This is a genomic window from Ruegeria sp. I1 (genome assembly GCF_056532675.1).
Genome location: NZ_JBQFNM010000003.1, coordinates 1 through 115,343 on the forward strand (window position 1 = coordinate 1; position 115,343 = coordinate 115,343).

The following is a 115,343-nucleotide window of genomic DNA, read 5'->3' on the forward strand; positions in this document are numbered from 1 at the left end:
TAGCCGTACCGCCCATATTGCCGAACCAGCTCGATCATATCTGCGATAAGACGCTCTTCGTCAGAACGCCCCACGGGCATTTTGCGTTGCGTGGATCGGTGTTGTCTTAGAACGCGGCAAGCGCGACGCTCCGAGACATTCAGCTCAGCACGAACACGGTCAATGCAAGCTCGGCGGCGAGCGGGGCTTAAAAGTTTCCCTTTGCTGCCTCCGCCAAGATCAGTTTGTCCAGCGTCAGATCCGATACGGCTCTTCTTAGCCGCTCGTTCTCTTTCTGCAGGCGCTTCAGTTCCTTCAATTGGTCCGTGCCCATTCCACCGTATTTCTTCTTCCAGCGGTAGAATGTTTGTTCAGTCACACCAATCTGGCGGATCGCATCCAGACGCGGCATCCCTTGCCCCGTCAGAACCTCAACCTGCCGTAACTTCGTGACAATCTCTTCCGGCTTTGGTCGCTTGTTGGCCATGTGTCTCCTCCGTTTTCCTAAACATAGCGGAAGACCACTTCAGTGGGGGAGGATCACCTAACCTGACTGACTAATCTATGCTCTCGTAGCTAGCCCAGCCGGATACTGATCGAGTTCTCGCTGGGCTAGCGAATATTTTTTGGTTCGAGTTGGAGAACGAGCTAGCTTAATGTCGTGGTCCTTTCAGGGGAGCAGGTCACAAACTAGCTGATTATACATGCAGCTCGCTGTCCGCATACTGCAATCCAGTTTGCCTTGTAACCAGTGTCATCCAAAAACTCTGAAAACGCGAGCCTCTCATGTTTTTCAAAGTTTGGGTAACAGAAGTATTCATCAAAAACGATGACGCAACCAGGTCGGATCTGCTTCTTCAACGTATCAAAAATTGTCTTCGTCGAGCTGTAGATATCGCAATCAACATGCATAAAGCTCAACGCATCGATTTTCGCTGCATAGTCTGGAAGTGTTTCCGAGAACCACCCTTTATGAAGTTTTACATTGTGCTCAACCTCGGGGAACGAGCCCTTGCGATCAAAGTCAAATGGCTGCCATCCAACCCACTCTTCAGGTAGTCCTTCGAAGCTATCAAAACCGTCGAAAACTACGTCGGGACGTTCTTTTGCGAACAGATTAATTGTACGCCCTGAATACACACCAAATTCAGCATGGGCGCCCTGAAGATCTGCTTTTTCAAGCGTGTATTTCAAAAAATCATCTGTCTCAATGAAAACCATCGCATCAGGCATTTCTTTTTGAACGATCGCTACAGTACGTTCTAAGGCCTTCTCGGATATGGCTTTAAATAGTGCCAGATTACTGTTTGGGGGTGTGTCAAGCCAACCACTTACTTTTGGGGGTGGAGGGGTAACAGGATAAGGTCGGGATGTGTTTTGAGTTATGCTTGACAGTTTTTGGATCGTTACATCCAGTTTCTTTTCAATTTTTCTTAGCCTTCTGAACATGAACTCTTTGTTCCTTCCAAATTCCAAACTACCGCCCGTTAGATTGCATGACTCTAAAGCACTAATTCATGCAAAGAGCTATAGTGTTCCTGTTCATTGCTTAGACAAGTTTGATCCTAGGTTCTTTACGCCCAACCACTTTTGCAGTTGTACAAAAAGTACATCCAGCCGTTTCAAACCAGTCTGGTCGTGTTTCGGGTAGTTTCTGACGTGCAGTCGTCACAAAAAGGGTTTGCGCTTCCGCACCCCCAAAAGCCGGGCACGATGTATGTCCGGTTGGAAAGGTCACAGAAGACAGAAATTCACCATCCGGGCTGTAGCGTGCGACGCGCGCTGAGCCCCATTGGGCAACCCATACGCACCCTTCGATGTCAGTAACAGCCCCATCTGGCTTGTATTCCGGAGTGGTTTCGGTCGCATTAAGATCGACAAAAACAGTTTTCGCTCCAAGCGGCCACCCAGAGTTTGGATCGACGGCCATTTTCCAGATTCTCCGCTCTTTTGTATCAGCATAATAGGCCAGATTGCGGTCTGGATCGAAGCAAATTGCGTTGGGTGTGGTCATCCCCTGTTCCAACACGCGCAACTCGTTTTGGCCGTCGGCGCCCGGCATCCATCGATACAACGCGCCCTGATATAGCTCCCCGGTTTTGCTCATGGTTCCAACCCAAAACCCCCCCCAAGGGTCTGCGCGGCCATCATTCGATCGCGTCGCCATGTTGTCCGCTTCGATTGGACACAACATGATTTCTAAACCCGTCTCAAGGTTGAACCGGCTCAAGCCCGTTTCACTTGCGATCAGAAGACTATCCTGATCAATCCAACCCGCTGCGCTGACATTCCTATCAAATTGCCAAGATAAAACTGTTTCACCATCACGCGACAAAAGTTGGCAGTTTAAGATATCAAACCAATACAGCTGTTGGCGTTCAGGATGCCAGAACGGGCCTTCGCCCAATAAACAGACGCGATCGTCAAATATCTGAGCTGTCTTTTGCATGATATCATAGCCTCAGATCACAGGGTGTCAGGTAAAGTAACTCGAATACAAAGCCAGGCGTCACACACCCAAGTGTTGGAAGAGGTTCTTTAGAGTGTTGTCGTGCACATATTCTATCGCCTGAACAGTGCTGTTTGCGTTGTGACTGGAAACGGCGACATTTTCAAAGCCAAGGAGCGGATGATCAACTGGCAGGGGTTCTTTTTCAAAGACATCCAAAGCGGCAGCTGCAACCTTGCCGCTATTCAGAGCATCGATCAAAGCCTGTTCATCGACAAGACCTCCCCGAGCCACGTTGCATATGATCACCTGGTCGCGGGCTTTCTGCAGCGTTTCCGCATTAATCAGGTGATAGTTCTGAGGCGTTTGGTTGCAACAGAGACAGATCACATCAGCTTGATCCAAAAGGTCAGCGAACGAAATAATCTGAGTCCCATCTGGCGACTCTTTTATGTTTGGGTCATGCGCAACGACAGCCATCCCAAGGCCGCGAGCCCGTTGACCCACTCCTTGTCCAATCGCACCATAGCCTACAATTCCCATTGTCTTGCCAGTCATGCCCGGAAAGCGTCCCTTGGGCCATTCGCCCTTACGTATCATGCGATCAGTACGGGCTAGGCGACGTGTCGCTGCCAAAAGCAAGCCAATTGCATACTCGCTTACCGCATCCCGGAATGCACCTGGGGAGTTGCAGATAGGCACACCCAGACGCTCAGCAGCCATCAGATCGATACTGTCAACTCCAGTACCCCATTTCGAGATCACCTTGAGCCGTGGCAAGCAGGCCAAAAGAACTGCTTCAGTTATCTGGTCATCGCCAGCAAGCCATCCATCAATCTGCCCAGCAAAATCCAGGCACTGAGACTCTGACATAAACTGGTTTACTTTGGGCCAGATTGGGACCAGGCCGTTTTGCTTCAACACCGCATCAAATCGATCTTTTTCATTGATCATCATGATATTGGATACCAGTACCTGCATCGTCAGACCCCTAGACAGTTTTGTGCTTGCTCAGAACACCCAACAGCGCCTCAGCGATATCAAGGTCTTCCTGAGTTTTGATCACATGGCCTGATATTGCCCCGACTGGATAGAATTGAATCTTGCCGTTGTAGGTTCCAATTCGGCCAGCTTCGACCGCATCTACATATGGTTTTGCGCGCCAACCGGTGATCGACCATGTCACACGCTGGGTCGGCACGAGATCCTGCGAGTTGGTCTTTTCAGTAAATGTAAAGTTGATCGGTTGATCCTTGTAGGCGACCTCAATCTGGTCCTCGATACAAGACAACATCACATCTGCATCTGACGCTATAAACGCCTCGGCAAAATCCTTGACCTCGCCTGCTGTCAAAAGCGGTGCGATAGAATGTACCTGGATCAATAGATCACAGTCTACATTTCGCAGAAAATCGTAGACAAATTGTTCGGATGTAGCGACCGAGTTCCCTAACTCTGCCGGACGTTGGTAGAATTTGGCACCATACTCATCGGCGATCTGGGCAAACTCGACATTTTCTGAGTTGACATAAACCGCATCAAAGCAGCCTGCTGCCTTACATTTTTCTATTGCATGCGTGATCAAGGGTTGCCCAGCGAGTGGTGCAAGGTTCTTTTTCTTTAGGCGCTGACTGCCCATGCGGGCCGGGATCATGGCAACTGTTTTCATATTCGTGTCCTGTTCTAGTCCAATACAGGCAGGCTGCGGGCAAAAAGAGATTGGTAGGTGTGAAAAAGCTCCGGCGCGCAGCAGAGGCTTCTTTGGTCCTGATCGAACGCTGCAGCTTCACTCTGTGTCTGGTAGCTACCGTATTGTAGCCCTGCTTCGTTTGCGATCAGCGCACCAGCCATGTCATCCCAAGCTTTAGCTTCGCGACTGGCTACAAGACATACTTTACCTGAAGCCGCATAACATAGGTGAAGCGCCTGACTGCCAAAATTTCGAAGCTTATGTTGAGAAAGTAACTCACCCAACACCTCGGGGCAGGTTTCGGAAAGATCTCTTATCAGGCCCGACGACACGATAGCCAGCTTCGCTTTGTGCGAATGCGGCATCAGCGATGTTCCATTCAGAAAGGCGCCATTGCCTTTCTGTGCGGAAAATGTATCGCCATGTGGGATATCATGTACTGCGGCCAGAATGGGAACACCGTCAATTAACAGAATAACAGCAACGCTGAAAACCGGCAGATTGGCTACAAAATTGACTGTCCCGTCTAGGGGGTCTACCAGCCAAACTGGTCCAGAGTTGCTGTGTGGTTTATAGTCTTCTTCTCCCACCACGGTGGACCCTGGCAGCAAAGCTTGAAGTTCGCGCTCAAGCTTGGCTTGCATCTCGAAATCCAGGCTTGTCACAAGGTCCAACCCATCGTTCCCCTTTGCTCGAACATCCGCCTGTCGAGTAAATACATCGCTCACCCAAACAGGTAAGGCAGAACACAGGCTAGCGCGAAGTTCAGAAGGGAAGGACGCAGCTTCCATAATTAGAATTTACGATTTCTAATCAGGGATTTGTCCATATTTGACATGCGCAAATACTGAGTCAGAATGTGGATGAAGGCCATGTGGATATCTTCTACGATACCGTAGTTATTCGCATTCACATGAGCGTTGATGTCCGCCAGCGATCTTGATCGTCCACCAGAAAATCCTGTGAAGGAAATGGTTTTTAAACCAATCGATTTAGCCGCCTCTAGGGCCTGCACAATGTTCTCGCTGTCACCAGATGAGCTTACCGTCCAGAGTAGGTCGCCGGGGCGGGCCATAGACTGCAACTGATAGGCAAAGACCTGATCATATGAAATGTCATTCGCCAGGGCCGAGTTCATTTCGGTATGCGCCGATAAAGACATAAAACGCGGCATCAGATCAGTATCCGTGCGCACGCATTTTAGGAAATCGCACAACGAATGATTAGCGATACCTGCCGATCCGCCATTTCCGCAGATATAGATAAACTTACCTGCGTTTATCGTATCTGTCAGAGCCAGCGCAACTTCGTCTAGTGCGCTCAGGTTACTCGATTTGGTAGCTTCGGCGAACGTCGCAAAATATGCGCCGGCAAAACCCTCGCATGATTCAAAATCTGTACTGGGGAAATGGTCTTGCATAGATAGTTCATCCTTAGAAGAGGGTGTTCAAGCTTCCAGAACAAATCTCAGAACGCCGGACTTTAGGCTGCGCTGTAACAGAATCTGAAGGTCGCGCAGCCTATTTTTGTCTGCCTCACGGAAAAAACTGGACCAGAATGGCATATCCGCGTTCTCAGTTGTTGTGAAGTATCGATCCAAGATCACCGCATCCAATCGCCCTGGGGTTGAGACTTCGAGCACGTCAAAACCGAGACGCTCGCACAAAAGCTGAAATCCCTTGATCGAAAACACAGTCAGCCGGTCAAGAGGAATGAAGCTAGGAGAGTCCGCACCCAGTATTTCATACTCTAGCCCATCAGCACAGGAACTAGCGATGAAAATGATTGTGCCTGGGGCCACTGATTGCTTGATGGTTTTCATCAGGGCCTCTGGATCAGCCACACGATCAAGTTCAGCAGGAATGAGAACGGCCTTCGGTGCGATCCGAACCAGTTGTTGCCGAATGTGATCAAAATCGATTGTCTCAGGCGTCAGGGGTAGAAACTCCCACCGTCGGTTGTGGCTTAGTCGTTCTGTTGTCTCCGGCCAGTCCAATGCCTGTGACGCAAATCTGATATCAGTCACAACATCGAGCTTTTTCTTCAGACGCGCTTCCGTGAGGCTGACCCAATTCAACAAAGAAGTGAATTCAAATTCTCGGTCCGGGTTCAGCTTCTCATTGTTTTGCGTTTCAATCACTTCAAGCCTTAGAGTGTCCAACACATGCTGTTCCGGCACACGTTGAGCATAAATCGTATTGCATTCCGTACAGCGCAGAGACTCGAGAAGCGTCTGAGAAAAGTTGCGGCTTTTACAAGCTGCAGATCCGCAAGCTGGGCAACTTGTACGGTTAGTCCATATCGCTCTATCGTCCAGCATCAGATCAAGCAGTGCCTTGTTTCGAACAAGGCGGTATCTGGCAGGCTTTTCGCCGGCAATTGAATCGATATCGGGTAAGTGATCAAGAAATACTGGTGTTTGCATGGTCATGAGACCTGATCTGATTGAAAGGCGCGCCCCTTGAGTTCCTGCAACCAATCAGAATCAGCAGCATAGATTTCTTCAACCAATTCCATGACATCCAGCGCTTGCTGCGAAGTGCCGCACTGCAGTGGCTTGCCTTCGACGATTGTATCGTAGAACTCGGCAATCTCTTTGTCCCAGGACCGGTCTTCGGTAAAGCGCAATTCCTGGCTCTCGGGGTTCGGGATAGGGTTACCGCCTTTGTCCAGTCGGTTGAGTGCAACGGTCAAGACTTCGGTTCCATAACTGCCGGAGGCGGAAAGAATACCGTCAACCGAGATAAAACCGTTGCGCAGATAGAGCTCCAGGCGAAACGTATGCTGCCATTGTGTCGCCGAGGAATGGACAGATGCCACCACACCGCTTTGCGTTTTCATTAGTGCAAAAGCGTTGTCTTCAACTGGCGTATCAGTCCAAAAATTACGCTGGACAAAGCTGCGCACATCGCGAAACTTTCCAGCAAACATCAGGAACAGATCAAGCATATGAATGCCTTGATCGATCAAGATTCCTCCACCCGACAAGGCAGGATCATTCCGCCAGTTTTGCGCGTAGTCAGGACCTCCAGCTTTGCCGTAGACACCCCTCATAAAGTAGAGTTCACCCATGGTCCCTGCATCAATCAGCGTTTTGGCTTCTTCAATTGCATCATGCGTACGATGGTTGAAACCGAACTTTAGCACACGGTCCATCGAGGCTTTCTCAGCGGCAATCATACGCTGCACATCGCCTGAATTGCGCCCTGGTGGTTTCTCAGAGAACACGTGCTTGCCTCGGGATAGGGCCTCACAGACGACGTCTGGGATCATGAGATTGGGGACGCTACACACGATGACATCCGGGTTATGATCGTACACCGCCAATGGATCTGTGACCATCGGAATACTTGCAGCAGGATCTATTGCTGTATCACAGGCAACTACGACGTCGAAGCCGCCATGGCGGTTCATCGCCTCGTGGCGAATCCTGCCCATCTTCCCATATCCGATAATGGCCACGCGCAGAGTCATAGTCTGTTTTCTCTTTTCTGGTCAGCATGCTGTCTGCATGACCGTCAGACGGCGCAATAGCCTAGAGTCTCAAGTTCTCGGTAACATAGCTATCACCGTTTTGGGTGCAAGCCGATACTATTCCTCTAGGCCAGAATTCGCGTGCCATTGGATTCTGCATTTTAACAAAACGCTGCCAGCGCTAATGAGAGATAGAGTTTGGTACACATCTTAGGGACTAAAAAAATAGCGCGATGATACTACTAGAGAAACTGGCGCAAGCCAGGGACGAAGGTCGAGCGGCCGACCTGAATAGCGACGATTTACCGACCAAAATCACAAAGGCCTATGAAATAGGTTTGTCGCAAGTCCCCAACGTGGCCGCATGGAAGATCGGAGGAGCCAACCCTTGGTCGCGGAATGTATTCAAAAACACCGAGAGCTTTTTTGGGCCGCTAGGCCAGAACGAAGTCCATTTCGGCGATAATGCTATCCCATTGAATCGGCTGAACGCACCACTCGCCGAGCCCGAAATCATGCTTGAGCTGGCGGTTCCGGATCGATCCGATCAGCAGATCTCATTTTCTCGTATGGGCATTGGCTTTGAAATCCCGGCGAGTGTGCTTCCAGAGGCATTGAAACCAAGCCTTTTTGGCCAGATCGTGGATCGAGCAGGGGCAGGGGCGCTTTGGATAGCGGGCGTTGAAGAATTCAATAAGGCAGCTTTGGAACAGGAGTTCACCTCTGAGGCATCACTGAACAGTAGTCAAATTGTTCAAGGGGGATCGCACAATCTAGTCGGTGGGCCATTGGGGGCGGCGGATGAGTTTTTACGTCTTGCACTTCGCTATGGCGTGTCGCTCAAATCCGGCCAATGGATTGCCACCGGGGGGCTGAGCCCAGCGGTTCCAGTCGGACCCGATGATGTTGTGCGGGTTAAGGCGCGATCATGGGATGTGAGCGTCCGCTTCGAATAGATGTCTGTTTCTTAGTCTCACCTGATGCATTGCCACACCCACTTGAGTGCATAGAGACTTCTTAGTGTTGTCCAGTTTGGGGCAGGGTGTATTCAACCAAAGAACACTCCGGTCCCTTAGAGGGGAACGAGGTATTTTGTACTGATTGAGCTTTTGCCTAGAGCATGAATACGTCATCTTCCAGAAGTGATTGCAAAGCGATCTCGGTGTCTAGCTCCTGCACCACAGCTGAATTCTCTCCGACGACCGAGTCTGATGCGTCTCGGGTTCCCAACAGGTTATACTGATGATCTTCGAAACTGCTGCCCGCGACCAGAGCAATATCTGCTGAAAAGGCAAAGTCATCTTCACTCAATGCGAGTGCAAACGTCTGGGCGAACTCAGGTGCTGGATTCTGATTTGCTGACAGCGACAAAGGGATATTATTTATAACCGGGCCAATATAGGTATCTTCATCAATATCAGCGCCATAGAAGGTCTCGACGGTTTTGACATCGTTGATCAGCGCTCCGCTCAGTTGAGCGCCCTGGCTGTCCAAGACCCATTCAAAATACCTGCCGTCGTCGTGTTTCCAAAGCAGACGGTAACCACCACCGCTTGCTTCGACATGGACGGCACTCCAGCCAGCCAGAGAGTCTGGTCCCATCGCCTCACCCCGAAGAGTAATCTCGGTAGTTCCGTTAATGAGATAGACGCCACGCGTCGACAACTCGAGATTGGTCGATCCGTCTGTTTCGATCGAAGAGGTCGTATGCCCAACAGTCGCATCATTGTTCAGATCGGCATCATAGAACTGTTCAAGATCCACAACGTTGTCGACAAGAGAGCCGCTGATTTGCTCGCCCCGACTATCAAGCACCCATTCGAAATACCGGCCATCGTCATGCTTCCATAGTACGCGATAGCCACCACCAACGGCCTCGGCTTGGACTGCACTCCAGCCCGCCAACGATTCTGGCCCCATGGCTTCACCCCGAAGAGTGATTTCGGTAGCGCCATTGATTAGATAAGTCAGGCCAGGCGAGCCCTGTGTCGAAATCGACAGCGTCGTCGATCCGTCCGCTTCGACTGAAGATGTCGTATGACCCACGCTAGCGTCATCGTTCAGGTCAGCATCATAGAACTGCTCAACGTCGACAACATTGTCGATAGCAGAACCGCTGATTTGCTCACCCTGACTATCAAGCACCCATTCAAAATAGCGCCCATCATCGTGTTTCCAAAGTACACGATATCCGCCGCCATCGGCTTCAGCCTGAACTGCATTCCAGCCAGCCAAAGAACCTGGCCCCATGGCTTCGCCCCGAAGGGTAATTTCGGTAGTTCCGTTGATCAGATAAACACCGCGCGTCGATAGCTCGAGATTGGTCGATCCGTCTGTTTCGATTGCAGATGTCGTATGACCAACAGTGCTGTCATTGTTCAGATCGACACCATAGAACTGTTCAATATCCACAATATTTTCGACTAGCACGCCGCTGATTTGTTCGCCCTGGCCATTTAGAACCCATTCGAAGTAGCGACCATCGTCATGTTTCCACAGAACGCGATATCCGCCGCCATCTGCTTCCGCGTGGATCGCACTCCAGCCCGCCAGAGAACCAGGCCCCATGGCCTCGCCATTCAGGAATATCTCTGTTGTCCCATCGATTAGATACGTTACGCCCGACGACCCCTGAGTCGAAGTCGCCAGCGTGGTTGATCCGGTGCTTTCTACTGAATTAGTGATGTGTCCAATTGTGCCATCATTGTTCAGGTCGAACCCGTAGAACTGCTCAAGGTCGACAACGTTGTCGACGAGCGTGCCGCCAGTTTGTTCACCTTGGCTGTCGAGAATCCATTCGAAGTAGCTTCCATCAACATTTTCCCACAACACGCGATATCCGCCGCCATCGGCTTCGGCATGTATTGCGCTCCAGTCGCTAAGAGAGTCCGGCCCCATCGCTATGTTGTTAAGTTTGATTTGTGTCGAACCATCAATCAGATAAATCGTACCATTAGGGCCTTCTGTCGTCGTTGTAAGCGTGTTGCTACCTGTGTTTTCGACGACACTTGTTGTATGCCCAATTGTACCATCGCCGTTAAAGTCAGCACCATAGTACTCTTCGCTATCCACAATATTCGTGACCAGCGCACCATTGATTTGCGCACCTTGGCTGTCGAGTATCCATTCGAAGAACTCTCCGTCGTCATTCTTCCACATCAGACGGTAACCACCAAAGATCTGCGCTTGAACGTTGATCGCAGTCCAGCCGTCGATAGTGTCTTCACCTACAACATTCCCATTCAGGGTAACGGCGATATTGGTCGTTGGACCTCCAACCAGATAGAAGCCCTGCTCTGCATGTTGAAGGATCGTGCCCGCGGACTCGATTGTCGTGATCTGCGTGGCCGAAGTCAGTTGCGAAAGGTTGTATCGATAGGCACCATTCAGAAACCAAAACAGTTCCACATCATTCATTACAGTGAATGTCTGGCGTGTAAGAACGTTCAGGAACTCGTATTGACCACCGTTGTTCAAGAACAGGTACTTTTCCAAACCGCTGATGAAGCGGACTGTATCTGTGCCAGATCCACCCGAAAACGAGCCAGAGTTGTTGGTCACGATGGCCATGTCATTGCCCGCATCACCGTAGACCGTATCTTCACCTTGGCCATTAGCGACATGAATGACATCATTGCCGCTGCCACCGAAGATCTTGTTGTTGTTGGACCCGTTAGAGGACGAGCGGATGGTATCGTTCCCGCCATTCCCGCTAATGGTGTTCTGCGCAGTGTTGCCAATGATGGTGTCGTTTCCACTACCCGCGATATACTGTTCGATAATCGTATCGCGCATAATCGCCATATTGCCGATCAGCCCATAAACGTTCGAATAGGTCTCTGCGTTCAGGTTGACGTATTGGTTTCTTGTATCATTAGCGAAGTTGACTATGTCCCAGCCACCATCATCGACAATGTTGAAGGCGACGCGGTAGCCGAGGGAAGCGATCTGATCGTAAACTCCGCCAGCATTCGACCCCACGCCATAAGTAGTGTTACTGGTCCTTAGATCGTTGGGCTTGCCGTAAAGCTCCCACATGGCCAGCACATCCGCGATCATCGGAGTGATCACAAGCGCGTCTGACGCGTTTACATTCGGATTCTCGCCTTGAGAAAAATATGACATGACAGAGGCCTGCCAGCTGTCATTTGGGAAGATCGCACTGTTTCCAAAAGTTACACCAGCGCCGTTATAGGGACCGGGGTGGCCAAGCCCTATGGCATGTCCAATTTCGTGCAAGTAGGTCTGAAACGAATATGTGTCGACACCGATCCCGTAGTTTGCGATCCAATTCGTACTTACGTTCACATCAGCATAGGCCATATCGCGCAATGTGCTGCTATTGTACCAGCCATATTGCGAATAAGCCCCACTGAAATCGTCGTAAAATAGAATATCAGGCCTGGAGCTGCTGCTTAGCTGAAAGTCGATCCCTGTGACAGATTCCCAAGTATCCAGTGCCAGTTGAACCATCCATTGGACACTGGGGTCGACACGCGAATAGTTGACCGTGATTGTATTGGAATCCCACTTTCGAGGCCGACTGTCCTCGCCATATACCAAATAGTCGGCGATCTGATTGTGTGCGCTTGCTGACATTCCGCAGTGACCCTTGATAAAATCGAAAATTAATTCTGTTTTCCAATGATTAACTTCTGGACCCTACATGGTCCATTCGCAACAACCAGAATACGGATACGCGTGTACGAGATGTTGCACGCACGCACCGGTTGCTTTGGACTGCCCAGATCAATGCAAATGAGTGGGTCCTAAAGTTGACTAAATTATGACAATATGAGGCGATGCGTCCTGAGGAAAGCTAATCCCCATCACAATCCGCGACGAACCGAAGCAATGCGCAATATTCTGTCGCAAAATAACTATTATGATTGATTTATTCGTTCAGCCTGAGGCCTAGAACGGGTTTAATTCCCGCTCCGACACGCACATTTCGCAGGCTCGTCAGCAAAGTTTAGCCAACCGATTGATGGTTGGCCCGAGAGCACTCAGCCTTGCGCTTCTTCCAGCAAATAGGCCAGCAGGTTCACGATGTCTTCGTCCTTCTTTAGGCCCGGGAATTGCATCTTGTTGCCTGGAACCGTGCCGCGTGGATCGGCAAGGAACCCAGAGAGCGTTTGGATGTCCCATGTGATACCAGAGTCCTTAAGTGCCGCCGAATATTTGAATCCTTCGACCTGTCCTGCCTGCGCCCCCAGAATACCAAACAGTGTCGGACCAACACCGTTGCGCCCTTCTTTCAACTTGTGGCAGGCGCTGCATTTACGAAAGACTTTCTTACCAGCCTTAGCATCTCCGTCCACGGCCACTGCGGCTACCTCGGTTGCAGCCTCGGGTGCCACACTCGCCTGTTCACCCTCCAGTTCGAACATAAGCCGCGCGGTGACAGGGACGGTGCGGGTGATACCTGGCAGCTCGGCCAGTTCCATCAACTTGTCGACCCCGGCATTCACACCAGCATCTTCGGTGCTGATAAAGACCATATCATTGGTTGTAACCAAAACCGACTTTTCCGACAGGCGAGCCACGAACAGTTCAGCGTCAAATTCAACATCTGCACCAGCCAGGGAAAGCACCGCTTCGCTATCAACCGTTGCGGTTTGCCCGACCTCAAGCGCGCTCAATTCGCTTATGTCGATCTCAGCCGTCAATGTCGCAGTGCCCGCTTTGCGGAAGACGTATTCGAACATGCGTTCATTGCGGATATCGATATTGGTCTCGACCGAAGACAGATCAATTTCAATCATTGCCTGGCCGTCTGGGTTAACCGTCCCACTCAGTGAGGTGAAACTGTTGACCTCACCCACGCTGTCTTTCTTGATGCTACCATAAGCGAGGTGCGAGCCGTCTGGAACCAAAGTCCAGCCTTCGGCCAGGGCAGGGCCTGCAATAATTGCCGACGCGATCGTGACCGCATGTATCAGATGTTTCATTTCATTCCTCCTCGGGTTATGCCAGTCCTGAGCGCGCGGGCTCGGTCCGTGAACATGAAACACACACAGGTCGTATTTTATTCGATGGCGGGTGAAATAAGCTCGGAACAGGCGGTCAGAACCGCAGTGCAGACGCATTCCAAACGCGTCTGGCGTTTTGCTTTGGCGCTGTCGGGTGCGTCGGACGTGGCCGATGATCTGGTTCAAGCCACATGCCTGCGCGCGCTTGAGCGTCATCATCAGGTGACATCGCACGATCGACTGGATTCGTGGCTAATGACAATCTGCCGATCAATCTGGTTGAACGAGATCCGATCTCGCGCTGTACGCAAGGCACAGGCGCTGTCGGTAACGCCCGAATCCGAACTGGTTGCAACAGGTCCGGATTCAGAAACGAATATTTTCGCCACTGAAGTGTTTACCCAAGTGATGCAACTGCCAGAAGCGCAGCGGGAAACGGTCATGCTGGTGTTTGTCGAAGGCTACAGCTACCGCGAGGCCGCCGCGTTGCTGGAGGTTCCCATCGGCACAATCATGAGTCGGCTGTCCAGCGCCCGGCAAAAACTGAAAACCGTAATGCAGCAAGATGCGGCAAACGCCGCACAACGGAGTGGCAAATGACGTTTTCCGACGAGACGCTTCTGGCGTATCTGGAAGGCAATTTAGAAGAGGCCGAGGCCCGTCAGATCGAGCAGGCGGTCGAGGCGGACCCAGAGCTTGAACAGCGTGTGATGGCGCTGGACCCGTTTGCCAGTATGGTGCAGGGGGTTTTCGAAGCCATTCCCGCGCAAGCGCCCGAAGTTGTTCTTCCTGAGCTCGCCGCTCAAACCTCCGGGCCTGCTGGTATGGGTTTGACGCGGCTTGCCGCTGTTGCGGCCAGTGTTGCGATTATCGCCGCATCTGCGACCTGGTGGACCATGCGACCCGCACCGTTGGGCTGGGCGCAACAGGCCGCGATTTATCAGTCACTCTATGTGCCCGACACAATCGCTCCGCTGGATGCGTCGACCGAAACTTTGGACAAGCAGTTTGCAATGGCCGAAGAACAACTAGGCCGTTCGTTGAATCGAGATACGTTGGAGGCGTTGCCGGGGCTTGAGTTGAGGCGGGCGCAGGTTTTATCGTTCAAGGGTAAGCCGCTGATCCAGATCGTGTTTGCAGATGAACAAGGGCAACCAGTGGCCTTTTGCGTGATCCGGCAAGGACCTGACGCCGCGAACAAACCAGCCAAATCGGCGGTGCTAAGCGGTTTGGCCACGGTGACATGGGCTCAGGATGGATATGGCTACATGCTTTTGGGCAGCAATCCACAAACCGATCTGACCGGTGAACTGGATGTTCTGTCCCAGACATTTACGGGTTAGAAAAATCCACTTGTGAACCGCCCGAAATGCCCAAAGAATGCGGGCATGAAGTCCAAGTCTGTCATACCGCTGCCCGAGGAAGAGGTCGAAGAGGCCACACCGCCAAGCATCTATGACTCTGATCCATCCGACGAGGATGACCTTTGGTTTCTCCCTCCTGAGGATGAGGACGCAGCAGAGGATTTTCTGCCTCCCGGCCCCCGGCAGGACAATCGGGTTTTGTTCGACCCGCGCGATTGGCGGGCCGCCCAGGCTACACTGTCCGCAGAGTTGGCCGATCTGGCCCTGACCTTTGGCGCGCTGGATGAACGCTTGCGGGCGGGACCCGATGGGTGGACCCACCGTCTGGCATTGATGGACGTCTCGGATCTGGGCTGGTGGACGGGCGACCGGATCGGGGTGGACCGACTAGCCCTGTGGACAGGCTTGCGCATTGGGGCGACCAGCGATGACGCACAAGCCCTGTACCGGGCGGGGTGGGCCGTGCGCCGCCTGACTTCGGGCGCGGGTCCGTCGGTTGGTGGATGGCAGGCCGGGTTAGGCGCATTTCTGGACCGAATGGCGCAGGGGATCGAAGAAGTACCCGAGGCCGTGGCCGATTTGGCCGAGGTCATGGGCAATGTGGAAGGCTTGCATCCGGTGACACAGGCCGCGATTGCCTTTCACGCCTGGCGCGCCGTCTCGGACGGGATCGGACAGGATACCGAAGCTGCGATTATCGCCGCACGCCATGCAGCCTCAATGGGTCGTGGCGGGGCCATGTTCATGCCGCTGGCCTTATCCGGGCCCGGCGCGCTGCGCGGGATGGGCGAACCCGAAGAGAAACTCGCGGCATGGATCACCGGGGCAGGGCAGGCGGCCCTGGCCGCGTTGCTGCATCTCGATCGCGTCAATGCGTGGGAGGTGCGAGCCCGCGAAGCCACAGAAGGTTTATCCGGTCGCACCCCGCCTCTGTTGATTGATGTCCTGACTGCATGGCCTATGGTTTCGGCCCCGTTGGCCGAGGAACTCACAAAAGCGTCGCGTGCTACAGTACAACGCAATATCGACCGGTTCAGTCGTCGCGGCTTGCTGCGCGAAGTGACAGGGCAGGGGCGGTATCGCGTCTGGACAGCGGCTCTGTGATCCAACAGCCACTCCTGCCGGAAAGCGGCCACTGCGCGCCGTGACAAAGACAGTTTCGGTTCTAAGCACGTGGTTGTTACAGCCAAACTAATGTCGCTGAAGTGCTAGGCATATGGGCCAAACCAAACGTAGCCTTACAGTCAAGAAGCACTGTTTTGGGCCATGTCCCAGCGTGGCTTCTTTCGAAACACAGCGACAGGTGCCTAGATGTCAAACGCGCATGAACTGACCCAAGAACAGTCTGAACGGTATTGGCAGGATGGCTTTCTGTTCCCTCTTTCTGTCTTTTCCGAAAACGAAGCTGCAGAGTTCCGCGCAGAACTGGAACAGATCGAGAAAGACTGGCTGGAAGCAGACCTGCCATTGCCGCTGAACACCTATAAGCGGGTCAACGCCCATTTGGTGATTCCCCTTGCAGCCCGGATCGCACAAGACAGGCGCATTCTGGACGCGGTCGAAGGTGTTCTGGGCCCAGATATCATGATCTGGTCCGCCGAATTTTTTATCAAGGAACCAAAGACCAAGCAAACGGTTGGCATGCATCAGGACCTGACCTATTGGGGCATGGGCGAAACGCCTGATCAGGTGACGGCCTGGATCGCGCTGTCACCCGCCACCGTTCAAAGCGGGTGCATGGATTTTGTCCGCACTAGCCACAAGAACCCGATCCTGCCGCATACCGACACCTATTCCGAGACAAACCTGTTGTCGCGCGGTCAAGAGGTGGCCGTCGACGTTTCTGAGGACGAGAAAACTCATATCGAACTGAAACCCGGCCAGATGTCATTGCATCACGGGCTGACAATCCATGGCTCGGGCCCAAACGCGTCAGATGACCGACGGATCGGGTTGGCGATCCGCTATCTCAGCCCCGGAGCACAGCAACTGGTGGCAGATCGTGACTATGCCATGTTGGCACGGGGGTCGGATGCGCACAGCAACTTCGTACCCGTCCAAGCCCCGGACGCGCTGTTCTCGCCCGAAGCTCTGGCGCTGTATGAACAAGTGCGGTTGGACCAAAGCAAAGCGTTGGCCGAAGGGGCGGACAGCTCCGTTCCGCTTTATACCAAGATGTAAGCTAGAAGGGTCAGGCGCTTAGCGCCCGACACCTACATAGGTCTCAAAGCCAGATTTCAGCGCTTTGCTTTCAGTATAGATATTGCGCAGATCGACCATGTGGGGTGTGTTCATCGCTTCTGCTAGGTCCGTTAGATTCAGCGCCCGGAACTCATTCCATTCCGTGAGCAGTACGACCACGTCGGCGCCTTTAGCGGCGGCATAGGGATCATCAGACCATTCAACACCGGGCAACAGCGCTTCACCTTCGGATTTACCCTGCGGGTCCACCACACGCACTTTGGCCCCACCGCCGATCAGGGCAGGAACGATGGTTAGCGATGGCGCATCGCGCATGTCATCGGTGTTGGGCTTGAACGTCACACCCAGCATCGCAACGGTTTTACCGTTGAAACTGTCGCTACAGGCTTCGCGGATTTTCTCGATCATGCGCTTTTTGATCTCATCATTCACGCGAATGACGGTTTCGGTGATCTGCATCGGATACGCATGCTCTTGACCGATCCGCGCCAGCGCGGCGGTATCTTTGGGAAAGCACGACCCGCCGTAGCCCGGACCGGCATGCAGGAATTTGTTGCCGATACGACCATCCAGACCAATGCCACGCGCGACCTCTTTCACGTCGCCGCCGACCCGTTCGCAAAGGCCCGCGATTTCGTTGATGAAGGTGATCTTGGTCGCCAGAAACGCGTTGGCTGCGTATTTGATCATCTCAGCGCTTTCCAGATCGGTGGTCAGGATCGGGAAGTCACGCAGATAGAGCGGGCGGTAGATTTCGGCCATTACCTCAGCCGCGCGGTCGCTCTCAACGCCAACCACAACGCGGTCTGGGCGCATGAAATCGTCAATCGCCGCGCCTTCGCGCAGAAATTCCGGGTTCGAAGCGACATCGAAATCCGCATCGGGATTGGCTGCTGAAACAACCGAATGCACCTTGCGGTTTGTGCCGACTGGTACGGTCGATTTGGTGACAATGACGGTGTAACCTGTCACGGCCTGCGCGATCTCTTCCGCTGCGGCCATCACGTAGGTCAGATCCGCATGACCATCGCCGCGCCGTGTCGGCGTGCCCACGGCGATGAACACCGCATCTGCACCATCGACGGCGGCAGCCAAATCGGTGGTAAAGCTCAACCGCCCAGCGGCCACGTTCTTGGACATCAACACATCAAGGCCCGGCTCATAAATCGGAACGTCGCCGGCCTTTAACATGTCGATCTTTGCTTCGGCCTTGTCGACGCAGATCACGTCATGGCCAAAATCCGAGAAACACACGCCCGACACCAGGCCCACATAGCCAGTGCCGATCATCGCAATACGCATTCTTAAAAATCCTTCTCACCAATTACCGCCTGCGGCGCGCATACAATCAAAGAAACTGCGAAGGGTTTCAATGCCTGACTCAGTCCTGCCCCTGCATTACACAGTTTCTTGCTGATTTTTGAGACGGAATCAGACGATGCGACCCCGTAGGCCACACCCAACCGTCTGCGCTGATTAGCGGAAACTTGGAAAGAGTGGGGCCAATCTGGCCGAATTCCTATTGGATCAGAAGCATGAGTTCATGGTTTCAAGCAGCGCGCGCCTTCGTTAGGCACGAACCGCTTGCGCTAGATATCTTGGGAAGCACGCGAAACAAACCCAAATCTCTGCGTGTATTATCGCAATCTGGCGGACATTGCTGACCTGCAGCGAATCGTTCTGCTACGGCTACCGGACAAGGCGCAGCCCGGCAGCGGTGCCTTGTCCGTTTGATCTTAGACGGGCCAATACACTGGCGTTTGCGCTTGCTTATCTGGCCTGCGCGCCAGCTACTTCAATCAGAACCAGCGGCCTATGGCGGTAACCGTCGGTGATAGTGTCGAAGCGTCAGAGGCGGCCGACAGCACCTTGTAGCTGACCTGAGATGTGGACGGCGCATCAAACCCGACAAAGCGCGCTGTGGCCCCGCCGCTACCGCTGAGGGCAGGGGTATCTGCGAATGTGGCAGGAAAGGCCCAGGTGGCAACGGCACTTGAAAACAGCGCACCTTCGGCAGTTGTGCAATCCGTTGCGGGTAAGGCGGCGGTACAGATTTGCGTGCCATCTGCAAAGCGGATGTAGTCGCCATTTGCGGTGCTGCCCCGTTCGATCACGGCCCCTGTCGGGGTGCCCGAAACCTCGGAAACAGTCCCCAACAAATTGCCCGGACTATAGCCATAATCGGCGCGCATAAGGCGTCCGGCGGTTGTGTCGTCCGCACTGGTCTGGACCGCCGCGCCTGTGGCGGTGCCGGTGGCGGGGTCAATGCTCAGCGCATCCGTCCAGCTGCCGCCATCCGGGGAAACCTTAATCGAGAAACCCGTGCTACCGTTCAATCCCATCTCGGCATGGCCGGTCCAGTTGGACTGAAATAGCAGCGATGCGGTGTCTGAGGCACCGGATTTGTTGATTTTCAACTGATGACCACCACCATCGTGGCTCAGCAATGTAGCCGGGCTGCGGACGGACAGGCGGTTGTTAGCATCAGAGCTGGTGCCCACACCCACCCCATCCAGATTCTGCGTCGGGATCGGAGGGGTGATCCAAGCCCCACCATCCCAGACCTTCTGCAGGTCAGCCGCCAAGTCCCAGGCGCGCCAACCTGTGTTTGGCGTGACGAAATGCCAGCTATTGTCCAGCCAGGCTGCCAACTCTCCGCCGTGACCAGCCCAATCGCCTGTTGGGGTTGCGCCCAAGGCGTGTATCTCACCCTGTTCCGGCACAGCGGGTGGCGTAGCTGCATCGGTCGAGGCGACAGTCAGTTGCAACACTAGATCCAGACGGCGCAGTGCCTCGTTATGGGTGACGTGTTTCTGCGCCTGAGAGGGTTGCAGGAAAGGAAGGTTCAATCGGGGTGAGTTTTGTGACACGGGGCGCGTCCTCCTGTAGCTGTCGGTCAGACATTTCTGTTGCGCGCCACCCTGCCGTATTGCGCATGAATCCCTTCTGACCGGGCAGATCGCCCGATTTACCCAATGTTAGGTCTTTGTTTCCAAAACATGGACAATAGTACGATATGGCGCAGCACGTTCACGAAACAGAGGTTGCAGACGTGATTCCCCGCCCCGCGCGACGGGTTATGTTTAATTGCGCGCGTAGATGTCTTCGTACCGGACGATGTCATCTTCACCCAGATAGCTGCCGGTCTGCACCTCGATCAGAACCATGGGCACTTTGCCCGGATTTTCCATCCGGTGGACCGCACCTAGCGGGATATAAACCGACTGGTTTTCCGAGACGAGCTGAACCTCATCATCAATCGTAACCTTGGCCGTGCCCTTGACCACGATCCAGTGTTCCGAGCGATGGTGATGGGACTGCAGGCTTAGTGCTGCACCAGGGTTTACATGGATGCGCTTGACCTGAAACCGATCATCAATCACCAGGCTTTCGAACCACCCCCAAGGACGGTGGTCGACAGGCAGAGATTCCGCCTGCCTTGCACCCTTGGCCCTCAGCGCACTTACCGCCTGTTTGACATCCTGCGCCCGGTCCATGCTCGCCACCAGAACCGCATCGGGCATGGCGACTGCGATGATGTTTTCCAAACCCATGGCAACCACCTCTTGCGCCGGAGATTCCGAACGAATCAGAACGTTCTGGCAATCGATGGTTGTAACCTCACCTGTCGTGGCCACACCGCTTGCGTCGGGTTCGCTCAGCTCATGCACGGCGGTCCAGCTGCCCACATCGGACCAGCCATCGGCATAGGGGACAACACTCAGGTTTGCCGCCTTTTCCATCACCGCATAGTCAATCGAGATATCATCGACCTTGGCCCAGGCACTGGCGTCCAGGCGCAAAAAGCCCAGATCGCTTCGGGCCAGCTCCACCGCTTGCCGGACCGGCTCGATCAGTTCGGCCGCGTGCTGTTCGAAGGCCCCGATAATGTCTCGCACGGCAAACAGAAAGATGCCCGAATTCCACAGATAGCTGCCATCCGCCAGCATCGCCTCAGCGCGGTCCAGATCAGGTTTTTCGACAAACCGGTCCAATGGAATGGCCGCACCGGATGCGTCCGGCGTTTGGCTGAGTTTCAAATAGCCATACCCGGTTTCAGGTCGGTCGGGCGTGATGCCAAACGTGACCAGATCACTGCGTGCAGAAATCGCTTCGATCCCGCGTGAAACTGCTGCGTGAAAGGCGGTTGTGTCGGGAACCACATGATCAGACGGAGCCACCAACATGATGGCTTCTGGGTCACTGTCTGACAGCTGCAGGGCGGCGGCCAGAACGGCAGGCGCGGTATTGCGCCCTTCGGGTTCGATTAGGATCGGGCCAGGATCAACACCCACGCCCATCAACTGTTCAGGCACCACAAAGCGGAAGGCTTCATTGGTTAGTATCAAGGGGTTAGCATAGGGTGCAGCCTTCGGCCCGCGAAGCCGCACCGCGCAATCCTGCAGCAAACTGGTCTCACCCACCAACGGCACAAACTGCTTGGGATAGCTTTTGCGGGACAGCGGCCACAAACGGGTTCCTGACCCACCGCAGAGAATGACGGGATAGACGGTATTCATGATGCGCATGCCTTTGAGCTTCAGCTATCTGAATGTATCGCCTTATTCGCCGTTAAGGGGAAGGGCCAGCGCCTACTGAGCCGCTTTTCCCGTGGCAACGATGTCATTCAGATACTGGCTCAGATCGCCGCGCAAATCGTCACGCGCCAGTGCAAAGGCTACAGTTGCCTGCAGGAACCCGGCTTTTGAGCCGCAGTCAAAGCGCTGACCATCGAATTTGTAACCAAATACCGGGACACCGTTCCGAATGTCTTCGGCGATCGCGTCGGTCAGCTGAATCTCGCCACCGCTGCCGGATTTCATCGAGTTCAGATTATAAAGCACCGACGGACCCAAAACATAGCGCCCAATGACGGCAAGGTTAGAGGGTGCCTCATCCGCTTTGGGCTTTTCCACCATACCACGCGTGCGCACCACGGTGCCCACGTTGTCACCCACGTCCAGCACACCATAGGAACTTGTTTTTTCCTGCGGAACTTCCATCGCGGCAACCATGTTACCGCCGGTTTCCTCATAAGCTTCGATCATCTGCTGCAGGCAGGGTTTGTCGGCTGCGATCACGTCGTCTGGCAGCATCACGGCAAAGGGCTCGTCTCCGATCAGACGACGCGCACACCAGACAGCGTGCCCCAGTCCCAGCGCCTTGTGCTGACGGATATAGGCAATTGCTCCGCTTTCCATATTGGTCGCGTTCAGCGTTTCTAAAAGTTCATCTTTGCCTTTGTTCTTAAGCTCTTGTTCCAGAACCAGGTTGTGATCGAAATAATCCTCAAGCGCAGATTTCCCGCGCGAGGTAACAAAGATGAATTCCTTGATCCCGGCGGCGCGCGCCTCGTCGATGGCATATTGCACCAAGGGCCGGTCAACCAAGGTCATGATTTCCTTGGGAACAGATTTCGTCGCAGGCAGGAATCGTGTGCCCAACCCGGCAACGGGAAAAATCGCTTTGGTGACCTTGCGTGTCATGGTGCCTCTCAAATCGTAACTTAACCGGAGGATTGCAGCCTGACCGGTGTGTCCTCATATGCTGCGAAACCGGATCAATCAATAACGCCCAACAATTCGGGTACTAATAGGTCAAATCGTGCCATCTTGTGGAGGCAGAGTCAAAATCCGATCTATTATCTGGCTGAATTGTCACGCACTGTTCACCGAATGGGCGAAATCCCGATCACTGTCAGTTTTTCAGACGCGATTTCATCGTTTTCTCGGGGAAACAGGTGGGGTCTTGGCCCGTGGCCTCCTGCCATCGCCCGATTGATCGGCGGGTTTTGAACCCTAGCAGCCCATCGGCGCCGCCGACATCGTGCCCCTGTTGTTCCAGCACTCGCTGCATTGCTGCGATGTCTGATCGATAGAGGCCCCCGACCGCGCTCCAACGGCCCCGGAAGTCTCCTACACCATACTGAATCCGGTCTCCGACATGGCCCACAAACAGGGCATAAAGATCGCTCTTGTTGTATTCCTTCAGCACGTAGAAATTTGGTGTGACGAGAAACGCCGGACCGTTGCGACCAGCTGGCATCATCAGATAGCCATCACCTTTGAGTTCATGGTTTGGGAAAGGTCTACCCGAAACGCGACTGACACCCAATGCGGCCCAATCCTTTATGGCACGCCCTTGGTCTGGTCCTTCAAGCGCGCAGGATAGCAAGGTTGGCACCGTCACCTCAAACCCCCAGTCGCGACCTTCAACCCAGCCGTGCCGGTTCAGGTAGTTCGCAATCGACGCGATTGTGTCATCGGCGGAGCCCCAGATATCAGCCCGCCCATCTCCATTTCCATCTGCTGCATAAGTCAGAAAGCTAGTCGGCATGAATTGTGGCTGCCCCAAAGCACCAGCCCAAGAGCTTTTTAATTCGCGCACATGTCCCGCCTCGGCGATTTGCAGCGCGGCGATCAACTCGGTTGTGAAATACTCAGATCGCGTGCTCATGAACCCTTTGGTCGCCAGAACCTGAAACGCATCATGCCGAATTGGAACCTGACCATACCCGCTTTCGCGCCCCCAGATCGCCAAAATGATGCGGGCTGGGACCCCTGTTTGCGCCTCGACACGAGACAGGGTAGCCGCATGGCGGCGCGCCATTTGCCGACCCACGGATGTGGCCCCCTGAACCGACCCCGCATTAAAGTACCTCCCGGGAGAGCCAAACTCTGCCTGCCTTTGGGCTTTGGGTGTCTTCGCTTTGCTTCCCGGAGGGATAAGGTCGGGTAGGTCCCAATTCAGCGTAACGCCGTCAAAGGCCGCGTTCATCGTCTTGCGTGACACACCCTTGGCGCGAGCCTGCGGCCAAACGGTCTGATCGAGCCAGGACTGGAACTGCCGTTCGATCGATGCACGATCCTGAGCGGTCACGCCGCTGGCCAAACATAGGCAAAATAGAAGAAAAAGCACCTTGCGCATCTGAAATCACCTGCTCTGAGCCTGTTTGGGCAATTCGTTTTCGTTGATGCCAAGGATGACTGAAACCCGCATCAAAATCCATGAGATTGAACCACATATACGACATGCCGCCTTGCGGTCGAAAAACCTTGAGAAATGCGCGGTCTCTGCCGATAGTTGTGACCAATGCGACAGCAAAAGAGGGCAGGTATGACCACGAACAGAACGTCCATTGTGGCAAATGTGGTTCTGACGGCCCTCGGAATTCTGGCCGCGTCGACCCAGATGGCAGGGGCCAGTGACAGCTTCATGGACCCCCAGGGCCCTATTGCGGCAGTGCAGAAAACGCATCTTCTGCGGGCAACAACGCTGATCCTTATTGCCGTTATCCCTGTTCTGATTTTGGTTCCGTTGATCGCGCTGCGCTATCGACGTCGAAAAGGAGGGAACGCGGTGTACAGGCCCGATTGGGATTTTTCCGCCCGTCTTGAGATGCTGATGTGGGGCGTCCCGGTGGCCATCGTCGCAATCCTGTCTTTCTATCTGTGGAAAACCACGTATCGGCTCGACCCGTATTCAGCCCCGTTCGGTGACGAGCCTGCCGTGCAAGTGCAGGTTGTTGGCCTCGACTGGAAATGGTTGTTCATCTATCCCGATCTTGGCATCGCCACAGTCGGAGAGCTTGGCATTCCCACCAAACAACAGATCGCCATGACACTGACCACCGATACGGTGATGCAATCTTTCATGATCCCAGCTTTGGCGGGGCAGATTTATGCAATGCCAGGCATGACAACCAAGCTGCATCTGGTTGCGGACCAACCCAAGGTAATGCAAGGCGAAAACACCCAGTATAACGGGCGCGGGTTTACCAAGCAGAAGTTCGAAACGCTTGCGATGGACCCTGAGGATTTCGAGGCCTGGGTCAACAAGGTCCGTCAGGGCGGTATCGTGCTTGACGCGGAAACGTATAAAACCCTTGCCATGCGCACCGACCGGGATGAGGTTCAGGCCGCGCTTGGCACGCCCGAGATGCCAGACCGTGCCGTGTATTTCAAACTGGATGACGGGGATCTGTTCCATACCATTCTCCACCGATACCATGGCGGCAAAGCACTGCCACTGGATCAACAACCCGGAACAGTTGCATATGGGCAGGAGGTCGACCAATGACATCAGAAAACGGTTTTTTTGGTCGCCTAAGCTGGGATGCATTGCCGATCACCGGCCTGATTCAGGACCCCAACGCTAATGAGATTGTAGCCAATGCCGCCGCAGGTATTGTCATCGTAGGGGCAGTCGCCGTGGTTGGTCTGCTAACCTGGTTTCGGCTTTGGGGGCCCTTGTGGCGCGATTGGCTAACAAGCGCTGATCACAAGAAAATCGGCATCATGTACATCGTCTTCGCCATCGTGATGCTCGCGCGGGGCGTTCTGGAGGGCGTTGTTATGCGCGCCCAGCAAGCCGCCGGACCGGGCGACGGTTTCCTCGAGGCCGAACACTTTGCCGAACTGTTCAGCACCCATGGCACGATCATGATCTTCTTCGTCGCCGTACCTTTTGTGTTCGGAATCGCCAACTATGTTATTCCGCTGATGATCGGCGCGCGGGATGTGGCCTTTCCGGTGATGAACCAGATCAGCCTCGGCCTGACGGTATCGTCCGGTATGATGCTGATGGTCTCGCTGGTGGTCGGAGAGTTCTCGACTGGGGGCTGGACGGCCTATCCGCCCTACACGGGGGCTGCGTTCAACCCTGGCGTGGGGCCGGACTACTGGATCTGGGCCATCGTTGTCTCAGGGATCGGAACAACGCTGACGGGGATTAACTTCGCCGTCACAATCTACAAGCTGCGCGCGCCGGGGATGACGTTCATGCGGCTGCCGATGTATTGCTGGACGATCATCTGCAGTTCTATCCTGATCGTCTTTGCGATGCCGCCCTTGGGCGTTGCGGCACTGTTGCTGGCCGCTGACCGCTATCTGGATTTCCATTTCTTTACCAATGACCTTGGCGGCAATATGATGAACTACGCCAACCTGTTCTGGCTTTTTGGCCACCCCGAGGTCTATTTGCTGGTTCTGCCCGCCTATGGCATCTATTCCGAGATCTTCGCGACCTTCTCGGCCAAGCGGCTTTACGGCTATACCTCACTGGTCATCGCCACAATGTCGATAGCCGTGCTGTCCTTCACTGTCTGGTTGCATCACTTCTTCACCATGGGGCAAAGCGCGCTGATCAATGCGGTATTCGGCATCGCAACCATGCTGATCGCCATCCCGACGGGCGTGAAAGTCTATGATTGGATGGCGACGCTGTGGCGGGGACGCATCCGCTTCTCAGTTCCCATGCTGTACGGTCTCGCCTTCCTTATGCTGTTTGTTATCGGTGGCCTAAGCGGCGTGATCCTAGCCAATCCAACCATTGACTACCAAGTGCATAACACTCTGTTTCTAGTGGCGCATTTCCACAACGTGCTTCTGCCTGGGGTCCTGTTTGGCCTGCTGGCCGCCTATAACTACTGGTTCCCCAAAGCCTTCGGGTTCCGCTTGCATGAAGGCTGGGGCAGGATAACAGTCGCGCTTTGGACAGTTGGCTTTATGCTGACTTTCATGCCGCTTTACTTTGTCGGCCTGATGGGTATGCCCCGGCGATCCTTCAGCTGGGAGGACCCGAGCTTTCACCCCTACATGATTGTCGCCGTCATCGGTGCGTTGGTCATCACGGCGGCGCTGTTTTCAGTTCTGGTGCAGCTATGGGTCAGCATCCGCAACCGCGATAAAACCCGTGTTCCCGTTGGTGATCCATGGGATGCGCGCACGCTGGAATGGTCTATCCCAGCACCACCGCCACCTTATAACTTCGCCATCATCCCGCAGGTCACTGACCGCGACGACTTCGCCGCCGCCAAGGAACGCGGCGCGGCTTATCCAGCCCCTGATGCCTATGAGGATATCGAGATGCCACGCAACACCGGTATCGGATTTATCCTGTGTGTGGCCAGTGGCATCTGGATGTTTGCATTGGTCTGGTGGGTCTGGTGGCTGGCCGCGCTGATGACCGTTGTTATGATCTTGGCCTTCATCCTCTGGACCTTCGACACCAGTACCGAAATCACCATCCCGGCAGAAGAAGTCCAGCGCGATCATGAGGCTTGGCTGGCATTGGTACGTAGCGAATCCGCCGTGGACCGCGAACATGAGACAGCCCCGGAAAACCGCGGCCTCGCGCGCCCAGACATGGAGGTGGTGACATGAAACGCGCACCAACCCACAGCTATCCGGGCATCAATCTCGGTGACCGCCATGCCAGCGCCCATAAGGCTTCTGAGGTCGTAACTTTCGGCTTCTGGGTCTTTTTGATGAGCGATCTGGTCTATTTCGGCCTGATGTTCGCCATCTATATCACCATGATCGACGCTCAGGCCGGCGGGCCAGGGCCACATGCGCTGTTCGACCTGACCAGCATCTTTGCGCAAACCATGATCCTGCTGACCAGCAGCCTGACCGTTGGATTGGCGATGCTGGCCCTGAAATACAATCTGCCGCGACCACGGATCATCCTTTGGTTTGGGGTGACTCTCTTGCTGGGGATCAGTTTCCTTGTATTGGAGATCCGAGACTTCATGGCCATGGCCGAAAAGGGCGGCATCCCGCAGCGCAGCGGGTTCCTCTCGGCCTTCTACGGCCTTGTGCCGCTACACGGTCTACATGTTGCTGCGGGATGCGTGTGGTTGATTGTGCTGGGTATCCAACTGCGGGTTATGGGCATGACCGATGTCGTCAAATCACGTGTGGTCAGGCTGGCGCTGTTCTGGCACTTCCTTGACCTGATCTGGATCGGCATCATCACGATCGTCTATTTCGGAGGGCTAACCTATGGATAAACGCTCTGAAATGCACCGGCGCGAGCGGCGGCGTTACGTGATCGGCTATGGCGGTTCGTTACTGCTGACTTTCGCGATGTTCGGAGTGGCCTATCGCTGGGGGATAGAAACAACCGGTGTTTATCTAACCATTGGCCTGCTTGGGCTCGCTCAGCTGATCTTTCAACTGGTCTATTTCTTACATATCGACCGCAGACGCAGCAGCCGAGAGGATTTGGACCTGATCCTGTTCTCAACTCTTGTCTTATTGATCATCATCCTCGGCACGGTCTGGATTTTGGGCAACCTCGCGGTTCGCATGCACATGCATCCGATGTAGGAAACGTGGCCCGTTCGGCTATCGGATCAGCTCCAACCCCAGCCACAAAGCACCCCAGCACAGAACAAGACTGACCATGATATTGCCAGCCGCCAGTGCAAGCGTGCGTTCGCGGCGCAATTCCAGCGTTTGATAGGCAAAGCTTGAGAATGTTGTGAACCCACCACAAAAGCCAAAAACCAGGCGCCTCTGCTCTTCCCCCATCTCAACAGGACCGCCCAAATAGCCGATCCAGAGGCCCAGTAACAGGCTGCCGATTACATTCACCATCAGGGTCGACAGTGGCAACGCATGCGTAACCCGCAATGCAAGCCAATGGCGCAACACTGCGCCCAGACCACCACCCAGGCCAAACATTGCGTGCAGGTAGAGATCAGTCACTACCGCTCCTTCCTGCATGAAACCGTCGGCCGAGCGCTTCGCCTGCTAAGGCTGCGGCCAGACCAAATGCAATCTCCAGCCCAGCAGCGGCAGGTGCAGTCCAAAACGTGGTTTCGGCTAAACGCTCTAGCTCGGCCACGAAAGAAGAAAAGGTCGAAAGGCCACCACAAAACCCTACCGCGCCCAGATGTAGAACATGGGCATGAACCCGATGGCGGATCGCGTAGAGCCAGCCCAACACGAAACACGCAAACACATTTATGCCAAATGTTGCGGTCAGCACAGGCGCGCCAGAGACCTCGAATGCGAACGCCTCACGCAGTAACGACCCCAGCGCGCCGCCAACAAACACAGAAAAAAACATCAGGGCTTGTTCGTGTAGTCCGCGTTTGGTGTCTGGTCTCGTCAAGTTAGCTGCCTTTTGCTTTGGTATGATCCGAATACCGCCTGCGAAACGCGGGATCAATCAACGCCTTAACAAGGTTTCACATTCGCGTCCGGTTTGATTTCAATGGGCCGAAGGGCTTGCAATCAAAGGCCAAGCTGTTTCACTTTGGCTTCAACACCTTTGGCACATACTTCATCCACGGAGATCAGAAATGGTTGTACGCAGGCTATATTACTTTCTGAGTTTCGTCTGTCTGCCTTTGGTGGCCGTCTGGGGCTTTTTCTGGTCTCCCGCGCATTGGCTTCTGGTTCTGCTAATCCCTTACGCCGTGGTTGGGATGTATGACATGCTGACCACTAAGCACAACGTACTGAACAACTACCCCGTGCTGGGGCATTTTCGCTATATGCTGGAATTTGTCAGCCCCGAAATCCGCCAGTATTTCGTCGAAACCAACGAAAGCGGGCGGCCGTATAATCGGATCATTCGCAGCCTTGTCTATTCCCGTGCCAAGGGCCAGGTCGACACACAGGCGTTTGGCACTCAATACGATATCACGACCGTAGGTTATCATCGCTCCAACCACTCTCTGGCCCCAAAAGAAGTGGACAAGAGCGAAGAAAGGGTGATGCTGGGCGGCCCGCAATGCGAAAAGCCCTATAACGCATCGCGCTTGAATGTTTCGGCCATGAGCTTCGGTGCGCTCAGCGCCAATGCAATCCGAGCGCTGAACGGCGGAGCCAAGGACGGCGGTTTTGCGCATAACACAGGTGAGGGCGGATTGTCCCCACATCACCTCGCCGAGGGTGGAGATATTATCTGGCAGATCGGTACCGGCTATTTCGGCTGCCGTACACCGGACGGAGGCTTTGACAAAGACCTGTTCGCCGAAAAGGCCAAGAAGGATGTTGTCAAAGCAATAGAGATTAAGCTGTCCCAAGGGGCGAAGCCCTCGCACGGCGGCGTTTTACCCGCCGCAAAAGTCGACAAAGAAATCGCCGAAATCCGTGGCGTGCCCGAGCATCAGGACGTGATCTCACCACCCATTCATTCGGCTTTCGACGGTCCAACCGGGCTGATGGAGTTTGTACAGCACTTGCGCGAAATGTCAGGTGGTAAACCCATTGGTTTCAAACTGTGCATCGGCCACCCATCCGAATTCATGGCGATCTGCAAAGCAATGCTGGAAACCGGTATTCTGCCCGATTTCATTACCGTCGATGGGGCCGAAGGAGGGACTGGCGCCGCCCCGGTCGAGTTCACCAACCGCCTGGGCTTACCCGTAAATGAGGCAGTGGTCTTCGTGAATAACTGCCTTCTGGGGGTTGGGCTACGTGACAAAATACGGATCATCTGCGCAGGCAAAGTGGCCACAGGCTACGACATGATCGAAAAGTTCGCCCTTGGTGCGGATATGTGCAATGCCGCCCGGGCGATGATGTTTGCCGTTGGCTGTATTCAGGCCTTGCACTGCAACACAAACCGATGCCCGTCAGGCGTGGCCACCCAGGACTCGATCCGGGGCAGGGCGGTCAACGTACCGCAAAAACGTCAGCGGGTGCACCGGTATCACGATGCCACACTCGAAAGCTTCCGGGAACTGCTGGGCGCAATGGGCAAAGCCACGGTCTCGGATCTGCATCCCGGCGATATCCGCCGTCGCATGGCAGATGAGACTGAGCGTTCTTATGCCGAAATCTACACTTTCGTCGACGAAGGCGCACTTTTGTCTGGCAAAGCGCCGGACAACTACACAGCAGAATGGGATCGCGCGTCAGCCGCGCATTTCTAGTGGCATCAATTGATCGTCGATCGGGGCTGACTATTGGCATGCGTATTGATCCGACGCACGCTCCATTCCACTGAATCCCGCATTGCTCGACCCAGGGCAAGGTCAAACGCATTGACCAGATCCGGTGTCTGATCGCTGGCTGAAACCACGTTTTCCTGGAACGAACTGGAGGCGATGATCTTGTCCTCGAACGCATCGACGATCTTGATGTTCATCCGAACGTCAACACGCACGGTTTTTGAGTTTTCAGTCTCGGCAGTCACGATGCCCTGAAACTCACGCAAATCCGGCACGATGATATAGTCTGCGCGCAGGCCTACGGTCGACCGCCCGACTGCGGCCACCTTGCCCGAGTTCTCATAGCTTTCGACCAACAGAGCCTGTACAATCAGCGGTGCGCGATCCACCCACCGGGCGCGAGGCAGATACTGAACCTGTAGCGGTGTCGGCTGAACTGCGATCTGGTCGGTGTTCACCGCGGCGGTTGCTGTGGGTTCTTCAACAACGATCTGCATCTGGATACGCGGCAACGTAGACGCAAACGTACTTTTGGGAGTCAAAAGATACAGGTCATTGGGTTTGGATGCTTGCTTCAACGTACCCAATCCCGCACAGCCACCAAGGGCCACCGCCATCAGAGTAATAAAGAAAGGCCTGATCATTGACGGAACTCCGATGCTTGGGTGCCCAACAAAAAGCGTGCCGGGTCGCGCTCAACCTTGTCGACAAGGCGGTCTAGGCTGATAACCAGGCGCTGAGATTCTTCAACAAAGCGTACGAATTGCGGCAAACCGACCCGCAGGAAATCCGAAAGCTGGCGACGATTGTCTCGGACAATGCCGTCGATGGTTCCAAGCAGTTCTTTCGCTGAGTTCGACGCGCTTAGCACATCATCCGAAATCTGGTCGATCTTGACGGTGATGCGCGAGACCGTTTCGGTCACCTGATTGGCGGCGCGGCTGATATCCTGGGCAACCGGGCCGACTTGCGTTTCGATGATACGGTTGGCCGAGTCAAAGGCACGCTCGGCCGAAGCCAAAACCCCTTTGGTTGAATCCATCGCAGCGGTGATCGAACCCAACGTCGTATTGGCATTCACAACCGTTTCGGTAATCACGCCCAGTGACACGCTGGCTTCTTCCGACAACCGCGTCAGATGATCCACAAGGTTCGACCCACGCTGTATAAACGGGCGCACATCTTCTTCGATGGTCCGGTTCGTGGTTGCCAATGTCACCTTCGCCTCTTCCAGCGCTTCTCTGGCGGTGTCGGACGCTGATTTGACGGATTTCAATGTCTCGCTACCCGTCTGCAACGTGGATTCCGCAGCGCTGATCAACGGGTCCAGCTTTGTGGTAAACTCGCCGATTTGCTTGGCGGCCTCTCCGATATTGCCTGAGACGGATTCAAAATCCGACAGCGTCTTGTCCAATCGGCCAGTGGCCGACGCGAGGTTGGCCAGAATGTCGGAAACCGCTTTCTGGTTCTTTTCGTCTACAACGGCATTCAATTCCTTCAAAAGGCTGACTGCCTCGTCCAGAACCTTGGGTGCGCCTTCGAACAGCGATTGAATAGTGCTGCGCTTGCTTTTTATGACACTGTTATTGGGCAACCGCTCGGCCGTACTGGACCCGCCAGTCAATTCCACATAGCCAACGCCGGTCACACCCAGCGATTGCAGTTGCGCGATGGTTTCCTTTGTGACGGGGATGTCGGCATCAACCTCGATCCGAACCCTGACTTTCGACGGGTCATCTTCATCAAGATTCAACGAGATCACTTGCCCGACCGGAAGGCCATTGTAGCTTACGCCACCCGCCGCAGACAGGCCCGACACATTTTCGAACAACACGTCATAATATGCATACTGGCGGGTCACTTCGAATTTCGCGAGCCACAGGAAAAAGCCAAAAGCACCCAATATCCCCGCAAGAGTGAATGCGCCGATCAGAATGTAATTCGCTCGGGTTTCCATCGCCTCTACCTGTCCTGCCCTTTGTCTTGCGCCGCGCGGGCACGGGGGCCTGTGAAATACTCCTGCACCCAAGGATGATCGACCTTGGTCATCTCTTCTATCGGACCTTCAACCAGCACGCGCTTTTCTGCAAGCACGGCGATCCGGTCGCAAATCGCATAAAGACTATCCAAATCATGGGTCACCATGAAAACGGTCAATCCCAGCGCCTGCTGCAATTCGCGGATCAGATCATCATAGGCGGCGGCCCCGATCGGGTCCAACCCAGCTGTGGGTTCGTCCAGAAACACAATCTCAGGATCCAACGCCAAAGCCCGCGCCAACGCTGCCCGTTTGCGCATACCGCCTGACAATTCCGATGGGAACTTACCACAGCTCAGCTGCGGCAATCCCACAAGGCTGATCTTGAGGCCGCCCAGCGACTCCATCAGTTTTTCGCTGATCCCCGTATGCTCGCGCAACGGGGCCATTACGTTCTGCAACACCGTCAGCGATGAAAACAGCGCTCCATCCTGAAACGCCACGCCCCAATGGCGTTCAATGCGGCGGCGATCCTGTTCGGGGCCGTTCAAGACATCAACGCCCAGAACCTCGATACTGCCAGCAGCCGGTTTGTTCAGACCCACGATAGTCCGCAACAATACAGATTTGCCGGTACCCGAGCCGCCAACAATGCCCAGAACTTCGCCGCGCCAAACATCGAGGTTTAGGTCGTCATGCACCACCTGTGGGCCAAACTGATTGCGCAATCCGCGCACTCGGATCACGGCCTCTCGCTGCGTGTCTGCCGGGGCTGATTGATGCTGCACCGTACCGTCCATCTCAGATCCCCATCTGCGAGAAGAAGATCGAGAACAAGGCGTCGATGGCGATTACCATGAAGATCGATTGCACCACCGACGCGGTCGTGCGTTGCCCGACGCTTTGGGCCGACCCTTTGACCTGCATCGCCTGCCAACAGGCTATCACACCAATGACCAGAGCAAAGAACGGCGCCTTGATCAGACCGATGGCCAGTTGCCAAACCCCCGTGCTTTCGTTCAGGCGGGTCAGGAACATGCCCGGGCTTATCCCCAGATCAATCCAGCTCATCAATGCGCCGCCGAACAATCCGGCCATGTCGGCCACAAAACCCAGAATGGGCAACATGATCAACAGTGCCAAAACGCGCGGGATCACCAGCACCTCAATCGGGTCCAGGCCTAGGGTCCGCATGGCGTCAATCTCTTCCTGAACTTTCATCGAACCGATTGAGGCGGTAAAGGCCGATCCGGACCGGCCCGCAACGATGATCGCGGTCAGCAGAATACCCAGTTCACGTAGGATCGAGATCGAGATCAGCTCGACCACAAAAATCTCGGCCCCGAACTGTTTCAACTGCGTGGCACCCTGAAAAGCCAGCACAACGCCGATTAGGAACCCCATTAACGCCACAATCGGCAACGCCTTGAAGCCGGTTTCCTCCATATGTGTCACAAGCGCGGCGCGGCGCAGCCTCCAGGGCATAACGACGGTTCGGGCCAGACGGTGCAGGGTCAGCCCTAGGAACCCAAGGATCGACATTGTGTCCTGCCACGCCCCGAATGTGCCGCGACCCACACTTTCGACCCAATCTGCAAAGGTTCTGGGCGGGTCCAGCCGACCGGGCTGTTCGGGGATGCTATGCGACACAGTATCAATCAAGGCGGCATGCGCAGGCTTAAGGCCCAGAAACTGGAGCTGCGCGCCCTGAGCGGTGAACCGCTGTGACAAGTCTGCCACGAGCCACGCGCCGCTGGTATCCAGCGCTTCCATCTCGGTCAGGTCGAACGTCACATCGCCGCCAACGGGCTGAATGGCGCTAAAGCCGCGCTCAACGTGTTCCACTGACTGCGTGAGCAATGCGCCCGAGATATGCACAACCGTACGGTCGCTTTCCTGCGAAGACGATATCTGAGGCGGAGTCATGCCTGCATGTGACGGAAAAAGAAGATCGGCTGCAACGGGTTTGTGTATTTGCGCCCTGATTTGACCGGTCGGAATGGCACCCGTGTGACACTGGTTAGCGCCAATGGGCGAATTTCCCGAAGGTGAGTGACCTAATTCACTTGTTTCAACCAAAGGTAATGGTATCTTTATGGACGTAATTGTTTGTTGTTATTCGGTTGTGTTTCATGTCTGACCATCAAGCCAATGTTGATGTCGAAATCGGGTCTGAACGAGGGTTCGGTTTTGTCTTCACGGCAGTCTTTCTGATCATCGCACTCTGGCCCCTTTGGGGCGGCGGTTCTGTGCGGTGGATACCCCTGGCAATCGCGGGGGCCATTCTTGCGGTAACCTTCCTTGCGCCGCAGGTTCTGACCAAGCCCAATCGGCTTTGGTTCAAATTTGGAATGTTGCTGGGGGCCATCGTAGCACCCATCGTCATGTTTCTGGTTTTCATCACGACATTCGTGCCCTTCGGACTGGTGGCGCGCCTGTTGGGAAAAGACCTTTTGTCTGAGAAATTAGACAGTTCCGCAGAAAGCTATTGGGTTGTTCGCAAGGATCAGCCCGGCAGCATGAAACAACAGTTTTAAAGAAGGGAGTACCAGACGTGACATTCGTTTCCGAGCTCTGGTCATTTATGAGGGTCAGAAAAAAGTTCTGGCTACTGCCCATCCTTGTGGTGCTGGGCATCTTCGGTGGCCTGATCGTTCTCAGCCAAGGTTCGGCAATCGCGCCGTTCATCTATACGCTGTTCTGATCACATGACCTACATTTTGGGCATTTCCGCGCTGTATCATGACAGCGCAGCAGCACTGCTGTGCGACGGCAAGATCATTGCCGCCGCGCAGGAAGAACGCTTTACCCGCAAGAAACATGACCCTGGATTCCCGGAAAAGGCGATTGAATACGTACTGGCCGAATCAGGGATCACCCTGGCGGACGTGGACAATGTTGTCTTCTATGACAAACCGTTTCTAAAATTCGAACGCCTGATCGAAACCTACATCGCCGTTGCTCCACGCGGTTTCAACTCGTTCCGAATGGCGATGCCGGTCTGGCTGCGGGAAAAGCTGTTTCTGAAGGATTTGCTGAACAAACAGCTTCGTAGGATTGATCCCGATTTCACCGTCGACAAGATTTTGTTTTCGGAACACCACGTCAGCCATGCCGCCAGCGCTTATTATCCCTCGCCCTTCGACGAAGCGATTGTTCTAACCGTAGACGGTGTTGGCGAATGGGCCACCACAACCGTCGGGATTGGGCGCGGCAACGAACTGACGATGGTGAAAGAGCTGCACTTCCCACACTCGCTGGGGCTGCTTTATTCTGCTTTCACCTACTACACCGGCTTCAAGGTGAATTCCGGTGAATACAAGGTCATGGGTTTGGCACCTTATGGCGTGCCGCAATTTAAGGACCTGATCCTTGAACATCTGGTCGACCTGAAAGAGGACGGCTCATTCCGCCTCAATCAGAAATACTTCAACTATACAGCCGGTCTGACCATGACCAACAAAGCGCTGGAGGACCTGTTCGGCCATCCCGTGCGCAAACCTGAAACCGATCAGCTGACACAGTTCCATATGGACATCGCCGCATCCGTGCAGGCCGTGACCGAAGAAATCATGCTGCGCATCACCCGCAATCTGGCGCAAGAACACGGCATCCGTAATCTGTGCATGGCGGGCGGCGTAGCACTGAACTGCGTGGCCAATGGCAAAATCCTGCGCGATGGTGCGTTTGACAATGTCTGGGTGCAGCCTGCTGCCGGTGATGCAGGCGGGGCACTGGGGGCGGCCTATGCCGCCTGGCACCAGGAGCTGGGCAATCCGCGTCAGGTCACCCCTGGCGATCAGATGCAGGGGTCATATCTTGGCCCGCGTTACGAAGATGGCGCAATCGCCGATGAACTGACCCGTGTCGGAGCCAAATTCACCACTTACGAAAACGGTGAGTTGGTTAACCAAACCGCGCAGGCATTGGCGGACGGTAAGGCTGTTGGTTGGTTCCAAGGCCGGATGGAGTTTGGACCACGCGCCTTGGGCGCGCGCTCAATCCTAGGCGATCCACGATCCGAGTCGATGCAGAAGACCTTGAACCTGAAGGTCAAATACCGCGAAAGCTTCCGCCCATTTGCACCATCTGTTCTGCGCGAAGACGTAGCCGACTGGTTCGAGCTGGATGGCGACAGCCCCTATATGCTGATCGTGGCCGATGTTCAGGACAAAATCCGCCGCAAGATGACGGATGAGGAAAATGCCCTGTTTGGCATCGACAAGCTGAACGTCAAACGGTCGGATATTCCGGCTGTGACGCACGTGGACTATTCTGCCCGTATCCAAACAGTGCATGAAGACACGAACCCGGCCTATCACGCGCTGATCTCGAAGTTCAAAGACCTGACCGGATGCTCGCTGGTGGTGAACACCTCGTTCAACGTGCGGGGTGAGCCAATTGTCTGCACGCCCACGGATGCGTTCCGCTGTTTCATGGGCACCGATATCGAGGTCCTGTCGATCGGCAACTGCCTGTTGCGCAAAGAAGATCAGGACCCCGCGCTCAAGGAAAACTACGAGACCAAGTACGAACTGGACTAAACCCTTGCGAGGGTAGCCGTTCCGCGACACAGTCCGCACCTGAAACTCGGGTGCGGATTCGGAGTGCGCGACATGGGCCAGGCCGGAAAAGTTCTGTTCATTATCATCGATCAGCTACGGGCAGATTGCTTGTTCGGCGCGTTGGCAGATCATGTTGATCTACCGCATCTGTGCGCGTTCATGAACGAATCTGTCTCGTTCAAACGTCACTACTCTGTGACAAATCCCTGCGGTCCTTCGCGCGCTTCATTGCTGACCGGCCAATATGCGATGAACCACCGATCCGTCCGCAATGGCACGCCGTTGCGCCATGACATTCCCAATATCGCCTCCGAGATGCGCAAAGCAGGTTATATGCCAATGCTGTTTGGCTACACCGACACCTCGGCAGACCCGCGTGTTCACGATTTGAATGACCCCGTGCTAACATCCTATGAGCAATCAATGGATGGATTTCTTGAGGTCATCGAGATGCGGCTGGAGGAATCCTATCCTTGGCGGGCGCATCTGATGAAACAGGGCTATGCGTTCGACACCTATATGGATGTCTATAAACCGGTTTCACCCTCTGGGGAGGCGCCAAAGCTGAACGACCCAGCGCTCTATCGCGCTGAGGACAGCGACACCGCCTTTCTGACCGACGCGTTTCTCGACGGCATCGCGCCTTACCAAGATCAGAACTGGTTTGCGCATCTAACCTATATCCGCCCGCATCCACCGCTTGTTGCACCGGCACCCTACAATCGGATGTATGACCCCGTCACTTTGCCTTTGCCGCGGCGATTGGGGACACCCGAGGCCGAAAAAGCGCAGCACCCGTTTTTTGATCCGAATCTCGACCTCTACAAAGCAGTTGATTTTGTTCACGGTTTCGATGAGGTCGAGTCGACAGACGAGAATATTCAGATCCTGCGCTCGATCTATTTTGGGTTGGCGACCGAGGTCGACCATCACATCGGCCGCGTCGTTCAGTTTCTGAAAGACAGCGGGCAGTATGACGACACTCTGATCGTTGTCACCGCCGATCACGGCGAAATGCTGGGCGACCGTCACAGTTGGGGCAAGATGACTGTCTATGATGCGGCTTATCATACGCCGCTGATGATCCGGGTGCCCGGCAATAAAGCGCAGGCCGGGGCCGAAATCACCGTGCCGACGGAATCCATCGATATCGCTCCGACGATCCTGCATTGGGCTGGGCAGTCGATCCCAAATGAGATGGATGGCCGGTCTCTGATCCCCCTGTTGCAGGGCGAAGTGCCCAAAGATTGGAGGGATTACTCTTTCAGCGAACTGGATTTTGCTGAGCCGGAAAACCCGACCCTATGGCAACAACGTCTTGGCACCAAAAACAGCGAGTCCTGTCTGGGTATCCTGCGCGATGACCGCTTCACCCTGGTTGAATTTGCCGCCGATTTGCCGCCGCTTTTGTTCGATCATCAAGGGAAAGGTGAATTCGAGAACGTCGCAGAAAATCCCACCTTTGCGGCTGACCTTGCGCGCCTGTGTAGGCAGATGTTGCGCCATCGGATGCGGAACATGGACCACACACTGTCACTGCATTCCAATACGCCCGATGGGCCCAAGATGCGCATGCGGCATTGATCCCCTCTACACCTGCTGGTCGTCAGGTGCTACGGGTAGAATAGGGGAGGGTGAATTTGCGCATCACCGAACAACGGATCAAGGCGATGACAACCGCCGGGCTGAACCTGATCGGCCAGGCGCTTTCCATCTATGACAGCCAGTTGCGCCTAGTCCTTAGCAACCGACGGTTTCAAGAAATGTTTGACCTTCCCGATGCACTGGTGCAACCTGGCGCGTTGTTTCGGGACACGATCCACTTTCTGGCGAGCCGTGGAGAGTACGGTGACGAGGGAAGTGTCGATGACATGGTCGAAGTGCGTGTCGAACAGGCGCTGGCGTTCGAGCCACATTACATGGAGCGCGAGCGTGCAAATGGTCAGGTGATCTCGATCGAAGGCGCACCGCTGCCTCAGGGTGGTTGGGTGGCAGTCTATACAGACATAACCAGCGCAAAACGCGCCGAAAACCTGCTGCGCGCGCGGTCCGAGGAATTGTCAGGCCAGCTGCTTACCCATGCCGAAGAGCTTTCGGCCACCAACCGGAAACTGGCAGCAACCATCACCGCGCTGGAAGAAGCCAAGCGCGAGCTGACCGAGATCGAAGCCCGGACTCGTCTGACGACCGAGATGATGCCGGCCCATATCGCGCATCTGAACAGCGAGGGGCGATATGATTACTCGAACCGGCGGCTCAGTTCTGTCATGCCGGGGCGACCATCTGAGATTTTGGGCCTTCACATATCTGAAGCGCTGGGGGCAAACGCCTTTGCCCGGGTCAGTGCTCACCTGCAAAATGCCTACAACGGCAAAACATCGGTGTTCGAGTTCACCGAAGATCAAGACTCGCGCCGCATCCGCGTGTCTTTCACACCTGACGGGGCAGGGGGCGTTTATGTGATGTCGGTAGATATCACCGAAGAAACCCAAGCCCGTGTCGCCCTGCAACAAACCCGCCGCCGTGAAATGGCTGCACAGATGACAAATGGCCTAGCGCATGATTTTTCCAACCTGCTGACAATCATCCTGGGCATGCAATCCCAGCTCGACAAGATGGCGTTGCCAGAAGACGCACATGCGCTGATCGCCGCAACCCAAAAAACAGCGCGGCGTGGTGGTCAGTTGTTGAACCGGATTGCGGATATGACCGGCCATCGCACACCTCAGCCGAAAGCCACCGATCTGCGCCGCTTGCTCGAGGATTTGCGGATAGTGGCCACCCCGTCTTTGCCACGCGGTGTTGGGCTATCGGTCGTGAATACTTTGCCGGATCAGGCGCTTATGCTCGATCCAGGGATGCTTCAGGATGCGCTGTTGAACCTTGTTCTGAACGCACGCGATGCTTGTGGCACAACCGGGCAGGTGACGATCAGTGCACATGCAATCGGCGATATCTGGATCGAAATCACAGTTTCCGATACCGGTTCTGGCTTTTCGTCTGAGGCACTGGAGAAGGCTTTGAACCCCTTTTTCACAACGAAAGGCAGTGATGGATCGGGCCTTGGTTTGCCGATGGTTTATGACACCGTAAAGCTGGCGGGCGGTGACCTGAACCTGCGCAATACGCCCTCAGGCGCATCGGTGATCTTGCGCTTGCCCTACCGCCCAGCACCCCCCGCGCAAGAGGGGCTTGTGCTATTGGTGGAAGACAGTGACGATCTGCGCGGCCAATTCCGGGACATGCTGATCGACCTTGGCTTTTCTGTGATTGAGGCGACCTCGACAGATGAGGCACTGGCTCTGACCGAGAACGTTGAAGGTATTGTCATGGTGCTGTCCGACATTCGACTTGAGGGCACAGCAACCGGGCTTGATCTGTTATCGCAACTCAAATCTCGCTTGCCCTGCATACTCATGACATCATTACCATATACCGATCCTCTGCACCGACAGGCATTGGCCATGGCGCCTGTGCTGAGCAAACCCTTTTCCAAGGCACAGTTATCCGCCCTTGTCCGAACTGAGGCCGCCTGATGACCCAGCCTTTGGTAACGATATTGGATGATGAACCCGAGATTCGGCATATCCTGACTGATGCTTTGGAAGAGGCTGGGTTTCGAACCCAAAGCTATTCCCGGGCCCGCGAGTTCGAGGCCGCACTGAACCAGATCACACCTGACGTCTGCTTGGTGGATTTATCCCTGCCGGATACGGATGGCCTGGCCCTGGTACACCGATTGGCGCTGGAACAAGGTGCGGCCGTGATCATTGTGTCGGGCCGCGCGCAAGTTCAGGATCGCGTGGCCGGGCTGGAATTGGGAGCGGATGACTACATCACCAAACCCTTTGATCCAACAGAGGTTGTGGCGCGTATTCGCGCGCGGTTACGCGCACCGCGCGGTCAAACCTCGAACACCAATCTCGCCGAGTTCAACGGGTGGACAGCATATTTTGATCGGTATCTTCTGAAGGACCAATCCGGGGCCGAAACACCGTTCAGCCACGCCGAAGGTGAGGTTTTGCGCCTATTTCTGGAAAGCCCCAAACGCCTGATCAGCCGTGCACAAATGCAGGACTCCCTGGGTGGCGCAGCCGGGGACAGCTTCGACCGCGCCATGGATGTGCGTATCTCAAGGCTACGAACCAAGCTTGGTGAAGACCCTAAAAACCCGCGCTTGATCAAGACGATATACGGGGCAGGATACATCTTTCTGGGAGATGTTGTTTGGAAATAGGCAGCATCACTCGGATAACTACAGTTACTCGCGCAGGGCCCGATCTTTGATTTTCACAACAGGCTGCAGGATGTAGTCCAACACCGATTTCTTCCCCGACAAAATGTCCACCTCTGCAATCATGCCGGGGATGATCTCAACAGCAATTCCTTGCCCGTCGAGCATTGTATTGCTGGTGCGGATCTCGACCACGAACACCTCTTCATCATTCCGCTGGGATCGGGTGATAGTATCTGCACCGATGCGCAGGATTTCACCGTCCAACCCGCCATAACGTGCGAAGTCATAGGCGGTAATCTTCACCTTTACCGGCTGGCCCGCGCGCAGGAACGCGATATCATCGGGTTTGACATAGGCTTCGACCAGCAAACTATCGTCCAATGGCACAATCTCAATCAGGTCTTCGCCACTTCGGGCCAGCCCACCAATTGTTGTTCGATGTATCCGATTCACTATTCCCCGGACCGGCGATTTCACCTGCGCGCGGAGGGCGCGGTCGCGCAAAGCGGGCAGGGCAGGCTCAAGTGCCGCAAGCTCGGCGGTCGCAAGGGCCAAATCCGTCAACGCTGCGGTCCGAAAGCGGCTGCGTGTGGCTTTTATCCGGTCATCGATTTCCTCAAGGCCCGTCTTTAAGCGGTTGGTCACGGCCTCGGCACGCACCTTGTGGCCTTGCCACTCAGCCTCGCTACGGCGCAATGCCAACAGTGTGGTCGCGGGTTCCATGCGCTGTTCAACCAACGGAGCCATAATGGCCCGCTCTTCAGCCAACACCTTCAGAGTTTCATCAGCGGTAACCTGATCAACCAAGCCCTCTTCATATTCCCGCTGCCGTTGCTGTCTCTGCCGCTCCAGAATGGCAATTTCGGCGCTCAGTTCAGCTTGCCGCCCCTGATAGAGCGCAGTTTCCGAACGCACGACATTTGGCGCGCCTTTGATCAGAGTTGTGTCAAAGCTCAGCTCCGTTCCATCAATTTCAGCCTGCAAGCGCTGAACGCGCGACATGAGACCGTAGGCCCTTTGTTGTTCCTGGCTCAATTGGCTGTCAATCTGGGTGGTATCCAGCTCCATCAACACAGCACCCTGATCAACCAACTCACCCTCGCGTACATGCAAAACCTGCAAAACTCCAGGTTCCGTCGCTTCGATCACCTGCACATCCCCCGACGGCACAATCCGGCCTTCCACGCGGGTGACATCATCCAGTTCTGTAAGGTAGGCCCAAGCACCCGCGCTTAACAAACAGGCCAATATAACAAACAACAACAGCGAACCTTGCAGCGGTGCCCGCCCCTGCATCTCACGCGCAAGTTGGCTCAGATCAGGATGCCGCGACATTCAGATGCCTTCCTGATCTGCGCGCGTGTTGGGTCAACAGGCTTTTGGGGCCATCCGCACCAATCTTCCCGCCTTCGATTACAATCACACGATCGACCAGTTCCAACAGGCTGGTTCTATGGGTCACCACCACGACCGTGGTGTCTGTCGTTGCCTCTTTCAAACGCCGGATCACCTGCGCTTCGGTTTTGACATCCATCGCGCTGGTTGGCTCATCCAGCAATAAAACCGGAGGCCGACCAATCAGGGCCCGCGCCAACGCTATCGCCTGTTTTTGACCACCCGACAGCCCTTCGCCTCGTTCAGCCAATTGTTGATCGTAGCCACTGGGATGTCGGGCAACAAAATCTTCAACGCCTGCGGCGCGCCCAGCCTCAATCAGATCTTCGTCGCGTGGCCTTATCGCACCGCTGAGAATATTATCCCGAACAGTGCCTGAAAACAGCCAGATATCCTGAAGGACTGAGCCGATATTGCGCCGCAGATCACCCGGATCAATCTGACGAATATCCAGCCCATCCAGCATGACCGATCCGACCCGCGGCGAATAGAGCCCCAACAACAGCCTGGCGATTGTGCTTTTGCCCGATCCGATTTGACCCAGGATGGCCACCTTTTCACCTGGTTTGATCGTAAAAGATACACCGTTCAGAGTGTCTTCATTCTGATCTGGATAGGCGAAGTGCACGTTGCTGAACGAAATGGCCCCCTTGAAACCCGCCCTCGTGATCCAGCTTCGGCCTTCAGGACGCTCACTTTCAGCTTGCATCAAGGCGTCCAAATTGCGATAGGCGCTGCGTGCCTGATTGACGCGGGTCAGGGTCTGGGCCAGCTGTCCTAACGGGGCCAAAGCACGCCCCGTCAGCATGACCGAAGCCACAAGCGCACCCATGCTGGCCTGACCTTCGGTGATCAGAAACACGCCATAGAATACAATCAGAACCTGCGCTGCCTGCTGCGTAAAGCCTGTCAAATTCAAGGCAAACTGGGTCACGGCGCGACTGCGCGCGCCATGGGCGGATTGTCGTTCGATCGCCTGCTCCCACCGATTGCGCATTTGTCGACCGGCAGAGGTTGTTTTGATCGTCTCGAGGCCCGAAACCGCCTCAACCAACACCGATTGTTTGGATTGACCATCAGCCAGGCTTTTCTCGGCCATACGCGACAGGATCGGCTGAACCACAAGACCAGCCAGCAAAACAACCGGTACAGCAAGGGCCGGGACCAGAGCCAAATCGCCGCCGACCAGATAGATCACGAAGATGAACAGCGCGATAAAGGGTAAATCTACGACGGCAACCAATGTTGCCGAGGTAAAGAACTCTCGGAGGGTTTCAAATTCACGTACCGTGCTGGTCATCGCACCGGTCGAGCCGGTGCGCGATTTCATCTGAATATTCAGCAACTGATCGAAGACACGGCGCCCCATGAACATATCAGCGTTTTGACCCGCGCGATCGATAAAGCCAGCCCTCAGAAGCTTGAGTATAAAATCGAAGACAAGAGCAATACCAACGCCAAAAGTCAGAGCGATTAAAGACTCGGTTGCTTCGTTCGGAAGGACGCGGTCATAAACCACCATAATGAACACGGATGTCGCAAGGCCCAGCAGGTTGGCAAGCGCGGCGGCCAGTGCCACTTGGACATAGGACCAGCGGTTGGCGGATAGCGCAGACCAAAACCAGTGGCCGCTTCGAACTTGCCCATCATTAGTGACTTCGGCCTTATGATCTCGGCGAAACAGGATCGCAAAGCCCGCATAGACGTCGCTGAGTTCTGTTTCAGACATCTCGCAAAGCCCACCGCCGATCTCGGGATCAAAGATCAACATCTCTCCATCGGGTGCGCGCCCGTGGTAAGTGACGGCCTTACTACCATCCAGCAAAAGCATCGCGGGAACCAAAGCATCGTCAAAATCTTTCAACGGTCGTGCGCCATATCCGGCCCGCAACCCCGTGTGTTGGGCCAACGCAAGAATGTCCCGAACGGTCAAATCTCCATCCACACCCGACTGAGCAGACTGCAAAGTGGCGAGCGTAACGGGCTGTTCAAGACTGCTGGCGATGTTCAAAAAACAGGCTTCATAGGCCGAGATTTGAATATCGGAAGATGGGGAACCTGCCGTCATTGCTGGGCGCTCCAGGTGCCGACCGACAAGCCAAGCAGATCAAGGATATCACCTGTCAGGCTCAATGCGGCATAGTTGGTCAGAAAAAAGCTCTGTTCAGCCAAGATTAACCTCTCCTGCGCGTTCACAAAGTCCCGTTGAGCGTCCAGAATTTCAATCAGGCTGCGCCGCCCGATAGTAAATTGTGCACGAGCGGCTTCGACACTTTCAGCGTTGGCCTGCACTGCCAATTTTGCGGCCCGAAGTCTTTCAGCACCGGCTTTTTGATCAGAACGGATAAACCCAAGCTCTCGGGTTATTTCGCGGATCAGCGCCTCGCGGGAGAATTGGGCGTCCTTCACCCGCGCGTGCGCGGCGGCGATTGCCGCGCGTCTTTGGCCGGTACTGTCAAGTTCGTAATTAAACGACAAGTCCACACCGAAATTGGCATCCCGATCAGTATCTTGATTGGCGAAAGCCGCCACTCGGATATCAGGCTGCCTGCGGGCCTGAGCTGCGCTCCATTCAGCCTTTGCAGCCACCAGGCTTGCATCAGCGCGACGCACCTGAGGGCTGCTCATGACGATTTGGGCATCACTTCGGGTCAGGTTCGGAGCAGGGATTGGTTGCGGAAGGGCGTCTGGTGCGGAATCAAACACTTCGCGATAGCGCGCTTCGGCGCGGTCGACCTGCGCAATCGCATCGGCGTAACGGGTTTGAGCATCCGCCATGCGTGAGCGTGCAGTCAGCAGATCGGCATTTGAGCCTGCCCCGCTGGCAGTTCGATCCGATATCTGCCGTACCAGCTTTTCATGCGCTGCTACGTTCTGCGCGTTGATCCCTTGGATCTTGCGTCTGTCCAACACAACGACATAAGCTTCGATCGCGGATAATGCAGTTGCGGCCGCAGTCTGCAATTGATCCCCTCGGCTTTCATAAACACGGGCTTCGGCGGCAGCCAGTTCACCTGATGCCGCACCGCCATCGTAGACCAGTTGCGAAACGCGAAGGTAGGGCGACACATCTGAGACATCGGAGTCTACGCGCTCAGACCGGGCGTTGATGCCCAGGGAGACCTGCGGCAGAAAAGCGCCTTTGGCAGCATCCTGGTCTGCCGCTGCAGCCTCCAATCTTGTTTCACTCTGAGCAAGGTTCGGACTTGTTTCAACGGCCTGACGGATCTTGCGGCCGAATGCACTTTGTGTCAGCGTTTGAGCAGGCGGCGCTGCGCCGGCACCAGCTGTTCCGCTGGAGAATGAAACCTGGATTCCGGACAACCCGGGCGGTTGCTGACACCCTGAAACCAGGAGCACGAACACCAAAATGCATGCGAAAGCCTTAAGCATATGCATAAGCGCCCCCTTGCTTATCATAGTTGAATGGTAATTCTTCAAGCTGCGCGTTCACGACAGCATCCAGAAACCCGGAGACCTCGGAGGAGGTTTGGAGCTGCGATCTATCGGCCAGTTGATCCTGTATTTGTCTCAACCACTGCACGTGCGACAGTGAAACCTGATGCGCATGAATCAGGCGCATGCCTCGGCTATTGTTCAAAAGCGCCCGGTGAGTGGACCGCAGACCATGTATCGCCTGAAGATGAATGCCAAAAAGACCATGCGGGCCATCAGCCTTCAAAACCTCGCCCAGCGGCGAGAGTAGATTCAAATCACGGATCAGGCGACACAGCTCCGACGTTTCATGCTCAGCTGCTGCGCGCTGAAAGAGAAACGATTTTACTTTGATGAGATCGCAGTTCAGCCTCTTTGCATCATCAAAGAAACGAACATCATCGGGGTTATCGGTGACCAGCCCCATGGTTTCATCAACAAGCAAATGAAACTGTTGCCCTGAGGTTGAAGAGGCAGGGCCCGCACCAAAGGGTGGGCATCGTAGCGCAGTTGGCAAATATCGCGCCAACCAAGTGCCATTTGAGGCGACAAAAGGAGTGGTGGAATCGACCTGCATCGACAACAGAGCAACGGGTTGGCAACCCACCGGGGTCATTCGGAAAGCGATCGGAAACATGGCGGCGACCTGCAGGATTTCCGCTTCTACAACAGCGCACTCCGTCAGATGTCGAGCAAACTCGAAAGATGTGAACCGCCGCCAAAAGCGATGTCCATGCCGTTCGAAAGAGACCGGTGTCAGGCCGTTCTGTAGCATAGCTTTCCCCTCACGCTGTCTGATTAAAAAGTCGAATCCAAATGCATGACTGCGAGTCGGGTTACGCCGTCGCACCTGTTGGATCGGTATGCAGGATGTTGTCGGTGGACAGCGCGCTTAGATCATCAAGCCCGTCAAAGATGGCCACGGTTTCAACATTCGCGTCACTCGATCCTGAATAGTCCACCCTGATCAACGCACTGTCTGTACCGTCAGTCGCCAGTACATAGACCGCATCACCAGATTGTGCGCCCGTGAGACTTTCGACAGCCGTTTCAAGCGACGCTGCCGTGAGATCGGTCAGTACTGTCGTCAGACCGACAAAGCCAGTGTCGAGACCCAACGCGTCACCAACTGCCAGGGTTTCAAATCCGGTTCCGTCGCCTCGCAATGTGCTGACATCTAACCCGCTGAACATCAACGCATCCGTCACGTCTGTTGCCGGACCGAGTGTAAAGCCGGTGATCGTATCAACGCCGTTTATTGTCGGGTCAGCTTCGAAGACAACAACATCGCGCCCGGCTGTGTTCAGGTCAATCGTGTCATCCCCTTCGCCGCCACGCACCAGCGTATCGACATCAGACGCCGTCAGCGTGTCATCACCATCCGTTCCCAGGTGCAGCACCATTGGCCCTCCGTCCGGTGTCTTGATCGTCAAAACAATGGGCTGGTTGGGATCCTGTACAGTCATAGTGAACGTAACCAAAGGTTGGGACAGGTCTGTGAAGGTCGTCGCCGCACCCGCAAAACTGACGACATCGCCAGGTCCGGTGTTGGCTAAGAACAGATCGAATTCGCCATTTTCTGTGTCAGAATTCACATCGAACGTGACCACGGAGGAGTCGTATTCCAACTCAGCTGTCATGGCCAAACCAGATGAGATATCCCGATCAGAATCGGCGTGGATTGCGAAGGTGATCGTCGAGCCGGATTGCGCAATCTCGGAAATCACATAGGCTGCAGGCACATAGGCTGCTGTTTCTGTTGTGACAGGCAGCGGATCTGGCCCACCCGAGACGGTGGCTTGCGCAGTGAAGTCGAGATCATCACCCGCTTCGGCACCCGCAAATTCAGACGCCGAAACTGTCAACGACCATGTTCCATCCGGGCCAACAGTTGCAGTACCGACCGAGTTGCCGTTCAACAGAACATCAACGGCTTGGCCTGTGCTAAGACCCGCTGAGCTGCCACTGACAACCACGCCAGAGCTTTGCGCATCGCTTAGGGCTATCGCTTCATTCGTTCCAATTGCGCGCATGCTCAGCGTGGGCCGGAAATCTGTCGTAACCGAAGTGGTTGCCGCAGGAGAAATGTTTCCAGCGCTGTCCGGAACGGTGGCCGAGATTGGATAGCTGGTCATGTCTGACAATGCGGCCAGATCAGATGTCGGGACAGTGACTGTCCAAGTCCCACCTGAGGCAGTGGCGACATAGGTCTGCCCGCCGAATGTGACGGATACGGTTTGCCCATCCCCGGCGGTTGTGGTTCCAGAGATTGCAAGGTCGCTGTCACGTTCGGTGACATCTAGAACCACTCCCACAGGCAAGGCATCGATTGTGATGGATGGTGCGGAGAAGTCGGTGTCAAAGCTGGTATTTGTTTGACCTCTATTGCCAGCGCTGTCGATTACGGATGCACTGACATCATATGTGATGTCAGGCTGTAGCCCGCTCAGATCAGACGATGGTGCGGTAAGGGTCCAATTGCCACCGGACACGGTTGCGGTTCCAGTGACATCCACCGTTCCATCGGGCCGCGCAATCTCGACCGTTACAACCGTCCCGTCTGGTGCATCTGAAGTGCCTGAAATGGTCAGATCCGTAACCTGTTCAGCCGCATTCATCACCGCACCGTCCGATAGATTGGTAATAGCGACACTGGGTGCGGTGAAATCGGTATCAAAGCTGTTCGTTGCCTGAATAGCCGGGTTGCCTGCAGCGTCTGACACGTCAGCTGTCACCGATATGGTGGACGCATCTGACAATGCTGCCAGATCGCCAGTGGGGACAGTGACGCTCCAGCCGCCGCCGCTGGCGGTTCCGGTATAGGTTTGACCATTCACCTCAACCGTAACAACCTGCCCATCCTCAGCCGACGTTGCGCCGGTAATCGTCAGATCAGTCGCTTGCTCAGCAGCGTTCATGACTGCGCCATCCGAGAAGCTATCGATGCTGAGTGTGGGTGCGCTGGCATCTTTGGTGAGGGGCGTATCTGCTTGAGGAGCAGCAAGCCCATCAACATCTGAAACGTCCGCCGTGATAGAGAAGCTGCCTCCATCGGCAAGGGCCGCAAGATCACCGGCTGGAACAGTGACGCTCCAACTATCGCCCGAGACGGTCCCAGTGTAGGTTTGCCCATCGAGCGTGACGGTGACAGTTTGACCGTCCTGCACATTTCCAGTGGTGCCGGAAATGGTCAAATCCGACCCTGCCTCGGCCGCATTCAGTATCGAACCTATTGTAGGAGGTGCAATGCTGATCGAAGGGCCTGTCAGATCGACAGGTACCGCAGACGTCGCGGCAATAGCCGGGTTTCCTGCCGCATCATCAACGGTGACGCTGATCACCGCAGGCGTCCCGGTTGTCAGACCCGAAAGATCAGCGTTTGGGACTGTCACGCTCCAGCTGCCACCCGAAGCGGTGCCGGTAAAGGTTTGGCCATCCATCGTAACCGTAACGGTCTGCCCATCTTCGGCACTGGTGTTGCCGGTCAGGATCAAATCGCCGCTGACATCAATAAGCTCGATCGAACCGCCAGCGACCGGGTCCAATGAAATGGACGGAGCGCCGAAATCGGTATCGAAACTGCTACCTGCTTGGGGGGCAGGGTTGCCGGCCCCATCCGAAACATCGGCAGTAACCGATATAGTTGTGCCATCCGGCAATGAGGCAAGATCAGCAGCCGGGACAGTCACGCTCCAATTGCCGCCCGAGACAGTGCCTGTATAGGTCTGACCATTGAGCGATACGGTGACAGTTTGCCCGTTCTCGGCATCGGTTGTTCCGGTGACGATCAAATCTGTTGCTTGTTCGGCAGTGTTCATCACCGCCCCATCCGAGAAGCTGGTGATAGCCAGGGTCGGGGGTACTGTATCAATGTCGAATGTAACAGTTTCAACCGACAGCTCATCCCCCATGTCATCGAGATGTCGAATGGTGATGTCCGTCACGCCCTGAGGCACGCCGCTGGCCTCTGACGGGGTCAAAGAGACACTCCAGTTCCCATCTGAGTCTGGGGTCACGGTTTTGACCACTGATCCAATGGTGATCTCGACACTGTCGGTGCCCGCTGGGGCGACGGAATTGATGGTCGAACTGCTGAGCGTTGTTCCCTGTAACTGAGCCAGGTTCAGGCTTGGATGGCTTGGAGCAGGTGGAGGTGTTGGGGTCGGCGCAGGGCTGGCATCATCGCCACCACCACCGCCACCAGCAGCGGCGGCGGCCCCCGCCAGGCCCAAACCGCCCAAGGCCGCTCCAGCCCCACTGACACCGCCTGCAGCAGCAGCGCCCGCTTCAGCCAGGCTGAACTGCGCGATCTCGGCAACCGCCGCTTCGGCGATCATGATGGCGCCGCTGTCCAGAACCTGAATATTCTCGGCCGCGACAATCATGCTGCGCCCATCGGTCATCTTGAGAAGAACATCTCCATTTTTCAGAAGCTTGGCCGATTGCACGCCGGGAATAGTTTCAGCGAACTGGTAGGCATACAGCTCTTCAATCGTGGCCTGAGCAAACGCGGGCAGCGCCAACAGAGATGACCCCAGCCCACCTGCCAAACCACGCCCGGCCCAGCGGCCCATTTTGCGATCTATCCACTGGCGAATGCGGCGCGAGCGGTCCGTTTCTGATTGATCCGCTGCAGGATTCGTATTGGTCTCAGGTGCTTTGGTCATCTTACCCTCACATGTATTGCCGGCGATCTTGGAATGGGGACAATCCGCACCGTTTAGGCTTTTGCTCATCTGTCTTACCCTTTGACTGCGTCGGCGATCGGACCCGAAAAAATTGAACTAAACTCAAGCCGAACTCCTCGTTTTCACCACATTCTTGCTATGGTTTCGGTCTGGGCATCGGATCATCTTTGAGCTCAACGCCAGGGGTGGCGGTGGGGTAATGACTATGATGCTGCAATTCGAAACATTGGTTGCAACGGGAAGCACGGCGCTCGATTCAGGTATCGGCGATACGGCTTTAAAAACGTTTAACGGGGACACGTATCTCTACACATTGACCGGCCCAACCGGCGGCATCGCGGTATGGAGGCTGGTTGACGGCGCAATCCCGCAACTGGTGGATACCCAGTATTACAGCGGGTCGATCATGTTTCAGGTGGGCGGCACGGGAACGCCTGTTTCGCTGGCGGACACAGATCATCTGGTACTTGATATCGACACAGCCACTGGACTTGTCAGTTATGATCTGAACACCGACGGCACGGTCGGAGATTTGCGGGAAACCGGAACGTTGAGCGGCGGTGGCGATCTGTCTGCCGTGACCCAGTTCTCTGTAGCCTCGACCAACTATCTGGCGCTCGCGCATGAAGATACCGGCCAAATCGGAACCTACATCGTCAACGGTGACGGCAGCTTGTCGCTCGCCGGGCTCATCACCGGAACAGCCGATTCTATGCAGGCAATTCAGTCTGGTGCCGGGCAGTTTATTGTTGGAACAGATGCAGTAGGCGACGGCATCACTGTGTATCGCATCGACCCGGCGAACGGGACGCTCAGTGTGGTCGACAACAGCGACGCCACAGCGACCCTTGGCATTTCGACACCAACTGCGGTTGAAACTGTCGAGGCGTATGGCGAATCCTGGATCGTGGTCGCCGGATCGGGCAGCAACTCGCTAAGCGTTATGCGAGTGAACAGTGATGGTACACTTTCGCCGTCCGATCATGTGCTGGATACGTTGGACACCCGGTTCCAAGACGTACAAGACATCGCGGTTATAGAAGTCGACGGGCGGGTCTTTGTGGTCGCTGGCGGTGGCGATGATGGCATCACGCTTTTCACCATGAGCCCAAACGGACAACTGATCCATATGGACAGTTTCGCGGACACGGTGCTGAGCGGGTTGCAAAATGTCGAAAACCTGAGCGTGGCCCAAGTCGGGGGTGAGCTGCAGATTTTGGCGACCAGCCAGATTGATGCAGGCGTGAACCTTCTGACCGTCGACGTTGCAAATCTGGGCGATGTCCGGGAAGGCTTCGGCACCGTCACTGGCACTGCTTTGGACGACATGCTCAGCGGTGGCGTGTTGAATGCAAACCTGCTGGGCGGGGCAGGGGATGACATCCTGATTGCAGGGGAAGGAGCCACTACGATGACGGGGGGGGCAGGGGCGGATATATTCGTGATGCAATCCGGCAGCGGCGTTACAACCATCACAGATTTTGAGGCGGGAACAGACCGGCTTGATTTATTTGACTACTTGCTGCTGCGATCGCCGACCCAGCTGACCGTTACCAGCACGGCAGACGGTGCGGATATCACCTATCGAGGCGAAGTCATCCACATCACCTCTTCGACCGGAGGGCCTCTGACCAGCACCGAGATCTTTGGCACAGGATTTGGCGGCCCCGACCATATCCCTGTTGATTTCAGTGATTTTGGTGTGTCCGAACCACCCAGTTCAGGAGGGATACAAGGCGATATCTCGATCAGCTCCGAGACCGGCAATCCGGGTCTAGGGGATGCTGAAATTCAATTCACACCTGACGGAAACAGCCCGATTACCACAACCGCAGACGAAGACGGAAATTTCGATCTCGGCCTGCCCTCGGGGACTTACTCCGGGCATCTCGACATCACCAAATCCTATTCGACGGCAAGTGCCGAGATCACCGCACTTGATGCATTGCAAGTGTTGCGGATCGCGGTTGGGTTGGACCCGACCTTCGGGCCCGCTGCGCCGGAAAACCTTATCGCTGCGGACATTACGCAAGACGGTAGAATCAATGCACTAGACGCATTGGCAATCTTGCAAGTGGCCGTTGGGCAGACGCCCACACATGAAGCCGAATGGGTTTTTCTGGACGCTAGTGCAGATTTGTCAGGGATCACCGCGTCCAATGTCGATTATGATACGGGAATAGATGTTGTCGCAATCGATGGCGTGATCGAAGCGGACATGACATCCATCCTTTTGGGCAACCTCGAGGCTGTATAAATACTCATAATGATGATTATGTTAAATATAATGGGGTTTATCCCCTTGACATACGGTAGTCGCATTCCCATATCCTTTGTATGAAACAGACAACCGTTCGCCAGTTCTTCCAACAGTTCCCTAACGATGAAGCCTGCCTTGAGCATTTGTTCAACGTGCGCTTCGGTCAGGGTCACGAGTGCCCCAAGTGCAAGCGTCCGGCGAAATGGTATCGCCTCAAGTCTGAACAGGCTTACTCGTGCCAGTGGTGCGGCCACCACATTCACCCGATGGTGGGTTCGATCTTCGAAAAGAGCCGCACACCGCTGCAACTCTGGTTCTATGCAATCTTCCTGTTCACAACGTCCAAGCATGGCGTCAGCGGCAAAGAATTGCAGCGTCAGCTTGGCGTCACTTATAAGACCGCGTGGCGCATGGCTGCGCTGATCCGAGAGCACATGGCCGCAATCGACGGTGACGAGCCTGTGGGCGGCGCTGGTGAAGTCGTAGAGGTCGATGAGACGTTCTACGGCGGCGTTACCTCCGGTATGGATTGGCGTGAGCGTAAAGCCGTTGTTATGGGCATGATGGAACGCCACGGTGACGTGATCCTGAAAGTCGTTCCCGACCAGTCAAAAGTCACCCTTCGCAACGCCGTTCATGAAAACGTCGAGGTTGGCTCAGAACTGCACACAGACGAACTCAGAGCTTACCAGAAGTCCTTTCTGCCGACCGAGTACACCCACAAGACTGTCAACCACTCTGAGGGCGAATACGCGACCCCGGAAGGCGTCAGCACCAACCAGATAGAGTCCTTCTTTAACCATTTGAAAAAGTCGATTGCTGGCACTCATACCAGCGTGTCGCACAAACACCTTGAGCGCTACGTCAAAGAATTTGAGTATCGCTTCAATCGTCGGATGCGTCCTGAGACGATGCTTTCGGAGTTACTTTCGCGGTTCCCTGAGTTGAACAAGAACGCATCGTGAACTTGACGGCGATAAGCGGAAGCCTCAGAGTCTGGCCAGTCAAGGGAATCACCACCAATCCAGAGCCTTAGCCTGAAACGGGCGGGCAACGGCCCGGGAAAGGAGGTGATCGCCATGGCGAAAGGGAAAAAGTCTTGCGGATGCAAGACCAAACCCAAGGGAGCCAAGACGGTAAAGGTTAGCAGCCACACCCGTCGAAAGCCCCGAAAGTGCTAGTCTGAACTAGCGGAGCGGTCCTTCTTTAGGGAAGGGCCGTTTTCCTTCTCTACCTTTCTTTGAATCACAGCGTCAAGCTTGTCGAGGTCGCCATCAGGATCGGTTTCATGTTCTTTGATAAACTGCTTTAGATCGCCCTTGCGAGCTTCCCTCAGTGATACTTGTGTATTGTGGTCCTGCGCTTTGGTTTTTGGCACGAGCGATGATCCTTTCAATGCGTGACTTACGTCTCTTGAGCTGGCGAAAGGCAAAAACGCCAGCTATTGTGCCACCCAACGCTAACGCAATGCAAACCCAAAACAAGGGATCGCTGGCAACACTTTCAACCGTAAGATACCTCTCAAGAGCCAAAGGCAAACCTGCCGCAACAAGAAACTCTGCGACCAGGAACTGCTTTAACTCATCCACACCTGATGTCTGAAAGTCCTCTAAGTCGTCCATTCTAATCGCTATATAGTCCTCCGTTGTATCGATATAATTTGGACTCACTGAGGCACCGCTCGCCTCATCACGAGAAGAACTCAAAATTAGTGGCTCGGCGCGCTTCCTACTCACCTCGGAGCCGTCACCGCTCACTACCATCGGACGACTCTCTCGACTTTGCGACATGAGCCGCAACGTTATGCAGTAGCCACTCTGCAAATGCCTTCGTTTCGTTAATGTCCATAACAATTCTAGCGGCGATTGCTCTTTCGAATTGCTTGGTGCTCAGGTTCTGCTCCACACTGTAGAGATTAAACTTAACTACGCTGTTTGAGCTTAGAAATCCTACTGCGCCATCGGCCCAGATTGTTGGTGGTGAAGAGGTCGTTGGCTTCGCCGGGAGTTCATCGGAAGCTTTGAACGCCTCAACCTTAGGTGAGTTTTCTTCGGTCAACTAAATATCTCCAATTACTATGGAGATAATCGTTTCAACCTTTGCTCGATTCTGCAACTACGTATGCTGAGGGGATACACCCCAATATAATTGGTGCGGGTGGAGGGACTTGAACCCCCACGCCTTGCGGCGCCAGAACCTAAATCTGGTGCGTCTACCAATTTCGCCACACCCGCAACCGGGCACCTATGTGCCGGACTGGAGCGCTCCATAACAAAGCTTTACTCGGGACGCGAGAGGTAAAATTCACCCCGGCTCAAGATTTTGATCGGCAGGTTTCGCGCGATTTCCCTACCCTTGGGCAAAGTCGCTGGCAAAACACCAGCATCGGGATGTCTCGGCTCATATAGTATGAGTGCTGGAAGGCTGATTTTTCGGGATTAGACTTACACGATCCGAGACGTAGATCTTGGGTACCAATTCGCTCGATGAGACAGAGATTTCTCGATCAGCAGGAAAAACGCGCTTACGTTGTATCGGTTGGACTGCGAAGTTCAAATCGTGTCGAGCTGGCTTTGTCAGTTCGACCTTTTCTGCAATCGGGCCATTGGCAAAAAATCCAGATCGCTCACAGAACAGCACCAGCAGCACCGGAACTAATGCCGCAAATACTGAGTGTTAACGCGATCTCAAAAAACGCAACGAACTGTCTGTGAAATGCGCTCAATGCGGCACTCGCTCAATCTTCAGACCTAAAAACACTGCGCACCTGTTAACTATACACCTCAAGGTTGAGGCATTCCTATGCACGCCACTTCATATTTACGCCACAATTCAAGCACCAAAATATCTTATTCGCGTCAAAATAACACCGCCTTGGCCGGGCTTCTTGGTCCAAGGAGTTAATGAGTCCTTTTTCGCCGTTTTGGCACCTGTACGAGTCTTCCGCTCAACTCCAGTAACAAGGGTCTTTGATGTGACCAGCATGATCAACTCCGCCGCTGCCGAGCAAGAGGCCGTCTTCTTCGCTCGCGAAAGCTTCATAGGTGAGCTGAAGTCTTTGAACCGGGACTATCCTGATACAGGCTTTGGTATCTCTCTTCGCACCCACTCGGGTGAACATTACCTGCTGGCAAACGCACGTATGCCCCTGCCAGCAGCTAAATCGGACGGGTTTCCAACAGGTCGGCGTTTGGCCTGCCTCGAAAATGGGGATCGCTTCAGCGCAATTGAGGTGCTGGCTGATTCCCACGCATATGAAACCATCTCTCCTCGGGACGAGGCAGAAATTCTGGGTAATGCTCTGGATCTGATCGCCCGTATCGACACCCTGACCAACATGCCCGCAGGCTGCGTTTCGCAGGCCCAGCAAATCGCTGCGACTGGCACCGGAGGCTAACACATGGCGCGCAACGACCACCTTTTGTCTGTCGGAAACGAGGCGCTTGCCCCGATGACGTCGGCAATGTCGTCATTAACGACTCAGATCGACCAATTGACAGAAGTGGCCGATGCGCGGTCAACGGCCCGGCTTGCGACGCTGAAAACGCGGATCGAGAACTTTTCTGCAAGCATCACCATGGTTGGGCAGGTCAAAGCGGGCAAATCCTCGCTTGTGAATATCCTAGCCGCTCGCCCTGCCCTGTTGCCCTCGGATGTGAACCCATGGACTTCGGTTGTGACCACGCTGAACATCAACACCCGGACACCGGGCGATACGCGGTCCAAGTTCACCTTCTTCGAGCAAGAAGAATGGGACAACCTGATGGTTGGCGGTGGACGTCTTGGTGAGTTGGCCAATCGCGCCGGCGCGGATGATGAGATGGAAGACATCCGCCGTCAGGTCGCAGAAATGAAAGCCAAATCAGAGGAGCGGCTGGGCAAGCATTTCGATCTGATCCTGGGACAAAGCCACCAATATGACTATTTCGATGAAGAGCTGATTCAGCGCTATGTCTGTCTGGGCGACGAAGACGACCCGGATATCGACCCAAAAACCGGCCGTTTTGCAGATGTGACGAAATCCGCGGAACTATTCATGGATATTCCGCAATATCCGATCTCGCTGAAGCTGTGTGACACACCTGGTGTAAACGATACCTTCATGGTGCGTGAGCAGATCACCCTGCGCAGTCTGCGCGGGTCCGAGGTCTGTGTGGTGGTTCTGGCGGCAAGCCAAGCATTGACCACGATGGATATGGCGCTGATGCGGATCATTGCGCAGTTCGAAAACCGGCAGATCGTTTTGTTCGTGAACCGGATTGATGAACTGGCTGATCCGGTCAATCAGGTCCCAGAAATACGCGATCGCATCCAAGAAACTCTGAAGCAGAACAATATCGATGCTAATACGAGCATCGTGTTTGGCAGCGCACTCTGGGCCGAGGCCGCTCTGACAGGCAATCCAGACATCCTGACCGATGAATCCCGCAAGGTTTTGAACACCTTCTATCTGGCGGCGGGCTTTGGCGATCAGGCCGCCTCTTTGGACAAAATCTGGGCGCTGTCCGGGCTTCCTGATTTGCTGCTGGCGATGAACGAACGGATAGCAGATGGCGCAGGCGCACGTTTATTAGATCGCGTCCGCCACCGTGCACGCAATATTGCTAGCCAAATTCGCGCAACGGCCGTTGCCAAAACCCTATCCGGCAACGAAGGCGTTGTCCGAGATCTAGGTGGCGCGTCGCCGGAAGAAGCGATTTCGACTGTTTCAGACGAATACGAGAAGAAGGCCGCCGAACTGACCGCTGCTCTGCGCGACAAGGTAATCGAGCGTTTGAATTCAGCCGAGGCAAACTTTGTCAAACGCGCCACCGACTCGTTGATTGCTCATCTCGAGGAGAATGGCGAAGAGGGCACTTGGCACTATGATCCGGCGGGTTTGCGAACCCTCCAAAAGGCAGCCTATTTCAGCTTTGCCCGGTCGATGAAGAAAGAGGCGGGCGCGCTCTATACCACTGCTGCAGCTGACGTGGAAGCGCTCTATCACAAGCTGTTAGGTAACCATCTTGGCGAATTCAGCATCGAAGCCCCCATCGTTCCGCGTGTCCCGCCGCCCTTGGGGATCGGGCGCACCATTGCGCTGGACCTACAAAGCACATGGTGGCGCAGGTGGTGGCAAAAGCGCAAAGGCTTCGAAGCCTATGCGGCGGATTACACAAGATTGATCGCATCCGAAGCGAATTCGATCACCAAGGATATCGAGGAAAATCAGGTCGCAGCGGTTCTGGAAAACGTCCGAGCCGGGCTGACCGATTTCATGCGCGAGCAGAAAGAGACGCTGCTGAATATTTCGGCCTCAGCGGAGAATGGCAACAAACAGGCCCCCGCTCTGGCGGCGAATCTGCAGTTGCAGAAGTCGCGCGATGAGATTCTGGGCGACATCCTGAAAAACCTTAGCAACGAAGCGGCGTGAGAAGAAAAATGGCAAAAGACACACAGAACCGTTTCGTTTCCCCCAAGGCATGGGAGCGTATCGAGCAATGGTCACGCCGGAAGCCCGTTTTCGCCCTTATGGGTGAATTCAGCGCCGGGAAATCCACCCTGATGAACTTTCTGCTGCGCACCCATACGCTGCCAACGCAGGTTACAGCAACGCAATTGCCACCCGTCTGGTTCAGCTGGGGCAATCAGTCAGCCTATGTGAAGCGCCATGATGGCAGCAAAGAACCAATCGATTTGGACCAACTTGAAACTGTTGGTGTGAATGATGCGCAGTTCATTCGCATCTTTCTGGAAGCCGATATTCTGGAAGCGGTCGATCTGATCGATACACCGGGTATATCCGATCCGAAAATTTCGACCGATGTCTGGCAACGCGCAGTTGGTCAGGCCAATGGCGTTCTATGGTGCACCCATGCGACGCAAGCATGGCGCGAAACTGAGCGTGCAACCTGGGTCTCTTTGCCGGAACGGCTGCAACACAACTCTTTGCTGCTGGTTACCCGCGCAGATGCGCTGGGTCAGAAAGACCGGCAAAAGGTGCTGCGTCGCGTGAACCGCGAAGCCGGTCATCTGTTTAATCGCTCAATCTTGTTTTCGGCCCGTGATGCGATTGAGGCCCGTGACAAGACCGGTGATGCCGAGATGTGGTCGCGCAGCGGTGGCGGCAAGATGATCGACAGCTTCCTGGAGATCACTGAAAACATCATGGATAACCGAGCAGATCAACTTGCGCGGTATCAGATCGACAAAGGCCTTTCAGACGGGCCTAAGGTTCAGCCGTTGCGGCCTTCAAGAAACACCGAGGCCCCCGCTGCGACCCGTCCAGATGCCGAGACACCGGCACCTCTGAAACTGGTGAATCCCGTGGACGAACCGGACGGCGACGCCTCTGTAGTCACCAGCTTCCCGGTCCGTCCAGCGCGTGTTGAAAGACGTGCTGATGAGGACGAGCGCCCCCGTATCGACTCTGCCGAAGCAGATCGCTTACGGGCCGAGATGACACCTGAATCTGAGGAACGCCCCCAGGATGCAGAGACAAAAGAGGACGAACTGCGCGCGTATTTCCGAGATACCGCCAAAGATCCAATGGAATTTGATGCGGTTTCGGATCAGACATCTGAGATCGACGAATACGACCTTCTGGATGATGAAGACACTGATGATGAAGTCGAAAACATCCTTATCGTCTCTGATGCTGAGGTTGGATCGTCAGATCCAACAGACGAACTTGATTCTGACGATGTGCTAACATCGCTGAGCACTTCGCTTCATGAGACTCAAGACACGTCTGAAGAAATTGAAGTTGAACAACCTCTGGAAGCCGAAGGTCACGTAAGCGAGGCAACGACCTCTTCCATTGCAGCGTTGATGGCTGAGCAGCACGAGGCAACGTCAGATGAGTATGAACCCGAGCCCGAAACGAACGGGTTGGTCGAACTGTCTTCTGCCACTACCCCTCAAGAAACCGCCGAGCCGCAAGTTGTTGAGCTGGACGCGCTTTCAGAAGATCATCCTGGCACATCGCTGAGCGCTTTGGCGATGTGGACTGAAGTCACCAAAAACGAAGTTCTGCCCGATGACCCGCGCGAGTTGATGAGAGTGTTCCATGCATTCCTCAAGGAATTCGATCAGATATCTTCCGAGCATAGTGAAAAACAGACCAACGAAGCGTTGCGTTCAATCCCTAAATCCAACGAAAACAGCGGGATGGAATGGCATGTCTTGTAATCGAAACCAAATCCGGATAACCGGCTATTAGCAAAGCAAAACAGTTAGTTACATGTCGATACATGATGCGTTGAACGCTGCTATTGAAACAATACCCGACTGCCTTGCAGCCGGGTATATCGACATGGAAACGGGGATGTTGCTGGGAACCGGCATCAAAGAGTCAGACGACGCGATTGATCTGGATGAACTGGCCATTGCGGTGGCCAACCTGTTCCAGGGGCGCGGCGTTTCCGCCTTTGAAGCGTTATTGCGCGAAACGGATGCAGATTCTGACGCTGATGGGTTCGGCGAGATCGCGGTGTTTTCGAACGACCGAATGAACATCTTTCTGCGCACGCGTGAATTTCCCGATCACGTGGTTTGCTATGTCTGCCGCAACAGCGCGAATGTGGGTCTTGCCCTCACAAAGTCACACCTCAGCCTTACGTCGATCACGGCTGCGGTCTGAACCAGAGCAATGAGGGTCACGGTATGATGGATACAGACATACTCGAGATGCTTGATGAAATCGGGCGCAAGTCTGTCGCTCGGTTGTCTCCGGTTGTAGTGATTGCAGGCGACACGCCCGAACTGCGTCGGACCGAGGTTCTGCGTGTGATTCGCAATACGATATTGCCTCGCCGACTGGAATTCACCGCAGCCAATGGGGATTGTCTGGCGCTTGAAGTGAACAGCTCACGCGTGACGGATGTGTTCCGCGTTGTATCCGGTGCCGTCCCGGATTTCGAAACTGCCCCGCGTGAGGAATTGATCGACAATCTGGCACAGCTTGTCTCTGATATCGCCCTTGCCCCTGCCCCGCTGGAATTGCTGTCTCTGAAACCCGACAACGTGCTCGAAGCGGATGACGTGGGTGTCACCCTGCGTGAGATCAGAACCGCATGTGCCGCAATTGAACTGACCGCTGAACCCACAATTTCGGTTGTGCCGGAACCACAAGAGCCTGCGCCGGAAACACCTGAAATCGCGCCAAGAACCGATGCCAATGTTTCGCTGGCACAAGCTTTCTTTGACGGTGCAGATCGCTTTGCACAGGGGCGCGTTCTGGCCGCCGCACAGGATGGGACACTGGCACAGGCCGCTGAGGAGTGCGCGCCAGATGCCAAACTGCATCCCAATCAGGATTTGCTGACTCGCTTTGCGGCTGATCTGGCTGGCTGGGACAAAGATACAAAGACAGGGTTGGGCTTGCCCCAACTGATCGTAATGCGCCCTTCTGGTGGAAAGGGCGCAGGACTGGCCGTTGTAAATGACGGCCAAAGCATCGCCTTCGCTGTACACGAGGCGCGCAAACTGGGGGCCGTGGTCAACTTGTGGACCACGTTGCAGGAGGCAGAAGAATGACTGCCTTCTATGTTGTTAAACCACCGAATTGTTTGAGTAGAGAGTTGTTAGGATACCCAGTATGAGTGAGACCAATCGTCGTGAGTTAATCCGCATAGCCGAGGACATGAATGAGACGAGTAATGACGAAACCCGTCAGTTCATCTCGCGTATTGTCGGCGATCTTTCAAATCTGAAACCCTCCATTGCCTTTGTCGGGCAGATCAAGGCCGGCAAATCCCGCCTTATCAATGGCTTCACCGGTCAGGCAGAATACCTGCCATCCGATGTGAACCCGTGGACAACGGTGATCACCGACATGCATTTCGGGCATCCTTCGGGGCGGACCGAAGGGGCAGAGTTTCATTTCTTCGACAACCACCAATGGCAGTCGCTGATCGCCGAAGGTGAAGAGTTGCGCAATATGTTCCCCGATGACGAGGACAGCTATAAGCGCGAGATGATCGAAGAGCAGGTCGAGGCGATGAAAACGCGCGCGCAGCGGCGTCTGGGCGACAGCTATAAACAATTGCTGGGACAGCATCACGATCTGGAACAGCTGAATTCGGACGATCTGGCCCGCTACGTCTGTGCCGGCGACGACCCAACCGAAGATGGCCCGTTGGACCCCGGCAGCGACCGGGGGCTTTACAGCGACATCACCCGCAAGGCTGAGGTCTATTTTGACATCGGCCATTTCCCGTTCCCATTGACGGTGACAGACACGCCGGGTGTTAACGACCCTCTGTTGATCCGCGAAGAAATCTCGCGCCAGTACCTGAAAGAATCCGATTTCTTTGTGGTGGTTCTGTCAGCGCATCAGGCGCTTTCTCGTGCTGACCTGAAACTGTTCCGCCTGATGCAAGCGCTTGAGCTTGGGCAGATCGTTGTTTTCATCAACCGCGTGGATGAACTCAGCGATGGCGCTGAGGACGCGACAAAAGTGCGCGCCGATGTTCTGGATGGGTTGGAAAAGGCCCTGGGCAACTCAAATATTGACGTGCTGATGGGCAGCGCGCAATGGGCCCATTATGCGCTGACGGGCGATGAAACAGGTGTAAATCACGACCATGTTTTGTCCTGGCTGCGGGCGCATCCGGAACAAATGCGACAGTATTTGGACGGTGTGAAAGAAATCAAGCAGGGCCCCGGCCCGATCAGCCGCGAGGCGGTGCTGCGTTTTGCCGCCATGATCGCCTCAGGCTTGCCTGACCTGCGCCGTCATGTGACGCAGGCCCTGATCGAAGGGCCGCATGACGAACAATTGCGCATGGCTTGGCAGCACCTGAACAGCTTTGCCCAGGCTGAACTGGAACGGTCGCAGGCTGATCTGCGAGTCCTCGAGGCTGATGCAGAAGAAACAGCTGTCAGCGTCGAGAAAAACGACAAGACGCTTGAGGATCTGCGTGCGCTGATTGCCGAGAAGAAACAGACTATTACCCATGAAATGGACGAGGTTTTGTCCAATCTACGCGGGGTGATGGATGACACCGTTTCCGAGGCCGTCTCGGCTGTTGTGCGCGGTCCTGAAGGAAAGTCTCCCTTGCTGGCCAAGGGGGATACCGAACTAAACTTCACGCCTCTGCGGGATCGCATGCGGGAACTGGTTCAAGGCGCCTCGCAAGTGGTGCGGCAACGGGTTCTGAGCGAGCTTTACACAATCGACATGCAAAGCAACGCAGCGTTGCGGGCCCTACCCGGCTGGCAGGAACCGGTGGATAATCGCATGAACACCAGTGCCGTGCGCTGGTTCCGCCCGGACACCACGGCGCTAACCCGTGGCATCACGGTCGAACTGCGTGTAAACTGGTTGTCGAGGCTGATCTCGCGCAACAGCGTTGTCTCGCGCGCGGAACGGATGATCACGCAGGAATTCGAGCTGATGGGTGACGATCTGATCGACACTGCGCGTGACGATCTGCTGGAACGGCTGAACACCGTGTTGGATCATTATCTGGCTTTGCTGGCAGGCCATCTGCAGCATCGCGCAGGTACAGATGATACCAACGCAAAGGCGATAGCACAGGACGCGCTCGACCGTGCACGCCGTATCAGTGATGATCTTGGGGCTATCTTTGGCACCGGACATCAGGAAGACAGACTGGCAGAGGCTGCTGAATGATTGAATTTCCAGGGACCGAGCAGGAAGTGCGTCAACTCGAACGCTTCCTGACCGCGACAGAGAAGATGGAGGCGGACGCCGCGCTAGAGGATCTGCGCGCGCGCGCATTGGCCCATGCCGAACGTCTTTCGAACGCGGTGAACATCGGTTTCGCAGGGGAATTTGGCGCGGGCAAATCTAGCCTTGCCAATATGCTGGCTGGTGCAGACATCCTGCCCACTGGCCCACAACATCTAAAATTGCCTTTGGTGATAGTTGCTTATGCCGAAACGCCCGAAACCACAGTGGGCTGGTGGAACAAAGAGCCCAAGACCTACTCGGGTATCGCACTGGAAAAAGCAGCCGCTGATGAGCCCGATTTCATCTCGGTTGGATTGAACACCCCAGCGCTCAAAGAAATCTCGCTGTTCGATCTGCCCGGATCGGGGGCGCTAGACGATACATATAAGCAGACCCTGGACCTGCTCAAATTCGTGGATTGTGCGATCTGGTGCACCAACGGCACAAACGCCTGGCGCGAAACAGAACGCCATTTGTGGGCGCAGGTACCCGCTGAGCTGCGCCAGAATAGCCTGCTTGCGGTGACCCATGCAGATTTGCCGCCTGTTGAAGAGGCAATCGACCGCGTTCTGGCACGTTTGAAAAAAGAAAAAGACGGGATGTTCCGTGCTGTTGTCCCGATTGGCACACCCGTGGCTGTTCGCGCGATGGCGCAAGAGCCCGAGCCGGACTTTGCTCTGTGGGAAACCTGTGGTGGCCAAACGCTAGCTGAACACGTGCTGAAAGTTGCGTCAAGCCGCCGTCAAAGTGATCTGGACGCCGCGCGAAAGGATATCGAACAAGAGTTTCTGCCTTTCCTTGAAGCTCTGAAAGGGTCTGAACCGAAAGCATCCGGAACAGAAAACGCGGATATGCAATCGACTTTGGGCGCGGTTCTACCCCCGTTGAACAATCCCATCCTCGAAGACTGGCTTGCCGCAATCGCGAGTATCTATGAGGATCTGCGAGAAAACGCGGATATGGAACCAGCGACGTTCCTGCAAAGCTGCCAGGAAATTGTCGAGGATTTTGCCGAGCGTCTGGAACAGGGCGGCGAAATCGACCCCGAGGCCGACTGGATTCCGGCTGAATTCGAGAAAGCCACAGACCTTCTGTTGTTGCTGCAATTCGAAAGCGGCGACGCACCGCTGAAAGATGCTATCAGCATCCTGGCTCAGTTGAGCGACAACCTGGCCTGGGCAGGTAGCACTGTAGTCACGGCGCAGACAAAAACCGGCACCTAAACGACTCCCGCGAAGATTGAGCTGCATCGCAGCGATTCGTTGTCGCCCAAATCCGATTCTTAACAGTTTCGGAATCGTCGACCAGAACGCTCCAATCCGGGTAAGAAGCTTTGGATTGACGATCTTAAAAATCAATATGTTGATCTCTGATATCCTAGTAATCAATATGTTGATAAACGTCCGAAACGATCCATAGTGAAGCCATCGGGCGGCCCCAATAAAGTCTAATTTGAAACGTCTAACCGTTCTCAAGTGACCTGCGGTTGTTTTGGGTTGTCAGTTTCGGGCGCTTTGCCCGGTTGTTTTACCGCAAAAATGTGTAGAACGGGCGGATTGAAATGAGCCACAACCAGGCAGTCGGTGCATCGCACGACGAACCACATATCGAAGGATTGGAACCCGGCGCAAAGCTGTTGCGCGGACAGTACGAAATCCTTCGCTTTCTCAGCAATGGTGGGTTTGGCATTACCTACCTTGCGCGGGATAGCCTTGAACGGGATGTGGTGATCAAGGAGTGCTTCCCGGGCGCCTTGTGCCGCCGCAACGGTGACCTGGTTGAGCCAAACGATCCCGCACTCAAAGAAGACCTGCGCGCTATTATTGACCTGTTCATTCAGGAAGCCCGCAACCATGCCCGCCTTGTGCACCCCAACATTGTCGATGTGCATCAGGTCTTCGAGGACAACGATACAGCCTACATCGCAATGGATCTTATCCGTGGATGCGACCTGCTGGACTATGTAGAAAATCCCGACACCGAAAGCGGCCCTGACTTCATCGTTCAGGTGACCGAAAAGATGCTGTCGGCGGTATCATTCATTCACCAAAGCGGCATGCTGCACCGGGATATTTCGCCCGACAATATCCTGATCGACGAAAACGGTGATCCGGTCCTGATCGACTTTGGCGCCGCCCGCGAACAAGCGGCAAACAAATCCGCAGCCCTGTTGACCCTGCGGGTGATCAAAGACGGGTATTCACCGCATGAATTCTACGTGCGCGGGGCCGAGCAAGACCCAAGCAGTGACCTCTACGTTCTGGCTGCCACGCTCTACCACGCGATCAGCGGGGAACGCCCGGTCGACGGTCAATCTCGGCTGAGCGCATTCAACAATGGTCAGGACGACCCCTATGAACCACTGACCGGTCGCTTCGAAGGTTATCCCGAAGGCTTTTTGGAAGCGATCGACAAGGCGATGGAAGTCCACGCAACGGATCGCTTGCAAACCGCCCTGGATTGGTTGCGGATGTTCCGTGGCCCAGGTGTTATGTTTGACACATTTGCCTATCGCCCAGTTTCAGTGATCGTGGGCATGGATCGCAAGGACAAAGAAGAAGAGAAAGAGCGGATCAAAGCAGAGACCGAGAACGCCGAAGCCGTTGTGACCGCGCTGCTGGCTGGCAACTCTGACATCGCACTTGGCAATGAAGACAAAAAAGAAGACGAACTGGCCAAGTTTACTACAAAGGAAGACGCTCCGGTCGCCGTGGATACCGTTGTGCAAAGCGGGTCGGGCAGCAACGGCAAACTGCTTGCAGGTGTAGCAGTTGTGGCCCTGGCGATTGCCGCGGGTGGTTACTTCGTAATGTCCGGTGGCGACAAAGCGGCCGAAACGACGGCAACAGCCTCGGTGGCAGAGCCCGAGACGCAAGCGGAAGAGACCGCCGTTGTTGCACCGGAAACCACCGCTGAGCCATCAGTGGAAGAGACTTCAGAGGCGCCTGTCGAGCAGGCAACCTCCGTTCCTGCGGGACCGGCTGCCACAGAAGCAGCCGCCGCAGAACCGAATACCGACGTGGCAGAAGAGGTTACAGTCACTGCTGACGCGACTGACACCGAGGTGGCGACCGTTGAACCTGAAGCTTCGGCCGAAGTTTCAGCCTCGGCAGAGCCGACGATTCCTGGTGTGCTTGCTGAGGATCAGGTTGCCTTCGCGCATTGGGATGTTGACATCCCGTTCTCGGTTTCGCGCCGTCGTGCGGTTACCGGAGACACGTTTGCTGTAACCGCCGTAAATCCGGGTCAGGACATGTCGGTTATTGGTGACTGGATCCAGCGTGGCGCAACGATGTTCACACTGAACGGTGACCAAATCCGCTCTGACGCATCTTTTGCGGGCCAGGTTCTGGACGGCTTCAATGTTGATCCCGACGGATACATCCGCGTCGCAGCACGGTATCGCCTGCGGGGTGAAACCCGTGTCCAGAATGGCTTGATGGCTCTGCCCGCAATCCGTGCCCTCGGGCTGCAGAATGGGTATGAATTCACTGTGCGTAGCGATGGAGCGGACGGATGGCAAACCGTTGTATCCAACGTGCCCTCAGATTCGGCGGGCGATCTACGCGACGGAGATGTGTTGCTGAGCGAAGCCCAGACCGAAGCAAATCTGAATACCGCAGAAAGCTTGGATGAAACGCTTGCTACGCTTGTGTCCGAAAACAAACCCATAGCGCGCTTCACTGTGTTGCGCGGCGGGGTTGAAACAGCTGCAACGATGCAGCTTGAACAGGAGTGATCAGACCGGTTCCCAAGTGATCTGCCAGTGTTGTGTTTGCTGAGGATGGCATTTGAGAAAGTCCATTCTGACGGGGGCCGGACCGTCGCAGAGAGTTACAAGTTCCAGTGGTTTTCCAAAATGATAAGTGCCGATGTGCCCACCGCGCAGAGGTAAGTTGTGGTCCCAAGGCGCATAAGTTGTGTGCCGTTCAAATGAAGGTGTCGACGCCATGTTCAAATACAAAAGCCCTCTGAGCCGGCTTCTAGAAGGCGCGGGCAAAACAGAAGAAAAAGACGCTGCCGAAAGCGTTGCACCTGCCGAGGAGACTGCGGAACCCATCGCCGATTTCAACGCACTGCGCCAAGCTTTGGCTGGCGGCAACGCGACATCCGAAACCTACGAGGAATCGGATGAATTGATGCCGGAAGAAAAGATGCCGGACTTCGCCGAAGAGGCTGCAGTTGGAACGCCTGAAGACGTGGTCGAAGAACCTGTCGAGCAACCGCTTCAAGAAGACCATCATAGTGGCACGCAGAACGACGAGGTGTCCCCAGAAGCCCCTGCCGAAGGCGATCCGGTTGTAACAATACGCCTTGGCACCGAGGACAGTGTGGGCGTGGTCGATGAGACGCCCGAAGCACCCACCGCAGAGGTCGAAGAACCGGCTCCAGCAGCGCCAATCGAAGACACGGCGCCAGCAGAAGAGGTTGCAGGGTCTGCACAGACACCCGCTGCTGCGCCTGCCACGGATCGCCGAGCGCGTGTGAAAACAACCTTCCTGGGTTTCGAGCGCGCAGATACCCATGTTCAGGACATGATGGAATCTGCCGATCCCGTCACCAAGACGGAAACCGCGCAGGAAACCTTCCCGGTTGGCTGGTTGGTCGTCACTGCCGGACCTGGTCGCGGGGCCAGCATAACTCTGACCGAAGGCCTGATGCAAATCGGCCGGAACGACGATCAGGCGATCCAGTTAGATTTCGGCGACACTGGCATCTCTCGCGAAAACCACGCGGTGATCGCCTATGACCCGGAGGATCGCAAATGCTATCTGGGTCACGGTGGCAAGGCGAACCTGGTGCGTTTGAACGGCAAACCCGTGCTTAGCACCATCGCCCTGACCAACGGTGATCTGATCCGTATCAGCGAAACCTCGATCCGCTTCATGTCCTTCTGTGATGACGGCTTTGACTGGCGGGATTCGTAACTGATGTTGGCGACTCCGGCATATGACATTGCCCTGATCCTGAATCAGGGTCAGCGCGACTCGCAGGAAGATGCCGTCGCCGCGCGGACCTTCGATGCAGTCGATGCGGGCTATATTGCAGTCGCCGATGGCATGGGCGGTCACGAGGCGGGTGAGGTTGCCTCGGAGCTGGTGATCAATGCCTGGCGCGATGCGCTGGATGATGAGCTGGATGTCGAAACGCTGTCAGAACGCTCACTTGTTGATGCGCTGCCGCTTGCTGCGATGCAGGCCAATGCATCCATTGCCAGCCACAACGAAGAACAGGGCTTGGGCTTTAACATGGGCTCAACGCTACTGGGTGTGCTTTTGCTGGGCCATCGCGTCTACTGGATTTCGATCGGTGACAGCCCGTTCTATCTGTTCCGGGACGGCGCGCTATCACAGATGAACGAAGATCATTCGATGGCACCTGCGATTGACGCACAAGTTGCGCAGGGGACCCTGACCGAAGAACAGGCCCGTGCGCATCCGGATCGAAATCAGCTGACATCGGTTGTTATGGGCGGTGCAATCCCAAAGGTCGATTGCCCCGAAGAGCCGCTGAACCTATCCGCGGCTGACATCGTTGTCCTCGGCAGCGATGGGTTGCAGACCCTTTCAGACAGCGAAATCCAGGATGTGCTGGCTGAACACCAGAACGCATTGGCGCAGGAGATCGCCGATGCCTTGCTGCAGGCCGTTTTGGCCAAGGCAAAACCCGATCAGGACAACCTGACAATCGCGGTCGCGAAACCAAACAAATCATAACAGGCAAAGCAACCAGATCATGAGAAAGCACCTTATAATATCAAGCCTTGCACTTGCCGCTGCCACCGGCGCGGCCTGGGCGCAAGAAGCGTGTTCAACCTATGAAATCCAGCGCGGCGACAGCCTGCGTGAGTTGTCTATTCAGGTCTATTCAACCGAGGATTTCCGCGTCATCTATGATGCCAACCGTGATGTAATCGGATCCAACCCCAACATCATCCGTGTTGGTGATGTGCTGACAATGCCCTGCCTTGAAGATATCGGCCGCACCTCAGTCCTTGTGGACACCGAAGAAGGGCGTCTGGCGACTGAAATGGCGGCTGAGCTTGTAAAAGCGGCGGAGGAACGTGCCGCAAAAGCGATTGCAGAAGCCGAGGCACGGGTGGCCGCCGCTGAAGCCGAAGCCCAAAAAGCCAGTGAAGATGCAGTGATTGCCGCAAAGGCTGCGGCCAAAGATGAGATCGAAGCGGCGCGCGCCGAAGGTGCGGCGTTGATCCGTCAGGCACAAACCGGTGAACGGCCCGAGATCCGCGACCGGCAGCTTCTGCTGATCACGGGCGGTGGTTTCATGCCCTTCACTGATGAATCGCTGCCGAACCGCGGGCTGTACACCCACCTGGTAGAAACCGCGATGCTGCGCGCCGCACCTGAACAGGGTTACAAAATCCAGTTCGTGAACGACTGGTCCTCTCATCTGGACCTTTTGATGCCGACGCTGGCGTTTGATGGCACGTTCCCATGGTCGCGCCCAAATTGCGAACAGGCAGAAGCCTTGTCTGAAAGCGATCGGAACCGGTGCGAAACCTACAACTTCTCGAACCCGTTTTATGAAGTTGTGGATTCATTCTTCGCACGCGAAGGCTCGGGCTATGAACAAACACTGAGCTATGCGGATTTCGCCGGGACAACGATTTGCCGCCCCGAAGGCTGGTCGCTATCGCATATGGATGCCGTCAGCCTATACGAGCCGGTTGTCACCCTGTTGCGCCCGGTCGACCCCGATGATTGCTTTCACGCCGTGATCGAAGGCCGCGCCGATATCGTTGCCATCGAGGCCCATCTCGCGGTCGAGGCGATCTCGCGTCTAGGCTACCAGCACCGCATTATCGAGAACCCCAACCTAGCGGCGGTAAAGTCGCTTAACGTCATGACCCATAAAGATAACCCTGATGGGGAAGCGATCCTTGAGACGCTAAATCAGGGACTGGCAATCATGCAGCAATCCGGAGAGTGGCGCGATATCGTGTCGACCGCTCTGCGACATCAAATGGAAAATGGATAAGGCCCAGCACGGCCTAAGAAACCTACAAGTCTGGAGGAAGTGGACATGTTTGAACTCAATATTAAGAAAGTGGTGATGTCGGCCACTGCCGTCACTGCACTAAGCGCTGGTGCAGCAGCCGCGCAGCAGGCCTGTACGAACTATACCGTTTCGGATGGCGACACGATGGCGACCATCGCGATCGCGGCATATGGCACGTCAAACTACCAGCCAATCTTCAACGCGAACCGCAACATCATCAGCAACCCAAACGATCTTGAGCCCGGCATTGTTCTGGCCCTGCCTTGTGAAGATGGTAGCCTGCCGAACGGCCAGTCCGCGCAGGACATCATCGCAGCAGAAGAACAGCGTGCTGCAAGCGTAAAACGCTCGAATGTCTATGCCCCACCGATCAAGATGGTCGCGGGTAACGGCTGGGAGCCGTTCACCACTGAAAACCTGAGCGGCGGCGGCATCATGACCCGTCTGGCCACCACCAGCCTGCAGCGTGCAGGGAACAGCCGTGAATATTCGGTCAGCTTCGTAGATGATTGGTCCTCGCACCTGGACACACTGTTGCCTCTTGGCGCGTTTGACATTTCTATTGCCTGGACCGTACCCGACTGTACCAACCGCACCTATGAATGGTCGGCGGCCACCGAGGCCCGCTGCACGCAGTTTGTCGCATCGGTTCCGGTATATGACATCGTTGGCGGTTTCTTCACCCTGCCTGATAGCGAATATGCAAGTGCGACGGATTTCAAAGATCTAGAGGGCGCAACGCTCTGCCGTATGGCGGGCTGGAGCATGGTCGTTCTGGAAGAAGTTGGTCTGAACAGCGACAACTTGACTTTGGTCCATCCCAATTCGGCGCGTGAGTGTCTGGATGCGGTCTTGACCGGTTCCGCAGATGTGGCCGCGTTTGAGGTCGACCTGTTCGCATCTACCATGAACGACATGGGTCTTGGCTCGAATGACATTGTCGAAAACCCGTTCGTTTCGACACTGTCGTCTATGGCCTTCCTGGCGCATCGCAGCAACCCGTTTGCCCGTGAATACATCGCGATGATGAACAAAGGTCTGAACGAAATGCGTCAGTCCGGCGAATGGTATGCGATTATTTCGGATTCTCTGCGCGAGCAGAACGAGAAGCTGAATTCAGCTTCGAACTAACCCTCGGTTCATCCGAACAAACTGGGCCGATCCTTTGATCGGCCCTTTTTTATTGAGGGATCAGTTGATCCAATCGACCGGATAGCCCTTCGGGAGGCAACAGCCGGGCAATCTTGCGCAACAACCGCTTGCCACCCAACCGCAGCCACTGATTTTGCCGAAGTCCCCAATAGGCAGCAGTTTTCGCCCCCAAGGCGGCCAGTTCCTGTCGTGATACGCGAAACGCCTGATGGCCTGATATCTCATACGGATGCAGATAGATATGTGGGGCCAACCCGTTGGATTTAGCCTGTTCAATCAGATCCCTGGCCACATTATCTGGTGCGAGTTTCAGGTAAGTTCCGCCCAGACGTATCTGCGGCCCCCTTCCCCTGTATTGCGAGGAAAACAGCGGCAACACATGCAGCGTTGACAGTCGCATCTTATCCGCAAAGTCCCGACATTGATCCGGGGACCCAAAGAAAGACGAACTGTCATAGTCGAAATACTGTTGGATTAACTGGTATTGCTCGGGCGTTTCGCGATTCACATGAAACTTCGGTGCGCGAAAACCTTTAACAGGAGTATTCGCCACCGTTTGTAATTGATCTTTCGCACGCGCCAGCATGGCGTCGACGGTTTGCACCGACTGCCGGTTCATACTGTCATGATAGTGATAGTGGCAGGCGATTTCATGCCCCTGCCCTGCAATATGTGCAATCAGGTCCGGGGCGCGCTCCGCGATCACGCCTGTACAGAAGAAGGTAGCCTTGCTTCCGTCGAGGCCACCGTTTTCCTGTAAAAAGCCATCAATCAGTTCATAGCTCTGCCACAGGGCCTCTGCGCGCAATGGACCGGTTTCCCAGATACCAAGATCGCGCTTCAGGTCGTGGGCGAAATCCTCGAAATCAATGCTCAGATACACGTGGTCACGCCACTGCTTTGCTAGGGCTTTCCTCTTTCAACGCCTCACGCAGCACAACGAAATCCCCGATGACCAGCGCATCTACACCCGAGGCCGCGAAGGTCGCGCAGGCATTGAGTGGCGAATAGACAATCGGTTCCTGAATGTTGAACGAAGTGTTCAGCAGAACCGGCACCCCGGTCTTTTCACCGAACTTCGTCAGCAAAGCGTGGTAGATCGGGTTGGCCGTTGGCGAAACCGAATGCACGCGCGCTGTCTGATCCGTATGGGTGATGGCCGGGATGTCTTTTGCCCGGTCATCGCGCACGCGGGCCACGATGTTCATGTAAGGGCTGGTTTGGTCGATCTCAAAAAAGTCCGCGGCAGCCTCTTCCGCGACGCTGGGTGCGAAGGGGCGGAAATGCTCACGCTTTTTGATCTTGGCGTTGATATCATCACGGATACTGTCCTGCCGAGGATCCGCCAAAAACGACCGCGTGCCCAAAGCTCGTGGCCCAAACTCGGCCCGCCCCTGGAACCAGGCGATGATCTTGCCATCGGCAAGCAGTTTCGAGACCTGTTCGATCAACTCATCCTGCGGCAGCGCGGTTTGAGGCTGCGCGCAATAGTCGTTAAGCGCCATGGTAATCGACGCTTCATCCCATTCGGCACCCAGATAGGGATTGCGGACTGACGCCATGTCGACCTGATCATGCGGGATACAAGCCAGTGCCGCGCCAACGGCACAACCCGCATCATGCGGTGCGGGTGGGATGATGATCTCGTCAAACGTCCCTTTCGAAATCAATGTGCCATTTGCCGTCACGTTCAGCGCACAGCCGCCGGAGATAACCAGTTTGCGCAGGTCGGGATTGGCTTTGCGGACCGGCTCTAGCACGTGGTGCAGCGCGTCTTCAAATGCTGCCTGAACCGAAGCGGCCAGATCGATATGACGCTCATTTGGCACAGTTCCGGGCTCGCGCGCCTTGCCGAACAGTTCTTCCAAACGGGGGTGGAACACACCGCGCAGCGCCGAGTGATAGTCGCACAGCGTTGTGTTCACCCGGTAGCCGCCGTTGTCTTCCAACAGCAGGATCTCTTTCAAGATCGCGTCTCGATAGATGGGTTTGCCATAGGGGGCCAGCCCCATCATCTTGTATTCGCCTTCCAGCATCTTAAAGCCCAGAAAGCCGGTGAAAGCGGAATAGAAGTGACCAAGAGAATTTGGCCAGCGGTGATCGGCGATCTGCTCACGCTTGCCATGGCGCATCGTAGTGACAATGGTCGAGCTTTCTTCGCCACCGCCGTCATAAGACAACGATACAAAGCTGTCCCAATCACGCATCGCTTCGGCGTACAACTGATGGGTCAGGTGGTGATTAATGTAATGCAATTTGAAATCGCAAGGCCCGTGTTCCGAGGTCAGAATCTTGCGGATTTTGAACAGGTCCATCCAGCCGCTGTCCTGCGGCGTTTCTCCGCCACTGCCTGACGAGAACAACGCGCCGATTCGCGTTGTCACGCCTTTGGCCGCCGATGGGCTTTGCAAAATCTTGCGCACCGTGCCCATTCCGCGCCCGGCCATGCGCCAGGGCTGCCAATACACGGCGACCTCGTCGATATCTGCGAATTTCAAACCGCCGATCCGAAGCACTTCCGAGATTGCATGATGGGGAAAAGCACCGTCGTTCTTGACCCGAGTCAGACGCTCTTCTTCAACTGCGGCAACCAGTTTTCCGTCTACAAACAACGCCGCTGCGCTGTTGTTCATCGTTGCCAAACCCAAAATTACTGACATAACCTAAAACACCCTTGGCCAAATAAACTGCCGTCAACGCGCACACCGTAACGGCCTTCGTATTCGCTGTGCAAGGATGTAGATCACACAAGCGCCACAGAAATTACGCAAGTCTACGGAAACTGGCTGAACGGTCTGAAAATCAACGTATTTGTCTGAGGTATTGTGCAATCCGCTGCAGATGTCTCTTTGCGCTGACTGGTTTTGAACTGCGAACAATCCCCTGGTTTTGTCGAATCCGTTTACGATTTCCACCCTCACAGGATCAAACACCACGCCCTCGGAAAAGAGTGTTTACAACACCCCTGTTCGGTCTGTTAGGTTGCAGCCGTTGAGTTTGGCATTTGGTTTGGTTTTCGATTTTCAGGTTTGCGTATGTTCCAATCTCGCCAATGTTTCAGCCCGTTCGATTTTGCGGGATCATGGCAAGAGCGCAGCAAGAACAAACTGTTATGACGGGGATAGCCCGAATACTGCCTGTAAAGGCGGCGCATCCTGATGAATGAGATACCGACCCGATTTACGAGGTGCAAGGGATGAAGATTCTGTCGTTCAAATCTGGCCATGACGGCACCGTGGCGGGAATCGATTGTACGAACAAAAGCCTGTTGTTCTCGTATGAGGCCGAAAAGAACAGCTTTCCCCGATACACGCCGGTGACCCCGGATACGTTCATTGATGCGGGGCTGTGGTTCAAGGATCTGCCAGAGATTTTGGCTCTCAGTGGCTGGTCCAGCAGCGGAATGGATCATGTCACCACCTCTGGTGCGGGGTACTTCGGCATCGGCCAGGGCTCGGAAAGCGTGGGCAAACGTACCTTCTTTGGTAAAACGGTCGACTACTACTCATCCACGCATGAACGGGCTCATATCTGGTGCAGCTATGCGCTGTCACCCTTTGCACAGGGTGAGCCCTGCTACGTGCTTTTGTGGGAAGGCGCCTTAGGCGATTTCTATGAAATCGACCGCAATCTGAACATTCATCATCGGGGCCAAGTGATGACCGCACCAGGCAGCCGGTTCGCGTTCCTCTATGCTCTCGCCGATCCCGAGTTTCCGATTTCGGGCGGTGAGATGCGCCCGTCGGACCCAGGTCGCCTGATGGCCGCTTGCGCCTTTGGCGCGGCTGGTCCGGTGGACGAAGATGAACAGGCGTTGATCGATCAGATCCTGTCAGTCGACCTAACCACGCACCCGTTGCGCAAAAGCTCATTCGTAAACTCGCCGTTTTTCAATATCGGTACTGACAGTCAGAGGCTCAAGAATCTGGCAACCAAACTTTCAGACGCCATATTCTCGCGTTTTCATCAGTTCGCGGAAGTAAACCTGCAAGAGGGTTTGCCGCTGTTGATCGCCGGCGGCTGCGGCCTGAATGGGAACTGGAATGCACAATGGGAGAACAGCGGCCTGTTCCGAGAAGTGTTTGTACCGCCTACTACAGGGGATTCGGGCTGTGCAATTGGTACGGCGGTCGATGCAATGCGGCACTATACGGGGCAAGCCAAACTGGATTGGTCGGTCTATTCTGGTCAGTCTTTCTCTGACGACAAGGTTGAGTTGGAAGGGCTGAAGGCCTCGGAACTGAACCTCAAGACCGTCGCGCAAGCACTTTACGACGGAAAAATCATTGGATGGACGCGCGGCAATTGCGAAATCGGCCCGCGCGCGCTGGGCAATCGGTCGATACTCGCAGCTCCGTTCAAAGCAGAGACGCGCGCCAGGTTGAACCGGATCAAGGGACGCGCAGAAAACAGCCCTGTTGCCCCGTCTTGCCTGGAAGAAGACGCCGCGCTGCATTTCGCGATGAAAGGCCCCTCGCCCTATATGCTTAGCTTTCATCAGGTGACTGACCCGAATTTGGCAGCCGTAACCCATGTGGATGGTTCGGCCCGCGTACAAACCGTACGGCGCGACCAGAATGCGTTTTTCTATGACTTGCTGGCTGAGTTCAAATCGATCTCGGGCACCGGAGTTCTGTGCAATACTTCACTGAACTTCCGAAACTCCGGGTTTATCAACACCTCCAGCGATCTGGCGCATTATGCGCGGCAGGTCGGGCTGGATGGTTTTGTAGCAGGAAACACGTTTTACGAGATTATCGGCGGTTGAAGGTATCTATGTTCGGGCACCCGGACAAACAGTTCAATTCCGAGTATTGTGATGAAGAGTAATGAGTCTGTGTTCAGCACGTATCAAGGGAGGCCGGCAATGAGAACGGCCGATACTATTCACATAGAAAAACCCGATCTCATGTGGTGCGCAGTGATAGTGCTGCTGGCGGTGGTTTTGTTCTTTGCCGCAACTCCGTGGGGTATCGGGGTCCGTCCGGATTCGGCCTCATACCTTGGGTTTCCATTCTATTTTCAGGGGCATTCGCCAGGATACATCTGGGCAATCGATATCGTTGAAAGCCTTGGAATGGGCCCACTGACAGCGGCCACCGTGGTCAACCTGTCTTTCCTATGCCTGAACGCCTTGATGACGTTTGCACTGGCGCGCGGGCTGGGAACATCCCGTCTGATCGCCGGTTTTGCGGCGCTTTTGATCGTAACGTCTCCTTTGGTGTTTGAACTACATGTGACCGTCCTGTCCGAAGGGATGTTCATCTTTCTGATGCTGCTGACACTGGCACTGCTGAGCGTCTATGTTGGCACGGGTGCTGTGCGGTTTCTAATACTGGCCGGGCTTGTGTCGGTTCTGGTGTTCCTGACCCGTTTCAATGGCGCGCCTATTTGGGTCGTGGGGGTTTTGACACCCCTTTTTCTGGGACCACAGGGTATAAAAACCCGCTTGCTGCATGCCGGAGCCTTTCTGGCCGCGGTGATCGCCCCGCTGATGCTGTGGTCATACGTCGAAGCCGCAGCCGGTGGATCGGGACTTGGGCGAGAGTTTGCGTTTCTGGGCAACGCAACATGGGCCATTCTGATACAGGGCGCAAACTCGATCTGGGTGTCGTTCTTCCCGAATGTGGTGCCCGATATCCTGAAGATCGCTGTCAGCCTGGTTCTGATCGGTCTGCTGATCTGGATTGTCTGGCACGAAACCATGACCCGTGTGGTCAGGCGCGCGCCGGATGCGGATGACCGGTTTGCCACGTTCCCGCTGTTGGCGACTGTCTATATATTTGGTCATTTCGCGCTGCTGCTGTTGTCGATCCTGATCGAGCCAAATCTACCTTTGAAACCCTCGTATTTTGCGCCGGTCTATGTGCTGCTGATTATCATGGGATCCCACTACTGCGCACACTTTGTGGCGGGCGACGGCTTGCAGCGCTGGACCGGGCTGGCCCTGTTAGGGCTCGGCGCGTTGGTTCTGATCTCAAATATAGCCAGAACCGGAAATCTGATTACCGAGTTTCGGGAAGAGGGCATCTTTTTCGCAGGTCCAAAATGGTATCAATCGCCGCTGGCGGCTGAGATTAGCAAACTGGACCCCGAAACATTTGTGTATTCCAATGCCCCAGACGTGGTTCATCTGGTCACAGGGTACAAAACCACCTGGTTACCAATGAAATTCAACCGACGCACGGGGTTCGAAATCCCCGAGCGGCCCTATGCCAAAACGCTAGGTGAAATGCGGGAAGGTTTGGCAAATGGAACGGCCGTTGTTGCCTATTTCGATGATGTGACATGGCGGTTCTACCTGCCCACTCAGAACGAGTTGACGCAAGAACTGAACCTGACAGAGGTCATCCGTACAACAGATGGAACTCTTTTGAACACGTTGGGCAATTAACGACGTGCCGACCGGCCTGCCCTGCGGTTACACTTCCTCAACTTAACTAAGCTGAGGGGCGCGTCATGCTTATGACGAAAGCCGAACATGAAGTTGGCACCGGCGAAGCGCTCTGGCTGCAAGAGCTTGAGATTGCGGTGATCCTGCCCTGCTATAACGAGGCAGTTGCCATTGGCGAAACCATCGCGCAGTTTCGGGCAGCGCTGCCCGGCGCGACCATCTATGTTTTTGACAATAACTCTACCGACAACACCTCGCAGGTCGCGGGCGAGGCGGGTGCCGTGGTTCGCACCGAAAATCTGCAAGGCAAAGGCAATGTCGTCCGCCGGATGTTCGCGGATGTCGAGGCTGATGTTTATGTGATGGCGGATGGGGATGCGACCTATGACAGCGCCGCCGCGCCCCAGCTTGTTCAGCTGCTTGTGTCGCAGAACCTGGATATGGTGAACGGCGCACGTGTGAACAAAGAGACCGAGGCCTATCGGCGGGGACACAAGTTCGGCAACGCGCTGTTTACTGGCTTGGTCAAGTTCTTCTTCAGCGACAAGATCAACGATTTGCTGTCGGGCTATCGCGTGTTCAGCCGTCGCTTTGTGAAAAGCTTCCCCGCCCTATCGAACGGATTTGAGATCGAAACGGAACTGACGGTCCATGCCATGCAGATGCGCATGCCCATCGGCGAAGTTCAAACGAGCTATTTCTCGCGCCTGCCGGAATCAACCTCGAAGCTTTCGACTTTCAAGGATGGCTGGCGCATTCTCAAGATGATCAGTCTGTTGATCAAAGAAGAAAAACCTATGGTCTTCTTCATGTCGCTGGCTCTGATCTTCTTTCTTCCATCGTTGTCAGTGTTCCTATCGGTCTTGAACGAGTTCCTGCAAACCGGGATCGTCAGCAGGTTCCCATCTCTGATTGTGGCGGTTGCAGGGTTTGTGGCTGCTATGTTGTCGGTTGTCTGCGCCTTGATCCTGGATTCCTTGGCGCGCGGACGGCGCGAGATTCGGCGCCTGTCCTATCTGCAGTTCCCGGGTGTCACTCAGACAAACGCACCCAAAGAGTGACTTTGGGTGCAGTGCAGGTTCAGCCCAGAAGCTGGTTATAGATCTTGCACACCCCGTCAATGTGAATGGCCATCCCGAAATTCTCTCTGGCATAGCGCTGACCGGCGTCGATGATCCGCTCCTTAAACGCTGTGTCACTGTGCATCTGTTTAACAGGTTCGACAAACGCCTCGGCGTCGAAGGGATCAACAAGAAACCCGTTCTCGCCCTCCACAATCGCCTCGACGTTGCCGCCGTGCCGCGTGGCCACCACAGGGGTGCCTAGATACATGGTTTCAATCAATGTGCGTCCAAAGGGTTCATCCAATGCGGTGACCAGATTGGCGTCCATCGCGGCCATGTAACCGTCGATCGGCTGGCGGAAGCCCATGAAGTGAATCTGGCTATCCATCCAAGCCTCGGATGCCAGGTCTTTACAGGTTTTCTCCAGTTCACCGCCCCGCTCGCCGACGCTGCCAAACAGCAGGCCGTGCACCGGCACATCGGGCATGGCCTTTTGAATTGCAGCGACCGCTTTGACAAAATGATCAGGGCGTTTGCGCGGAACGTAATTTCCGAAATACCCCAGCAATAGCGCCTCGGACGGGAGGTTCAGTTCGGCCAACACGTCCTGCCGTGCTTGCGCGGGATCGGGCGGGTTGGGATTAAAATCGAACGGGCTGCGGATCACGGTGAACTTCTTATCCACCGACCGTACCGGCTTGCTGGGTTTCGAAAAATGAGAAACGCTGATGATATGGTCCGACAGGACCGGGGCCAGCTTGTTGATCCCAAAAGCGGTCGGGTCCTGCCGGTGATGCCAGATATGCTTACGACCGGACAGTTTCGTCGGCAGCGCCCAGTTTGAATGCATCCGACCTTCGTTCGTATGGACGATATCCGGTTTGATCCGCTTCAGAACCGAGATGAACCCCGGGACGCTGGACATCAAATACTTCACGGGCCCGCAATCCCCGTCATATTTGATCTGCCCGGGTGACATTAGAGCAGGCTGTTTAAGCACCTCATAGTCCAGCCCCAGTGATTTGGCGTACTCCCCCGCCAGACCATCCTGATAGTGCACAATAACATAAGGTTCGTATTTTGATCGGTCCAAGCCTGCGGCCAGCTTCATGGCCGAGACATGGCTGCCACCGATGACGGTGTCCCCTTCAAAAGGAAACAAGATTCGTTTGGTCATTTGTCTTCTCGTTAATCTTAGATCACTGGTAAATGCGGGGTCTTCGAACGTGGTTTCTTAATGTGTTGGCGATCCCCTACTGCCGCGCCAGATGTGACCGGATGGCAAAGATGCATCCCGTCGTCCAGACGATGTTGAAAACCACATGGGAGAGGGCGACACCCTCGATCCCCAAGACATAAAGCAACGGTATGAACGACAGCGCAAATATGCCGGTCGCCACCATTGTTGTCCGCACCAATGCCCGATCCAGCCCCATGCTCAGCATGGTTGGATTTAATGACAACCCGCCCAGATAGATCACCGCCGCAAACATCAGAATTGTCATAACCGGAGCAGCGCCCGCAAATTCGGCCCCGAACAGCAAGACCGCGAGATCAGACATTTTCCACGCCAGCGGGATCGAAATCACCAGCGACACGCTCAACATCACCAGCGAGACATAGCGCACAAGTTTCCAAAACTTGGTGAACTCCTCAGCAGACCATAGCCGCGTCATCTCAGGGTACAGGACCTGTCGGATCGGGCCGCCGATACGCACGATATTCGTCATGATACGTTTGCCGACTTGATAGAAACCAACCGAGGTAACATCCAGCAGCGCCCCCACGACAAGCACGTCAAGCCGTTGGGTTGATTGCCGCAGCACCACGTTGAAGTTCGAATTCCACAAAAACCGCAGGAACCGGGGGTTCTGCTTTAGCGCAGTTCTGAGGCTCAACCGCATAAAGCTCTGTACCCCCCGCCGTTTCAGTTCGCGCAGCGCAAGGCAGAAGGCAACAAGGCCAGTCAAAACTTGATGCATCAGCATCAGTGCCAGAAACGCCCAAAGTCCCAGATCCAGCAGGAACACAATGATCGTACCCACAAGGCGCAAACCGGCGACCACCATGTCTGACACCGCCAGCAGATCAAACCGGTCATGAACGCGCAACACTGCAATACCGGTCGGCCGCAGCGACAGGAACAATCCCAAGGCTACAAGAACGATATAGGTTGAACCGGCGTCTTCGGGCAGGCCGATCAGCGGGGCGAGAAACGGTGCAAGCAAGATGGCGATTGCGCCTGCCAGAAGGCCTCCCAGAATATCTATGACAACCGACAGTTTGATCAGATGCGCAAAGCGGTTTGTATCCTCCTCGGTCAGCGCGTCGCTGCCGTACTTGATCACGGCCTGCCACGGTTCCAGCCGACACAGCCGGTCAAGAACCTGCACATAAGCATCAACCAAAGCCAAAATCCCCACTGCAGCAGGGCCGACCGCACGCGCGGTGATGATCAGAGTCAGCAGCCCAAACACCGCGATGAGTATCTGGGACAAGAACAACCAGGACATGTTCTTTGCAAGCCGCCCGATCAGGGATTTGGCGTCAAAACGGATCATGGTCTTGATGGATGTTCCTTCCGGGTGTTGCCCCGGGCACCTGAACTTAACATGGTGCAAAACAACCTTGGCACTCGTCTCAGGTCAAATACCTTTCATCACTCATTAAATTTCAAATTTTGGCGATTCCAAACTGTTACTTGTTCTATCATTTTGTTTTTTGGACTTGTATCCTTTTACAAAAGCGAAGTTTGATAACGAAATCCAGTCCTGTTTTTGGAATCCTGTTTTCCACAAAGAGAGCTTACAATAGGGGCCGGTGAATGCAGAGGGGAAAAGTCGTGAAGACTTGCCTTTTTGGTGCGAACGCGTTTGGTTGCGATTTGAATTTGGGTATTGATTAACACCATATGGAACAAGCAAAAGTTCTCATACACATTGGGTACCACAAGACCGCGACATCTGCATTGCAAAAGCAGTTGTTTTCGGCAGCTGATGGGCCATTTACCACCCCGCCGGGTGAGCCAAAATATGTCTTGTCGAATAGATTCGTATTACCGCAACCTTTAACATTTGATCCTGACGCGGTTCGTGAACAATACGCTGATTTTCTGGATACTGCCCACGGATCAGGAAAAGTCGCCGTGTTCTCGCACGAACGATTTTCTGGCTATCCGGCGACCGGCGGATTCGACAGCCCGATGATCGCTGAACGCCTGAAGAAGACATTCCCGGATGCGCATGTGCTGATCGTCTTCCGCGAACAACTCTCCAGCATCCTGTCGATGTACAGCCAGTACATCACCGATGGCGGGCATAAATCGTTCAAACGATACATCGCTCAGGTCGAACCAATGATGCGCCGCGTGCCCATGTTCAGCCCGGAATTCTATCACTACCATCGCCTGTTCAAATACTATCAAACGCTGTTCGGAGAAGACCGTGTGCATGGGCTGACATATGAACAGTTCGTCCGGGATTCAGACGCGTTTGTTGCGCAGCTTTGCGGCGGATTGGGTGTTGAAGCCCCAAAACAGCAGTTCGACCGTACCAACACCAAACGATCGCAAAGCTTTCAGGTGCTTCAGCGGGTGGTTAATCGGACGCTTAGCCGAAACCAGCTCAGCGCCGGAGCATTCGTTCCTTTGCCGAACGCATCCCGTAGATTCGGCAAGCTCAGTGGCCCACTCAGCCGGATTTTCCCAACCGCTCTGGATACTATGATCGAACGGCGCACGGCCAAATATGCTGCTGAACAGTTTGATGGGGCCTTCGCCGAGTCCAACGCTGCTTTGCAAGAACTGACAGGGCTGGGCCTTGGCCAATACGGGTATCAGATGCCCGATCGCCAGTAGACCTAACCCTATCCAACCCCTGATAAAGCAAATGACCAGCACCCCAAATGCTGGTCATTTTTTCGAGTGAGTGATAGTGCCCGAAGGCGCCACCGGTATTTATCTCAGGTTGAACCTAACTTACCAAAGCTTGTGGGCCGCGGATATTAGGGGAATCCCGTAGGTTTGATGATTTTCCCCAAAAAAACCGATTATCATGCTGTAAATAGTCAACTATTTACAGCACTCCGTATGACTTTACGCGCAGGTCAGATGTTCACTCGGAAGATGAGTAAAGCTGTTGATCCGGTCGCAGCAGACCCATTTTGCGCAGCAGAATGGTGTTGATACGCCGGACATCAAAAACGGCCTCAGCCCGGCTGCGGGAGGCCTGCCCCATCTGCGGAATCAACTCGGGGCTTTTCAAAAAACGTGCCATGGCTTGGCTCAACGATTGCGGATCACGCATCGGAACCACAAAACCGGTCTCGGCTTCAATCACCGGGTCGGCACATCCAGGCGCGTTTGTTGTTACAACCGCACGCCCTGTCGACATCGCTTCGAGGATCGTGCGTGGTATTCCTTCGCGATAGGCCGATGGCAGCACAAAGACCGAACAATTGCGCAGGTAAGGTCTGACGTCATCTGTTTCGCCCAGATATTCGATCACGCCTTCCCGTTCCCATTGATCGATTTCTTTCTGCCCAACAGAATCCGGATTGGCATCCTTAGGGCCCAGCAACTGGAACCGCGCCTGCGGATAGTCGCGTTTCAAAAGCCGGGCAGCTTCGACGTAGTCAAAAACGCCCTTTTCCTTCAGCAGGCGCGAAATCATAAGAAAGACTGGCGGGCCATCTGGTGGATCAGATGCCGCGTATTTATCAAGATTGACGCCCGACCCTGGCACAACGCTCAGCCGTGTGCCCTGCCCGACCATGCGACGATCTTTGAACTCCTGCTCGTCAACGGTGTTATAGACCAACAGCTCATCCACACCCCGTAAGGACAGTCGGTACATATTGGCAGACAAGGCACGGACGGCACGACGTTTCAAGCTGGTGTTCTGCGCGTTGAACACATAGCCCAAGCCTGTGCACATCGCGTATTTCTGCGGAACCCCAGCCAGGCGCGCGGCCAGACAGCCATAGATGATCGGCTTCATGGTATAGGCAAAAACGGTATCTGGCGCGAAATCGGCAAAGATCTGGCGCAAGCTGCGCAGCGTTTTCAGATCAGCTATCGGGTTCATCCCGGTTCGTGCCAGCGGGAAATGTACGAATTTCACTCCGATCTCGTGCAACGCTTCTTCACTGGGCGCGTGACGTTCCGGGCCGCAGGCGATCACTTCGGCGCGCATCGACAACTCGCGCAGCAGATCATAGCGAAAATTGATCAGCGACGAGGTCAGATTGGCCACAACCGCGATCTTGCGCATCGGAGCGTCTTGTTCAGCTGTCATTGTATTCACAGTTTGCAACACGGCACACTCCGATCCGCCAATGTGACGATCAGGCTGGTCTTGGTTGATTTGGTGCTGAAATAACTCACCCGGAGAAACCTTCGCTGTGTCAGTGCGCAGAATTGGCCTTAGGCCACATCGTCAATTGTTTCGTCCCACTCTGCAAGGATGTTGTCGGGGGCCAACCAGACCCTGCTTTCCAAATCCGCATCGCGCATCTTCTTCAACAGCTCAGGCGATGAGGACAGGCGCAAAACGGCTTGCGCCAGACCATCCACATCCTCGGGCGGAACCAGCAATCCGTTTTCCTCGGGCCGTATCAACTCGCGCGGGCCATATGGGCAATCGAACGAAACTAGCGGCAAGCCCGTGACTGTGGCTTCGGCCAGCACATTGGGGAACCCTTCATAACGCGATGAGAAAACCAGAATGTCGGCATTGTCCATCCATTCACCCGGCGCAGCACTGGAGCCTGGCATTGAGACGACATCTCCAAGCTGCAGCCTATCCCGCTGCGCCTCCAGCGCTTTGCGCGCGGGGCCTTCGCCATAGATGGTCAGTCTTGCACCGGGATTGCCCGCCAGGATTTGCGGCATGGCATCAAGTAGCAGATCAAATCCTTTTTGGTGATCCAGACGCCCCACCGCGACAAGATTTGACGATCCTGTGCCAAGATGTTCGCGCGCGCCGGTGGGCAATGCGCAAGGGTTTGCGATAATCCGCGCCTTGCGCTGTATCGCGCGGGGCAAATCCTCGCTGGCGCGCTGTGTTTGCATTACAACCGCGCGGGCCCGCCGCGCCAGCAGGTTCTGAGCATGACGCCAGACCGGATTGGCGGTCTGCGCGCGCGGGTTGTTTCGTTCGGATATGATTACCGGGGTCGCACGATCCAGCGTTGCAATCAAGGTCAGCACGTTGATCTTGGTCAGGAAGCTAATGATGACATCTGGGGCAACCTGTTGGACCACTGATCGGATGTGGCGCAACCGATCCAATTGCCCGCCACCCGCTTGTGCGACGTGAAGCGTAACCTCGTCGGGAAACGGGAAATACGAACCACCTGGTGGCATGGTCAGCCCAGCCACGTGAACCTCATCCCCACGCTCAGCACGATGCGCGGCCAAAATGGATACGATCTTCTCCGCTCCGCCGGCGCCGAAACCACCCTGAATGATTAGGATCTTCACGCGGTGTTATCCTGACATCTTCTTGCGCGGTTCTTCGGTCTCGCGCAGGGGCTGTGTCAGAGGCTGATCGCTGGGTCCGGGTCTGTTGAGTTCATGTTCGACAATAGGGCGATTCAGATCTTTGGATTGCAGGAAGATACGACCGATGTATTCCCCCAAAATACCCAGGAACATGGCGTTCAACGTCATCGATAACAGCAGCAAGATCGTGGTGGTCGCAAAACCAGCTGGCCATTCGGCACCAAAAACCAGCTTGGCAATCAGATAACCCACCATCAGCAGGAACATCGAAAGACCGACCGTCAGGCTGATCATCGACGCCAGCCGCAGGGGCAACAACGAGTGGTTGATCAACCCATCAACGGCCAAGGACAGCATCGCTCGGAACGGAAATTTGGATTCTCCGGCGGTACGCGCCACGCGATCATATTCAAATCCGACCTGATTAAAACCCATGCCGCTGATCAGACCCCGGACATAGGGTGAGCGGTCATCGACCCGGCGTAGCTCATCCAGAATGCGGCGGTCGGTCAGGCGAAACTCACCCGCATTGCGCGGTAGATCATCATCGCTGATCATGTCGATCAACGCATAAAAGGCGCGCCGGGCCCAGGCCACCAATGGGCCATCCGGCAGGCTGCGGCGAATGCCGTAAACCACGTGATTGCCCTGCCGCCAAAGGTCCAGCATCTGCGGGATCAACTCGGGCGGATCCTGCATGTCACAGTCCAGCTGCACCGCACAAGCTCCGTTGGCCGAGCGATAGGCGGTCAGGACCGACGCCTGATACCCCATGTTTCGCGCAAATCGGATGACACGAACGCGCGGGTCCTCTTTGGCGATCTCGGACAGGATCTCGAATGTACGATCTTCCGAATGGTTGTCGGTAAAGATGATCTCGGGCTCATACCCGTCGAGCCCGTCAAACACCTGAATGACTCGGTCATAGGCCGTCCGCACGTTGTCTTCTTCGTTATAGGCCGGGATAAGTATAGAAACGAGTGTCATGAAACCGATCCTGTCAGTGTCGCCTGCGCGCGCATAGCCCATTCGACCGTCTGCTTCAGCCCATCCTGCACATTGGTTTCGGGCCCCCAGTCATAGCTGGATTGCATCAGACCGGGATGGTTGATCAAATCGATTGGCGCACCAGTGGGAGAACCAAACTGTAGCAAATCCTTAGGCGCGTTCGAGAGGCCCTGCACCATCTTGGCCACATCCCGTACCTTTGTCGCCACACCTGTACTGATATTGACGACCGGGCCGGCGGCCTTCGGGTCAGACCCCAGCATCAACAACCCACGCACGGCGTCATCGACATAGAGCAAATCGCGCGCATCGTCGGGGCGGCCGATCTGGGCTGGTTTGTTGGTTAGCAAGCTTTCAATCAGGTAAGGCACCAGCTGCTGCCCGGTTTGACCTGGGCCATAAGTCAGGGACAAGCGCGCCGTCACTGCCGGGAATGGCAGGCGGGGCTGCAACATCTCAAGATATTTTGTGCCGGTCAGCATCGAAGTGCCATAGCTGTCACGAGGCTTTTCACACTGTGTTTCGAGATAGGGAACCGGGTTGTCCCCATATTCTGCAATCGTGCCCAAACGTACAAATGCACCCGGGGGTGATTCACATTCCGCTGCAGCACTCAAAACTGACAGAATGCTGTCGACATTTTCCCTCAGGCTAGCGGACGCATCACTCAGATCCGGAGTATTCGGAATGCGGGTTTTTGCAGCCGCGTGAAACACCAGATCTGGCTGGGCCTCGTGAAACGCTCGCGCGACTGCGGCAGTGTCGGTCAACGCTACCCGAGCCAAATGGATATTCGCAGCCACATCAGCCAACCGATCAATGCCTGATCCCGGGCGGACCAATGTGGTCACCTCATCCCCACGAGCAACGCAGGCCCGCACCAGATGCGAACCGATAAAGCCGTTTGCGCCGGTGATGAGCACACGCATCATGACTACTGTGCGCCTCGGTAATGCGAGACCGCCTCTTTCGGTTGCAGGATCGCATCGGACTTACGCCCAAGGAAAAACACGCCACTGGCCCCGTCAACACGATAGGGTTCAGGGATCAAGCGATCCAGATATTGCGCCCAGAAGACACAAAGCTTGGCAATCTTGCCCGCCGTACGTGACCGGAACAGGCCGCGGAACAGATAATCGACGGACCACATAAACTGCACACCGGGCCCCGCGCTGGCACCCGAGTCGATCCGATCGAATGCGCGGAACAGATAGCGGTGGCCGCTTTCGGTGAAGCGGGTAAAGTCATAGGCCCCTTCATGGACCTGCTGCAGAAACGGGGTTTCCGCATAGATCAACCCACCAGGCTTGAGCACGCGATGAATCTCGGCCGCGACCTGGCGGGGGTCCAGCACATGTTCCAAAACAGCCTGAACGATCACGCCATCAAATACGTCATCCTGCATCGGGATGTCATGGGCATCGGCAACGAACTGGATGTTCGGCGACTGGTAGATGTCGAAGGCAAAGATCTGAACACTGGGGTCTTCGTAGAGCTTCCCCATCCCCTGCCCGACACTGCCACCCCCCACGATCAAAACGCGCGGGTTTGGATTCAGCGCCTTAATCTCGGATAAAAACCGATCCACATTGCGCAATGTCACCTGTTTGATAGGTGACGCCAGCCGTTTCAACAGCTTCACCGGCCCGCGATAGCTGCGCCGGTGAATCTGCGATTCCACTTCGATATCCGTGGGCTTGGGGGGCTCGATGACCGAGGTTTCATAGTTCACAAAGACCGGCACCGCGCCATTGACAACGCAAGGGCCGGTGCCCTGTTTGAAATCATCCCGGATCAGATCCCGGATCGCCTCGGTCGGGGCTAGTGGCATCAGGACGCCTCCCGCGAGAGCCCGGCAACATGAGGCTGCAGGAATTCTGTCAGCTTTTCATGCATGTAGTCGATATGCGCTTGCGTCAAACCATGGTGACAGGCAAGCAGAACACCCCCGCGCATCACTTCGTCTGAGACCGCGTAACCCGCAGGATCGGTGCGGTATTCAACACCTTTCATGGCTGGTTGCCGCAGAATGTTTCCGGTGAAGACCGGGCGGGTCTGGATATCGGCGGTTTCCAGGAAGATCTGCATCTCGCGCCGGGTAAAGGGCGCGCCATCGCGGATCGTAACCGGGAAGGACAGCCAGCCTGTACGCGACCCCGGCAGTTGATTGGGCAGGATGAACCATTCTTCATATTGCTTGAAGAATTCCAGATGTGCAGCAAACGCTTCTTCACGCAGACGGATATTGTTGTCCAATTTACCCAACTGCACCAAGCCAAATGCGGCGCTGATTTCCGATGGCTCAAGATTAAAGCCCAGAGCTTCGAACAGGAACTTGGCATCATAATCAATGCCGTCCAGCTGCACGTTGAACCGGTTCTCAATCGCCTCAGATTCAACAAACAGGGATGAGCTACGCCCCCAAGACCGCATCAGCAGCGCCTTGCGCGCCAGTTCGTCATCATTGACACACAGCATTCCGCCATTGCCGGCCCCGTTGATCACGTGGCTGCCATAGAAGCTGGTGGTCGAGACGTCGGAATACACGCCTGTGCTGGCGCCATCCATCTGCGCGTCCAACGTATCGGCACTGTCTTCGATCACTTTCAGTCCATGCGCATCCGCCAACTCGCGGATTTTGCGCCAGTCCGGCAGGTTGCCGATCAGCGATGGGATCATCATGGCCGACGTGTTCGGCGTGATCATCCGTTCGATCTGATCCACATCGATGTTGTAGGTGCCCACTGCGGCATCCACGAATGCCGGGATCAGACCCTTGCGCACCAACGGCGCCACGGTCGTCGCAAATGTCAGGGCGGGCGTAATGACTTCACTGCCTTCCGGCAGGTCCAGAATCTCAACCGCCAGATAATTTGCGGACGAGCCCGAGTTTGTCATGATGCCGTGGTTCTTGGCAAAAAGCTTGGCAACCTTAGCCTGCATCTCGCGCACCTTGGGGCCCATTTGGGTCGATGTTTTCAGAACCTCGACAACGGCGTCGATCTCTTCCTGGCCATGGACGGTTTGCCCGTAGTTCACTCTCATAAAAGGCACTCCTCAAAAATACGCAGTTTACTGTGCGGCGACTGGGGTCGCGTCATGTGTTTCAGATGTTGTCAGGGTTTCGAAGTATTCGATCTGTGTCGCGGTGACCTGTGCCATGTTCTTCCCCGCAGCATGGGCTTTGTACCAATCTGCGGTCAGGTTGATGGCCCCTTGTAGCGTCAACTGAGGACGCCAGTTCAGGCGCGTTTGAGCCTTGGTGCTGTCCAGTCGCAGGATACCGGCCTCGTGCGGCGCATCGGTGATCTGATCGGGGAAGCTGAACATAGGTGCTCCATCACCCCAGGCGCGCTGGATCATGTCAGCCAACTGGCGCACATCTACGGTGCTTGAGACATCCGGGCCGAAATTCCACGCCCCGGCATAGGGCGCACCGTCTGTCAGCATCTTTTCGGCGACGCGCAGATAGCCTGAAACAGGCTCCAGAACATGCTGCCACGGGCGCACGCTGGCGGGGTTGCGGATGACAACTGGCTCGCCGTTGGCCCAGGCGCGAATGATATCGGGGACCAGGCGATCCTCGCCCCAATCACCGCCACCAAACACGTTCCCGGCTCGCACGGTCGCCAGTTGCGGGCCGCTCGGATCGGAAAAGAAGGAATGCGCATAGGACTGGGCAACAAGCTCGGTTGCGGCCTTGGAAGCGCTATAGGGATCCTTGCCGCCCAGCGGGTCGTTTTCACGATAGCCCCAGACCCACTCGCGATTATCATAGCATTTGTCGCTGGTGATCACGATCACTGCCTTAAGCGACGGCATCTTGCGCGCAAGCTCCAGCACATTGGCCGTGCCCTGCACGTTGGTGGCAAAGGTATCTGCCGGTTCCCGATAGGATTTGCGCACCAGCGGTTGTGCCGCCATGTGGAACAGGACCTCGGCATCGACCCCGTCCAGCGTGCTGGACAGAGCATCAGGCTCGCGAATATCGGCAAACCGGCTGTCGGTGGCCTGAGCCAGATCGCAGCTGTCATAGAAGCATGGGCCGGGCTCGGGCGGCAGCGACAATCCCGTCACCTGCGCGCCCAATCGCTGCAGCCACAACGACATCCAGCCGCCCTTGAACCCGCTATGGCCGGTCACAAGGACACGGCGGCCATTGAACTGGCCGCCGAACATCTGATGCTGATGTGCAGTCATTTTGCCCTCAGATTGCAACCGGGTATTCGGCTGAAGATTGATCGCCGAACTGCATCCAGGGTGGCGTTTCCTCTTCGCTGAGCGCGTTCAGCGCGTTGCGATCACGGATCGTGTCCATCGGATGCCAGAACCCATCATGACGATACGCCATAAGCTCTCCGTCCCGGGCCATTTGCGACAGAGGCGACTGTTCCAGCGGCTCATTGTCGTCGACCATGTAGTCCATCACACCCGGTTCGAACACAAAATACCCGCCATTGATCCAGGTCTCGCGGCGGCGCACTTTTTCGGTGAACGCATCCACCCGGTCACCTTTAAGTTCGATGTTGCCGAACCGCGCAGGCGGCTGCACTGCTGTGACGGTTGCCAGCTTCCCGTGAGATTTGTGGAAGTCAATCAAGGCGTTGATATCGATATTACCCAGACCGTCCGAATAGGTGCACATGAATGTCTCACCGGGGTCCAGCCATTCTTTCAGGCGACGAATACGCCCGCTGGTCATGGTGTGCGCGCCGGTGTCAACAACCGACACATTCCAACCCCCCGGTGCCGACGGCACCAGTTTCAGCTCACCTGTATCCAAAGCAACCGAAATGTTGTTTGCGATCAGGTGATAATTGGCAAAAAACTGTTTCAACAGAAGGGCTTTGTACCCTGCGGCAACAACAAAATCACGGTGGCCGAAATGGCTGTAAATATCCATGACGCGCGCGATAATTGGGCGGCCTCCAACCTCAACCATTGGCTTAGGAATCGCGACCGTTTCTTCGGCCAAACGCGATCCCAATCCTCCTGCCAGAAGTACTGTTTTCATCTGTGCTACTCCCTCAAAATACCTTTAACTAAATTTCAATGTTACGTCGGGGTTAAGGCGGATTGCCCATTGTTGCTCGGGCGGGGTGGGTGGTGCATGCGTTCAATCTGCCACTCCCGCGCGCTTGGAGTATATCACACCTTTTCCGTAACGGTTATTTAACCCGTCTTTTGGCACCGCGGCGTAGCCATTTGTTTGCGCATATCGCAACAATGGTGCCTCAAGTGTGGAATCATATCCCAAAAGGAAAGCGGAGGGCGGATTGGAATCAAACAGGGCGATCAGATCATCTGCTCCAGCCATGACATAGTGCTGCGCCAGTTCGGGGTCTGTGTAGGGCGCGATACGATAAGCGAAGGGGCCAGTGGCCAGTTCAGCATAGACCGGCAGGTGGGCTTCCAGTGGATAAAGCGGCATCAGCGTCGCGACCGGACCGTCCGGGATCTCACTGTCTGCGACCACGTCCTGCAAGGCTTGAGCGCCTTTTGCGATGCGGGCGGCCGTAAAGCTGTCTGGCTTCGCAAGATTCAACAGCCCCGGTGCCAATCTCGGTGCTCCCAGCAGTACCATCAATGCGAAACCCGCCGCACAGAGAGGTGCAATAGCCGTACGTTTTTCAGCGGGAACAATGCGATAGACTAAAGCCCCTAAAAGGGGAACAGCAATCAGCGGCAGGATATAATATTGAGGAAAACCGGGTGTCGGCACAAAGCTGAACAGCGCCGTTATGCCCAGCAGGGCCAGAACCAGTATGATCTGACCTGTTCCATGCCCCAGACGCACAGCATTGGCGCCAGCCAGTGCGGCAACGAAGAATACGGCCATCAGTCCAACCAAAGCCGCACCCCCGAACCAGGTTGCATAGGCCAGCAGGACCTTGCCACCGATCCCCATGGCCAGCCCAGGCTCGGACGCGGCGTTGGCTTGCCAATAGGCCACATGCGGGCCGGTGTGAAATTTCAGTATATGCGCCAGAAAATCCGAAGGGTCAGAGGCCAGATACCAGAACAAGGGAATGGCCCCGATCAAACCGCCGATCAGCACCGGCAGAACGACCCTGCGTAGACGAGCTGCTAACGGCAGATGCCAAGGCAGCAGGAACGCGGCGATTGCAACCGGTGGGATGAACATCGCAGCACTGACCTTCATACCCGCTGCAATCGACAGGCAGAGACCGGACAGCACCAGCCAAAGGAAGCCGGGGCGATCCCTGAGTGTCTGGACAATAAACAGGCCCAGCCCCCAAGCGGCAAAGGGCAAGGGCAACAAGTTGTTGCTTGCGGCCATCCCCGCCTGAGCCTGCAGCGTTTCGTTGACCACAAGCGTCACAACAAAGAATACCGCCAGAAGGCGTGAGCCGGAAATCCGCCAGGTCGCCCAGCCGATGCCCGAGGCCAGTAACAACCAGGCAAAAAACTGTCCGAAACGGGCCGAGGCCAGAAGGCCCTCGCCCCCGAACAGCAGGTAGAACCCCCTGTAATACCAAGCAGAATTGGGAACATGGTTATAGAAGAAATCGCTGTAAAGGCTCCAATAACCCAAAAGTTCAGCTGGGGGCACGAACATCAGTTCGTCCCGACGCAGGCCATACCCCATGATACGTCCGTAGAGCGCCGCAAACAGGACAACCAAAACGCCAATCGTTACAACCCGCATCAACAGGCTACCACCAGAGCGCACCGTTGTATGGATGTCCGAATCCACGCTCAGGCCTGGGTCAGCGGAATGGGTCATTGCTCATCTTTCTGCGGGTTAGCACGCAAAGCACGTGAGATCAGACCATATGACAAAACAACAGTCGGCCCCAGCGCAATGCCCTGCGCCAGATAAGCATCAAAGCCGAGCTGTAGCAAAGCCCACAGCAGCACGGCGTTAAACGCGTAGACGATGACATAGGACAGCGCGTAGTGCGGCAGCCGCCCATAGCCCTGTACGTAGAACACGAAACGACCATGGACCTGAAAGTTCCAAAGAACCCCGACGATGAACTGGATGGCAAGCGCCACCTGAGGGTGAGCGCCAAACCAGACCAGTATCGAAAATACGGCATATCCAAACAGCGTGTTGATCACACCGGCCCCGATAAACCGCAGGATCCGGTCCCACCCGTGCTGGGTGGGAGTGATCACGCCAGATTGACTCAGTTCTGACATCTTATGAAACGCTCGTAAGAGCCCTTATTTACTCGTAACACACACGGCTTGGGTCAAAGCCGACACAACAATAACTTCAAACAATAGCTTTAGCGGCCACCGACGGTTTCCAAAGCATCGGAGTTTGCAAAGGCACCGACCATCTTCTCGGTCGGGATCGCGGTGATCTTCGACTTGGTCCGGGGTTTGATCAGATCCTTGGTTTCGATCGGACGCAGACCGTTGACGCCATAACCTGGCACCAGCTCTTTCAGCAGCTTTTTAACGCCCAGATCATCGCCATCCAGTGCAGCCTGTTCCAGCTTGAGTATCATAGCACGCAGACGCGCAACCGAGACACCTTCGGGGATCGCTGAAGCCACACCCGGGATGCCGCTTTCGCGATGCTCTTCGGTCACATCAAACAGCTCCTCATACAGCTTTTCGCCTTTGCGAATACCGATGAACTTGATGTCGATGTCCTTGTAAGGAACCAACCCCGCCAGACGGATCATACGCTCGGCCAAATCAACGATTTTCACCGGGCGACCCATGTCCAGAACAAAGATTTCGCCGTGGCTGTTTTCCAGGTTCAGACCTTTGGCTGCCGCAACCAGCGTCAACTGCACGGCCTCACGAATGGTCATGAAATAGCGTTCCATCTTCGGGTCAGTGACCGTCAGCGGGCCGCCTTCCGAAATCTGGCGCTGGAACAGTGGGATCAGCGAACCCGACGAGCCCAGAACGTTACCAAACCGGACCGAGAAGAAGCGCGTGGCCTCATCAGTGCCGTTGGTTACACGATCCTGCGCCTGAGCGTAGAATTCCGCAACACGCTTGGTTGCGCCCATGACGCTGGTGCTGTTCACGGCCTTATCGGTCGAAACCTGCACCATCGCAATGGCACCTACGTTGCGCGCAGCATCGGCGACGTTACGCGTACCGATCACGTTGGTCAGAACACCTTCGCACGGATTCAGCTCGACCATCGGTACGTGCTTCAATGCAGCCGCGTTGAAGACCAACTCGGGACGGTGACGTTCGAAGATCTTGTTCACACGGTCAGCGCTTCGAATATCGGCAACATAGATGCGGCGCGAAACTTCGGGGAAGTTCTGGCTCAGGTCCATGTCGATCGAGTAAGCATTGTATTCCGTGTTTTCGATCATGACGATTTCCGCCGGCTCGAACGAGGCGATCTGACGGGTCAGTTCGCTGCCGATCGATCCGCCAGCACCGGTGATCAGAACACGGCGATCCTTAAACATCTCGCGCAGCATAGAACGCTCGACCGCCTTTTGTGGGCGATCCAAGATGTCTTCGGGGTTCACGGTCCGGATACCGTTGCTTTCGGTGCCCAACTCTTCCAAACCGGTCAAGCGCGACACAGGAATGCTGTTGGCTTCGGCCCAACGGGTCAGTTTGCGGATACCATCGCTTTCGAAATGGGTAACCGGCTCAGTCAATAGAATACGCTGAGGCAAGTTGTCATCAAACTTCAGCCGCTCGATCACGGCGTCTGCATCCAGCAGCGAGCCGATGATCTTTACGTCGTGAAAGTACAGGCCTTGCGTGTTGCGGGCGTCATCAATGATGCCAACGGGTTCATATTTTGATTCCGTGTTGCGCAGCGAACGAACAAACAGGTCACTGCTGGCACCGGTGCCAACAAGGATCACCGGGATTTTGCCATTGTCACTTGCGGTGCAGCCCTGAACCTTGCGCTTGAACTCGGTGCTGCGGGCAATGATGCGCAGGCTGCCCAGTGCAGGCACGATCAGGAAGAATTGAATGACATAGACTGCAAGCGGAACTTGGGATGTGACTGCAGCCGCCATGCCAAACAGGGCCAGCGTTGCAACACAGAAGAACGACGCGCGCACGATCAGTGCCACATCACGTAGCGACGTGGACCGGGTGTGACGCTTATAAATGCCTGACATCGGCAGGATCGCCAACGCGATCAGGCAGGACATCAATACCAAAGGAATCAGTGCCGCAGACGCTGCCGCAGGCAACGTGCCCCCGTTGGCCAACACCACAGCCATCACAACGGAAATGGCCGAGGCTACAACATCACCAATCACCAAGCGACGGTTTGCGCTCAGCTCAATAAGTTTTTGCTTCAATGTGGATCCGATGTCGCCCAATTTCAGATCGGGTTCGATCGCAGTATCTTTAACAGATCCATTCTTGAGCTTAACCAACTCACGCTCATACATACTCAGTACTCCGGCGTATAAATTGCCCACTACTACCCGACCCAGCAGGACAGATCGAAAACAGCCGATCAGCCGTCAAAGCCGCACTCACACGCCAGCAGAAACCACTTGCCGGCAAGTTCGATTATTTTTGTAAGGTCCCCCTAGACCGGCTCAGGTTTGAAAATCATCAGACCCTTTGCCACAACCCTTTCTCACTCGTACGAACCAAACTACAATATTCAGCAGCCAACATGGCCACTAAGGTTTCAATATGATTAAAATCTAACATAGCCAACACCAGAGCAAAACGCTTTTTTCACGTTTCCGGCATCGTTTGACCAAAGAAATGCCCTATTTCCCAATGTTCGCACAGCATTCGGTCTGTTTGAGAACTTTTTGTAAACATCTGATCGGACAAGACGCGCCCCACGAATTGGCGTCTTTGTTTCCAGACCGGAAACGTAGTGTGACTTATGGCACATAACAAAGCTCAATTGATTCGAGCCATTTCAAGCGGTTTGGCACTGCCCCAGGCCTCAGTGATTCCGGGTTCAATCTCGTCGATCTTGGTCATGTCCTCGCTATAGAACTCAGCAAGGCGGCGCGACAGATCTTCTGACAGCGGCGGATACTGTACCTGACGGGCAACCGCATTGCGCAAAGACCGAACCGGCCAGGTGTGACGAACAGGATCAATGACAGAACGAACCGGTCCAAGGATCTTGCGCAACGGCAAAGGCACCATAGCAGCATTCTTGTCCTTTACCTTTTTCTTAACCGGCGCTTCCAGCTTGCCGGTCAAATTAAGATGCGCGCGTACCTTTTCCAGGTTCCCAATTGGATTGCGGCGAATATCCTCATAGGCCAGCAATAGGATTTGCTCGGCCGGGAACAGATCATAGAACCGTGCCAAATGATGCGCATAACGCCCATCGGACAGGAATCGTTGGTCCGCCGCATACGCGGGATTCAGATAGTCTTCGATACGGTCCGTAACCTCTCCACGACGGAACAGCATGCAATAATCCGAATATGCGCGCTGCACCGGATCACGCATTTGCAGGATCAGCCGCGCATTCGGAGCGAAATCCCGAATGCGCTGCGCGGCCTCGGGCACTGTCAGATAAGAATTCGACTTCTCGCCGATCAGCGGCGCCTGTTCACATCCATCGAACTGATCCCGATACCAAGCCAATCCTTTGTCGTATTCTCTTGAAAAGAAATGCAGCTCGGGCCCTGGCATATAGATAGCCGGGGTTTGTGTCAGCGAATGCTGCAACCACGTGGTCGCACATTTCGCAGCACCTATGATCAGAAAATCGACCGGTCTGTCAGCGGGCAATGTCATGATGAAACTCGTTAACTAAATTCCCTGGGACCGAGGCCCACTTAGTTTCTATACTCAATTCGACGTAATAACCGTTTTCCTGACAACCTCGATTGTATCCCCCGGTTGCACCGGATCGGTTCCCTTTACACGCTGCGTTTGCGTATTACCCCCACGGGTAACAATAAACTCAATGGTTGTCTCGCTGGCGATGTCATCCTCGCTCAGATACCCGGCGGCAGCCAGTTCACCATGCAGGGTCGACGCGGTTTGCAACCGGGTCTTCAGCGACGCGAGTTGGCTTTCAACCTCATTCAGTTTCACCAATGCATCTGAACGCGCCGTGTCATCCAGTTGTAACTCATCTCGCTGCGCACGGTTGAGGTCCTGCCGCGCGACCAGCAACGCAACCTCCTGATCCAGACGCTTCGACTCCAGGTCGTTCAGCGCATTGGTCATCGCGGTAACTCGGTTCGACGCAGTCAGCCCCTTTTCCCTAAGAGAGTTGAGATTCTCCAGCTCTTTCGAGACGTTAGCGATCTGCGTGTCGCGCAATTCAAGCTGCTGTGTCAGGCTTTCGATTTGTTCTTTAAGAAGGGCTTGCAGGTCCCTGATCCGTTCACCCTGCCCTTCACGTGCGGCCAATGTTGCCTCAAGGATTTCGCCTTCCAGCCCTTCGGGCGCGTTTGCCAGATCAGCGCCTTTGTCATCGCTTTCCAGAACGGTCAGATCCGCGATCAGCCGCTGGCGCTGTTGTTCCAGCTCATCAATCTGCGTGGCCAACAGGCGAATCTCGCCACCCATGCGCAGCACCTGAATGTCATTGCCGGTTGCCAGTTGAATCGGTGGGCGGATAGGCCCTCCGGCCAGCGCTAGAATCTGCTGTGCTGTCATACCCACGTGGAAATCGTAGGCGCCCGGGGAATTCACGTCGCCCAGCACATAAACCGGCAGATGGCCAATCACCTCCAGCGCGATGCGCGGTGGTTCGACCATGCCGATTTGGCGGCGGAATTTCAGCTCTAGCGCCGCTGCCAGCTCAGCCGGGGTGTGACCCTCTGCTTCGACCTGGCCGACAAGTGGAATCATCAGATCACCGTCACCGGTGATGGTGTATTCGCCGGTTACACCTGTCCAGCTTAGGTAAGTTGTTGAATCCGCATCCCAGCGCATCGCTTTCAAAGACAGCCGATCCTGCGGCAGCAGGCGATATCCCTCGGCCCAAACGGCGCTTGCCGCCAGAGTGAACATCACCAACATCACTTTGAAACAGGTTTTCAAACCTCTGTCTCCCAACTCACTAACTCTACGATCTGTACTACAAACCAAACTGGTGGTTCTGTGATCTTCGATACACAAGAAACGCAAGCTTTATTAGCTGTACGTCAAAAAATCTTCGGGCCCGGTTCAAACCTGCACAAGCCCGCGCAATCAAGCTAAGCACTCCTGTATTGCGTGACAAGAGAAACGGCCCATCGTTGCGGCAATCCTATTCCTCGCCCCAAATCCGAAACAATGCTCCACTAGCAGCCAAACCGTTGACGAAACCAGCTGCGATGTCGGCGTTAAATTCCCAGCATTCTGCACAAGCGGCACGATTCGATCAAAGCGCCGCAGACTTCTTGCAAAACACATCCAATTCGAACAGATTGAGGCGGTCTCTGCCCAGGCGATTTAGCTATTGCCTCTGGCGTGTGATTTGTTTGTTGATTTCAAGTGTTGCGGCGCGCCGCGTGTGTTCTGAGTTGGATTGAACTGTGAATAGAGTACCCGAAATTCTACTCTGCATCCTGTTGGGTCTTATCTCTCTGCCCTTCTTTCTTGTCGCGTGTCTGATTGTTGCAACCTCTGTCGGGTTGCCATTGATGTTTTCACAGCGCCGCTGTGGTCTGGGTGGGCGCGAATTCAATCTGTTCAAACTCCGCTCGATGTCAGAAGCACGTGGCCCGGATGGCGCGTTGTTGCCAGATGATCAAAGACAGACCCGCGCGACGGCCCTGATCCGTCGCTTGCGTCTGGATGAAATCCCGCAATTGCTGCTGATCCTGCGCGGTCACATGGCTCTGGTAGGTCCGCGCCCCCTGCTGCCCGAGACGATTGAAAGTTTTGGTCCCGAAGGGCAGTACCGCTGTTCGGTTCGGCCCGGCCTGACCGGTTGGGCGCAGGTCAGTGGCAACACCAATCTCAGCAATTCCGAAAAGCTCAGCCTTGATCTGTGGTATGTGGCACATCGGTCATTGGCGTTGGATTTGCAGATCATGTCAGAAACCGTCGGTGTTGCGCTGCGCGGCGAGAATCGTCGCACAGACCGGATTAAGACCGCCGCGGATTGGTTGCAGCAACATCCGCCACAAAAATCTTCGTTTCAGGGGTCGCCCGCATGAAAACAGTATTTGTCGGGGCTGTCGAAACCTCCCACGCCGCGTTGGTATCAATTTGTGCTGCGGGGCATGCACCCGATTTGGTCATGACATTGCCGCCTCACCTATCGCATCGGCATTCCGATTTTGTCGATCTCAGCGTCGTGGCCAATCGCTATGGCGTGCCCGTTGAGTATATCGAGAAAACCAACGCACCCGAGACCATCGCACAAATCGAGGCCCTGAAGCCCGACCTGATTATGGTCATCGGGTGGTCGCAAATCTGCGGTCCGGCCTTTCGCGCCATCCCCAAGCTGGGGTGCATCGGCTTTCACCCCTCGGCCTTGCCGAAGCTGCGCGGACGTGGAGTAATACCCTGGACTGTGTTGCTGCGAGAACGAAACGTCGGATCGTCCCTGTTCTGGCTCGGCGAAGGTGCGGATGATGGGCCCATTGCGGCTCAGGCGCGCTATGCCGTTGATCCGAACAGCGTCACCGCACGCGAGCTTTATGATCGCTCTTTGCGTGCCATCTCGGGACTTCTGCCTCCACTGCTTGAGCAGATCGCCGTCGGGGACATCCCACGCGAACCTCAACCCACCACCGGGATCAGCATTTGTGCACGCCGTCGGCCAGAAGACGGCCTGATCGACTGGACGCGTTCGGCTGAAGAGATCGAGTGCCTGATTCGTGCTTCGGGCCCGCCCTATCCGGGGGCGTTCACGCAGGGCTCGGACGGTCGGCAGATTGTGATTACAAAGGCCAAATTCTCGGAACCTGACGGGTACTACATCGGCCTGCCCGGTCAGGTGCAGGACATTGATGGCCAAAACTTCACCGTTGCCTGCGGGGATGGGCGCAGCCTTGATATTCTGGAATGGTCCGGTGCGGATATTCCCCCGGCCATACATTCGAAACTAGGAAAAACGTCATGATAACCACCGATCTCATCAGCACCGGGGCCGGACCTGCCCTGGTCATCGCCCCTCACCCCGATGACGAGGTGCTGGGCGCAGGTGGTACGATCGCCCGGCTTGCCGATGCGGGCCGCGACGTGCACGTGGTTGTGGTGACGCGTGCCAAGCCGCCGAAATTCCGGGATGAGGATACCGAGGTCACCCGGGCCGAGGCGCGTAAATCTCATGACTATCTAGGCGTGACACAGACGCACTGGATGGATTTCACCGCGGCTGAGTTATCGGAACAACCGCATTCGGATCTGAATGGCGCGTTGGGCAAGCTGGTGCGTGATCTTGGAGCCGATCTGATCCTTGCGCCGCATCCGGGCGATATTCACATGGATCACCAGCTGACATTTCTGTCCAGCCTTGTGGCGAGCCGTCCGCATCAGGACAAGTACCCGGCGACTATCGCAGCCTATGAGACATTGTCCGAGACCAACTGGAACGCGCCGTATCTGACGCCGCCCTTTGTTCCGAATATCTTTGTCGATATCTCGGACACGCTGGAACGCAAGCTAACGGCCTTTGCGATGTTTGAAAGCCAGGCCAAGCAGGCCCCGCACGAACGCTCGGTCGACAGCCTGCGCGCGTTGGCGACCCTGCGCGGTGCAACCGTCCACCGGCACGCGGCCGAAGGGTTTGTTTTGGTCCGAACCGTGGTCTGACAGGAGAGTTCGAAATGGCATCTTGGCCCATATACGATCAGGAACAGATAGATGCGGTCAGCCGGGTTCTGGCGTCAGGCAAAGTCAACGCTTGGACCGGACCGGATGTACGCGCGTTCGAAAACGAATACCGCGCCTATACCGGTTCTGCGTATGCCATTGCGATGGCCAACGGCACGGTCACGCTGGACGCGGCCCTGCACGTGCTGGATCTTGAACCCGGGGACGAAGTGATTGTCACCCCGCGCAGTTTTATCGCCTCGGCCAGTTCCGTGATGCTGGAGGGTGGAGTACCGGTCTTCGCGGATGTCGATCCGGTGACCCAGAACATCACCGCCGAAACCATCGCGCCGATGATCACGTCGCGCACGCGCGGGATCATACCGGTACATCTGGGCGGCTGGCCTTGCGATATGGATGCGATCATGGATCTGGCGCAAGCGCATGAACTATGGGTGATCGAAGATTGCGCGCAGGCCCATGGTTCGATGATCGGCGACCGCCACGTGGGCACCATCGGCACGTTCGGATCGTTCTCGTTCTGCCAAGACAAGATCATGACCACGGGCGGTGAAGGTGGTTTGTTGACCACGAATGACCGCGAACTCTGGTCTCGGGTCTGGAGCTACAAGGATCATGGCAAGGGTTACGATACGGTGTTTAACACCGATCATCCCCCGGGGTTCCGCTGGTTGCACGATTCCGGGCCCGGCACAAACCTGCGTATGACTGGTCCATCGGCGGCTTTGGGCCGCGTTCAATTGCAACGTCTGAACGATTGGCGCGCCCATCGCACGGCCAATGCCCGGATACTGGGCGAAGCTTTGGCCACCTGCCCCGCGTTCATGGTGCCAAACCCACCGGACAACGTGACCCATGCCTACTACCGGTTCTACGCCTTCGTACGCCCGCAGGCCCTGGCCGCGGGCTGGTCGCGCGACCGCATCATTGCCGAGATCTCGCAGGCGGGGTTCCCCGCCTTCTCAGGCAGTTGTTCGGAAATCTACCTTGAAGATACGTTCCGCAAACAGGGGCTCGGCCCCGCTGAACGCCTGCCGGTTGCGCGCGAGCTGGGCGAGACTAGTCTGGCGTTTCTGGTTGATCCCGGCTGGTCGCAAGAAGACATCGCGCGTATTGCACAGGTCATCGTTGATGTAGGCAATCAGGCCCTGGCAGGGCAGAAAGCCGGATAGATGATCCTGCACGTGGTCACTGATTTCTCGACTCAGGGCGGAGCGCAAGCGATGCTCGCCCGGTTACTGTCAAATTCCGGCGAACGGGCAGTTGTGGTGGCTCTGACTGAAGTGTCAGATCGGTGCCGCGCGATGGCAGGTAATGAAAAGGTCGAGTATATCTCGCTGCGGGCCCGGTCGCCTTTGTCTTTTCCCCGCGCCATCTGGCAGATTGCGCGTTTAATCCGGACCAACAAACCCGATGTGGTGCTGTGCTGGATGTATCACGCCATGGTTGTTGGCCTGATCGCGCAGGCTTTGTCACTGCGCCATGTGCCGGTGATCTGGACCGTTCGGCAGGCTTTGGACGACCCGGCGGCCTTTACCCGCAGCACCCGGATCGCCGTGCGCCTTTCCCAAAAACTGTCACGGTATTGCGATGGGATCATCTACAACTCGACCCGCGCGTTGGAACAACACGGCAAGTACGGATTTGCACAAAGCAATGCCTCGGTCGTGCCGAACGGTTTTCTTTTGCCCGACGCGCCGACCCCCAGACCTGGCCCCGCACGCGTGGTTGGACTGGCGGCCCGGTTTCATCCACAAAAGGATTTTGAGACATTTTTCCGCGCTTTCGCCATCGCGCGTCAAACCATCCCAGACCTGACCGCGCGGTTGGCCGGGGATGGTGTGACCAGCGAGAACGAAGCGCTACGCGCGCTGATGGCCCAGGCGGGTATACCCGAAGACAGCGTAACGTTGTGCGGCGATCTGCACGACATGACCGCGTTTTATAACAGCATTGATCTTCTCGTCCTGTCCTCGCGCACCGAAGGTTTCCCGAATGTCATAGCCGAAGCAATGAGCTATGGTCGCCCGGTTGTGACCACTGACGTCGGAGACGCGGCAAAGGTCACAGGCGATATAGGCTATGTCGTAGCAGCCCGTGATGCCGAAGGGCTTGGACAGGCCCTGACAGATGCCGCGAACTGGAGCGCCGACACTTACGCGCAGCGCAGTGTGGCGGCCCGGGATCGCATCGCCTCTCAATACTCTCTCGCCGCGATCGCTGCGTCTTATGATGCGGTTTTGTTTGGCACCACACCAAAGGCCGGGACGTCGACCGCCCCGCATACCGGATAGGAAAACAGGGCCATGTGCGGCATTGCCGGATATCTTGCATTCAAACCAATCGGTCGTGACGCGGGCACTGCTGCGTTGAAGCAGATGTGTGACAGCATCGCGCATCGTGGCCCAGACGCGGATGGCATGTTCGTAGACCCTGAAACGGGCGTGGCCCTGGGGCATCGCCGTCTGGCCATTGTCGACCTGTCCGAGACCGGCGCGCAACCCATGAGTTCGCCCAGCGGGCGCTACTGCATTGTATACAATGGGGAAATCTATGGGTTCCTCGACCTGCGCCAGAAGCTGATTGATCTGGACGTTACGTTCCGGGGCACCTCGGACACCGAAGTTTTGCTGGCCTCGATGGATCAGTGGGGCATACGTAGAACTCTGGAACTGGCCCACGGCATGTTCGCTTTTGCGGTGTTCGACCGGCAACAAAACCGGGTTGTCTTTGCACGGGATCGGCTGGGTAAGAAGCCGCTCTATCTGGGCGTGAAGGGCGGCCATCTGCTGTTCGGCTCAGAACTCAAAGCCCTGCGCGCCCATGCGGCTTTTGGAACACCCGAGGTCGACCGCCGCGCGCAAGAACAATATGCGCGCTATGCCTTTATCCCGGCCCCTTTGACGATCTACCGCGACGTGATGAAACTGCCAGCGGGTACGCTGGTCGAGGTTCAGCTGGATGCACCCCCATCTTCGGCCGAGGATCTGGTGACAGGGCTGCACAGGTTCTGGGACTTGCGAGATCGGGTCGAGAGCTCTCGGGCTGATCGTTACACAGATGAGGCACAGGCGCTGGACGGGATCGAAGAGGCGCTGATGTCGGCAGTGGGTGAACGTATGGTCGCCGATGTCACCGTTGGCACCTTCCTGTCGGGTGGCATCGATTCCAGCCTGATCACCGCGATGATGCAGCAGCAGTCCGAGCGCAAAGTCACCAGCTTCACCGTCCGTTTCGATCATGACGCGACGAACGAGGCCGATTACGCTGCCGCCATTGCCAAGCATCTGGGCACGGACCATCACGAGGTCACCGCGACGCCCGAGATGGCGTTTGATCTGCTGCAGACCCTGCCACAAGTCTATGACGAGCCCTTTGCCGACCCGTCTGCCTTCCCGACGCTATTGGTATCGCAACTGGCCAGTAAAAAGCTGAAAGTGGTGATGTCAGGCGACGGTGGAGACGAGTCGTTCGGCGGTTATGAACGCTATGCCCGCATGATGGCGATGGAGCGGATCAGTGCGAAACTACCCGGTCCAGCAGCCTCGGTTTTGGCGGCCTCACCTGCAGCTGTGACGCAGGCAGCGGCGACGCTGCTGAAACCGCTGGCCCCGGCCTCGATGCGGGATCAGATCACACCGGATCGGCTGTCCAAGGTTGCTGCAATTGCGCGCCACCCGGATTTCCGCAGCCGCTATGATGCGCTGTTCACCCTCTGGACGCCGCCATCTGCGTCCGAACAAGGCCTTTTCCAGTCACATTCCCTGCCGCATGGGCTTGGTCCGGTCGATACAATGATGCTGTTGGATTCCGAGCTCTATCTACCCGAGAGCATTCTGGTCAAAGCCGACCGCGCTTCGATGTCAGTCGGGCTTGAGATCCGTGCACCCCTGTTGGATTACCGCGTGGTCGAGGCCGCATGGCGCGCGCCGGATACGCTCCGATATGACGGTAAATCAGGCAAAGTCGCCCTGCGCCGCATGTTGGACAAACGTGTGCCTAAGGCGTTGTATGACCGGCCAAAACAGGGCTTTGGCATCCCGCTTAACGATTGGTTGCGGGGGCCGTTGAAATCCGTTGCCAATGATGTCTTTGCGTCAAACAATGGTACTTTCGATGCGGTAGACCGGGCGCAGCTGAAAAAACGCTGGTCCGAGCATCTGTCAGGCAGCCGCAACTGGGGCCCGCATTTGTGGGTGGTTCTGATGTACCATTTTTGGCAGCGGGAATGGATGGCCTAAGGCACTTCCAGTTTTTTGAAGCATCACGTTATCACCAATGTCCCGAGAGCGCGAAGTGCGGCAGGGTATTGGTGATTCAATATGAACTGGAAGGGCTTCAAGGCAGCGGATCGCCTGCCAGAACGCTCAGATATTCCTCAAGGTTTGACCAGCCATCACCATCGCGGTCTTTCCAGCCGTCACTGCGGTCATCCGGATCCAAGCCTTCACGAGCCTCTTCCCAGTCATCCGGCAACCCGTCCAGATCACGGTCATTAAGTGCGGATATCTCGGGCAGGTCTGGCCAGCCTCCGGCCTCATCCGGGTGATTGATCCTGTGCCCGTCACAGCCCCTCACGTTTTCAATGATCGACCGGTCCAGACTGTCCAATTCCCGATCCGGCCCCGTACGTGCGCCAACATTGCTCAACACATGTTCCAAAACACCCGAGACAGGTTCGGGAGTGACCGACAACGGGAACGCGGGGTTTGAGACAATATTGGGACGGGCCGCAACATCCACCACACGACCCTGTTTCGACCTATCACACAGGATGTCCAGTCGATTGTCCAGATAGAGGTTATCGTCGGCAAAAACCTCGAGCTTGTTGTTGGGCTCAACCGGAAACACCTCGATCGCAGCGGGGCGCGGGCGATTTCGTGTACTCGGTCCGGGCAGGATCACGTTGCCCACATAGTTGATCCATGTGTCGCCATAGAGGTTCCGAAACTCGCCAAATTGCGAGGATGCATCATAAAACACGTTATTCACAATATCGACGGGGCCCAGAGCGGTTGAAGATACATCAGGATTGCGGTCGCGGTTATGGGCAAACAGGTTCCCCGTCAGCGTAATCCGCCCACAGTCCGAGACCGCCCCATCCTTCGAGCAAATCAAGGCGCCTTTGGAATGGCGCCGCTCTGTATGGCTCGATTTGTCCAGACCATAGGCCAGGATGGTGTTGGCGATGGTGATATCATGGCTGGCATAGCGCTCGCTGCCGATCCCAAGGTTTTCATCCACACCAAATGAGACCGAGACATGGTCGACATAAACATCCGTGCTGCTTTCAATGCCCAGCCCGTCAACACTCGGCGAGGGTTTCTTGCTAGGACCCGGACGGAATTTCATGAAGCGCAGCAAGACATTATGTGAATCATACACCATCAACGGTGATGATTGCACGTTCCCAACGCGCAGCTGTATCCCCTGTCCTGGCGCAGTTTGCCCGGCGATATAGGTATTGGGCGAAACACGGAGTTGTTTGTCGACAACGATGGTGCCAGAGACAGCAAACACACAGACACGCCCGACACCGGGATGCTGCACGCATTCCCTCAGGCTGCCGCGTCCGGAGTCGGCCAAAGTGGTCACGTAGTACACGCTGCCGCCGCGCCATCCGTTGGCGTATTTTCCGTATCCGATGGCACCGGGAAACGCGATCTGCCCCTTGTCGGCATCATCTGCTATCGCGCCGGGTGCAATCGGCAATATCACTACAAGCAAACTCAGAAACTTAAGGTGGAAACTGCGGAAAATATGCATGCTGGACCTAATCATGTCGAAACCGAAATATGAAACACAAAGGATTGTTCAACCCTCCGGAACAGACCCTAGCGTAGCTTGTCAGGTTTAACACCCCAAACCTATTACATCGGCACTTTCCAGCAAAGAATTGATCGGATTGAGAAACTCCCGCCCCCTCGCTTTGAACTCACTGCGTTTCCAAACCAACCAGGACGCAAGTTCGAGGATTCCGGGCTTTCCCTTTCACCTCGTATCGGTGCAGGATATGGACAAGAATTTTGGGCGGAGCCAGCACGTGATTTCGAATGAGACCTACCGGCATATGCTGACCTTCGCGATCGTAGGGTCACTGGCCTTCGTCGTAGACGCAGGGGTGTTTACGGCCTTGGATACGCTTGGCGCTGGCACGTTTTTGTCGCGCTGCATGTCCATCCTGACGTCTGTGACCTTCACCTGGTATTTGAACCGGACGTTCACGTTTAAAACCCAAACCCCGCCCAGTTTCATTGAATTTCTCAGCTATCTGGGCGGCATGCAGTTGGGCCTGATCACCAACTTCACCACGTTCTTTATAGTGCTCTATATCTCAGAGTTTGCGAATACCTATCCGATCATCGCGCTGGCGATTGCGACACTTGCCGGGATGACGATCAACTTTCTGATTTCGAGAAAGATTTTGCAGAAATAGTCTCACCGCTATAAAACTCAGATATTGCCACGCGAGTACGCTTAATCCACTTGAATACGCCGTTTGTCAGTTGAACTAAATTAATCAGTTGGGGAAACCCGTTCGTGTTTAAAAACTTCTTCCTCATTTGCCTTAGTACGCTGATCAGTCTGGCGGTGCTTGAAGTGGCACTGCGCCTTTTTGACCCCTTGGGTTTTCAACCGCATGTCAGCCGCGATCTGGCAAATGTTCCTCTGGTCAATGACGAGAATTATTTCTGCACAGGTGGGCCAAAGCGTCTGATCCCGCATCCGGTGGTGTACTCACGCGAAACGCCCAACCAGTCCTATTTTGAGTTCCGCAACGAAATCGCCACATTCGTCAAGATCAACGAACAGGGCTTTCGCGGTGTGTTCGACCCAGGTGATGGGCAAGAGCGTGTGATCGTGCTTGGGGATTCCTTCATTCGCGGCAGCTTATCTGACGAGACGGAAACCATCCCTGCCCTATTGTCCGAATGGTCTGCAGATACACATTTTGTCAATCTGGGCACCGGCGGCCACGGCACGCTGCAACACGCGCTGACCTATGATGAGTTCAAAAGCCAAATACAGCATGAAACGGTGCTATTGTTCATCTTCAATCGCAATGATCTGGTCGACAACATACGGTTCCAAAAGTGGCAGCAAAACCCAAAGCCGATCTCGCGTGAGCCGACGGCTACACAGAGACTGAAGCGGGCCTTTGCAAAGCTATACGTCGGCAAACTGGTACTGAGTTTCAAAAACGCGCTGTTTGATCAGAACCTGTACCCGTCGGTACCGAACGAGATGGAAGAGACGCTTTTGCTTCAATCCCTTGCGGACCTTTCGCAGTCCGTCGCAGATCAAGGCGCAGAGTTGATTGTATTTTCACTGCCCGATATCTCGGAATTCCTGGGCAAGGATACAATCACCTTCCGGGATGACCCGGTTGGCTATTCTGACGCGGTGCGTCACCTGATAGCGGAGGCGGCTGAACAGAACGGATTTGCCTATCTGAACCTGAAACCGGGCCTTATAGAGATATCCGAAGATCTGAACCTACCTACAGCAGAGCTGTACGGCACACCGGACCACCATCTGCGGGAAATTGGCAGTTTTGCAGTGGCAAATCTGGTAGCCCAATTCCTTCAGGACAGCAACGTTGCCGCGTTTACCCCGGATGCTGAATTTGTGGATCGCATGCATGTCGATCCAGCCAATGTCGCCTGCCCTTAGGCCTCATCAGCTTCACCCTGCAGCGCAAATTTGCGCCCATGCAAAACGATATGCAGCGGGTATTCCGGCAGATGCATAGAATGCAGGCGGCGCTCGAACTCCTCGGCGTCAATATCCACCGGCAATTGCTGCATGGCTGAAAGCTCTTTCATCCTGCGCGCCTCACCGCGCCAGGCTTCGTTGACCGAGGCTTTGATCTGATCCGCGAGGTAAGTTTCGCCACCGGCTGCGACCCCACCAATCACCTCTTGCAGCAGGTGGTAGAGATAGAGATGCGTACGCGCCAGAACAGATCGCAGCCCATCCTTTGGCAATAACGGAAACCGCAACGCTTTTATGATCGTACCGTTATCGACCTTGGTGTTGATCAGATGGGCCGTCACACCATACTGATCCGCCCCTTCATACAGCGCGAAGTTGATACAACCGCTGCCGGGGTATTCCGGCGGGCCCGGATGGAAGTTTATCGCAGCGACCGAGGCCGCCTCGATCATCGCCTGATCCAGAATAAAGTAGCTGCGAAAACAAAAGATATACTCACCCCGCCAGTCACGCACCCAGGTCGGCAGGCCCTGCCCCAGACCTTTGGATTCAACATAGCTGACGTCAAAGCCTGCAAAGTTCAGAAATTCCAGCGCCTTTTGGGTGCCTTCACAATTCTCGCGGCCAAAGAACAGGACTTTGGCGCCATTGGTATGGGTCTTTTGCTGAGTTTCGTTCGTCATCACGTCCACGCGTCCAAATCACGCCCCGCCTTTGTTGGGGTCTTGTTGGTCGGGACTATGACATACAAAAATCGCCTGCTCTAGGGCAGGTTTGGAAAGGCCCGCACCGGTTTGGCGCGGGCCTGTTTGTTTAGTCAATGATAGCGTTCAGCGTGGCGCTGGGGCGCATTACAGCTGCCGCCTTTGCCGGGTCGGTGTGATAATACCCACCCAGATCAGCCGCAGCACCTTGGGCCGCTGCCAGTTCGGCCAGAATCTGCTCTTCCTTGGCCGCCAGTTCTCTGGCAACCGGTGCAAATTCTGCGGCCAGATCGGCATCGTCACTTTGCGCTGCCAGCGCTTCGGCCCAATAGCGGGCGAACCAGTAATGGCTGTCGCGGTTGTCAGGCTGGCCAACTTTGCGGCTGGGCGACTTGTTGTTATCCAGAATGCCCTGGGTTGCAGCCTCGGCCGCTGCGCCCAACACGCCGGCCTTGGCGTTGCCTTTGCTATCAGCCAGGAAGTTTAGCGATTCACCCAAGGCGCAGAATTCACCCATCGAATCCCAGCGTAGGTGATTTTCCTCGACCAACTGTTGCACGTGTTTCGGGGCCGAGCCGCCGGCGCCTGTTTCGAACAGACCGCCGCCATTCATCAGTTTGACGATCGACAGCATCTTGGCCGAAGTGCCCAGTTCCAAAATCGGGAACAGGTCGGTCAGGTAGTCGCGCAGCACGTTGCCTGTGATGGCAATCGAGTCTTTGCCCGCAGTAATGGTCTCCAGCGACTGACGGGTCGCTTCGCGCGGGGCCATGATCTGGAACTTGTCAGCCACGCCTGCCGCCTCAAGCGCGGGTTTGACGTATTTGATCAGCTCGGCGTCGTGGGCGCGGTTGGCGTCCAGCCAGAAAATAGCTTCGGACCCCGTCAGGCGCTGACGGTCCATGGCCAGCTGGATCCAGTTCTCGATCGGGGCTTTCTTGACAGTGCAGGACCGCCAGATATCGCCCTGCTCGACGTCGTGCGAATGCAGCGTCTCGCCATTTGCCAGAACGATGCGGATGGTGCCATCAGCAGGGGCTTGGAATGTGGTCGGGTGCGAGCCATATTCTTCGGCCTTCTGCGCCATCAGGCCCACGTTGGCCACGGCTCCGGCAGTTGCCGGGTTCAGCGCGCCGTTGGCTTTGAAGAACTTGATGGATTCATCATAAACCGGCGCATAGCAGCGGTCGGGGATCACGCAATTGGTGTCGCCCTTGGCACCGGTCTCGTCCCAGCCCTTGCCGCCCGCGCGGATCACGGCGGGCATCGAGGCGTCGATGATCACGTCCGACGGGACGTGCAGGTTGGTGATGCCTTTGTCGCTGTCGACCATATACATCGACGGCCGGTCGCCCTTGATCGCGTCAATGGCGGCCATGATGTCGGCGTTGCCTTGAACACGCTCCAGCAGATCACCAAGGCCTGAGTTTGGGTTCACGCCCAACGCGTCCAGCTCGGCACCGAATTTCTCGAACACCGGGGCCAGCCAAGCCTTGACCGCATAGCCAAAGATGATCGGGTCGCTGACCTTCATCATCGTGGCCTTCATATGCAGCGAGAACATGGTGCCGTCTGTCTTGGTGTCCTCGATAGCGTCAGCCAGGAACGCGGACAGAGCCTTGACCGACATGAAGGTCGCGTCGGACACGGTGCCCTCAGCCAGCGGCCAGCCGTCTTTCAGAACGGTCACGCTGCCATCCTTGCCGACAAATTCGATCTTCGCATCGCCGGCTTGAGCGGCAGTGATGGTGGCCGATTTCTCGTTTGCATAGAAATCGTTGCCCGGCATGGACGACACTTTGGTTTTACTGTCCGAGGACCACTCGCCCATCGAATGCGGGTTCTTCTGGGCATAGTTCTTCACCGCCCGCGCCGCGCGGCGGTCGCTGTTGCCTTCGCGCAGAACCGGGTTCACGGCCGAGCCCTTGATCGCGTCATAGCGCGCACGGATCGCCTTTTCCTCGTCGGTTGAGGGTTCTTCGGGGTAGTTCGGAATGTCATAGCCCTGCGACTGCAGTTCCTCGATGGCCGCCACCAGCTGAGGGACCGAAGCCGAGATGTTGGGCAGTTTGATCACATTCGCATCCGGCGTCGTCACCAGCTCGCCCAAAGCGGCCAAATCATCGGTGATGCGCTGCGCGTCTGTCAGGTTCTCGGGAAACGTCGCTAGAATACGGCCCGCCAGCGAAATATCCTTGGTGCCAACGCTGACACCCGCCGCCGAGGCAAACTTGCGAATGATGGGCAGAAACGACGCGCTGGCCAATTCGGGCGCTTCGTCTACAATGGTATACAATATGTCGAAGTTCGATTTATCTGCCATATTCTTTTACCTTTTTTAAGCCTTTCGGGGCGTGCGATCCAAGAGTTGTGGCCACATCATCGCGGCGCGAGAGGGGCAGATCAATGCTATCGCCCCTGGGTGACTCTGTTTTGACAGGGCCTCCCATAAATGAGGTTTGGATTGGAATCAATCACCCATGGGCGCGCGTTTTGCCACGGGTGGCAGGATCACGTCGCGGAGGATGTCGGATGCAGGCAACGGGCCGGCTGCTTACCTAAACCGAAGCCCCGTCTCAGGATCAAACACCATAACCCGCTCGGGATCGACCGTGATGCCAACCTGCTCACCGGTGGAGCTGCGCTGGTCGTCGCGTTCTTCGACGATCAGTTTGTCGCCATTTGGCGTCAGCAAATAGGAATAAGAGACCCCACCCAGCGCCTCGGTCAGATCAACCGTACAGGTTTCGGCTGAACGGTCGATCTGGATATGTTCAGGCCGCATACCCAATGTCACCTTGGACAGACCAGCGGGAACCGATGCGGAGACCGGCAAAGGCTGGCTAAGTGCGGGGTGCGTGACATGGCCATCGGCATAGTCGCATACTAGGAAGTTCATTGCGGGCGAGCCAATGAAACCGGCAACAAAGCGGTTATCGGGATCGCGGTATAGGTCCATGGGGGCTCCTACCTGCTCGATCCGGCCGTCGCGCAGAACGACGATCTTGTCGGCCATAGTCATCGCTTCGACCTGATCATGGGTCACATAGATCATCGTGGCCCCGATTTCCTGATGCAGACGGGCAATTTCCACGCGCATTTCAACCCGCAATTCGGCGTCTAGGTTTGAGAGTGGTTCGTCAAACAGAAACACCTCGGGGCCGCGCACGATCGCGCGTCCGATGGCCACGCGCTGACGCTGACCGCCGGACAGGGCCTTGGGTTTGCGTTTCAGGTATTGATCCAGCTTCAGGATGTTCGAGGCTTCCTGAACCTTCTTGTCGATCTCACCCTTGGCCACACCGTTCATGCGCAGGCCAAACCCCATATTCTCGGCCACGGTCATGTGCGGGTAAAGCGCATAGGTTTGAAACACCATTGCCACGCCGCGCTTGGCCGGATCCATATGGGTCACCTCACGCGCACCGATATGGATTTGACCTTCGGACGTTTCTTCAAGCCCCGCAATCATCCGCAACAAAGTGGACTTGCCACAGCCCGAGGGGCCGACAAACACACAGAACTCTCCATCTTCGATCTGCAGATCAATGCCGTGAATGACCTGAGTCTGGCCATATCGTTTGATCGTTTGGTTCAGAGTTACACCTGTCATGTCCCTTGCATCCTGTCGTCCAGAGTGTTCGGGCGGGTCTCGGGGAACCGCCACGCCTGTGCCTCGGCCCCGATCTGTTCGGCAACGCGCCGAACCCGGGGAACCCAGGCTTCCAATTGTTCGAAATTCATACGGTCGGTTGAGCCGGTCACAGAAATCGCACCCAACATCCGCCCACCGGTCGTGAGAATCGGGCAAGCGATACAGATGATGCCAGGCTCATGTTCTTCGTCATCGACGGCAAAACCGCGCGCGCGAATACGGTCGAGATCAGCGCGCAGGGCCGCTTCGGACGTCAACGTCTTGTCGGTGAAACGGTGATAGCTTTGCTGGGACACCGCCTTGTTCAGCGCTTCTTCTCCTAGAAAGGCCATCATCGCTTTACCGACACCTGTGCAATAGGCTGGTCCGACCTTGCCGGCCTGCGAATACATCTCGACCGGCTGCGCGGCGTTGCGTTTGTCGACATACAAAACCTGGCTGGAATCGAGCTGTGCCAGATGCACTGTCTCGCCTGTTTCCCGGCTCAAAGAATCCAGGAATGGCCGCGCGATTGGGGCCAGAGAGCTTTGCGTCCAGGCCACATGGGCCAGACGCACCAGCCGCAGACCGGGGGTATAGGTCTGCCGATCCGGGTCATAAGACAGCATGCCCTGATTGGTCAGGCTTTGCAAAAACCTGTACAGCGTCGCCTTGGGGAAATCGCTGCGGTCCAGCAGTTCCGCAAACCGAACCGGGCGTTCGAACGACGCCACCTGATCCAGCACATCACATGCTTTGCCTATTGTTCCGTCACCTGCCACGGGTGCGAGATCTCCTCCGTTTGACCCTCTCCATCCTCACGAGGGTCTTGACAAGACTAGCCGAGTCGATGTGTAGTTTTCAATATATAAAACTAGGTTTCAATATATGAAACCAAAATGGAAGCTTAAGGGAGGAAACCATGCATTCCATGTTCAAGCGCACTGCGGCTGCTCTAGCGGCTAGTGTGGCACTTGCTGCGCCCGTTGCGGCCGAGCTGACCGGCGAGCTGCGGATTTTCCTCGATACATCGAACCCGGCGCCGCGTGCGACCATGGAGGCGATGATCGAGCGGTTTGCGGCCGAGCACCCGGGGCTTGAGATCGAGACAACTGTGATCGACCGCGAAGCCTACAAGACCCAAATCCGCAACTTCCTGACGGCGGACACGCCTGATGTGGCAACATGGTACGCGGCCAACCGCATGAAGCCTTATGTCGAAGCTGGTCTGTTCGAAGACGTCTCGGACCTTTGGGCCGAGCCCGAGATTGCTGATAACCTTGCCTCGACCAAAGGTGCGATGACCATTGATGGTAAGCAATGGGGCGTGCCGTATACTTACTACCAGTGGGGCGTTTACTACCGTAAAGACATCTTTGATGAGCTGGGCCTGAGCGAGCCGACCACC

At 55.5% G+C, this 115,343-nt stretch carries 93 protein-coding genes, 1 tRNA gene and 1 pseudogene (1 of these 95 running past the window's edge); 43 read left to right on the forward strand and 52 right to left on the reverse strand.

Annotated elements, in window-relative coordinates:
• From ACR0DH_RS06715 to ACR0DH_RS06755, 9 genes and pseudogenes are all read right to left on the reverse strand, one after another.
• Positions 1–466, reverse strand: a pseudogene (locus ACR0DH_RS06715) (transposase); the annotation flags it as partial.
• A gap of 203 nt (positions 467–669) precedes the next feature.
• A complete protein-coding gene (locus ACR0DH_RS06720) occupies positions 670–1,428 on the reverse strand; it encodes a TylF/MycF/NovP-related O-methyltransferase (RefSeq protein WP_480547922.1) in 759 nt (252 codons plus the stop codon).
• Between the two features lie 100 nt (positions 1,429–1,528).
• Complete coding sequence (locus ACR0DH_RS06725; RefSeq protein ID WP_480545504.1) at positions 1,529–2,428, reverse strand: SMP-30/gluconolactonase/LRE family protein; 900 nt, start codon at positions 2,426–2,428, stop codon at positions 1,529–1,531.
• Positions 2,429–2,488: 60 nt separating this feature from the next.
• A complete protein-coding gene (locus ACR0DH_RS06730; protein WP_480545502.1) occupies positions 2,489–3,409 on the reverse strand; it encodes a phosphoglycerate dehydrogenase in 921 nt (306 codons plus the stop codon).
• A gap of 10 nt (positions 3,410–3,419) precedes the next feature.
• Positions 3,420–4,097, reverse strand: coding sequence for an acylneuraminate cytidylyltransferase family protein (locus ACR0DH_RS06735; RefSeq protein WP_480545500.1), 678 nt, complete (start codon positions 4,095–4,097; stop codon positions 3,420–3,422).
• A 14-nt stretch (positions 4,098–4,111) separates the two neighbouring features.
• On the reverse strand, positions 4,112–4,909 hold the full coding sequence (locus ACR0DH_RS06740; protein WP_480545498.1) for an inositol monophosphatase family protein: 798 nt from the start codon (positions 4,907–4,909) through the stop codon (positions 4,112–4,114).
• A 2-nt stretch (positions 4,910–4,911) separates the two neighbouring features.
• On the reverse strand, positions 4,912–5,538 hold the full coding sequence (locus tag ACR0DH_RS06745) for an SIS domain-containing protein (protein ID WP_480545496.1): 627 nt from the start codon (positions 5,536–5,538) through the stop codon (positions 4,912–4,914).
• A gap of 27 nt (positions 5,539–5,565) precedes the next feature.
• Positions 5,566–6,549, reverse strand: a complete 984-nt coding sequence (locus ACR0DH_RS06750; protein WP_480547923.1) for a class I SAM-dependent methyltransferase — start codon at positions 6,547–6,549, stop codon at positions 5,566–5,568.
• Positions 6,546–7,592 carry a Gfo/Idh/MocA family protein gene (locus ACR0DH_RS06755; RefSeq protein WP_480545492.1) on the reverse strand — a complete coding sequence of 349 codons (1,047 nt, stop codon included), beginning with the start codon at positions 7,590–7,592 and terminating at the stop codon, positions 6,546–6,548. Before ACR0DH_RS06755 ends, ACR0DH_RS06750 begins: the two co-directional genes overlap by 4 nt.
• Before the next feature lie 233 nt (positions 7,593–7,825).
• On the opposite strand from ACR0DH_RS06755, the gene ACR0DH_RS06760 reads away from it, so the two are divergent.
• Entirely contained in the window at positions 7,826–8,548 is a 723-nt protein-coding gene (locus ACR0DH_RS06760) for a hypothetical protein (RefSeq protein WP_480547924.1), read from the forward strand.
• 157 nt (positions 8,549–8,705) lie between these two features.
• Here the strand turns inward: ACR0DH_RS06760 and ACR0DH_RS06765 are convergent, their stop codons facing one another.
• Both ACR0DH_RS06765 and ACR0DH_RS06770 read right to left on the reverse strand, forming a co-directional pair.
• Positions 8,706–12,191 carry a M10 family metallopeptidase C-terminal domain-containing protein gene (locus ACR0DH_RS06765; protein ID WP_480881635.1) on the reverse strand — a complete coding sequence of 1,162 codons (3,486 nt, stop codon included), beginning with the start codon at positions 12,189–12,191 and terminating at the stop codon, positions 8,706–8,708.
• 407 nt (positions 12,192–12,598) lie between these two features.
• A complete protein-coding gene (locus tag ACR0DH_RS06770; protein WP_480547926.1) occupies positions 12,599–13,543 on the reverse strand; it encodes a c-type cytochrome in 945 nt (314 codons plus the stop codon).
• A gap of 54 nt (positions 13,544–13,597) precedes the next feature.
• Between ACR0DH_RS06770 and ACR0DH_RS06775 the strand changes: the two genes are divergently transcribed.
• The 4 genes from ACR0DH_RS06775 to ACR0DH_RS06790 all read left to right on the forward strand — a co-directional run bounded on the left by ACR0DH_RS06775 (position 13,598) and on the right by ACR0DH_RS06790 (position 17,109).
• A complete protein-coding gene (locus ACR0DH_RS06775; protein ID WP_480544112.1) occupies positions 13,598–14,164 on the forward strand; it encodes an RNA polymerase sigma factor in 567 nt (188 codons plus the stop codon).
• Positions 14,161–14,907: an anti-sigma factor gene (locus tag ACR0DH_RS06780; protein ID WP_480547927.1), complete on the forward strand. Its 747-nt coding sequence runs from the start codon at positions 14,161–14,163 to the stop codon at positions 14,905–14,907. The genes ACR0DH_RS06775 and ACR0DH_RS06780 overlap by 4 nt, the downstream gene beginning before the upstream one ends.
• Before the next feature lie 45 nt (positions 14,908–14,952).
• The gene (locus ACR0DH_RS06785) at positions 14,953–16,032 is read left to right on the forward strand and encodes a helix-turn-helix domain-containing protein (protein ID WP_480547928.1); all 1,080 of its coding nucleotides are present in this window, start codon (positions 14,953–14,955) and stop codon (positions 16,030–16,032) included.
• Between the two features lie 207 nt (positions 16,033–16,239).
• Positions 16,240–17,109: a phytanoyl-CoA dioxygenase family protein gene (locus tag ACR0DH_RS06790; RefSeq protein WP_480547929.1), complete on the forward strand. Its 870-nt coding sequence runs from the start codon at positions 16,240–16,242 to the stop codon at positions 17,107–17,109.
• A gap of 18 nt (positions 17,110–17,127) precedes the next feature.
• Here ACR0DH_RS06790 and ACR0DH_RS06795 read toward each other — a convergent pair whose 3' ends face one another.
• From ACR0DH_RS06795 to ACR0DH_RS06815, 5 genes are all read right to left on the reverse strand, one after another.
• Entirely contained in the window at positions 17,128–18,432 is a 1,305-nt protein-coding gene (locus ACR0DH_RS06795) for a UDP-glucose dehydrogenase family protein (protein ID WP_480547930.1), read from the reverse strand.
• Between the two features lie 497 nt (positions 18,433–18,929).
• On the reverse strand, positions 18,930–20,000 hold the full coding sequence (locus ACR0DH_RS06800; RefSeq protein ID WP_480547931.1) for a DUF2793 domain-containing protein: 1,071 nt from the start codon (positions 19,998–20,000) through the stop codon (positions 18,930–18,932).
• 213 nt (positions 20,001–20,213) lie between these two features.
• Complete coding sequence (locus ACR0DH_RS06805) at positions 20,214–21,650, reverse strand: mannose-1-phosphate guanylyltransferase/mannose-6-phosphate isomerase (protein ID WP_480547932.1); 1,437 nt, start codon at positions 21,648–21,650, stop codon at positions 20,214–20,216.
• 72 nt (positions 21,651–21,722) lie between these two features.
• Positions 21,723–22,616, reverse strand: a complete 894-nt coding sequence (gene galU / locus ACR0DH_RS06810; protein ID WP_353011362.1) for a UTP--glucose-1-phosphate uridylyltransferase GalU — start codon at positions 22,614–22,616, stop codon at positions 21,723–21,725.
• A gap of 211 nt (positions 22,617–22,827) precedes the next feature.
• Positions 22,828–24,057 carry a lytic murein transglycosylase gene (locus ACR0DH_RS06815; protein ID WP_480547933.1) on the reverse strand — a complete coding sequence of 410 codons (1,230 nt, stop codon included), beginning with the start codon at positions 24,055–24,057 and terminating at the stop codon, positions 22,828–22,830.
• Positions 24,058–24,246: 189 nt separating this feature from the next.
• Between ACR0DH_RS06815 and ACR0DH_RS06820 the strand changes: the two genes are divergently transcribed.
• Genes ACR0DH_RS06820 through ACR0DH_RS06835 form a run of 4 tightly spaced genes read left to right on the forward strand, consistent with a single transcriptional unit; the run spans position 24,247 to position 28,241 of the window.
• The gene (locus ACR0DH_RS06820; protein ID WP_480547934.1) at positions 24,247–25,209 is read left to right on the forward strand and encodes a cytochrome ubiquinol oxidase subunit II; all 963 of its coding nucleotides are present in this window, start codon (positions 24,247–24,249) and stop codon (positions 25,207–25,209) included.
• Positions 25,206–27,293: a cbb3-type cytochrome c oxidase subunit I gene (locus tag ACR0DH_RS06825; RefSeq protein ID WP_480547935.1), complete on the forward strand. Its 2,088-nt coding sequence runs from the start codon at positions 25,206–25,208 to the stop codon at positions 27,291–27,293. Before ACR0DH_RS06820 ends, ACR0DH_RS06825 begins: the two co-directional genes overlap by 4 nt.
• On the forward strand, positions 27,290–27,922 hold the full coding sequence (locus tag ACR0DH_RS06830) for a cytochrome c oxidase subunit 3 (protein WP_480547936.1): 633 nt from the start codon (positions 27,290–27,292) through the stop codon (positions 27,920–27,922). Before ACR0DH_RS06825 ends, ACR0DH_RS06830 begins: the two co-directional genes overlap by 4 nt.
• Positions 27,915–28,241 carry a cytochrome o ubiquinol oxidase subunit IV gene (locus tag ACR0DH_RS06835; RefSeq protein ID WP_353011352.1) on the forward strand — a complete coding sequence of 109 codons (327 nt, stop codon included), beginning with the start codon at positions 27,915–27,917 and terminating at the stop codon, positions 28,239–28,241. The genes ACR0DH_RS06830 and ACR0DH_RS06835 overlap by 8 nt, the downstream gene beginning before the upstream one ends.
• 18 nt (positions 28,242–28,259) lie before the next feature.
• On the opposite strand, the gene crcB is transcribed toward ACR0DH_RS06835, so the two are convergent.
• Both crcB and ACR0DH_RS06845 read right to left on the reverse strand, forming a co-directional pair.
• Positions 28,260–28,622, reverse strand: coding sequence for a fluoride efflux transporter CrcB (crcB, locus tag ACR0DH_RS06840; RefSeq protein ID WP_480547937.1), 363 nt, complete (start codon positions 28,620–28,622; stop codon positions 28,260–28,262).
• Entirely contained in the window at positions 28,615–29,031 is a 417-nt protein-coding gene (locus ACR0DH_RS06845; protein WP_480852349.1) for a FluC/FEX family fluoride channel, read from the reverse strand. The genes crcB and ACR0DH_RS06845 overlap by 8 nt, the downstream gene beginning before the upstream one ends.
• A gap of 190 nt (positions 29,032–29,221) precedes the next feature.
• Between ACR0DH_RS06845 and ACR0DH_RS06850 the strand changes: the two genes are divergently transcribed.
• Positions 29,222–30,802, forward strand: a complete 1,581-nt coding sequence (locus ACR0DH_RS06850; RefSeq protein WP_480547939.1) for an FMN-binding glutamate synthase family protein — start codon at positions 29,222–29,224, stop codon at positions 30,800–30,802.
• Between the two features lie 5 nt (positions 30,803–30,807).
• Here the strand turns inward: ACR0DH_RS06850 and ACR0DH_RS06855 are convergent, their stop codons facing one another.
• From ACR0DH_RS06855 to ACR0DH_RS06870, 4 genes are read right to left on the reverse strand one after another with little or no spacing between them, the layout of a single operon-like run.
• Positions 30,808–31,464, reverse strand: coding sequence for an ABC-type transport auxiliary lipoprotein family protein (locus tag ACR0DH_RS06855; protein WP_480547940.1), 657 nt, complete (start codon positions 31,462–31,464; stop codon positions 30,808–30,810).
• Positions 31,461–32,777, reverse strand: a complete 1,317-nt coding sequence (locus ACR0DH_RS06860) for an MlaD family protein (RefSeq protein WP_480547941.1) — start codon at positions 32,775–32,777, stop codon at positions 31,461–31,463. The genes ACR0DH_RS06855 and ACR0DH_RS06860 overlap by 4 nt, the downstream gene beginning before the upstream one ends.
• A 5-nt stretch (positions 32,778–32,782) precedes the next feature.
• A complete protein-coding gene (locus ACR0DH_RS06865) occupies positions 32,783–33,598 on the reverse strand; it encodes an ABC transporter ATP-binding protein (protein WP_480544096.1) in 816 nt (271 codons plus the stop codon).
• Between the two features lies 1 nt (position 33,599).
• The gene (locus tag ACR0DH_RS06870) at positions 33,600–34,724 is read right to left on the reverse strand and encodes an ABC transporter permease (protein ID WP_480547942.1); all 1,125 of its coding nucleotides are present in this window, start codon (positions 34,722–34,724) and stop codon (positions 33,600–33,602) included.
• Positions 34,725–34,930: 206 nt separating this feature from the next.
• On the opposite strand from ACR0DH_RS06870, the gene ACR0DH_RS06875 reads away from it, so the two are divergent.
• The 6 genes from ACR0DH_RS06875 (at position 34,931) to ACR0DH_RS06900 (ending at position 41,600) form a co-directional block, all read left to right on the forward strand.
• The gene (locus ACR0DH_RS06875) at positions 34,931–35,335 is read left to right on the forward strand and encodes an SxtJ family membrane protein (protein ID WP_353011338.1); all 405 of its coding nucleotides are present in this window, start codon (positions 34,931–34,933) and stop codon (positions 35,333–35,335) included.
• Between the two features lie 17 nt (positions 35,336–35,352).
• Positions 35,353–35,502 carry a DUF5989 family protein gene (locus tag ACR0DH_RS06880; RefSeq protein ID WP_353011336.1) on the forward strand — a complete coding sequence of 50 codons (150 nt, stop codon included), beginning with the start codon at positions 35,353–35,355 and terminating at the stop codon, positions 35,500–35,502.
• Positions 35,503–35,506: 4 nt separating this feature from the next.
• Positions 35,507–37,342: a carbamoyltransferase family protein gene (locus tag ACR0DH_RS06885; RefSeq protein WP_480544094.1), complete on the forward strand. Its 1,836-nt coding sequence runs from the start codon at positions 35,507–35,509 to the stop codon at positions 37,340–37,342.
• A 72-nt stretch (positions 37,343–37,414) separates the two neighbouring features.
• The gene (locus tag ACR0DH_RS06890; protein ID WP_480547943.1) at positions 37,415–38,947 is read left to right on the forward strand and encodes a sulfatase-like hydrolase/transferase; all 1,533 of its coding nucleotides are present in this window, start codon (positions 37,415–37,417) and stop codon (positions 38,945–38,947) included.
• A gap of 56 nt (positions 38,948–39,003) precedes the next feature.
• Positions 39,004–40,899, forward strand: a complete 1,896-nt coding sequence (locus tag ACR0DH_RS06895; protein WP_480544092.1) for a hybrid sensor histidine kinase/response regulator — start codon at positions 39,004–39,006, stop codon at positions 40,897–40,899.
• Positions 40,899–41,600, forward strand: a complete 702-nt coding sequence (locus tag ACR0DH_RS06900) for a response regulator transcription factor (protein WP_480544091.1) — start codon at positions 40,899–40,901, stop codon at positions 41,598–41,600. Before ACR0DH_RS06895 ends, ACR0DH_RS06900 begins: the two co-directional genes overlap by 1 nt.
• Positions 41,601–41,624: 24 nt before the next feature.
• On the opposite strand, the gene ACR0DH_RS06905 is transcribed toward ACR0DH_RS06900, so the two are convergent.
• From ACR0DH_RS06905 to ACR0DH_RS06925, 5 genes are all read right to left on the reverse strand, one after another.
• Positions 41,625–42,935 (reverse strand): HlyD family type I secretion periplasmic adaptor subunit, encoded by a 1,311-nt coding sequence (locus ACR0DH_RS06905; protein ID WP_480547944.1) that lies wholly within the window; start codon positions 42,933–42,935, stop codon positions 41,625–41,627.
• Complete coding sequence (locus ACR0DH_RS06910; protein ID WP_480547945.1) at positions 42,919–45,063, reverse strand: type I secretion system permease/ATPase; 2,145 nt, start codon at positions 45,061–45,063, stop codon at positions 42,919–42,921. The genes ACR0DH_RS06905 and ACR0DH_RS06910 overlap by 17 nt, the downstream gene beginning before the upstream one ends.
• Positions 45,060–46,415, reverse strand: coding sequence for a TolC family protein (locus ACR0DH_RS06915; protein ID WP_480547946.1), 1,356 nt, complete (start codon positions 46,413–46,415; stop codon positions 45,060–45,062). Before ACR0DH_RS06915 ends, ACR0DH_RS06910 begins: the two co-directional genes overlap by 4 nt.
• Positions 46,381–47,205 carry a SapC family protein gene (locus tag ACR0DH_RS06920; RefSeq protein WP_480547947.1) on the reverse strand — a complete coding sequence of 275 codons (825 nt, stop codon included), beginning with the start codon at positions 47,203–47,205 and terminating at the stop codon, positions 46,381–46,383. Before ACR0DH_RS06920 ends, ACR0DH_RS06915 begins: the two co-directional genes overlap by 35 nt.
• A 61-nt stretch (positions 47,206–47,266) precedes the next feature.
• Positions 47,267–51,166: an Ig-like domain-containing protein gene (locus ACR0DH_RS06925; RefSeq protein ID WP_480547948.1), complete on the reverse strand. Its 3,900-nt coding sequence runs from the start codon at positions 51,164–51,166 to the stop codon at positions 47,267–47,269.
• 151 nt (positions 51,167–51,317) lie between these two features.
• On the opposite strand from ACR0DH_RS06925, the gene ACR0DH_RS06930 reads away from it, so the two are divergent.
• Positions 51,318–53,375 carry a dockerin type I domain-containing protein gene (locus tag ACR0DH_RS06930; RefSeq protein ID WP_480547949.1) on the forward strand — a complete coding sequence of 686 codons (2,058 nt, stop codon included), beginning with the start codon at positions 51,318–51,320 and terminating at the stop codon, positions 53,373–53,375.
• Positions 53,376–53,455: 80 nt separating this feature from the next.
• Entirely contained in the window at positions 53,456–54,343 is an 888-nt protein-coding gene (locus tag ACR0DH_RS06935; protein WP_480547950.1) for an IS1595 family transposase, read from the forward strand.
• 321 nt (positions 54,344–54,664) lie between these two features.
• On the opposite strand, the gene ACR0DH_RS06940 is transcribed toward ACR0DH_RS06935, so the two are convergent.
• The 3 genes from ACR0DH_RS06940 to ACR0DH_RS06950 all read right to left on the reverse strand — a co-directional run bounded on the left by ACR0DH_RS06940 (position 54,665) and on the right by ACR0DH_RS06950 (position 55,612).
• Complete coding sequence (locus tag ACR0DH_RS06940) at positions 54,665–55,000, reverse strand: hypothetical protein (protein WP_480547951.1); 336 nt, start codon at positions 54,998–55,000, stop codon at positions 54,665–54,667.
• A gap of 124 nt (positions 55,001–55,124) precedes the next feature.
• The gene (locus ACR0DH_RS06945) at positions 55,125–55,436 is read right to left on the reverse strand and encodes a hypothetical protein (RefSeq protein ID WP_480547952.1); all 312 of its coding nucleotides are present in this window, start codon (positions 55,434–55,436) and stop codon (positions 55,125–55,127) included.
• Between the two features lie 91 nt (positions 55,437–55,527).
• A tRNA-Leu gene (locus tag ACR0DH_RS06950) sits at positions 55,528–55,612 on the reverse strand.
• 749 nt (positions 55,613–56,361) lie between these two features.
• Here ACR0DH_RS06950 and ACR0DH_RS06955 point away from each other — a divergent pair.
• The 12 genes from ACR0DH_RS06955 (at position 56,362) to ACR0DH_RS07010 (ending at position 72,207) form a co-directional block, all read left to right on the forward strand.
• A complete protein-coding gene (locus ACR0DH_RS06955) occupies positions 56,362–56,775 on the forward strand; it encodes a hypothetical protein (RefSeq protein WP_480547953.1) in 414 nt (137 codons plus the stop codon).
• A 3-nt stretch (positions 56,776–56,778) separates the two neighbouring features.
• Positions 56,779–58,791, forward strand: coding sequence for a dynamin family protein (locus tag ACR0DH_RS06960; RefSeq protein WP_480544082.1), 2,013 nt, complete (start codon positions 56,779–56,781; stop codon positions 58,789–58,791).
• An 8-nt stretch (positions 58,792–58,799) separates the two neighbouring features.
• On the forward strand, positions 58,800–60,548 hold the full coding sequence (locus tag ACR0DH_RS06965; RefSeq protein ID WP_480547954.1) for a dynamin family protein: 1,749 nt from the start codon (positions 58,800–58,802) through the stop codon (positions 60,546–60,548).
• 52 nt (positions 60,549–60,600) lie between these two features.
• Positions 60,601–60,999, forward strand: coding sequence for an NUDIX hydrolase (locus tag ACR0DH_RS06970; protein WP_480547955.1), 399 nt, complete (start codon positions 60,601–60,603; stop codon positions 60,997–60,999).
• A 23-nt stretch (positions 61,000–61,022) separates the two neighbouring features.
• Entirely contained in the window at positions 61,023–61,895 is an 873-nt protein-coding gene (locus tag ACR0DH_RS06975) for a hypothetical protein (RefSeq protein WP_480547956.1), read from the forward strand.
• 61 nt (positions 61,896–61,956) lie between these two features.
• Positions 61,957–63,996 (forward strand): dynamin family protein, encoded by a 2,040-nt coding sequence (locus ACR0DH_RS06980; RefSeq protein WP_480547957.1) that lies wholly within the window; start codon positions 61,957–61,959, stop codon positions 63,994–63,996.
• Positions 63,993–65,279: a dynamin family protein gene (locus ACR0DH_RS06985; protein WP_480547958.1), complete on the forward strand. Its 1,287-nt coding sequence runs from the start codon at positions 63,993–63,995 to the stop codon at positions 65,277–65,279. Before ACR0DH_RS06980 ends, ACR0DH_RS06985 begins: the two co-directional genes overlap by 4 nt.
• A gap of 338 nt (positions 65,280–65,617) precedes the next feature.
• Entirely contained in the window at positions 65,618–67,795 is a 2,178-nt protein-coding gene (locus tag ACR0DH_RS06990) for a serine/threonine-protein kinase (protein WP_480547959.1), read from the forward strand.
• Between the two features lie 211 nt (positions 67,796–68,006).
• A complete protein-coding gene (locus tag ACR0DH_RS06995) occupies positions 68,007–68,984 on the forward strand; it encodes an FHA domain-containing protein (RefSeq protein ID WP_480547960.1) in 978 nt (325 codons plus the stop codon).
• A 3-nt stretch (positions 68,985–68,987) separates the two neighbouring features.
• Complete coding sequence (locus tag ACR0DH_RS07000; RefSeq protein ID WP_480547961.1) at positions 68,988–69,773, forward strand: PP2C family protein-serine/threonine phosphatase; 786 nt, start codon at positions 68,988–68,990, stop codon at positions 69,771–69,773.
• Positions 69,774–69,792: 19 nt separating this feature from the next.
• Positions 69,793–71,055: a substrate-binding periplasmic protein gene (locus ACR0DH_RS07005; RefSeq protein ID WP_480547962.1), complete on the forward strand. Its 1,263-nt coding sequence runs from the start codon at positions 69,793–69,795 to the stop codon at positions 71,053–71,055.
• Between the two features lie 45 nt (positions 71,056–71,100).
• Positions 71,101–72,207 carry a peptidoglycan-binding protein LysM gene (locus ACR0DH_RS07010; protein ID WP_480544071.1) on the forward strand — a complete coding sequence of 369 codons (1,107 nt, stop codon included), beginning with the start codon at positions 71,101–71,103 and terminating at the stop codon, positions 72,205–72,207.
• 49 nt (positions 72,208–72,256) lie between these two features.
• On the opposite strand, the gene ACR0DH_RS07015 is transcribed toward ACR0DH_RS07010, so the two are convergent.
• The gene (locus tag ACR0DH_RS07015) at positions 72,257–73,111 is read right to left on the reverse strand and encodes a polysaccharide deacetylase family protein (protein WP_480547963.1); all 855 of its coding nucleotides are present in this window, start codon (positions 73,109–73,111) and stop codon (positions 72,257–72,259) included.
• A 4-nt stretch (positions 73,112–73,115) separates the two neighbouring features.
• The gene (locus ACR0DH_RS07020) at positions 73,116–74,888 is read right to left on the reverse strand and encodes a carbamoyltransferase family protein (RefSeq protein WP_480547964.1); all 1,773 of its coding nucleotides are present in this window, start codon (positions 74,886–74,888) and stop codon (positions 73,116–73,118) included.
• 536 nt (positions 74,889–75,424) lie between these two features.
• Between ACR0DH_RS07020 and ACR0DH_RS07025 the strand changes: the two genes are divergently transcribed.
• The 3 genes from ACR0DH_RS07025 (at position 75,425) to ACR0DH_RS07035 (ending at position 79,683) form a co-directional block, all read left to right on the forward strand.
• Complete coding sequence (locus ACR0DH_RS07025; RefSeq protein ID WP_480547965.1) at positions 75,425–76,996, forward strand: carbamoyltransferase C-terminal domain-containing protein; 1,572 nt, start codon at positions 75,425–75,427, stop codon at positions 76,994–76,996.
• 99 nt (positions 76,997–77,095) lie between these two features.
• Complete coding sequence (locus tag ACR0DH_RS07030; RefSeq protein WP_480547966.1) at positions 77,096–78,622, forward strand: hypothetical protein; 1,527 nt, start codon at positions 77,096–77,098, stop codon at positions 78,620–78,622.
• Positions 78,623–78,687: 65 nt separating this feature from the next.
• A complete protein-coding gene (locus ACR0DH_RS07035) occupies positions 78,688–79,683 on the forward strand; it encodes a glycosyltransferase family 2 protein (RefSeq protein ID WP_480547967.1) in 996 nt (331 codons plus the stop codon).
• A 19-nt stretch (positions 79,684–79,702) separates the two neighbouring features.
• Here ACR0DH_RS07035 and ACR0DH_RS07040 read toward each other — a convergent pair whose 3' ends face one another.
• Positions 79,703–80,863: a glycosyltransferase family 4 protein gene (locus ACR0DH_RS07040; RefSeq protein ID WP_480547968.1), complete on the reverse strand. Its 1,161-nt coding sequence runs from the start codon at positions 80,861–80,863 to the stop codon at positions 79,703–79,705.
• 76 nt (positions 80,864–80,939) lie between these two features.
• Entirely contained in the window at positions 80,940–82,247 is a 1,308-nt protein-coding gene (locus ACR0DH_RS07045; protein WP_480547969.1) for a lipopolysaccharide biosynthesis protein, read from the reverse strand.
• 584 nt (positions 82,248–82,831) lie between these two features.
• On the opposite strand from ACR0DH_RS07045, the gene ACR0DH_RS07050 reads away from it, so the two are divergent.
• Entirely contained in the window at positions 82,832–83,542 is a 711-nt protein-coding gene (locus ACR0DH_RS07050) for a sulfotransferase (RefSeq protein ID WP_480547970.1), read from the forward strand.
• A gap of 256 nt (positions 83,543–83,798) precedes the next feature.
• Here the strand turns inward: ACR0DH_RS07050 and ACR0DH_RS07055 are convergent, their stop codons facing one another.
• The 13 genes from ACR0DH_RS07055 to ACR0DH_RS07115 all read right to left on the reverse strand — a co-directional run bounded on the left by ACR0DH_RS07055 (position 83,799) and on the right by ACR0DH_RS07115 (position 99,154).
• Positions 83,799–84,980 (reverse strand): glycosyltransferase family 4 protein, encoded by a 1,182-nt coding sequence (locus ACR0DH_RS07055; RefSeq protein WP_480547971.1) that lies wholly within the window; start codon positions 84,978–84,980, stop codon positions 83,799–83,801.
• 128 nt (positions 84,981–85,108) lie between these two features.
• Positions 85,109–86,167: a glycosyltransferase family 4 protein gene (locus ACR0DH_RS07060; RefSeq protein ID WP_480547972.1), complete on the reverse strand. Its 1,059-nt coding sequence runs from the start codon at positions 86,165–86,167 to the stop codon at positions 85,109–85,111.
• Positions 86,168–86,173: 6 nt separating this feature from the next.
• Positions 86,174–87,175: a glycosyltransferase family 2 protein gene (locus ACR0DH_RS07065; RefSeq protein WP_480544060.1), complete on the reverse strand. Its 1,002-nt coding sequence runs from the start codon at positions 87,173–87,175 to the stop codon at positions 86,174–86,176.
• A complete protein-coding gene (locus ACR0DH_RS07070; protein ID WP_480547973.1) occupies positions 87,172–88,128 on the reverse strand; it encodes an NAD-dependent epimerase/dehydratase family protein in 957 nt (318 codons plus the stop codon). Before ACR0DH_RS07070 ends, ACR0DH_RS07065 begins: the two co-directional genes overlap by 4 nt.
• Before the next feature lie 2 nt (positions 88,129–88,130).
• Positions 88,131–89,027, reverse strand: a complete 897-nt coding sequence (locus ACR0DH_RS07075; protein WP_480547974.1) for a class I SAM-dependent methyltransferase — start codon at positions 89,025–89,027, stop codon at positions 88,131–88,133.
• Entirely contained in the window at positions 89,027–90,241 is a 1,215-nt protein-coding gene (locus ACR0DH_RS07080; RefSeq protein ID WP_480547975.1) for a DegT/DnrJ/EryC1/StrS family aminotransferase, read from the reverse strand. The genes ACR0DH_RS07075 and ACR0DH_RS07080 overlap by 1 nt, the downstream gene beginning before the upstream one ends.
• Before the next feature lie 27 nt (positions 90,242–90,268).
• Entirely contained in the window at positions 90,269–91,396 is a 1,128-nt protein-coding gene (gene rfbG, locus ACR0DH_RS07085; RefSeq protein WP_480547976.1) for a CDP-glucose 4,6-dehydratase, read from the reverse strand.
• 7 nt (positions 91,397–91,403) lie between these two features.
• Complete coding sequence (rfbF, locus tag ACR0DH_RS07090; RefSeq protein WP_480547977.1) at positions 91,404–92,210, reverse strand: glucose-1-phosphate cytidylyltransferase; 807 nt, start codon at positions 92,208–92,210, stop codon at positions 91,404–91,406.
• Positions 92,211–92,312: 102 nt separating this feature from the next.
• Positions 92,313–93,944: a hypothetical protein gene (locus ACR0DH_RS07095; RefSeq protein WP_480547978.1), complete on the reverse strand. Its 1,632-nt coding sequence runs from the start codon at positions 93,942–93,944 to the stop codon at positions 92,313–92,315.
• Positions 93,941–94,363: a GtrA family protein gene (locus ACR0DH_RS07100; protein WP_480544053.1), complete on the reverse strand. Its 423-nt coding sequence runs from the start codon at positions 94,361–94,363 to the stop codon at positions 93,941–93,943. The genes ACR0DH_RS07095 and ACR0DH_RS07100 overlap by 4 nt, the downstream gene beginning before the upstream one ends.
• 89 nt (positions 94,364–94,452) lie before the next feature.
• Positions 94,453–96,564 (reverse strand): polysaccharide biosynthesis protein, encoded by a 2,112-nt coding sequence (locus ACR0DH_RS07105; RefSeq protein ID WP_480547979.1) that lies wholly within the window; start codon positions 96,562–96,564, stop codon positions 94,453–94,455.
• A 472-nt stretch (positions 96,565–97,036) separates the two neighbouring features.
• Entirely contained in the window at positions 97,037–97,894 is an 858-nt protein-coding gene (locus ACR0DH_RS07110) for a sulfotransferase family protein (RefSeq protein ID WP_480547980.1), read from the reverse strand.
• A 54-nt stretch (positions 97,895–97,948) separates the two neighbouring features.
• Positions 97,949–99,154 (reverse strand): polysaccharide biosynthesis/export family protein, encoded by a 1,206-nt coding sequence (locus ACR0DH_RS07115; protein ID WP_480544050.1) that lies wholly within the window; start codon positions 99,152–99,154, stop codon positions 97,949–97,951.
• A 476-nt stretch (positions 99,155–99,630) separates the two neighbouring features.
• Here ACR0DH_RS07115 and ACR0DH_RS07120 point away from each other — a divergent pair, with 476 nt between their 5' ends.
• From ACR0DH_RS07120 to asnB, 6 genes are read left to right on the forward strand one after another with little or no spacing between them, the layout of a single operon-like run.
• The gene (locus ACR0DH_RS07120; protein WP_480544049.1) at positions 99,631–100,257 is read left to right on the forward strand and encodes a sugar transferase; all 627 of its coding nucleotides are present in this window, start codon (positions 99,631–99,633) and stop codon (positions 100,255–100,257) included.
• Positions 100,254–101,168, forward strand: coding sequence for a methionyl-tRNA formyltransferase (locus tag ACR0DH_RS07125; RefSeq protein WP_480544048.1), 915 nt, complete (start codon positions 100,254–100,256; stop codon positions 101,166–101,168). The genes ACR0DH_RS07120 and ACR0DH_RS07125 overlap by 4 nt, the downstream gene beginning before the upstream one ends.
• Entirely contained in the window at positions 101,165–101,860 is a 696-nt protein-coding gene (locus ACR0DH_RS07130; protein WP_480547981.1) for a PIG-L deacetylase family protein, read from the forward strand. Before ACR0DH_RS07125 ends, ACR0DH_RS07130 begins: the two co-directional genes overlap by 4 nt.
• Before the next feature lie 14 nt (positions 101,861–101,874).
• Positions 101,875–103,053: a DegT/DnrJ/EryC1/StrS family aminotransferase gene (locus tag ACR0DH_RS07135; protein WP_480547982.1), complete on the forward strand. Its 1,179-nt coding sequence runs from the start codon at positions 101,875–101,877 to the stop codon at positions 103,051–103,053.
• Positions 103,054–104,175, forward strand: a complete 1,122-nt coding sequence (locus ACR0DH_RS07140; protein WP_480547983.1) for a glycosyltransferase — start codon at positions 103,054–103,056, stop codon at positions 104,173–104,175.
• Between the two features lie 12 nt (positions 104,176–104,187).
• Complete coding sequence (gene asnB, locus ACR0DH_RS07145; protein ID WP_480547984.1) at positions 104,188–106,122, forward strand: asparagine synthase (glutamine-hydrolyzing); 1,935 nt, start codon at positions 104,188–104,190, stop codon at positions 106,120–106,122.
• 97 nt (positions 106,123–106,219) lie between these two features.
• Here asnB and ACR0DH_RS07150 read toward each other — a convergent pair whose 3' ends face one another.
• Positions 106,220–107,647 carry a pectate lyase family protein gene (locus tag ACR0DH_RS07150; RefSeq protein ID WP_480547985.1) on the reverse strand — a complete coding sequence of 476 codons (1,428 nt, stop codon included), beginning with the start codon at positions 107,645–107,647 and terminating at the stop codon, positions 106,220–106,222.
• A gap of 247 nt (positions 107,648–107,894) precedes the next feature.
• Here ACR0DH_RS07150 and ACR0DH_RS07155 point away from each other — a divergent pair, with 247 nt between their 5' ends.
• On the forward strand, positions 107,895–108,317 hold the full coding sequence (locus ACR0DH_RS07155; protein WP_480547986.1) for a GtrA family protein: 423 nt from the start codon (positions 107,895–107,897) through the stop codon (positions 108,315–108,317).
• Positions 108,318–108,481: 164 nt separating this feature from the next.
• Positions 108,482–109,555, forward strand: coding sequence for a hypothetical protein (locus ACR0DH_RS07160; protein WP_480547987.1), 1,074 nt, complete (start codon positions 108,482–108,484; stop codon positions 109,553–109,555).
• Here ACR0DH_RS07160 and ACR0DH_RS07165 read toward each other — a convergent pair.
• The 4 genes from ACR0DH_RS07165 to ACR0DH_RS07180 form a co-directional block, all read right to left on the reverse strand.
• Complete coding sequence (locus ACR0DH_RS07165) at positions 109,552–110,280, reverse strand: formyltransferase family protein (RefSeq protein WP_480544040.1); 729 nt, start codon at positions 110,278–110,280, stop codon at positions 109,552–109,554. The genes ACR0DH_RS07160 and ACR0DH_RS07165 overlap by 4 nt on opposite strands.
• Positions 110,281–110,410: 130 nt before the next feature.
• Positions 110,411–112,624 carry an NADP-dependent isocitrate dehydrogenase gene (locus ACR0DH_RS07170; RefSeq protein WP_480547988.1) on the reverse strand — a complete coding sequence of 738 codons (2,214 nt, stop codon included), beginning with the start codon at positions 112,622–112,624 and terminating at the stop codon, positions 110,411–110,413.
• Between the two features lie 231 nt (positions 112,625–112,855).
• Positions 112,856–113,914, reverse strand: coding sequence for an ABC transporter ATP-binding protein (locus ACR0DH_RS07175; protein ID WP_480547989.1), 1,059 nt, complete (start codon positions 113,912–113,914; stop codon positions 112,856–112,858).
• Positions 113,911–114,717, reverse strand: a complete 807-nt coding sequence (locus ACR0DH_RS07180; RefSeq protein WP_480547990.1) for an IclR family transcriptional regulator — start codon at positions 114,715–114,717, stop codon at positions 113,911–113,913. Before ACR0DH_RS07180 ends, ACR0DH_RS07175 begins: the two co-directional genes overlap by 4 nt.
• Positions 114,718–114,857: 140 nt before the next feature.
• On the opposite strand from ACR0DH_RS07180, the gene ACR0DH_RS07185 reads away from it, so the two are divergent.
• Positions 114,858–115,343 carry the beginning of an ABC transporter substrate-binding protein gene (locus ACR0DH_RS07185; RefSeq protein WP_170534866.1) on the forward strand. Its footprint extends 774 nt past the window's final position, so the window shows 486 of its 1,260 coding nt (coding positions 1–486); it begins with the start codon at positions 114,858–114,860; the stop codon falls past the right edge of the window.

Excerpts from the sequence above, each read along its gene's own strand:
- ACR0DH_RS06990 (WP_480547959.1), top strand. The coding sequence starts at position 65,618 with ATGAGCCACAACCAGGCAGTCGGTGCATCGCACGACGAACCACATATC.
- ACR0DH_RS06815 (WP_480547933.1), bottom strand. The coding sequence starts at position 24,057 with ATGCGCAAGGTGCTTTTTCTTCTATTTTGCCTATGTTTGGCCAGCGGC.
- ACR0DH_RS06920 (WP_480547947.1), bottom strand. The coding sequence starts at position 47,205 with ATGCTACAGAACGGCCTGACACCGGTCTCTTTCGAACGGCATGGACAT.
- ACR0DH_RS06790 (WP_480547929.1), top strand. The coding sequence starts at position 16,240 with ATGTCAAACGCGCATGAACTGACCCAAGAACAGTCTGAACGGTATTGG.
- ACR0DH_RS06955 (WP_480547953.1), top strand. The coding sequence starts at position 56,362 with ATGATCAACTCCGCCGCTGCCGAGCAAGAGGCCGTCTTCTTCGCTCGC.
- ACR0DH_RS06745 (WP_480545496.1), bottom strand. The coding sequence starts at position 5,538 with ATGCAAGACCATTTCCCCAGTACAGATTTTGAATCATGCGAGGGTTTT.
- ACR0DH_RS06970 (WP_480547955.1), top strand. The coding sequence starts at position 60,601 with ATGTCGATACATGATGCGTTGAACGCTGCTATTGAAACAATACCCGAC.
- ACR0DH_RS06915 (WP_480547946.1), bottom strand. The coding sequence starts at position 46,415 with ATGATAAGCAAGGGGGCGCTTATGCATATGCTTAAGGCTTTCGCATGC.
- ACR0DH_RS06720 (WP_480547922.1), bottom strand. The coding sequence starts at position 1,428 with ATGTTCAGAAGGCTAAGAAAAATTGAAAAGAAACTGGATGTAACGATC.
- ACR0DH_RS06785 (WP_480547928.1), top strand. The coding sequence starts at position 14,953 with ATGAAGTCCAAGTCTGTCATACCGCTGCCCGAGGAAGAGGTCGAAGAG.
- ACR0DH_RS06975 (WP_480547956.1), top strand. The coding sequence starts at position 61,023 with ATGATGGATACAGACATACTCGAGATGCTTGATGAAATCGGGCGCAAG.
- ACR0DH_RS07035 (WP_480547967.1), top strand. The coding sequence starts at position 78,688 with ATGCTTATGACGAAAGCCGAACATGAAGTTGGCACCGGCGAAGCGCTC.
- ACR0DH_RS06930 (WP_480547949.1), top strand. The coding sequence starts at position 51,318 with ATGACTATGATGCTGCAATTCGAAACATTGGTTGCAACGGGAAGCACG.
- ACR0DH_RS06965 (WP_480547954.1), top strand. The coding sequence starts at position 58,800 with ATGGCAAAAGACACACAGAACCGTTTCGTTTCCCCCAAGGCATGGGAG.
- ACR0DH_RS06805 (WP_480547932.1), bottom strand. The coding sequence starts at position 21,650 with ATGAATACCGTCTATCCCGTCATTCTCTGCGGTGGGTCAGGAACCCGT.
- rfbF (WP_480547977.1), bottom strand. The coding sequence starts at position 92,210 with ATGAAAACAGTACTTCTGGCAGGAGGATTGGGATCGCGTTTGGCCGAA.
- ACR0DH_RS07165 (WP_480544040.1), bottom strand. The coding sequence starts at position 110,280 with ATGACGAACGAAACTCAGCAAAAGACCCATACCAATGGCGCCAAAGTC.
- ACR0DH_RS06825 (WP_480547935.1), top strand. The coding sequence starts at position 25,206 with ATGACATCAGAAAACGGTTTTTTTGGTCGCCTAAGCTGGGATGCATTG.
- ACR0DH_RS07110 (WP_480547980.1), bottom strand. The coding sequence starts at position 97,894 with ATGACATTGCCCGCTGACAGACCGGTCGATTTTCTGATCATAGGTGCT.
- ACR0DH_RS06760 (WP_480547924.1), top strand. The coding sequence starts at position 7,826 with ATGATACTACTAGAGAAACTGGCGCAAGCCAGGGACGAAGGTCGAGCG.
- ACR0DH_RS07080 (WP_480547975.1), bottom strand. The coding sequence starts at position 90,241 with ATGAGAGTGAACTACGGGCAAACCGTCCATGGCCAGGAAGAGATCGAC.
- ACR0DH_RS07170 (WP_480547988.1), bottom strand. The coding sequence starts at position 112,624 with ATGGCAGATAAATCGAACTTCGACATATTGTATACCATTGTAGACGAA.
- ACR0DH_RS07130 (WP_480547981.1), top strand. The coding sequence starts at position 101,165 with ATGATAACCACCGATCTCATCAGCACCGGGGCCGGACCTGCCCTGGTC.
- ACR0DH_RS06765 (WP_480881635.1), bottom strand. The coding sequence starts at position 12,191 with ATGTCAGCAAGCGCACACAATCAGATCGCCGACTATTTGGTATATGGC.
- ACR0DH_RS06910 (WP_480547945.1), bottom strand. The coding sequence starts at position 45,063 with ATGACGGCAGGTTCCCCATCTTCCGATATTCAAATCTCGGCCTATGAA.
- ACR0DH_RS07055 (WP_480547971.1), bottom strand. The coding sequence starts at position 84,980 with ATGACAGCTGAACAAGACGCTCCGATGCGCAAGATCGCGGTTGTGGCC.
- asnB (WP_480547984.1), top strand. The coding sequence starts at position 104,188 with ATGTGCGGCATTGCCGGATATCTTGCATTCAAACCAATCGGTCGTGAC.
- ACR0DH_RS06855 (WP_480547940.1), bottom strand. The coding sequence starts at position 31,464 with ATGATCAGGCCTTTCTTTATTACTCTGATGGCGGTGGCCCTTGGTGGC.
- ACR0DH_RS06835 (WP_353011352.1), top strand. The coding sequence starts at position 27,915 with ATGGATAAACGCTCTGAAATGCACCGGCGCGAGCGGCGGCGTTACGTG.
- ACR0DH_RS07010 (WP_480544071.1), top strand. The coding sequence starts at position 71,101 with ATGTTTGAACTCAATATTAAGAAAGTGGTGATGTCGGCCACTGCCGTC.
- ACR0DH_RS07045 (WP_480547969.1), bottom strand. The coding sequence starts at position 82,247 with ATGATCCGTTTTGACGCCAAATCCCTGATCGGGCGGCTTGCAAAGAAC.
- ACR0DH_RS06750 (WP_480547923.1), bottom strand. The coding sequence starts at position 6,549 with ATGACCATGCAAACACCAGTATTTCTTGATCACTTACCCGATATCGAT.
- ACR0DH_RS07105 (WP_480547979.1), bottom strand. The coding sequence starts at position 96,564 with ATGTATGAGCGTGAGTTGGTTAAGCTCAAGAATGGATCTGTTAAAGAT.
- ACR0DH_RS07070 (WP_480547973.1), bottom strand. The coding sequence starts at position 88,128 with ATGATGCGTGTGCTCATCACCGGCGCAAACGGCTTTATCGGTTCGCAT.
- ACR0DH_RS06865 (WP_480544096.1), bottom strand. The coding sequence starts at position 33,598 with ATGGACGGTACGGTGCAGCATCAATCAGCCCCGGCAGACACGCAGCGA.
- ACR0DH_RS06735 (WP_480545500.1), bottom strand. The coding sequence starts at position 4,097 with ATGAAAACAGTTGCCATGATCCCGGCCCGCATGGGCAGTCAGCGCCTA.
- ACR0DH_RS07030 (WP_480547966.1), top strand. The coding sequence starts at position 77,096 with ATGAGAACGGCCGATACTATTCACATAGAAAAACCCGATCTCATGTGG.
- ACR0DH_RS06925 (WP_480547948.1), bottom strand. The coding sequence starts at position 51,166 with ATGAGCAAAAGCCTAAACGGTGCGGATTGTCCCCATTCCAAGATCGCC.
- ACR0DH_RS06980 (WP_480547957.1), top strand. The coding sequence starts at position 61,957 with ATGAGTGAGACCAATCGTCGTGAGTTAATCCGCATAGCCGAGGACATG.
- ACR0DH_RS07140 (WP_480547983.1), top strand. The coding sequence starts at position 103,054 with ATGATCCTGCACGTGGTCACTGATTTCTCGACTCAGGGCGGAGCGCAA.
- ACR0DH_RS06725 (WP_480545504.1), bottom strand. The coding sequence starts at position 2,428 with ATGCAAAAGACAGCTCAGATATTTGACGATCGCGTCTGTTTATTGGGC.
- ACR0DH_RS07005 (WP_480547962.1), top strand. The coding sequence starts at position 69,793 with ATGAGAAAGCACCTTATAATATCAAGCCTTGCACTTGCCGCTGCCACC.
- ACR0DH_RS07020 (WP_480547964.1), bottom strand. The coding sequence starts at position 74,888 with ATGTCAGTAATTTTGGGTTTGGCAACGATGAACAACAGCGCAGCGGCG.
- ACR0DH_RS06900 (WP_480544091.1), top strand. The coding sequence starts at position 40,899 with ATGACCCAGCCTTTGGTAACGATATTGGATGATGAACCCGAGATTCGG.
- ACR0DH_RS06795 (WP_480547930.1), bottom strand. The coding sequence starts at position 18,432 with ATGCGTATTGCGATGATCGGCACTGGCTATGTGGGCCTGGTGTCGGGC.
- ACR0DH_RS06780 (WP_480547927.1), top strand. The coding sequence starts at position 14,161 with ATGACGTTTTCCGACGAGACGCTTCTGGCGTATCTGGAAGGCAATTTA.
- ACR0DH_RS07175 (WP_480547989.1), bottom strand. The coding sequence starts at position 113,914 with ATGACAGGTGTAACTCTGAACCAAACGATCAAACGATATGGCCAGACT.
- ACR0DH_RS06985 (WP_480547958.1), top strand. The coding sequence starts at position 63,993 with ATGATTGAATTTCCAGGGACCGAGCAGGAAGTGCGTCAACTCGAACGC.
- ACR0DH_RS07025 (WP_480547965.1), top strand. The coding sequence starts at position 75,425 with ATGAAGATTCTGTCGTTCAAATCTGGCCATGACGGCACCGTGGCGGGA.
- ACR0DH_RS06940 (WP_480547951.1), bottom strand. The coding sequence starts at position 55,000 with ATGGACGACTTAGAGGACTTTCAGACATCAGGTGTGGATGAGTTAAAG.
- ACR0DH_RS06875 (WP_353011338.1), top strand. The coding sequence starts at position 34,931 with ATGTCTGACCATCAAGCCAATGTTGATGTCGAAATCGGGTCTGAACGA.
- rfbG (WP_480547976.1), bottom strand. The coding sequence starts at position 91,396 with ATGACTGCACATCAGCATCAGATGTTCGGCGGCCAGTTCAATGGCCGC.
- ACR0DH_RS06995 (WP_480547960.1), top strand. The coding sequence starts at position 68,007 with ATGTTCAAATACAAAAGCCCTCTGAGCCGGCTTCTAGAAGGCGCGGGC.
- ACR0DH_RS07150 (WP_480547985.1), bottom strand. The coding sequence starts at position 107,647 with ATGCATATTTTCCGCAGTTTCCACCTTAAGTTTCTGAGTTTGCTTGTA.
- ACR0DH_RS07125 (WP_480544048.1), top strand. The coding sequence starts at position 100,254 with ATGAAAACAGTATTTGTCGGGGCTGTCGAAACCTCCCACGCCGCGTTG.
- ACR0DH_RS06890 (WP_480547943.1), top strand. The coding sequence starts at position 37,415 with ATGGGCCAGGCCGGAAAAGTTCTGTTCATTATCATCGATCAGCTACGG.
- ACR0DH_RS06730 (WP_480545502.1), bottom strand. The coding sequence starts at position 3,409 with ATGCAGGTACTGGTATCCAATATCATGATGATCAATGAAAAAGATCGA.
- ACR0DH_RS06830 (WP_480547936.1), top strand. The coding sequence starts at position 27,290 with ATGAAACGCGCACCAACCCACAGCTATCCGGGCATCAATCTCGGTGAC.
- ACR0DH_RS06770 (WP_480547926.1), bottom strand. The coding sequence starts at position 13,543 with ATGAAACATCTGATACATGCGGTCACGATCGCGTCGGCAATTATTGCA.
- ACR0DH_RS07065 (WP_480544060.1), bottom strand. The coding sequence starts at position 87,175 with ATGACACTCGTTTCTATACTTATCCCGGCCTATAACGAAGAAGACAAC.
- ACR0DH_RS06905 (WP_480547944.1), bottom strand. The coding sequence starts at position 42,935 with ATGTCGCGGCATCCTGATCTGAGCCAACTTGCGCGTGAGATGCAGGGG.
- ACR0DH_RS06960 (WP_480544082.1), top strand. The coding sequence starts at position 56,779 with ATGGCGCGCAACGACCACCTTTTGTCTGTCGGAAACGAGGCGCTTGCC.
- ACR0DH_RS07000 (WP_480547961.1), top strand. The coding sequence starts at position 68,988 with ATGTTGGCGACTCCGGCATATGACATTGCCCTGATCCTGAATCAGGGT.
- ACR0DH_RS07040 (WP_480547968.1), bottom strand. The coding sequence starts at position 80,863 with ATGACCAAACGAATCTTGTTTCCTTTTGAAGGGGACACCGTCATCGGT.
- ACR0DH_RS06740 (WP_480545498.1), bottom strand. The coding sequence starts at position 4,909 with ATGGAAGCTGCGTCCTTCCCTTCTGAACTTCGCGCTAGCCTGTGTTCT.
- ACR0DH_RS07100 (WP_480544053.1), bottom strand. The coding sequence starts at position 94,363 with ATGTCAGAACTGAGTCAATCTGGCGTGATCACTCCCACCCAGCACGGG.
- ACR0DH_RS07075 (WP_480547974.1), bottom strand. The coding sequence starts at position 89,027 with ATGCCACTAGCCCCGACCGAGGCGATCCGGGATCTGATCCGGGATGAT.
- ACR0DH_RS06820 (WP_480547934.1), top strand. The coding sequence starts at position 24,247 with ATGACCACGAACAGAACGTCCATTGTGGCAAATGTGGTTCTGACGGCC.
- galU (WP_353011362.1), bottom strand. The coding sequence starts at position 22,616 with ATGACACGCAAGGTCACCAAAGCGATTTTTCCCGTTGCCGGGTTGGGC.
- ACR0DH_RS06775 (WP_480544112.1), top strand. The coding sequence starts at position 13,598 with ATGAAACACACACAGGTCGTATTTTATTCGATGGCGGGTGAAATAAGC.
- ACR0DH_RS07095 (WP_480547978.1), bottom strand. The coding sequence starts at position 93,944 with ATGACCCATTCCGCTGACCCAGGCCTGAGCGTGGATTCGGACATCCAT.
- ACR0DH_RS06755 (WP_480545492.1), bottom strand. The coding sequence starts at position 7,592 with ATGACTCTGCGCGTGGCCATTATCGGATATGGGAAGATGGGCAGGATT.
- ACR0DH_RS06850 (WP_480547939.1), top strand. The coding sequence starts at position 29,222 with ATGGTTGTACGCAGGCTATATTACTTTCTGAGTTTCGTCTGTCTGCCT.
- ACR0DH_RS06935 (WP_480547950.1), top strand. The coding sequence starts at position 53,456 with ATGAAACAGACAACCGTTCGCCAGTTCTTCCAACAGTTCCCTAACGAT.
- ACR0DH_RS07155 (WP_480547986.1), top strand. The coding sequence starts at position 107,895 with ATGGACAAGAATTTTGGGCGGAGCCAGCACGTGATTTCGAATGAGACC.
- ACR0DH_RS07135 (WP_480547982.1), top strand. The coding sequence starts at position 101,875 with ATGGCATCTTGGCCCATATACGATCAGGAACAGATAGATGCGGTCAGC.
- ACR0DH_RS06870 (WP_480547942.1), bottom strand. The coding sequence starts at position 34,724 with ATGACTCCGCCTCAGATATCGTCTTCGCAGGAAAGCGACCGTACGGTT.
- ACR0DH_RS06860 (WP_480547941.1), bottom strand. The coding sequence starts at position 32,777 with ATGGAAACCCGAGCGAATTACATTCTGATCGGCGCATTCACTCTTGCG.
- ACR0DH_RS06885 (WP_480544094.1), top strand. The coding sequence starts at position 35,507 with ATGACCTACATTTTGGGCATTTCCGCGCTGTATCATGACAGCGCAGCA.